This is a genomic window from Bradyrhizobium sp. BWA-3-5, from assembly GCF_032917985.1.
Lineage (GTDB): Bacteria > Pseudomonadota > Alphaproteobacteria > Rhizobiales > Xanthobacteraceae > Bradyrhizobium.
This window is the reverse complement of record NZ_CP136626.1, coordinates 4,789,027-4,904,369: the sequence shown is the minus strand read 5'-3', so window position 1 is coordinate 4,904,369 and position 115,343 is coordinate 4,789,027. Positions and strand designations below refer to the sequence as shown.

99 protein-coding genes and 10 pseudogenes (2 of these 109 only partly in view) are annotated in these 115,343 nt (G+C 58.8%); 68 read left to right on the top strand and 41 right to left on the bottom strand.

What is annotated here, in order from left to right; translation table 11 throughout:
- The 7 genes and pseudogenes from putA to RX331_RS23780 form a co-directional block, all read left to right on the top strand.
- A protein-coding gene (gene putA / locus RX331_RS23805; RefSeq protein WP_410708312.1) for a trifunctional transcriptional regulator/proline dehydrogenase/L-glutamate gamma-semialdehyde dehydrogenase crosses the window boundary here: on the top strand, positions 1–3,400 show its 3' portion. 272 nt of this gene lie to the left of the window's left edge; the window shows 3,400 of its 3,672 coding nt (coding positions 273–3,672); its start codon lies beyond the left edge, outside the window; the stop codon is at positions 3,398–3,400.
- A gap of 246 nt (positions 3,401–3,646) precedes the next feature.
- Positions 3,647–4,978, top strand: a complete 1,332-nt coding sequence (locus RX331_RS23800) for an FAD-dependent oxidoreductase (protein WP_317252319.1) — start codon at positions 3,647–3,649, stop codon at positions 4,976–4,978.
- A 511-nt stretch (positions 4,979–5,489) separates the two neighbouring features.
- Positions 5,490–5,870, top strand: coding sequence for a DUF3551 domain-containing protein (locus RX331_RS38915; protein WP_410708003.1), 381 nt, complete (start codon positions 5,490–5,492; stop codon positions 5,868–5,870).
- A gap of 267 nt (positions 5,871–6,137) precedes the next feature.
- Complete coding sequence (locus tag RX331_RS38910; RefSeq protein WP_410708002.1) at positions 6,138–6,230, top strand: hypothetical protein; 93 nt, start codon at positions 6,138–6,140, stop codon at positions 6,228–6,230.
- 342 nt (positions 6,231–6,572) lie between these two features.
- A pseudogene (locus RX331_RS23790) lies at positions 6,573–7,319 on the top strand (IS256 family transposase); the annotation flags it as partial.
- A 71-nt stretch (positions 7,320–7,390) separates the two neighbouring features.
- Positions 7,391–8,773 (top strand): IS1182 family transposase, encoded by a 1,383-nt coding sequence (locus tag RX331_RS23785; RefSeq protein ID WP_317252318.1) that lies wholly within the window; start codon positions 7,391–7,393, stop codon positions 8,771–8,773.
- 53 nt (positions 8,774–8,826) lie between these two features.
- Positions 8,827–9,084: pseudogene (locus tag RX331_RS23780) on the top strand (transposase); the annotation flags it as partial.
- Between the two features lie 317 nt (positions 9,085–9,401).
- Here the strand turns inward: RX331_RS23780 and RX331_RS23775 are convergent.
- A pseudogene (locus RX331_RS23775) lies at positions 9,402–10,620 on the bottom strand (IS110 family transposase).
- A 262-nt stretch (positions 10,621–10,882) separates the two neighbouring features.
- On the opposite strand from RX331_RS23775, the pseudogene RX331_RS23770 reads away from it, so the two are divergent.
- Positions 10,883–11,098 (top strand): annotated as a pseudogene (locus tag RX331_RS23770) (transposase); the annotation flags it as partial.
- A 320-nt stretch (positions 11,099–11,418) separates the two neighbouring features.
- Here the strand turns inward: RX331_RS23770 and argH are convergent.
- The 6 genes from argH to RX331_RS23740 form a co-directional block, all read right to left on the bottom strand.
- Positions 11,419–12,918: an argininosuccinate lyase gene (gene argH / locus RX331_RS23765; RefSeq protein WP_317252317.1), complete on the bottom strand. Its 1,500-nt coding sequence runs from the start codon at positions 12,916–12,918 to the stop codon at positions 11,419–11,421.
- Between the two features lie 55 nt (positions 12,919–12,973).
- On the bottom strand, positions 12,974–15,004 hold the full coding sequence (locus RX331_RS23760) for an FAD-dependent oxidoreductase (protein ID WP_317252316.1): 2,031 nt from the start codon (positions 15,002–15,004) through the stop codon (positions 12,974–12,976).
- A complete protein-coding gene (locus RX331_RS23755) occupies positions 14,991–15,647 on the bottom strand; it encodes a hypothetical protein (RefSeq protein ID WP_410708001.1) in 657 nt (218 codons plus the stop codon). The genes RX331_RS23760 and RX331_RS23755 overlap by 14 nt, the downstream gene beginning before the upstream one ends.
- 116 nt (positions 15,648–15,763) lie before the next feature.
- Entirely contained in the window at positions 15,764–16,810 is a 1,047-nt protein-coding gene (locus tag RX331_RS23750; protein ID WP_317252314.1) for an electron transfer flavoprotein subunit alpha/FixB family protein, read from the bottom strand.
- Positions 16,807–18,678, bottom strand: coding sequence for a DUF3483 domain-containing protein (locus RX331_RS23745; RefSeq protein ID WP_317252313.1), 1,872 nt, complete (start codon positions 18,676–18,678; stop codon positions 16,807–16,809). The genes RX331_RS23750 and RX331_RS23745 overlap by 4 nt, the downstream gene beginning before the upstream one ends.
- Before the next feature lie 46 nt (positions 18,679–18,724).
- Positions 18,725–20,371, bottom strand: a complete 1,647-nt coding sequence (locus RX331_RS23740) for a peptide ABC transporter substrate-binding protein (protein WP_317252312.1) — start codon at positions 20,369–20,371, stop codon at positions 18,725–18,727.
- 228 nt (positions 20,372–20,599) lie between these two features.
- Between RX331_RS23740 and RX331_RS23735 the strand changes: the two genes are divergently transcribed.
- Positions 20,600–22,006 (top strand): amidase, encoded by a 1,407-nt coding sequence (locus RX331_RS23735; RefSeq protein WP_317252311.1) that lies wholly within the window; start codon positions 20,600–20,602, stop codon positions 22,004–22,006.
- Positions 22,007–22,207: 201 nt separating this feature from the next.
- Positions 22,208–24,253 (top strand): FAD-dependent oxidoreductase, encoded by a 2,046-nt coding sequence (locus RX331_RS23730; protein ID WP_317252310.1) that lies wholly within the window; start codon positions 22,208–22,210, stop codon positions 24,251–24,253.
- Positions 24,254–24,358: 105 nt separating this feature from the next.
- Here the strand turns inward: RX331_RS23730 and RX331_RS23725 are convergent, their stop codons facing one another.
- The 5 genes from RX331_RS23725 to RX331_RS23705 form a co-directional block, all read right to left on the bottom strand.
- A complete protein-coding gene (locus RX331_RS23725; RefSeq protein WP_317252309.1) occupies positions 24,359–25,360 on the bottom strand; it encodes an oligopeptide/dipeptide ABC transporter ATP-binding protein in 1,002 nt (333 codons plus the stop codon).
- Complete coding sequence (locus RX331_RS23720; RefSeq protein WP_410708311.1) at positions 25,353–26,327, bottom strand: ABC transporter ATP-binding protein; 975 nt, start codon at positions 26,325–26,327, stop codon at positions 25,353–25,355. The genes RX331_RS23725 and RX331_RS23720 overlap by 8 nt, the downstream gene beginning before the upstream one ends.
- A 107-nt stretch (positions 26,328–26,434) precedes the next feature.
- Positions 26,435–27,313, bottom strand: a complete 879-nt coding sequence (locus tag RX331_RS23715; RefSeq protein ID WP_317258222.1) for an ABC transporter permease — start codon at positions 27,311–27,313, stop codon at positions 26,435–26,437.
- 14 nt (positions 27,314–27,327) lie between these two features.
- Entirely contained in the window at positions 27,328–28,278 is a 951-nt protein-coding gene (locus RX331_RS23710; RefSeq protein WP_317252307.1) for an ABC transporter permease, read from the bottom strand.
- A 494-nt stretch (positions 28,279–28,772) separates the two neighbouring features.
- Positions 28,773–29,699 carry a LysR substrate-binding domain-containing protein gene (locus RX331_RS23705; protein ID WP_317252306.1) on the bottom strand — a complete coding sequence of 309 codons (927 nt, stop codon included), beginning with the start codon at positions 29,697–29,699 and terminating at the stop codon, positions 28,773–28,775.
- Positions 29,700–30,232: 533 nt separating this feature from the next.
- Here RX331_RS23705 and RX331_RS23700 point away from each other — a divergent pair.
- Entirely contained in the window at positions 30,233–30,868 is a 636-nt protein-coding gene (locus tag RX331_RS23700; RefSeq protein ID WP_317252305.1) for an RraA family protein, read from the top strand.
- Positions 30,869–30,891: 23 nt separating this feature from the next.
- A complete protein-coding gene (locus RX331_RS23695; protein ID WP_317252304.1) occupies positions 30,892–31,263 on the top strand; it encodes a cupin domain-containing protein in 372 nt (123 codons plus the stop codon).
- A 106-nt stretch (positions 31,264–31,369) separates the two neighbouring features.
- On the opposite strand, the gene RX331_RS23690 is transcribed toward RX331_RS23695, so the two are convergent.
- On the bottom strand, positions 31,370–32,347 hold the full coding sequence (locus RX331_RS23690) for an aldo/keto reductase (protein WP_317252303.1): 978 nt from the start codon (positions 32,345–32,347) through the stop codon (positions 31,370–31,372).
- A 492-nt stretch (positions 32,348–32,839) separates the two neighbouring features.
- Between RX331_RS23690 and RX331_RS23685 the strand changes: the two genes are divergently transcribed.
- Positions 32,840–33,766: a LysR family transcriptional regulator gene (locus RX331_RS23685; protein ID WP_317252302.1), complete on the top strand. Its 927-nt coding sequence runs from the start codon at positions 32,840–32,842 to the stop codon at positions 33,764–33,766.
- A 38-nt stretch (positions 33,767–33,804) separates the two neighbouring features.
- Here the strand turns inward: RX331_RS23685 and RX331_RS23680 are convergent, their stop codons facing one another.
- Positions 33,805–34,404, bottom strand: coding sequence for a thiamine pyrophosphate-dependent enzyme (locus tag RX331_RS23680; protein WP_317252301.1), 600 nt, complete (start codon positions 34,402–34,404; stop codon positions 33,805–33,807).
- On the bottom strand, positions 34,401–34,973 hold the full coding sequence (locus RX331_RS23675) for a thiamine pyrophosphate-binding protein (protein WP_317252300.1): 573 nt from the start codon (positions 34,971–34,973) through the stop codon (positions 34,401–34,403). Before RX331_RS23675 ends, RX331_RS23680 begins: the two co-directional genes overlap by 4 nt.
- Before the next feature lie 1,020 nt (positions 34,974–35,993).
- On the opposite strand from RX331_RS23675, the gene RX331_RS23670 reads away from it, so the two are divergent.
- The 6 genes from RX331_RS23670 to RX331_RS23645 all read left to right on the top strand — a co-directional run bounded on the left by RX331_RS23670 (position 35,994) and on the right by RX331_RS23645 (position 43,806).
- Entirely contained in the window at positions 35,994–36,938 is a 945-nt protein-coding gene (locus tag RX331_RS23670) for a LysR substrate-binding domain-containing protein (protein WP_317252299.1), read from the top strand.
- 144 nt (positions 36,939–37,082) lie between these two features.
- Positions 37,083–38,084: a tripartite tricarboxylate transporter substrate binding protein gene (locus RX331_RS23665; RefSeq protein WP_317252298.1), complete on the top strand. Its 1,002-nt coding sequence runs from the start codon at positions 37,083–37,085 to the stop codon at positions 38,082–38,084.
- Between the two features lie 35 nt (positions 38,085–38,119).
- Positions 38,120–39,289, top strand: a complete 1,170-nt coding sequence (locus tag RX331_RS23660; RefSeq protein ID WP_317258221.1) for a CaiB/BaiF CoA-transferase family protein — start codon at positions 38,120–38,122, stop codon at positions 39,287–39,289.
- Positions 39,290–39,307: 18 nt separating this feature from the next.
- Entirely contained in the window at positions 39,308–40,099 is a 792-nt protein-coding gene (locus RX331_RS23655; RefSeq protein WP_317252297.1) for an enoyl-CoA hydratase-related protein, read from the top strand.
- A 48-nt stretch (positions 40,100–40,147) separates the two neighbouring features.
- On the top strand, positions 40,148–42,250 hold the full coding sequence (locus RX331_RS23650) for a hydantoinase/oxoprolinase family protein (protein WP_317252296.1): 2,103 nt from the start codon (positions 40,148–40,150) through the stop codon (positions 42,248–42,250).
- Complete coding sequence (locus RX331_RS23645; protein ID WP_317252295.1) at positions 42,247–43,806, top strand: hydantoinase B/oxoprolinase family protein; 1,560 nt, start codon at positions 42,247–42,249, stop codon at positions 43,804–43,806. Before RX331_RS23650 ends, RX331_RS23645 begins: the two co-directional genes overlap by 4 nt.
- A 456-nt stretch (positions 43,807–44,262) precedes the next feature.
- On the opposite strand, the gene RX331_RS23640 is transcribed toward RX331_RS23645, so the two are convergent.
- The gene (locus RX331_RS23640; RefSeq protein WP_317252294.1) at positions 44,263–44,697 is read right to left on the bottom strand and encodes a helix-turn-helix transcriptional regulator; all 435 of its coding nucleotides are present in this window, start codon (positions 44,695–44,697) and stop codon (positions 44,263–44,265) included.
- 198 nt (positions 44,698–44,895) lie between these two features.
- Between RX331_RS23640 and RX331_RS23635 the strand changes: the two genes are divergently transcribed.
- From RX331_RS23635 to RX331_RS23615, 5 genes are read left to right on the top strand one after another with little or no spacing between them, the layout of a single operon-like run.
- Positions 44,896–45,249: an acyl carrier protein gene (locus tag RX331_RS23635; RefSeq protein WP_317252293.1), complete on the top strand. Its 354-nt coding sequence runs from the start codon at positions 44,896–44,898 to the stop codon at positions 45,247–45,249.
- Positions 45,239–45,634: a helix-turn-helix transcriptional regulator gene (locus tag RX331_RS23630; RefSeq protein ID WP_317252292.1), complete on the top strand. Its 396-nt coding sequence runs from the start codon at positions 45,239–45,241 to the stop codon at positions 45,632–45,634. Before RX331_RS23635 ends, RX331_RS23630 begins: the two co-directional genes overlap by 11 nt.
- The gene (locus RX331_RS23625) at positions 45,624–46,634 is read left to right on the top strand and encodes an ImmA/IrrE family metallo-endopeptidase (protein ID WP_317252291.1); all 1,011 of its coding nucleotides are present in this window, start codon (positions 45,624–45,626) and stop codon (positions 46,632–46,634) included. Before RX331_RS23630 ends, RX331_RS23625 begins: the two co-directional genes overlap by 11 nt.
- Positions 46,635–46,636: 2 nt before the next feature.
- Entirely contained in the window at positions 46,637–47,281 is a 645-nt protein-coding gene (locus RX331_RS23620; protein ID WP_317252290.1) for a C1 family peptidase, read from the top strand.
- Between the two features lie 2 nt (positions 47,282–47,283).
- Entirely contained in the window at positions 47,284–48,132 is an 849-nt protein-coding gene (locus RX331_RS23615) for a hypothetical protein (RefSeq protein WP_317252289.1), read from the top strand.
- Here RX331_RS23615 and RX331_RS23610 read toward each other — a convergent pair.
- A complete protein-coding gene (locus RX331_RS23610; protein WP_317252288.1) occupies positions 48,092–49,243 on the bottom strand; it encodes a nucleoside triphosphate pyrophosphohydrolase family protein in 1,152 nt (383 codons plus the stop codon). The genes RX331_RS23615 and RX331_RS23610 overlap by 41 nt on opposite strands.
- Before the next feature lie 123 nt (positions 49,244–49,366).
- On the opposite strand from RX331_RS23610, the gene RX331_RS23605 reads away from it, so the two are divergent.
- Both RX331_RS23605 and RX331_RS23600 read left to right on the top strand, forming a co-directional pair.
- Positions 49,367–50,374, top strand: coding sequence for a nucleotide kinase domain-containing protein (locus RX331_RS23605; protein ID WP_317252287.1), 1,008 nt, complete (start codon positions 49,367–49,369; stop codon positions 50,372–50,374).
- A 90-nt stretch (positions 50,375–50,464) separates the two neighbouring features.
- Positions 50,465–52,006 carry a hypothetical protein gene (locus tag RX331_RS23600; protein WP_317252286.1) on the top strand — a complete coding sequence of 514 codons (1,542 nt, stop codon included), beginning with the start codon at positions 50,465–50,467 and terminating at the stop codon, positions 52,004–52,006.
- A 51-nt stretch (positions 52,007–52,057) separates the two neighbouring features.
- On the opposite strand, the gene RX331_RS23595 is transcribed toward RX331_RS23600, so the two are convergent.
- Complete coding sequence (locus RX331_RS23595; RefSeq protein ID WP_317252285.1) at positions 52,058–53,209, bottom strand: site-specific integrase; 1,152 nt, start codon at positions 53,207–53,209, stop codon at positions 52,058–52,060.
- A gap of 5 nt (positions 53,210–53,214) precedes the next feature.
- Between RX331_RS23595 and RX331_RS23590 the strand changes: the two are divergent.
- The 4 genes and pseudogenes from RX331_RS23590 to RX331_RS23575 form a co-directional block, all read left to right on the top strand.
- Positions 53,215–53,811: pseudogene (locus tag RX331_RS23590) on the top strand (MFS transporter); the annotation flags it as partial.
- Between the two features lie 518 nt (positions 53,812–54,329).
- Positions 54,330–55,571 (top strand): Fic family protein, encoded by a 1,242-nt coding sequence (locus tag RX331_RS23585; RefSeq protein WP_317252284.1) that lies wholly within the window; start codon positions 54,330–54,332, stop codon positions 55,569–55,571.
- Positions 55,572–56,375: 804 nt separating this feature from the next.
- On the top strand, positions 56,376–56,648 hold the full coding sequence (locus RX331_RS23580) for a hypothetical protein (protein ID WP_317252283.1): 273 nt from the start codon (positions 56,376–56,378) through the stop codon (positions 56,646–56,648).
- A 228-nt stretch (positions 56,649–56,876) separates the two neighbouring features.
- Complete coding sequence (locus RX331_RS23575) at positions 56,877–57,083, top strand: hypothetical protein (RefSeq protein WP_317252282.1); 207 nt, start codon at positions 56,877–56,879, stop codon at positions 57,081–57,083.
- 76 nt (positions 57,084–57,159) lie between these two features.
- On the opposite strand, the gene RX331_RS23570 is transcribed toward RX331_RS23575, so the two are convergent.
- The gene (locus tag RX331_RS23570; RefSeq protein WP_317252281.1) at positions 57,160–57,297 is read right to left on the bottom strand and encodes a hypothetical protein; all 138 of its coding nucleotides are present in this window, start codon (positions 57,295–57,297) and stop codon (positions 57,160–57,162) included.
- Between the two features lie 1,043 nt (positions 57,298–58,340).
- On the opposite strand from RX331_RS23570, the gene RX331_RS38905 reads away from it, so the two are divergent.
- From RX331_RS38905 to RX331_RS23560, 4 genes are all read left to right on the top strand, one after another.
- The gene (locus tag RX331_RS38905) at positions 58,341–58,673 is read left to right on the top strand and encodes a helix-turn-helix domain-containing protein (protein ID WP_410708308.1); all 333 of its coding nucleotides are present in this window, start codon (positions 58,341–58,343) and stop codon (positions 58,671–58,673) included.
- A complete protein-coding gene (locus RX331_RS38900; protein ID WP_410708000.1) occupies positions 58,616–58,885 on the top strand; it encodes a cupin domain-containing protein in 270 nt (89 codons plus the stop codon). Before RX331_RS38905 ends, RX331_RS38900 begins: the two co-directional genes overlap by 58 nt.
- 157 nt (positions 58,886–59,042) lie before the next feature.
- Entirely contained in the window at positions 59,043–60,326 is a 1,284-nt protein-coding gene (locus RX331_RS23565) for an amino acid adenylation domain-containing protein (protein ID WP_317252280.1), read from the top strand.
- Between the two features lie 1,296 nt (positions 60,327–61,622).
- The gene (locus RX331_RS23560; RefSeq protein WP_317258220.1) at positions 61,623–61,862 is read left to right on the top strand and encodes a DUF938 domain-containing protein; all 240 of its coding nucleotides are present in this window, start codon (positions 61,623–61,625) and stop codon (positions 61,860–61,862) included.
- Positions 61,863–62,392: 530 nt separating this feature from the next.
- Here the strand turns inward: RX331_RS23560 and RX331_RS23555 are convergent.
- Positions 62,393–62,800, bottom strand: a complete 408-nt coding sequence (locus RX331_RS23555; RefSeq protein ID WP_317252279.1) for a hypothetical protein — start codon at positions 62,798–62,800, stop codon at positions 62,393–62,395.
- 143 nt (positions 62,801–62,943) lie between these two features.
- The gene (locus tag RX331_RS23550; RefSeq protein ID WP_317252278.1) at positions 62,944–63,162 is read right to left on the bottom strand and encodes a hypothetical protein; all 219 of its coding nucleotides are present in this window, start codon (positions 63,160–63,162) and stop codon (positions 62,944–62,946) included.
- 906 nt (positions 63,163–64,068) lie between these two features.
- Here RX331_RS23550 and RX331_RS23545 point away from each other — a divergent pair.
- The 3 genes from RX331_RS23545 (at position 64,069) to RX331_RS23535 (ending at position 69,020) form a co-directional block, all read left to right on the top strand.
- Positions 64,069–65,787 carry an outer membrane beta-barrel protein gene (locus RX331_RS23545; protein ID WP_317252277.1) on the top strand — a complete coding sequence of 573 codons (1,719 nt, stop codon included), beginning with the start codon at positions 64,069–64,071 and terminating at the stop codon, positions 65,785–65,787.
- A 465-nt stretch (positions 65,788–66,252) separates the two neighbouring features.
- A complete protein-coding gene (locus tag RX331_RS23540) occupies positions 66,253–67,143 on the top strand; it encodes an alpha/beta hydrolase (RefSeq protein WP_317252276.1) in 891 nt (296 codons plus the stop codon).
- Positions 67,140–69,020 (top strand): MFS transporter, encoded by a 1,881-nt coding sequence (locus RX331_RS23535; RefSeq protein WP_317252275.1) that lies wholly within the window; start codon positions 67,140–67,142, stop codon positions 69,018–69,020. Before RX331_RS23540 ends, RX331_RS23535 begins: the two co-directional genes overlap by 4 nt.
- A 144-nt stretch (positions 69,021–69,164) precedes the next feature.
- Here RX331_RS23535 and RX331_RS23530 read toward each other — a convergent pair whose 3' ends face one another.
- Complete coding sequence (locus RX331_RS23530; protein ID WP_317252274.1) at positions 69,165–69,509, bottom strand: hypothetical protein; 345 nt, start codon at positions 69,507–69,509, stop codon at positions 69,165–69,167.
- A gap of 338 nt (positions 69,510–69,847) precedes the next feature.
- Here RX331_RS23530 and RX331_RS38895 point away from each other — a divergent pair, with 338 nt between their 5' ends.
- The 10 genes from RX331_RS38895 to RX331_RS23490 all read left to right on the top strand — a co-directional run bounded on the left by RX331_RS38895 (position 69,848) and on the right by RX331_RS23490 (position 80,264).
- Positions 69,848–70,015, top strand: coding sequence for a LuxR C-terminal-related transcriptional regulator (locus tag RX331_RS38895; protein ID WP_410707999.1), 168 nt, complete (start codon positions 69,848–69,850; stop codon positions 70,013–70,015).
- 193 nt (positions 70,016–70,208) lie between these two features.
- Entirely contained in the window at positions 70,209–70,847 is a 639-nt protein-coding gene (locus RX331_RS23525) for an acyl-homoserine-lactone synthase (RefSeq protein ID WP_317252273.1), read from the top strand.
- A 76-nt stretch (positions 70,848–70,923) separates the two neighbouring features.
- Entirely contained in the window at positions 70,924–71,433 is a 510-nt protein-coding gene (locus tag RX331_RS23520; RefSeq protein WP_317252272.1) for a hypothetical protein, read from the top strand.
- A 525-nt stretch (positions 71,434–71,958) separates the two neighbouring features.
- Positions 71,959–72,222, top strand: a complete 264-nt coding sequence (locus RX331_RS38890; RefSeq protein ID WP_410707998.1) for a serine hydrolase domain-containing protein — start codon at positions 71,959–71,961, stop codon at positions 72,220–72,222.
- Between the two features lie 120 nt (positions 72,223–72,342).
- On the top strand, positions 72,343–72,798 hold the full coding sequence (locus tag RX331_RS38885) for a serine hydrolase (protein WP_410707997.1): 456 nt from the start codon (positions 72,343–72,345) through the stop codon (positions 72,796–72,798).
- Positions 72,789–73,115 (top strand): hypothetical protein, encoded by a 327-nt coding sequence (locus RX331_RS23510; protein WP_317252271.1) that lies wholly within the window; start codon positions 72,789–72,791, stop codon positions 73,113–73,115. Before RX331_RS38885 ends, RX331_RS23510 begins: the two co-directional genes overlap by 10 nt.
- A gap of 3,094 nt (positions 73,116–76,209) precedes the next feature.
- Complete coding sequence (locus RX331_RS23505) at positions 76,210–76,452, top strand: hypothetical protein (RefSeq protein WP_317252270.1); 243 nt, start codon at positions 76,210–76,212, stop codon at positions 76,450–76,452.
- Positions 76,453–76,484: 32 nt separating this feature from the next.
- On the top strand, positions 76,485–77,726 hold the full coding sequence (locus tag RX331_RS23500; RefSeq protein ID WP_317252269.1) for a hypothetical protein: 1,242 nt from the start codon (positions 76,485–76,487) through the stop codon (positions 77,724–77,726).
- Positions 77,727–77,797: 71 nt separating this feature from the next.
- On the top strand, positions 77,798–79,192 hold the full coding sequence (locus RX331_RS23495) for a tyrosinase family protein (RefSeq protein WP_317252268.1): 1,395 nt from the start codon (positions 77,798–77,800) through the stop codon (positions 79,190–79,192).
- 31 nt (positions 79,193–79,223) lie between these two features.
- A complete protein-coding gene (locus RX331_RS23490) occupies positions 79,224–80,264 on the top strand; it encodes a trypsin-like serine protease (RefSeq protein ID WP_317252267.1) in 1,041 nt (346 codons plus the stop codon).
- On the opposite strand, the gene RX331_RS23485 is transcribed toward RX331_RS23490, so the two are convergent.
- Positions 80,232–80,666 (bottom strand): META domain-containing protein, encoded by a 435-nt coding sequence (locus RX331_RS23485; RefSeq protein WP_317252266.1) that lies wholly within the window; start codon positions 80,664–80,666, stop codon positions 80,232–80,234. The two genes, RX331_RS23490 and RX331_RS23485, sit on opposite strands and share 33 nt — an antisense overlap.
- A gap of 521 nt (positions 80,667–81,187) precedes the next feature.
- Here RX331_RS23485 and RX331_RS23480 point away from each other — a divergent pair.
- The gene (locus RX331_RS23480) at positions 81,188–82,039 is read left to right on the top strand and encodes a host specificity protein (RefSeq protein WP_317252265.1); all 852 of its coding nucleotides are present in this window, start codon (positions 81,188–81,190) and stop codon (positions 82,037–82,039) included.
- A gap of 798 nt (positions 82,040–82,837) precedes the next feature.
- Here RX331_RS23480 and RX331_RS23475 read toward each other — a convergent pair.
- Positions 82,838–83,425 carry a hypothetical protein gene (locus RX331_RS23475; RefSeq protein ID WP_317252264.1) on the bottom strand — a complete coding sequence of 196 codons (588 nt, stop codon included), beginning with the start codon at positions 83,423–83,425 and terminating at the stop codon, positions 82,838–82,840.
- 245 nt (positions 83,426–83,670) lie between these two features.
- Here RX331_RS23475 and RX331_RS23470 point away from each other — a divergent pair, with 245 nt between their 5' ends.
- The 4 genes and pseudogenes from RX331_RS23470 to RX331_RS23455 all read left to right on the top strand — a co-directional run bounded on the left by RX331_RS23470 (position 83,671) and on the right by RX331_RS23455 (position 87,920).
- Complete coding sequence (locus tag RX331_RS23470; RefSeq protein ID WP_317252263.1) at positions 83,671–83,808, top strand: hypothetical protein; 138 nt, start codon at positions 83,671–83,673, stop codon at positions 83,806–83,808.
- A 165-nt stretch (positions 83,809–83,973) separates the two neighbouring features.
- Positions 83,974–85,496, top strand: a pseudogene (gene istA / locus RX331_RS23465) (IS21 family transposase).
- A 9-nt stretch (positions 85,497–85,505) separates the two neighbouring features.
- Positions 85,506–86,246, top strand: a complete 741-nt coding sequence (gene istB / locus RX331_RS23460; RefSeq protein ID WP_317252262.1) for an IS21-like element helper ATPase IstB — start codon at positions 85,506–85,508, stop codon at positions 86,244–86,246.
- Between the two features lie 164 nt (positions 86,247–86,410).
- A pseudogene (locus RX331_RS23455) lies at positions 86,411–87,920 on the top strand (ISNCY family transposase).
- A 172-nt stretch (positions 87,921–88,092) separates the two neighbouring features.
- Here RX331_RS23455 and RX331_RS23450 read toward each other — a convergent pair.
- The 5 genes and pseudogenes from RX331_RS23450 to RX331_RS23430 all read right to left on the bottom strand — a co-directional run.
- Positions 88,093–88,424 (bottom strand): annotated as a pseudogene (locus tag RX331_RS23450) (transposase); the annotation flags it as partial.
- Positions 88,425–88,792: 368 nt separating this feature from the next.
- A complete protein-coding gene (locus tag RX331_RS23445; protein ID WP_317252261.1) occupies positions 88,793–88,933 on the bottom strand; it encodes a hypothetical protein in 141 nt (46 codons plus the stop codon).
- A 406-nt stretch (positions 88,934–89,339) separates the two neighbouring features.
- Positions 89,340–91,496: a peptidase domain-containing ABC transporter gene (locus tag RX331_RS23440; protein ID WP_317252260.1), complete on the bottom strand. Its 2,157-nt coding sequence runs from the start codon at positions 91,494–91,496 to the stop codon at positions 89,340–89,342.
- 15 nt (positions 91,497–91,511) lie between these two features.
- A complete protein-coding gene (locus RX331_RS23435) occupies positions 91,512–92,693 on the bottom strand; it encodes an HlyD family secretion protein (protein ID WP_317252259.1) in 1,182 nt (393 codons plus the stop codon).
- A 171-nt stretch (positions 92,694–92,864) separates the two neighbouring features.
- Positions 92,865–93,038, bottom strand: coding sequence for a hypothetical protein (locus tag RX331_RS23430; RefSeq protein WP_317252258.1), 174 nt, complete (start codon positions 93,036–93,038; stop codon positions 92,865–92,867).
- Positions 93,039–93,067: 29 nt separating this feature from the next.
- Between RX331_RS23430 and RX331_RS23425 the strand changes: the two genes are divergently transcribed.
- Positions 93,068–93,277: a hypothetical protein gene (locus RX331_RS23425; protein WP_317252257.1), complete on the top strand. Its 210-nt coding sequence runs from the start codon at positions 93,068–93,070 to the stop codon at positions 93,275–93,277.
- A gap of 771 nt (positions 93,278–94,048) precedes the next feature.
- Here RX331_RS23425 and RX331_RS23420 read toward each other — a convergent pair.
- A complete protein-coding gene (locus RX331_RS23420; protein ID WP_317258376.1) occupies positions 94,049–94,345 on the bottom strand; it encodes a hypothetical protein in 297 nt (98 codons plus the stop codon).
- Here RX331_RS23420 and RX331_RS23415 point away from each other — a divergent pair.
- Genes RX331_RS23415 through RX331_RS23405 form a run of 3 tightly spaced genes read left to right on the top strand, consistent with a single transcriptional unit; the run spans position 94,229 to position 95,053 of the window.
- Positions 94,229–94,633 (top strand): hypothetical protein, encoded by a 405-nt coding sequence (locus RX331_RS23415; protein WP_317252256.1) that lies wholly within the window; start codon positions 94,229–94,231, stop codon positions 94,631–94,633. The genes RX331_RS23420 and RX331_RS23415 overlap by 117 nt on opposite strands.
- A complete protein-coding gene (locus RX331_RS23410) occupies positions 94,527–94,871 on the top strand; it encodes a condensation domain-containing protein (protein WP_317258219.1) in 345 nt (114 codons plus the stop codon). The genes RX331_RS23415 and RX331_RS23410 overlap by 107 nt, the downstream gene beginning before the upstream one ends.
- Positions 94,859–95,053, top strand: coding sequence for a condensation domain-containing protein (locus RX331_RS23405; RefSeq protein ID WP_317252255.1), 195 nt, complete (start codon positions 94,859–94,861; stop codon positions 95,051–95,053). Before RX331_RS23410 ends, RX331_RS23405 begins: the two co-directional genes overlap by 13 nt.
- Here the strand turns inward: RX331_RS23405 and tnpC are convergent.
- The 9 genes and pseudogenes from tnpC to RX331_RS23360 all read right to left on the bottom strand — a co-directional run.
- Positions 95,019–96,202, bottom strand: a pseudogene (gene tnpC / locus RX331_RS23400) (IS66 family transposase); the annotation flags it as partial. The gene RX331_RS23405 and the pseudogene tnpC overlap by 35 nt on opposite strands.
- Positions 96,203–96,233: 31 nt before the next feature.
- A complete protein-coding gene (locus RX331_RS23395) occupies positions 96,234–96,686 on the bottom strand; it encodes a hypothetical protein (RefSeq protein WP_317252254.1) in 453 nt (150 codons plus the stop codon).
- Complete coding sequence (locus tag RX331_RS23390) at positions 96,674–97,372, bottom strand: MFS transporter (RefSeq protein ID WP_317252253.1); 699 nt, start codon at positions 97,370–97,372, stop codon at positions 96,674–96,676. Before RX331_RS23390 ends, RX331_RS23395 begins: the two co-directional genes overlap by 13 nt.
- An 80-nt stretch (positions 97,373–97,452) precedes the next feature.
- A complete protein-coding gene (locus RX331_RS23385; RefSeq protein ID WP_317252252.1) occupies positions 97,453–98,373 on the bottom strand; it encodes a sulfotransferase in 921 nt (306 codons plus the stop codon).
- Positions 98,374–98,402: 29 nt separating this feature from the next.
- Entirely contained in the window at positions 98,403–99,290 is an 888-nt protein-coding gene (locus RX331_RS23380; RefSeq protein WP_317252251.1) for an aminotransferase class III-fold pyridoxal phosphate-dependent enzyme, read from the bottom strand.
- Positions 99,287–99,583, bottom strand: a complete 297-nt coding sequence (locus tag RX331_RS23375; RefSeq protein WP_317258218.1) for an aminotransferase class III-fold pyridoxal phosphate-dependent enzyme — start codon at positions 99,581–99,583, stop codon at positions 99,287–99,289. The genes RX331_RS23380 and RX331_RS23375 overlap by 4 nt, the downstream gene beginning before the upstream one ends.
- A 143-nt stretch (positions 99,584–99,726) precedes the next feature.
- A complete protein-coding gene (locus tag RX331_RS23370) occupies positions 99,727–100,824 on the bottom strand; it encodes a GMC oxidoreductase (RefSeq protein WP_317252250.1) in 1,098 nt (365 codons plus the stop codon).
- Positions 100,743–101,189: an FAD-dependent oxidoreductase gene (locus tag RX331_RS23365; RefSeq protein ID WP_317258217.1), complete on the bottom strand. Its 447-nt coding sequence runs from the start codon at positions 101,187–101,189 to the stop codon at positions 100,743–100,745. The genes RX331_RS23370 and RX331_RS23365 overlap by 82 nt, the downstream gene beginning before the upstream one ends.
- 713 nt (positions 101,190–101,902) lie before the next feature.
- Positions 101,903–102,322, bottom strand: coding sequence for a gamma-glutamylcyclotransferase family protein (locus tag RX331_RS23360; protein ID WP_317252249.1), 420 nt, complete (start codon positions 102,320–102,322; stop codon positions 101,903–101,905).
- Positions 102,323–103,426: 1,104 nt separating this feature from the next.
- Here RX331_RS23360 and RX331_RS23355 point away from each other — a divergent pair.
- The 12 genes and pseudogenes from RX331_RS23355 to rlxS all read left to right on the top strand — a co-directional run bounded on the left by RX331_RS23355 (position 103,427) and on the right by rlxS (position 114,416).
- On the top strand, positions 103,427–103,624 hold the full coding sequence (locus tag RX331_RS23355; protein ID WP_317252248.1) for a hypothetical protein: 198 nt from the start codon (positions 103,427–103,429) through the stop codon (positions 103,622–103,624).
- Positions 103,625–104,017: 393 nt separating this feature from the next.
- A pseudogene (locus RX331_RS23350) lies at positions 104,018–105,211 on the top strand (DUF932 domain-containing protein).
- Positions 105,212–105,551: 340 nt separating this feature from the next.
- Positions 105,552–106,598, top strand: coding sequence for a toprim domain-containing protein (locus RX331_RS23345; protein ID WP_317252247.1), 1,047 nt, complete (start codon positions 105,552–105,554; stop codon positions 106,596–106,598).
- 339 nt (positions 106,599–106,937) lie between these two features.
- Positions 106,938–107,873: a DUF2493 domain-containing protein gene (locus RX331_RS23340; RefSeq protein ID WP_317252246.1), complete on the top strand. Its 936-nt coding sequence runs from the start codon at positions 106,938–106,940 to the stop codon at positions 107,871–107,873.
- Between the two features lie 186 nt (positions 107,874–108,059).
- Positions 108,060–108,539, top strand: a complete 480-nt coding sequence (locus RX331_RS23335) for a hypothetical protein (protein ID WP_317252245.1) — start codon at positions 108,060–108,062, stop codon at positions 108,537–108,539.
- A 539-nt stretch (positions 108,540–109,078) separates the two neighbouring features.
- On the top strand, positions 109,079–109,399 hold the full coding sequence (locus tag RX331_RS23330; protein ID WP_317252244.1) for a DUF736 domain-containing protein: 321 nt from the start codon (positions 109,079–109,081) through the stop codon (positions 109,397–109,399).
- A gap of 297 nt (positions 109,400–109,696) precedes the next feature.
- Positions 109,697–109,846 carry a hypothetical protein gene (locus tag RX331_RS23325; RefSeq protein ID WP_317252243.1) on the top strand — a complete coding sequence of 50 codons (150 nt, stop codon included), beginning with the start codon at positions 109,697–109,699 and terminating at the stop codon, positions 109,844–109,846.
- Between the two features lie 478 nt (positions 109,847–110,324).
- Positions 110,325–111,203, top strand: a complete 879-nt coding sequence (locus RX331_RS23320; protein WP_317252242.1) for a DNA -binding domain-containing protein — start codon at positions 110,325–110,327, stop codon at positions 111,201–111,203.
- Positions 111,204–111,359: 156 nt separating this feature from the next.
- A complete protein-coding gene (locus RX331_RS23315) occupies positions 111,360–111,578 on the top strand; it encodes a helix-turn-helix domain-containing protein (RefSeq protein WP_057836670.1) in 219 nt (72 codons plus the stop codon).
- Positions 111,568–112,107, top strand: a complete 540-nt coding sequence (locus tag RX331_RS23310) for a S26 family signal peptidase (protein WP_317252241.1) — start codon at positions 111,568–111,570, stop codon at positions 112,105–112,107. The genes RX331_RS23315 and RX331_RS23310 overlap by 11 nt, the downstream gene beginning before the upstream one ends.
- Complete coding sequence (locus RX331_RS23305; RefSeq protein WP_317252240.1) at positions 112,100–112,357, top strand: hypothetical protein; 258 nt, start codon at positions 112,100–112,102, stop codon at positions 112,355–112,357. Before RX331_RS23310 ends, RX331_RS23305 begins: the two co-directional genes overlap by 8 nt.
- A gap of 91 nt (positions 112,358–112,448) precedes the next feature.
- Positions 112,449–114,416: a relaxase/mobilization nuclease RlxS gene (rlxS, locus tag RX331_RS23300; RefSeq protein ID WP_317252239.1), complete on the top strand. Its 1,968-nt coding sequence runs from the start codon at positions 112,449–112,451 to the stop codon at positions 114,414–114,416.
- A 37-nt stretch (positions 114,417–114,453) separates the two neighbouring features.
- On the opposite strand, the gene RX331_RS23295 is transcribed toward rlxS, so the two are convergent.
- Together RX331_RS23295 and RX331_RS23290 are read right to left on the bottom strand one after the other, a co-directional pair.
- Entirely contained in the window at positions 114,454–115,197 is a 744-nt protein-coding gene (locus RX331_RS23295; RefSeq protein ID WP_317252238.1) for a hypothetical protein, read from the bottom strand.
- Positions 115,198–115,255: 58 nt separating this feature from the next.
- Positions 115,256–115,343, bottom strand: partial view of a DUF2235 domain-containing protein gene (locus RX331_RS23290; protein WP_317252237.1) — the end only. 1,484 nt of this gene lie beyond the right edge of the window; 88 of the gene's 1,572 nt are visible here — the last part of the coding sequence; the start codon falls outside the window, past its right edge — the gene reads right to left on this strand; its stop codon occupies positions 115,256–115,258.

Below are 115,343 nucleotides of genomic sequence, written 5' to 3'. Positions count from 1 at the left end.
GGGTGTCGCCCTCATGTGCCTCGCCGAGGCGCTGCTTCGTATCCCGGATGCCGCAACCCGGGATGCGCTTATCCGCGACAAGATAGCGGCTGGCGATTGGCGTGCCCACGTTGGCAATAGTCCATCGCCGTTTGTCAACGCAGCGACCTGGGGACTGTTAGTCACGAGGAACCTAACGGGACCCGCAAATGAAGGTAGTCTCTCATCAGCGCTTACGCGCCTCATTGGGCGCGGCGGTGAACCCCTTATCCGCCATGGCGTTAACCTGGCCATGCGTCTGATGGGCCAGCAGTTCGTGACTGGGCAGACGATCGAAGAGGCTCTGTCAAACAGCCGAACGATGGAAGCGCGCGGTTTCCGGTATTCGTACGACATGCTGGGAGAGGGGGCAACCAGCGCGGAGGACGCCGCGCGTTACCTTTTGCTTTACGAGATGGCTATCCATGCGATAGGGAAGAGCTCACGAGGGCGCGGCATATACGAAGGGCCAGGCATCTCAATCAAGCTGTCGGCTATTCATCCGCGCTATAGCCGAAGCAAGATAGCGCGTGTGAAGGCCGAGCTATCTCCCCGTCTAAAGCAACTGGCTTTGCTGGCAAAGCACTACCAAATTGGCTTCAATATAGACGCTGAAGAAGCGGACCGGCTCGATCTTTCGCTCGATCTCTTCGAATCACTATGCTTTGACGACGATCTATCGGGCTGGAGTGGGCTTGGTTTTGTGGTGCAAGCATACCAGAAGCGCTGCGCCTTCGTCGTAGATTGGATCGTCGATCTTGCCCGTCGTTCGGGGCGTCGACTGATGGTCCGACTAGTCAAGGGTGCCTACTGGGATAGCGAGATCAAACGTACGCAGGTTGACGGGATGAAGGATTTTCCGGTTTTTACCCGGAAGGTTCATACTGACGTTTCGTACCTTGCTTGCGCGCGCAAGCTCCTGGCAGCCCCAGACGCCGTATTCCCACAATTCGCGACCCACAATGCAAGGACACTTGCCTCGATTATCCAAATCGCGGGTCCAAGCTTTTACCGTGGCCAATACGAATTTCAGTGCCTTCATGGCATGGGAGAGCCACTCTATGAAGAGGTGGTCGGCATCAACAAACTCGACCGGCCCTGCCGCATCTATGCACCAGTTGGATCGCATGAGACCTTGCTCGCTTATCTGGTGCGTCGTCTTCTCGAGAATGGTGCGAATACCTCTTTCGTCAACCGGATTGCGGATTCGAACGTTCCTGTTGAGGATCTGATCGCAGACCCAGTTTCTGAGGCGCAGGCGATCGCTCCATTGGGCGCTTCACACAACGGAATAGCCAAGCCACGCGATCTATATGGTCGTGATCGCGCCAACTCGATGGGTATCGACATCTCAGATGAGCGCGAGTTGCTGCTGCTTGGCGAAGCGCTCGCCAAGAGCGCCAAGCTTGAATGGAAAGCGACGACGTTCGGGGCGACAGGACTCGGTGAGACTCGGCTAATTCGCAATCCAGCCGACAAGCGCGACGTCGTAGGCCATGTGCGCGATTCTGCGTCCTCCGACGTCGGCGCGTCACTGATGCGGGCAGTTGACGCAACTCGCTCCTGGTCTTCTACAAACGGAGTAGAGCGGGCTGCTCAGCTCAACGCCGCCGCGGATCAGCTGGAAGCACGGACGTCAATTCTCGTCGGACTGATTGTCCGAGAAGCAGGCAAATCCTACGCGAACGCGATAGCGGAGGTGCGCGAAGCCGTCGATTTCTTGCGATACTATGCGTCCGAAATCCGTCGCTTGGTCGCAGCCGAGAATGTGTCTGCGCTTGGACCTATCGTCTGCATTAGCCCATGGAATTTCCCGCTGGCGATTTTTGTCGGTCAAGTGGCTGCTGCACTGGCCGCAGGCAATCCCGTGCTCGCTAAACCAGCCGAAGAGACACCTCTCATTGCGGCAGAGGCGGTTCGCCTCCTTCATGAGGCTGGTATTCCCAATGACGTCTTGCAATTACTGCCGGGCGACGGTGAGGTCGGCGCGGCGTTGGTCGCTGATCCGCGCATACAGGGCGTGATGTTCACCGGCTCGACAACGGTCGCTCGCCTTATCCAAAAGCAGCTCGCCGGCCGTCTGAGCGCAGATGGTCGACGACCAATCCCGCTGATTGCGGAAACCGGTGGCCAAAATGCCTTGGTGGTCGACTCATCTGCGCTCGCAGAACAAGTTGTCGCTGACGTAGTGGCTTCCGCCTTCGACTCGGCCGGCCAGCGATGCTCCTCGCTGCGCATATTGTGTCTCCAGGAAGAGGTGGCCGATAGGGTTCTCGCAATGCTCCGCGGGGCGATGCGGGAACTTGAAATCGGCAACCCCTCCCGCCTTTCCGTCGACGTGGGGCCGGTGATCAGCGAGGAGGCGCGGGAAAATGTTCGATCGCATGTTAAGACCATGCGGCGCCGCGGCCATACCGTCGAAGAGCTGGCCCTGCCGTGTGGTACCGAGCACGGTACGTTTGTGTGTCCGACGATCATCGAAATCTCGAAAGTGTCAGAAGTTGAGCGCGAAGTCTTTGGACCTGTACTCCACGTCATGCGCTATCGGCGAGACGAGCTTGACAGTCTGATCAATCAGATCAACGCTAGTGGGTATGCATTAACGTGTGGCCTTCACTCCCGCATAGACGATACGATCGCAAAAGTCGTCAATAAAGTCGTGGCGGGGAATATTTACATCAACCGAAACATCATTGGCGCAGTAGTTGGAGTTCAACCATTTGGAGGCACTCGGCTCTCAGGTACCGGTCCAAAGGCGGGAGGCCCGCTCTATCTCGGCCGACTTATCGCCAGCCCTCGGAAGTCAAAGCCCTTAGATCACGCCAGCGTTCCGTCCAATGCAGCTCTCGCCTATCTTCATTGGTGCCGTGCTGAGAGACGTTTGGACGAGATGCGCTGTTTCGAAGCGCAACTGGCGCGCTCTTTATTCGGAGCGCAGAGCCTATTGCCGGGAGCAGTGGGTGAGAGCAATCGCTACTGTCTTGGTCATCGGGGGCCGATTGCTGCGCTTGCGCGCGATGAACGCGGCTTGTTGATTCAAATCGGGGCCATCTTTGCAACTGGCAATCTGGCAATTGTGGAGGCCGACAACCCGGTTCGTGCAGTACTTGCTACCCTGCCAGGGGAAGCCAAGAAGCATGTCTGGTTTGTCGAGCAGTGGTGGAAAGCCGACGGACTTGAAGCGGTGCTGTTCGAAGGCAAAGCGAAGGAGCTTGTCGCAGTGAATAGCAAATTAGCTCAACGCTCCGACAAAATTGTCGAGGTCATCGTGAGGACGTCGTCCGATGGTGACTACGATCTCGACAGGCTCGTCAAGGAAACAAGCATATCGACAAACACGACCGCCGCCGGCGGCAATGCAAGCCTAATGTCAATGGGGTAGGTGATCGAAAATCGAAGTCGCACATGAAGCTGGAGCGAGGCGAGCAATCATCTTAGGCAGACGCACGTCTGCGCAAGAAAGAGCAGGCGCTCAAGTCGAGTTCCAAAAAGAGGTGGAAATGCGCGGCAAGTTAGCCGTTGAAGGACGTGTTCTTCGGTCGCAATGACATAGCGACAATGGACGTTGAGGAAAAAAGAGAGAGACGAAATGAACTCTAGAGCAGATGTCGCCGTGGTTGGAGCTGGAGTGGCGGGCATTGCTTGCGCATATTATTTGGCGCGCCAGCGCCCAAATTTGCGTATCGCCATTATAGATCAACAGGCGCCGATGAGTCTGACGTCTGCCGCATCCGGCGAAAATTATCGCAATTGGTGGCCGCATGAGATCATGACCGAGTTTACGGACCACAGCATTGATCTGCTTGAAGAGATTGCTCGCCGGTATGACAATCGAATTCACATGACGCGTCGGGGATACGTACTTGCTACGCGAGAGCCGCAGCCGGATGCGCTGCTCGAGGAGCTACACAGGGGCTATGGGCCGAAAGCCAGCGAGCGGATCCGTATCCATGGCAAGAAATTCCCCTCGACATATACGCCTGCAATTTCATCGGATTGGGACAAATCCCCTGATGGGGTCGACATTATTCAGGGCTCTGAGCGGATTCGTCAGTGCTTTCCCCAGTTCGATCCTGGGATCGAGACCGTTCTTCATATTCGCAGAGCCGGCGATATTAGCGGGCAACAGCTTGGCAGCCTCATGCTCGAAAGCATCCGCGCATTGGGCGGAATCGTAATCTCGGCTCGTGTCGTCGAAATTGCCTCCAAGCAGAACGGCTTTACGCTCAAGTTGGCCGGTCGGGAAGGTGATCAGGTCCTGCAATCGGAAATTCTGGTGAACGCTGCGGGCCCCTACATCGCCGAGATTGCAGCAATGCTCGGAGAACGATTGCCGGTAGAGAACGTTTTCCAGCAGAAGATCGCGTTTGCCGATGCTCTCGGTGCTATCGATCGCCGAATGCCATTCTCGATCGACCTGGACGGCCAATCGATTGATTGGACTGATCAGGAACGCGAAATGCTCTTGGAAGATCCAAAGACCGCTTGGTTGGCTCGTCCAATGCCCGGAGGAATTCATTGTCGCCCTGAGGGGGGCGACCAGGGAAAATGGATCAAACTCGGCTGGGCCTATAATCGCGCATCTTCTCCGACGCTGGATAATCCGCCGATCGATCCCAATTTCCCCGACATTGTCCTTAGAGCAGCGAGCCGTCTCCATGGACGTTTGAAGCAGTATTATGGGCGTCTGCCGCGGCGGATCACGCATTACGGCGGATATTACACCATGACGAAGGAGAATTGGCCGCTCATCGGGCCAATGCGTACGAAAGGAGCCTTCATAGCCGGTGCCCTTTCTGGCTTCGGGACTATGGCCGCATGCGCAACCGGATCGTTGTGCGCTGGCTGGATCTCCCAAGCAGAACTTCCAAGCTTCGCTCCGAAACTAAGCTTATCGCGATATGACGACAAAATGCTGATGGGTGAACTCTTAGGCGATCCAAATACGGGTGTTCTTTGATAGATCGCTTGCAGTAATGTCGAAACGCTGCAGTGCAGTAGATGTGTTTCTTTGAGCTCATGGAAGAACGCTTCAATTTGGGCTGCGGCGTTCGTGCTACGCCTGCCTGCATCTAGGCCTGGCAGGTGAGAGCTCACTGCTGCCTCCAAGAGTCCAACTCGCAACTGCTAAACTAGCGATCGCCCTGGTCCGGGCCGGCACTACCACTCCTGCTGATGCAGATGAGACTTATCCGTCGCGTCCTCCGAGGTCGGGCGTCGACACTCATCGGATGACAGCTCTGCATGACAAGAAAGCTTGGGTCTTGACTCGGAGTGCAAGTGGATACAAACCGACAGTGATGGATAATTAGTGGGTGCTGATCCGGTTGGACTTTTGACAACGTATGACGAGGGCGCATTCGGAGGTGAGCTCCGTGCGGGGCGCGCAACTGCCACCAGCCAGCAGATACTGGATGCATGTCTAGTTTCTCCGGTTTCGACCTAGTGGAAATGCCGCTCTCGTTCTTGGAATGGAGTGCACTCTTTTCCCCGCGCTCTCCGAAGGACGCTCTGCCGAGGGCCGGATGATTCAAGACGATCGGCATAGCTGCGGGTTGCACTCGATTAGCCGGAGCAGGTCGAAGGAGATTACAATGATACGAAAAGGCATCTTTCTGGGTACCGCGCTATTCATGCTGGCTGTTGCAGCCGCCGCGCCCGCAACCGCCTACCCTTGGTGCGTCCAGGGTAGAGATATGGGTTATCCTGGCGACTGCTCTTACGAGACATACGAGCAGTGCCTCGCAAGCGCATCTGGTCGCGTTGCTTTCTGCGGCATCAATCCACGCGTTGCCTTTCGCGCCCCGCGCGCCGTCGTCCCGGCCTATGAAGGGCGTCACCGCAAACGTTAAGATCGATTCTCCGCTTGCTTGCGGCTTGCTTCGAGTGTCTCCCCCTTGAGGCTCGCGGGTCGATCCGCGCGAACAGACTCTGCAGGCAACCAAGGTCGCCCAAGGTTGGCTGGTTCATCTCGCGGGTCCGCGCAGCGCCCAATACTAAGACTAACACGTCAAGGGTCCTAATGGCTCTTACGGAAATCAAGAGATCGATTGCTTCCCTCCGATTTTGCATGAGTTTCCGCAAGAGTAGCCTCGGATCAGGGAAGATCTCGAACGGAAATGACCCGCAGGACCCTGCTGAGAATAACGGCGGCTGCGGGCGCGCTGCCGCTATTAGTGAGTAGGATAGGCTTTCACGCGGACAGATCATGAAATGTTGGGGATCGGGACATTGAATTACCCCTTGTCGTTGTCGCCTGGTCTCCAATGTGCCTACTCAGAATGTGCAGTTTTTGATGCACCGGGGGCTACTGGCCTACGCTCCAACAGAAGGCCGAGCTGGCCGATGCTAGTCCAGTGGTATTCCGCGTCCCCAGGGCGAGTCTTATTACGACCGGACGGTCGTGTCCTCAGTGATGGTGTAGCTCGGTAGAGCAAGCCGTCCCACGCGCGCCCTCAAATAGCGCCGTCGCGGGCGGACGGCTTTGCGGTGGTCACCGGCAATTCGCCGGTAGGGTCGGGTTGCTGACACCAACCTGATTCGAGGAACCACCGATGACCGACGAGATGATGAACCTTCGCGCGCTCGTGGAGAAGGCCCCAGACGCCGACCTTTTGCGCGAGATGATCGGCTTTGCCGCCCAGCGGCTGATGGAGCTGGAGGTCGCGGGGCTGACCGGCGCGGCCTACGGCGAGAAGAACGCCGAGCGGCTGGCCCAGCGCAACGGCTACCGCGACCGGACCTGGGAGACGCGGGCCGGCGCGGTCGAGCTACGCATTCCCAAGCTGCGCAAAGGAAGCTACTTCCCGGGTTTCCTGGAGCCGCGCCGGATGGCCGAGAAGGCACTGACCGCCGTAATCCAGGAAGCCTATGTGCAGGGCGTCTCGACCCGTTCGGTGGACGATCTCGTGCAGGCCATGGGCATGACCGGAATCTCCAAGAGCCAGGTGAGCCGGCTCTGCGGTGAGATCGACGAGAAGGTGAAGGCCTTCCTCGCCCGTCCGATCGAGGGCGACTGGCCGTATTTGTGGATCGATGCCACCTACGTGAAGGTGCGCCAGAATGGCCGCATCGTCTCGGTGGCGGTGATCATCGCGGTCGGCGTCAACAGTGACGGGCGGCGCGAGATTCTCGGCATGGACATCGGCCCGTCCGAGGCCGAGACGTTCTGGACCGCGTTCTTGCGCAAGCTCGCCCGCCGCGGCCTGCGTGGCGTCAAGCTGGTGATCTCGGATGCCCACGAAGGCATCAAGGCTACCGTCGCCAAGGTGCTCAATGCCACCTGGCAGCGCTGCCAGGTGGGATCGTTGAAAAAGTCCGAATCATCTGATTCCGTTTATGTCGGCGATTCGCAATCGGCGGAGCAAACGAGATGCTGGGGCGCAAGGAGCGGGATCAGCTTGAGTTGTTCATCACTGGCTCGCTCAAACAACTCGTCCCAGATGTGCATGTGCTAGCGCGGGTCGATCGTGTACTCGACCTGTCTTGGCTAAGGGAAGAGGTCACCGACTGTTACTGCGCGAATGAGGGCCGGCCCGGCATCGATCCCGAAGCGGCGGTACGGCTGATGCTCGCCGGTCTGCTCACGGGCATCGTGCACGATCGCAAGCTGATGCGTGAAGCTCAGGTCAACATCGCGATCCGCTGGTTTGCCGGCTATGGCCTGCATGAGCAACTACCGCATCATTCAAGCCTGACGCGCATTCGCCAACGCTGGGGCGAAGAGCGGTTCCGTAAAATATTCAAGCGCACGGTCGAGGCCTGCCTGAACGCCAAGATCGCCACAGCGGGGGTGGTCCACATCGATGCGTCGCTGATCCGCGCTAACGTGAGTTGGGACAGCCTCACCGAGCAACATGTGCTGGATGTACTGAGCGAAAATCAAAGCGAGGATGAAAGCGAGGTTGAGAGGACGGGCCGACAGAGCGGCAAGTACAAGAAGGTCTGCACGACCGATCCCGATGCAACGATGGCCACGAATGCCCGCAATCGGCGGCTGGAGCCCTCTTACAAGCAGCACACGGCCGTCGACGACAAGGTCGGCGTCATTTTGGACGTCGCGGTCACAACTGGACAAACGAATGAAGGCGAGATGATCGAGCCGCAAGTCGATGAGATTGAAGCGACTACAGGCATTGAAATCAAAACGGTCACCGCCGATGCCGGCTATGCCTACGCTAAGGTCTACGGCGCTCTTGAGCGGCGCGGCATCGATGCTCTGATCCCAGCTAAAGCCGATCCGATCAAGAGTCGCGTACCGCTCAGACGCTTCCGGTACGACGCTAAGCAGGACATCTTGAGGTGCCCGCGAGGACGTATCTTGCGCCCCGCGCGACCCATTAAGCATGGCCGTTTCTTTTACTCGAAGGCAAAAGATTGCTCCCGGTGTCCACTCAAGGGTGACTGCCTATCGAAGGGGCGAGTTAATAAGGCAGTTGTTGTGGGTAACGATTATCCTGCACTGCTTCGCGCCCGCCGCCGTCGCGAGCAATGGAGCTGGCAGGATCGACGGCTCTATCAGCGCCATCGCTGGCGTTCAGAGGGCTTCCATGGCGAAGCCAAGACCTGGCATGGGCTGGCGCGCGCCATACGGCGCGGTCTACCGAACATGAAGATCCAGGCCTACCTGACAGCCGCCGCCATCAACCTCAAGCGGCTGGCGGCCGCTCTTGTTGCTCTTCTTTTGTGCTTAATCGTCTCCCTCGACGCGTCGCTGTTGGCATCGCGACCGTGTAGGGTTGAGGTGAAGGCATGAATGGGCCGGTTGCCGGATCGAGTGGATCGGTGAACCACTTCTTCAACGACCCCCAGGTCCACTTCATGCGCAACGTTCTGGCGCATGCCGGCAAGAGCGGAAGGCGCGTCGTCTCGGCCTTTATCGCCACCGCCTTCGCCCAGGACGATGCCGAAGCGGCCAGGACGCAGTGGCGCAAGGTCGCCGACCAGATCCGTCCCCTGCCCAAGCTCGCCGCCTTCATGGATGAAGCCGAGCCCGACGTGCTCGCCTATATGAGCTTCCCGGCTCCGCACCGCGCCAAGCTGCACTCGACGGATGAGATGGACAAGCGATTTCTTCATGGCCGAAGCAACGAGTGCGGAGATCACGGTAAGTCCATTCTTTTGTTCGGTCGCGCTGCGGGCCATTCTTCCGTCCCGGCCACCGATCTCGCAGCCGACGCGCGCAGGGGCGGTCAAGGCTGGCCGCATTTGCGGCCACCGCAAGGCTTGGCCTTGACCGGCCCGAGCACGACGGCACGCTGGCGTGGAACGGGACTGCGTTCCTGGCGTGGCTAGACCTTGCCGTCAGCCGCGATTATGGTTGTCGGGCGGGGGCGACCTCGTGGCGAAGCGTGGCGCATCGGCTGCAAGCGCCACCAGGCTGCCTATTTTGTCCTGCCGAGCTGAGGCGCCCGCGCGCCGGTTTTTGGCCGCCGTGGTTTCCATTGCGTCACCGAGCGCTCGTAGCTTTGCTCAGCCTGGGCGGCAATCAACATCTCGCGGTCACGTAGCGCCTTGATGTTGTAGGCATAGGCTGGCCCGCGCCGGTTGCCTTTCTGTTGTGGATGTCCGGCTTGAAGCTGCATCGCGCGGGTCTTGTTGGCGACCAGCGATGGGCGCGCCCACAAGTAATCCTCGCCCTTCATCAACAAATGCCAGCAGAGCACAGTGAGCTTGCGAGCCACGGCGACAGCGGCGATCTGATGGCCGCGCCGGGGCGCGGATGCGGACGAAAAACGCATGCAGTGGACCGGGCGCCTTGGCCGCGGCCCAAGCCGCCTCAACCAGCATGGCACGCGCATGACTGCGGCCGATCTTGCTAATGCGGCCGTGGTGGGCGGCTCCCAGCCCGGACTGCCGCACCCGCGGATTCAGCCCGAAATAACTCACCAGCTTCTGCGGGCTGTTGAACCGGCTGATATCACCGATCGCCGCCACGATGCCGGCGGCGACCGCCAGATTCACGCCGGTGATCGTCATCAATCGGTTGACCGCGGAATCGTCGATGGCGTTCTGCGCGATCTCGCGGTCGAGCAGGGCCAGGTCTTCTGCCAGCCGGTCAAGCTCACGGACGTGCCGATCGATCGCCGCGCGCTCATCGTCTGGAAGCTGTTGAGCGGCCAACCACGCCCGGCCGCGAGCGTTGAACAGATCGGCGTGCGGGCACTTCGGGATCAGGTGCGCGTGCAGGATCGAATGCACCTCGTTCTTGAGCCGCGTGCAATGCCGCACGACCTGGTAGCGCCGTGCCACCAGCCGACGCTTGCGTTCGGTCGCTGCGTCAGGCGTCCAGATCTGCGGCAGATACCCAGCCGCCTGCAGACTGGCGAGCGTGCCGGCATCGATCTTGTCGGTCTTGACGTGAGCCTGGGCAATCGCCTTCACCTGCAGCGGATTGGCGATAATCACCCGTGCCACGAACGGCGCCAGAACCCGCGACACCGCCATGCTGTTGGCGGTCGCTTCGACCACCACCTCATCACTGCCCACCAGGGTCTTGCCAAATCCCTCCAACGCTGTCCGCGTCATATCAATGCGGCCCGCATGTCGGAGCCTGCCGTCCTCGCAAAACACCACCTCCCCAAAGGTTCGGTGGACATCAATGCCAATTATCCGTCGCATTCGGCACCTCCTGCCAGATACATGACGGGAGCTGCGGGCGACACGACAACTACGGATTCGCGCTCTCGGCGCAACCGGGCGAGTCGCAGAGGCGGCCAGCTACTAACTCGAGCTCTCCGCTCATCGTATGTATCGGCCTGCCCGCACATCGTGCTCCCGGCGCCTCTGTCCCGATGGTCGCACCATACGCTACGATGTAGAATACCGCAGCGGAACGTTGGCACCGAGACATCTCATACCGGTTACCAATGCGGTCGAGCGCCTCAACGGCGAGATCAAGCGGCGGACCGAAGTGGTCGGCATCTTCCCCAATGAAGACGCCATCATCCGCCTCGTCGGTGCGATCCTGCTCGAGCAAAATGACGAATGGGCCGTCCAGCGCGCCCGCTATATGACACTGGAAACCATCGCGCCCTTGAGCGATGATCCCATCGTCGGCTTGCCCGCCGTGGCAGGCTGATCCCTTTCCGACCCGCCGGAAAATCGGCGGTGACCGGCCGTCAGCTACACCACGCCGCGGGACACGATCGACCGGACTACCGCAGAGTACTTTATGATCCAAATCTAGCGCGAAGCTTGCTTGCAGAGCTCGGAACCGGAGTCAAACTGGCTATGACCGAGTATCCGACGCGATACGCAGCAGGCAGAAGGGGTGAGGGAAGATCTCGGCATCACCGGGGCGGTATGGCTAATAGTCTTGATCCGCAGGCCTTTGATCGTTGGCAGGATCCTCACTTCCGCTCGAACCAGCCCGCGGCCACAGCTTTCAGGTGCTTTTGCTCAGGGCGCAGCGAGGATAAGCGCGACGTTCTTGTGGAGCGCCATGCGAGCCTCGATGAGAGATCCCCTCCGGCTCTCCAGACGCCGAGCCGTCGCCTCGATTTCTTCTTCTACTTGCTGAATATGAGCTCGGACCGCTGACGGCGCGGGCCCGCCTACGACTCGGAGCCTCTCTACGTTGGCTCTTGGATCGAGAGCCCCGGTGATCTTCTTCTCATCGATCCGCAATTCCTCGCCCAGCAGTGCCTTCGAGACCCTGGCAATTAGTCCGGCATCTATCGCGTTCGCCGCTCTATCGGTGTCGATGCTTTCAACAACGATGTGAGCCACAATGTCATGCGCCTTTCTAAAGGAAATGCCTGTCTCTCGGACAATAGTGTCCGCCAGCTCCGTCATCATTGCAAAGCTGCCCAAGACATTTTCGAACATTCTCTGCGTGTTCGCCTTGAGCGTGGAGATTGCGCCGGCAAACGCACGGATCGTGGCGAGGATCCCATCGATTGAGTCGGCTGCGAGCCCCAAGCTGATCGAGCTGAATTGATATGGCGTAGCGTTGAGAGAAGAGATCACCCCAACCTGGGTCGCGAGAGCGGCTGCTGCCATGGTCCTTACCGCCTCCAGAACGACGGGATTTTTCTTCTGGGGCATGATACTGCTGTTGCCGGTATAGCCGCTGTCAAGGTCGATGAAGCTGAATTCATCGGTTTGCCACTCGGTCATTTCTACGGCTAAGCGCGACAACCCAGACAACAATATGGTGTTGACGGCAGCAAATTCCGCAATGTGATCTCGACCAGCAACGCCTTCAATCGTATTGACAACCACACCATCAAAGCCCAGCAACTCAGCCGCGAACTGTCTGTCAATGTTCCAGCCTGTTCCAGCAGAAGCAGCAGAGCCCAGCGGGCTCTGGTTGACACGTTTGTAAAGATCCTCATACCGCTGGACGTGTTTGCCAAGTGACTCGGTGTGGGCCATTAGATAATGAGCAAGAGTATTCGGCTGTGCCTGCCTCGAGTGGGTGTAGACCATTGTGATCGTCTCGGTGTGTTCTGCGGCGACAGCAACGAGTACCTTTCTGAAGTCGCACAGGGCGTCAATTAGCTCGTTGATCCGATCACGATAATACATTCGAATGGCCGTGCTGCCGAGATCGTTGCGGCTACGCCCGATGTGCATCTTGCCGGCGGGCTCCCCGACCTCATGTATGACTGCGTTCTCGAACACGATGTACGCTTTCAAACCTGGATCGGTCGTCGCACGCTGGTGGACGATCTCCACGCCGCTCAGAACAGCGGCTGCCTCGCTTTTTGTGATAATGCCTTGCCTTTCGAGCATGGCCGTATGAGCACGGTGAATTTGAACCTCATGCTCAAACCGCTCCTCCAGCAGCGTTGTGTTCTTTAACACATTGAGCTCTAAGAGCTCCGGCGCCAGTGGCTTGCTGGAACGCCCAAACCGCGAGCCGTCCCTGCTTCGTTGTGCCATGTCTTTGTCCATAACGCTTTCTCCGTCTGTCCCGCACGCCGGGTATCCGATGCTGGCGTTCGCAGACTCACAGTGAGTTGCACAAGCGCAGAGAGTCGTAAATCGCAGAATGGATGTCGCGCCCGCCGGTAGCGTCGCCAACCGTGAAGATGTTGTATTGTCCGTCAGGGTTGTTGACGATCTGCTGCGGCCGGCCGGCGGTGAGGGCGGCAATGTCAATTTCGCCGAGATTGCGCGACTCCGACTTTAGCTCGTGGTAAATCCCTAAATTCGGAACCACACCGCGTTCCACGACGATCTGATCGATCTGCCGCTCCTCGTCCTCTTCAGTGAAGGTATTGCGGAAGACAGCAATCAGCGAGTTACCTTCGGCGTATATTTTCTTGAGCTCAAGGTTGGGCGTAAAAATAACGCCGGCTTTGTAGGTCTCGCGTAGGAAAATTGTTTGGTTGTTGCGGTAAACCTCCTCCGCTGGCGCTCGGTCATAGGTCACCATCTCGACAACCGAACCACGCTCAGCTGCGAACTCGGCGCAGGATATCCCTGCTTCCTGGCCCATCAAGTCCCAGATCAGGACGTTCTTACCGAGCGGTACCCGTTCCCCCAGAATGTCCCAGGTAGTGTGAGCGAGTTCCAGTCCCTCTATGTCGTCCAGATTTGGCAGTCCGCCGGTGGCCATGATGACCACGTCCGGCGCAAGCGTGGCAATATCATCCGCCGTTGCAGCCTTCCCAAGCCGGATATCAACGTCAAGCCGTTTGACCTGACCCTCGAGCCATCGCGTAATGTTGCTCAAGCTTTCACGCCAGCTCACGCGAGAGGCGATATTGAGCTGCCCGCCAAGTTTGTCTTGGGCTTCAAACAAGGTTACGGCATGTCCGCGCTCGGCGCTGACGCGCGCTGCTTCAAGCCCCGCGGGCCCACCACCAACCACGACAATACGACGTCGTGTGTCAGATTTAGAAATGACGTGCGGCAGTATTGTCTCACGCCCTGCTGCGGCGTTGTGAATGCATTGCGCTCCGCGTCCAGAAAGACAATACATTGCACCCACGCAGGGCCTGATGTCGTCTGCACGATTCTCCAGGGCCTTCTTGAGAAGGTAAGGGTCGGCGATATGGGCCCGAGTCATGCCCACCATGTCAATGTGACCTTCGGCAACGGCGCGATTGGCTGTGGCTAGATCGGCAATCTTGTTGGCGTGGAAGACAGGGATGTCGAGCTCCGCTTTGATTGCGCTCGCCAGATAAAGATAGGGGGCCGAAGGAAAATACATGTTCGGCAGGTAGGTGGAATAACCAATCGCATTGACCCGATGCCCGGCCGTGACATTCATGAAGTCTAGCATGCCGGTGCCAGCATATGTTTGCGCGATCTTGATGCAATCGTCGCCGGTAAGTCCGTTCTCGATCATCTCATCGCCCGAGATGCGCATGCCAATCAGGAAATTGCTGCCGACGACCTTGCGGACATGCTCGAGTACCTGCAAACCAAATCGCATGCGGTTTTCCAGGCTTCCTCCATATCTGTCAGTTCGCTTGTTTGCTGTTGGCGACCAAAATTGGTCGATGAGATGGTTGGCGCTTGCCATCAATTCAACGCCATCCAGGTGTCCCGCCTCACATCGTTTCGCGGCCTCGCCAAAATCTGTAATAATACGCTTCATGTCGAACTCGTCGATCTCGCGCGCTACGCTGCGAACGACCGCGTCACGGATGGGGGAGGGAGCGGGGGGTACGATATAGGCGCCAGTGTCGTAGCGGTTCTTGCGCCCCATATGTGTAATCTGAATCATGATAGCCGTGCCGAGGCGATGGAGGCGATCGGAAAAGTTCTGCAATTCGGGAATAATTGAATCGCTATGCAGGGCAACCGCGTTCATCCGTTCTGCCGGAGAATCGAGCGAGACAGAGGAAGAGCCGCCGAACATCGAGAGCGCGATGCCGCCCTTGGCTTTTTCTTCGTGATAGCGCTGCTGTCGCTCCACGGGTACTCCGTCGATCGGCAGCTTATCAGCATGGCTCGTGCTGAAGATGCGGTTCCGCAAGACGAGGTTCTTGATCTTCAACGGTTTTAGAATTGCCTCATATTGAAGCATTTGTTTTCTCCTGCTTTGTCTCCAGAGCCGCTTGAGGCAACACCAAAAGCGGCTCCAAATAGTCCAGAATCATGCAAGCAGCCTCGTCAGCCGTCAGGCCGGTAAGCGCACCGCCGCTGGCTCTCGTGTGCAGATCAACAGGGCCGATACGTTTGGGACGATGACGGGCCGGGCGCTCGCTAGTGGTTTTCGGTTGAAGATCCTCGATCACCTCGACCTGCGAATTCGCGATGACGTTAAGCTGACCTCGCCGCGCGCGAGCCCAGGCGATTTGAGGTGGGGGCGGGCCACTCCTGCCCACCGTGAAAAGCGCTCGACCCTGCACAAAAAGCTCGCGCTGACGGCCGCGAGTCATGGTTTGTGTAACCCCGGTGCCGTCGCGTTGGGGCGCGATGGTTACGATGCCCGGAATGATAGTTGCGCCTATGTGGGGGGCCACTAGATAAGGCAGCAGCCCAGTATCATTGCCTGTCTCTGCATGGCTGCCGGCAAGAACAATTGGAGCCGGGTTCTTATCGAGATAGGCGCAAAGTGCTGGAACGGGATCGGCTTCAGCCTCCGTTGCTATGACGTCGAGACGAGCGAGACCCATCCCAAGATATTGCCGCAACTCGTCCCGCGGTTCACCTGCATGCACGCCCACGATTGGTCGACCGAGGCCGCGGGCCACGGCGATTGCGCGGGCGTCGCGTTCGGCGGCTCGCGGGCGGCCTGACGAGGGATGTCGTCCAATCGATAACAAGACGATTGTCACCGGTGTCATGTTCTTTGCGCCGCTCGCGCACGCAACGCCGGCATCACTTCCTGCGCGTCCGCGATTATGGCGAGGTTCGCCCGTTTGATGATTGCAGCATGAAGATCAGTGTTCACCGCAATCACGTTCGGACAGCTACTGATACCTTGCAGGTGCTGAGGCGAGCCGGAAATTCCGAAGGCGAGGTATACCCTCGGATCAACAATCGTGCCCGATGCGCCCACCTGACGGGAGCGCGGCACGAATCCCGCGTCGCAAGCCGGGCGGGTTGCGCCGATGGCAGCACCGAGCGTCTTCGCAAGGGCGTAAAAGTCCTCCCAATTGGTCACTCCGATACCGGCGCTTATGATCAAATCGGCTTCGGCCAGCGGCGTTGTCTCTGGATCGTTCGGCAAAAAGCCAAAGTCGCGTACGCGTTCCCTGGGACAATGAAAGACCGGCGAGAAGGCTCGCGGATCAGGTCCTCGGTGAGGGATCGCTTTCGCACTTTCAGGCAAGACCAGCAGGATATCAGCATCTTCAACACTCTGTTCGCGCGTTCGATTTGCTGACGATCGAATGATCTGCTGTCCCTTCACGGTCTTCACTGCCGTCGCGATTTTCGCTTTTCGCACAACCGCCAATTGGCGACCTAGATCGCCGCCGCCGTGAATGGTGTCCGGCAACACGGACCAGCGTGGCCTCAATTCGTCCATCACCTCAGTGATAAAGGCAACACGCGTGTCGTTCGCATAGGTATTTCCATGGACCGGGACTGTGGCTATGCGATCTATGCCGCGGCCGTTCAGACCTTGCACGCGAGGCGGTACGATCACAACGACGCCAGCGTCAACGGTGTCCGCCAGGATCCGAGCGCATGCCAACATATCCTCGTCGTGACTGCTAAGAGCAGCATCGAGCGCATCGGGGATTGCGAGGACCCAGGACGTCGGCTCAGTTGCCGATGTGGGCGAGGAGGGGTCTTCGGCGAGAGGCCGACGCGTTATCCGATTGCCGCTATGGCCTCGCTCCTCACGTGGATTGCGTCGCGGCAAGGCTGGCTTCATGGTCATGGGCCTTCCTGTAACGCATCAAGTAGGAGTTCCGAGATCTCGCGGACTTCGAGGCGTGGGTTCGCCGTCCCCTCGAGCATGACCGTGCAGTTCGGACAGGCGACTGCCAAGGTCGTCGCTCCGGTCTCCATTGCCTGCTCCATCCGGAGGTCGGGGATCCGCCGCTGCCCCTGAATGTCCGTTGCGGGAGCGCCACCACCGCCACCGCAACAGAAGGAGTTGCGGCCATGTCGCTTCATCTCGAAGCGAGGAATGCGGAGCCCATCGAGCAAGTCGCGAGGACTGTCGGTCTCTTCCAGGTAGCGCGACAGGTAGCAGGGGTCGTGATAGGTGACGCTTTCGAGAGCGCTCCCGACCGGTTTGAGGCGCCCGGTTTGCAGCAATTCTGCAAGAAATGTCGTGTGGTGCTCCACCTTATAGGATGCACCGAATGCGGCGTATTCCCGCCCAACACAATGAGCGATGTGCGGATCCATTGTAACGATTCGATCGAATGACAGCGGCGACAGTTCTGCAATGCAATCACATGCGAGACGTGCGAAGGTAATCTCGTCGCCCAGACGTCGGGCAACGTCGCCGCAATCGCGTTCATTGGCGCCGAGTACGGCGAAATCGACCCCGGCAACACGAAGCAATTTTACGAACGCACGCAGACTGCGTTGATTGCGTAGATCGAACCCGGCTTCGCCCACCCACAACAGAACGTCAAAGGGCTGCCCCCTTTGAGCGATCTTCAAATTAAGATCGATGCCCCAGTCGAAGCGTGAGGCGAGCTCGCGGCCGCCTTGCGAGTCAGAATCGCACAACTCCGTCAAAAGCAACGGTGCTTTTCCCGGAGTGGCGGCTAGTTCCAGGGTTTGAAACCGCCTCAGGTCTACAATCGCATCCACATGTTCGATCATCATCGGACAAGCCGAGACGCAGGCCCGACAGGTCGTGCAGGACCATAGCGTCTCGGGAGTAATGCCGCCGGCCTCGCTGATCAGAGCGCCGCTTCCCGGAGCTCTCTGACCCGAGAAGCCCGGATAGGGCGAGCCGGAATAGTTGGTGGCCAATCCAGCGTTCGCCAGGTCAAAGATTAGCTTTTTCGGATTGAGTGGCAGTCCCGCCGCAAATGCCGGACAGGCTTCCTCGCAGCGGCCACATTGGACACACGCGTCAAAGCCAACGATCTGGTTTTGTCGAAAATCCTTGAGTCTTTCGACTCCCAGCTTACTCGCATCAAAATCCATCGATTTAAGAGCGGTGTCGGTCGCGCCTCGAAAGCGCTTAGGGCGGGGGTGCCAAACCAGATGCAATGCGCCGGCGACGGCGTGGCGCATTGGTCCCCACGCCATCCAATAAGCGACAACCGTAAGCGAGACCGTCCCGAGAGCCAGCAGTAGCAACCCCTCGAAGGAAATCAGTACGTTTTTGATCGCAAGTGAAGCTTGAATGCCTACAAGCATGAAAAAGATCACGCTGCCGCCCAGCGCCACAGGGAGGTAGAAAAAGGCTCCGTCGGAAAGCCCAGCGGGTCTTGTTGGCAGTCGGCGGGCCGCCGCCAACCCCGTTCCGGTCAGCGCGGCCGTCCCAGCCAACGCAAGCAGGCCGGCTCCCAGCCTGCCATGAACCCAGCCGATCAGCGCAAGCAGGGCCAAAAGGAATGTTGCGACGAGCCCGCCAGCGAGCAAGATATGCATGCGCGCGGCAGCAGGCCGACGTTCCACAGCACGGTGAACATCGACAAAATAGCGGCGTGGGAGCATCAGAATATCTGTAAAGCTCGGCGCATCCGCTGGCGCGCCGCCGAACCACCGCCTTGCACGCAAGACCATGCACAAGACCGCAAAACCGGCGCTCCAAAGCGCGAGAATAGTCAGTCCCATATTCCAGCTGGCTCTCACGAGCCAGCTCCATAGATCGCGATAGCTGTCAGGTTGCCCAATACCAGCTACCGATGTTCCAAGTTTGCATCGTCATGTTGACGTTGACTTCATAGCCGATCAGGTTTTCCTTCGTGCCTTCGATAATCGGCGCATGGAAAAGCGGCAACATCGGCAGGTCGTTGCGCACGAGCGCTTCCGCCTTCTGGTAAATTGCGCGCCGCTCATCCTGGTTGAATGAGCGAGCCCCGTCCTCCAACAGCTTGTCCAGCTCTGCGTTCTTGTAGAACGAATAGTTCATTCCGCCGCTCGCTCGAACCTTGTCACTCTTAAGGCGTCCGCTGAAATCTGGATCGCCGTTTTGATACCAGATCGATGTAAGCAGAATCGCTTCGAATTTGGACTGGTTAAAGAAGTTGCCAAACAGCTCGGCGGCAGGCTTGTTGTCGATCTTGATGGATACACCGATCTTCTGCCAGTCCTGCATCAGATATTGCTCGATCTGTTGGCGGAGCTGATTGCCTGAGGTCGACGAAAGCGAAAATTCTAAGGGGCGGCCGTCTCTTTCGCGAATGCCGCCTTTGCCAAGCCTCCAACCCGCTGCGTCAAGCAGCGCATTTGCGTGAGCTGGGTCATACTTTTGGACCGGTAGTCCCGGATTAAACGCCCAATGGCTGGGGGGAAGGATGCTTTCTGTGGGTTTGGCCAACCCATAGTTCAGCACATCAACCATAACCTCTTTGTTTATGCCTGCGTACAAGGCCTCACGCACGGCCCTATCCTGAAAAATCGGTAGACTGAGATTGAACTGCACAATCTCAAAGCCCGGCGAGATGCTCAGCCAGATCTTGCGCTGTGGCAGTTTGACAGCGTCTTTGTAGAAGTTCGGCAGGATGCCTTGGGCACCAATGTAGTCGATCTGTCCCGTCTGGAACTGGGCGTATAGAGCATTGAGATCGGGGATGTACTTGTAGATGACGCGATCAACGTAGGGGCCATCGCCATAATATTTGGTATTCGCCTTCAGAAGGATTTGGTTGCCGGCGACCCGTTCGCTCCACCGGAAGGGGCCGGTCCCGATTGGCTCGTTGTTGAACGGCGCGGTCGTCGGGTTCTGCCCGTCGAAGGCATGCTTGGGAATGATCCAGCAGGCGGCAAGCGCTGAAATGTATGGCGAGTAGGCCTTGCTCATTTTCCAGCTGATCTCGTATGGCGAGATCACCTGGATATCCTGAACGAGCTCGTGGCCCAGCCGCGTCCTGGCCGGGAAATCCGGCGACTTTATTAGCTCGATCGTGAATTTAACATCTTCTGCGGTGAACGGTTTGCCGTCATGCCACGTGACATCATCGCGCAACTTAATTCGCCAGTTCAATCCGTCGCTTGAAATGCCGCCGTTCTCGGTGCTTGGCACTTCGCGCGCAAGTCTGGGCAAAGGTTTGCCGTTCGGATCGATCGTCCACAAGGGATCGAAAATGGCCCACCACAGGCCGTGGTCCGAGAAGGTCGCTGGCATTAGCGGGTTCAATACCCGCGCCTCCTGCGAGATTCCCACGATAATCTGGCCGGTAGGCTTAGACGGTTTTGCCGGGGCCTGTGCACGCGCACCGGTCGCCGTTGCAGCAATTAGGCCGCCACCGAGCGCAAGAAACGCGCGGCGATCCAACGAAGTGAATTGGGGAGTATAACCGCTCATGCAGGCGACCTCGGAAAAATAACCTCAAAACCTATGGTTATTGCGCCCGCGCCTGCAAATACAGATTTGTTGCACGGTATACGAAATTGCATTGGCCGGCATATAGCTGCCTCTCGCGTGTGATCGCCGCCAACTCGCTTTCCGATGCGCCGGCTCTTCTCTTTAGCCAGATCTTGTGCGACGAACGTTGTGATTGCAGGACTTGCGCGCCGTGCACTGAGAGGAAGCATGAAAACTGATCAAACGACTGACGTAGCGTTCTCTACTGCCGCTGATATTGGGCGTGCACTTGCCAGCGGTAAGCTGACCTCCGTTGAAGTCGTGGCGACGCTGATCGATCGTATCGCAAAGTACGACACGTCTCTCAATTCGTTCATCGAGGTATTTGAGAAGGAAGCCCGGTCCGCGGCCCTGGATGCCGACAAGAGGAGGGAGCAGGGCGCCTCGAAGGGGCCGCTCGACGGCGTTCCGATCGCCGTGAAGGACCTGTTCGATGTTGCAGGCTATCCAACCGGTGCAGGGTCGAGAGCTATCGCGGCGCAGCCGGCAACCACTTCGGCGTCAGCAGTCAAGCGTGTCGTCGATCAAGGCATGATCGTTCTTGGCAAGACCCACACGGTCGAGTTCGCGTTTGGCGGATGGGGGACCAATCCCGTCTGCGGGACGCCTGTAAATCCGCGGGATCGAACGACGCCGCGTGTGCCGGGCGGTTCGTCAAGCGGATCAGGTGTCGCGGTTGCAGCCGGGCTCGTCCCGGTCGCGCTCGGTACCGACACCGGTGGTTCGGTGCGCAACCCATCTGCATTGTGCGGCATAATCGGTCTTAAGACATCGCTGGGGCTGGTCGGCCGCGCCGGGGTATGGCCCCTTGCCATGTCATTCGACACGGTTGGACCAATGGCTCGGTCCGTTGAGGATGTCGCGTTGCTACACGCCGCGCTTCAGGGTTACGACCCGGATGATCCAACGACCTTCGGTCTCAAGCCCATCAATCCAATGGTCAGCCTTGAACGAGGTATCTCTGGGCTGACATTCCGTGTCCCGTCATCCAAGGATTTGGAGGACGTTGCGCCGGCAATACTTAGTGATTTTCGGGCCGTTCTTCTGGAGCTCGAAAAGCTGGGTGCAACCATCGATGAAAAGTCGATGCCGCGGCCGTTAAAGGAATATGCGGCTCTCGGCAGCAACATCATAACTACGGAGGCATGGCACCATCTGCGACGCTATGCCGAACCATCAGATAGCGTCGTCGATCCCCTGATCCGCAGCCGCCTTTCCCGTGGCCGTGAATTTGATGCCGATAAGTATCTAAATCTGATGGATCAGCGTCGCCTGGTTCAGTCGGAGTTCAACCGCTATCTCAATGGAGCCGATGCATTTCTGAATCCAACCTCTCCGATCACTGCTCCTCCCATTCAAGGGGCGCACGAGACCATCGCACCAATGGGAATCTGCACGCGTTTCGTCAGTCTCATGGATATGGCTGCACTCAGCATTCCAATAGGCCTCGTGGAGGGGTTACCGACGGCGCTGCAGATCGTGGTGCGCCGCTTCGATGACCATATGGCGCTTAGAATCGGTCGAGCTCTGGAAATTCAGCGGCAAGGGCTGTTTGTGCCACCGACGGGATATTGACCCTATACCGTGGCCCGGCCCAGTCGATTTTGAGGTGCCAGAAATTGCCACTGTAATCGCGACCAATTCATAATTGCATAGAGGGCAACAATCAAGAATTGGTTCGGCGCTGCCTTCCGGTTTAAACTCGCGATCTTGGATTCCTGGTCAACGCACCTGCCTATTGGGCTGATGAACCCGCGGCGAATACCGGATACGCTCATGAACTTGAAGTCACCAGCACGCGAGCGTGATCCGCTCCTTCGGCCCTTTCAAATAAAGGGGATGCGACTACGCAATCGTATCATAAGCACGAGTCATTCCGCGACGTTGGATGGAAAGGGACTGCCTCTCGAACGGTACCAAAGCTATCACGAAGAGAAAGCCAAGGGAGGCTTGGCGCTCACCATGATCGGCGGCTCATCTATGATCGGTCCCGATTCGAGTTGGGGAGGACACCAGCTAGACATCTCGTCGGACCTGGTCGTGCCGATGCTCCAGAGGCTCGCCGATCGAGTTCATCAGCACGGAGCTGCCGTTGGCATTCAAATTTCACACCTCGGCCGACGCGCCGAGGATGCCGTGCACAATTGGCTTCCGGCGATCGGCCCGTCCAGAATGCGAGAAATGCGTCACCGCTCAATCTCTCGAGAAATGGATCAGCACGATATCGACCGCGTGATCAGCGAATACGGACTTGCGGCACGCCGGGCTCGGGAAGGGGGAATGGATTGCCTCGAGACCCTCACGGGGGGGCACATCATTGGTCAATTTTTCTCACCACGCACGAATTTTCGCACCGATCGGTTTGGTGGCACGATCGAAAATCGAGCTCGATTCGGCCTCATGGTTCACGAGGAAATTCGTCGTCGGATAGGCGACGACTTCGTCGTCGGCATTCGTTTTGTCGTGGATGAAGAGTCTCCCGAGGGGCTGAATTTCGAGGATTGTCTGGAGATAGCCCGCATCTTTGAAAGAGAAGGTCTGGTCGATTTCTTCAACTGCAATTTTGGGCGAGTGGATAGCCCGCTCAGTCTCGCCAAGCACGCAATTCCTAACATGGCGCAGCCGCTGGCCCCGTTCTTGAAACCGGTTGCAGCATTTAAGAGAGAGACCAAGCTTCCTGTCTTTCACGCTGCAAGGATCCACGATCTTGCTACGGCTCGGTTTGCGATCGCCAATAACATGTTGGATTTGGTGGGAATGACGCGAGCTCATATCGCGGATCCTCACATCGTGAACAAGCTCCTGGAAGGCCAGGAAGACCGTATTCGCCCTTGCGTCGGTGCCTCGCACTGCACCTATCGGCTCGTAACTTGCATTCATAATGCTTCCAGCGGCCGCGAGACATTCTTGCCTCATGTTGTTCCGAGGTCGAGCGGACCGAGGCGCAAGATTGTCGTGGTCGGCGGGGGGCCGGCAGGAATGGAGGCCGCGCGGGTTTTGGGCGAGCGTGGACACCGAGTAACTCTTTTCGAAGCGGCCGGCCGGCTTGGAGGTCAGGTATTGCTCGCCACAAGGGCGTCGTGGCGTCGGGATCTCATTGCGATCGTTGATTGGCGCATATCCGAGCTCGCTCGGCTGGGAGTGGACGTGAGGACCAATAGCTACGTGAACGAGCCCGAGATTCTCGCCGAGCAGCCAGACGTGGTCATCGTGGCAACAGGTGGGGTCCCGGATATCGACGGCGTGGAAGGAGGCAACCACTGCGCTTCTACCTGGGACGTGCTTTCAGAACCCAATTCCTTAAAGGACGATATCATCGTTTTCGATGGCACCGGACGGCACGAGGCTTCCTCGACCGCGCTGCAGTTGGCAGAAACCGGGCACTTGGTACGCTTCCTGACCTTGGACAATACCGTCTCGCAGGAGATGGAATATCTCTCACAGGTCAGCTATCGCGAAAAAATGGCGAAGGCTGGCGTCAAGCTCTATACTGATTTCGAAATCCGCCGGGTTGAACGAAGGGGAAATCAGCTTGCCGCTGTCTTCAGACACGTCTTGACGGACGAGACCGTCGAATTGGTTGCTTCTCAGATCGTTATCGAGCGCGGAACGCGGCCGGTCGACGAGGTTTTCCAAGCTCTACGAGACAAGTCCACAAACGATGGGCATACGAACCTGGATGAGCTGCTAAGAACAGCTCCCCAGCCAAATATCCCCAGCGGGGACGGCAAATTCGCCTTGTTTCGGATAGGGGATGCCGTTTCCAGCCGCGGCATCCATGCCGCGATTTATGACGCGTTCCGGCTTTGCATCACAATGTGACTTGGATTGGGTTTGGTGCCTTGACGTTTGAAAAGGGGGCTGCCCTGGTCGTTGCCCGCGAGGCTTGGCGTAACGGTTTCCCTGACACTCAATCACACTCATAAATTACGCCAGTGAGCTTCCAGCTCCGAAGAGATCGTCACGAATACAAGCCTTGAAATGACGGGGCGCCATCTCCTGCAAAGTCGGCACGATCTCGGCGCATTGTCTGATCTGATAAGGGCAGCGGGTGCGGAATGCGCACCCCGATGGGGGGTGCACGACGCTTGGGCTCTCGCCTTTCAGAAGCTGGCGCTTTGGCCGCAACGTCGGATCGGCGATGGGAACCGCCGACATCAGCATTCTCGTATAGGGGTGTTGTGGATTTTCAAACAGCTTGCGAGTGGGTCCGATCTCGACCATTCGGCCCAAGTACATCACCGCCACGCGATCGGAGATATGTCCGACCACGGCCAGATCGTGAGCGATGAATAGAATTGTCAGCTTCAAGCGATCTTTTAGTTCGAGCATTAGATTGATCACCTGCGCTTGCACCGATACGTCCAGGGCAGACACCGGCTCGTCCGCAATCAGTAATTCCGGTCGGCTGATGAGTGCGCGCGCAATGCCAATCCGTTGACGCTGACCACCGGAGAATTGATGTGGATAGCGCTTGGCGAACTCCGGCTGCAAACCGACCAGCGTCAAGGCCTCATCAACCCTCGCCTGGCGATCCGGGCGAGATGCGGTAAGATGGTGGATGACTAGCGGATCAGCGACGATCTCCTCGATCGTCTTCTTTGGATTGAAAGAACCATAAGGATCCTGGAAGACCATCTGCATGCGTCGGCGGAAGGGACGCAGGTCGCGACGAGACAAATGCGTGATGTCGTGGCCGTCGAAGCGGATTGAACCAGCCGTCGGATCGACTAACCGCATTGCAAGCCGGCTCAAGGTGGTCTTGCCCGAACCGGACTCCCCAACAATGCTCAAGACTTCGCCGCGAACAACGTCAAACGAAACTGAGTCCACCGCCCTGACGTAATCACGTGCACGCATAAACAGGTTGCGGCTGATAGGGAACCACTTCTGTAATTCTCGCACTTCAAGAAGCTTACGATCACTCATCAGATCGCGCCCTCAAAAGCTGTACGTTTCGCGCCGGCGGTGCACCGACGTTGACACAACGAACGCAATGATTGGGCTCGATTTCATAGAGCGCCGGTACCTCGCGGTCGCATAGATCTGGAATGAAATGCGGGCACCGTGGCGCAAAGCCGCATCCTTTCGGCTGATCACTGATACCTGGAACCTGTCCAGGGATCGCGTGCAGCGGCCCACTGCGTCGTCCGGCAAGATCGATCCGCGGCATCGATTCCAGCAGGCCTTTCGTGTAGGGCATCGCTGGCCGCTTGAAAAGCGTAACGACATCGCCTTGTTCAACGATGCGGCCCAGATACATGACCATTACACGGTCTGCGATCTCTGCCACTAGTCCAAGATTGTGCGTGACAAACAACAGCGCCATGCCTGAGCTCTGCTGTATGTTGTACAATAATTCGGTAATTTGGGCCTGGACGGTGACATCGAGTGCCGTCGTGGGCTCATCGGCAATCATAAGATCCGGCTCACAGGCCAGTGCCATGGCGATCATTGCGCGTTGCCGCATACCGCCAGAGAGCTGGTGCGGGTAGCTCGACAGCCGTTTGTGCGCGTCGGCAATCCCGACCGAGTTGAGCAGATCAGCAGCACGCTCCGCCCGCTGTCGCTTCGATAGAGACGTATGAAACATTAGCATCTCTACGATCTGCTGTCCGATAGTCAGGACCGGGTTGAAGGCTGTCATCGGCTCCTGGAAAACCATGGAGACGACCGGTCCACGGACGCCTCGCATTTCTGCCTCACGAAGTTTTAGTAGCTCGTAGCTTTTGCCGGTGCGGCTATGTAGCCGAACGTCGCCCTCCAAGACGCAGGCCCTTGGCGCTAAGCGCATCAGTGCAAGGCTCGTGATGCTCTTGCCGGATCCGGACTCGCCAACCAGCGCCATCGTCTCGCCGCGTCGTATCTGAAACGAAACGTCGTGAACGGCGTACATTGGTCTGGTGAGATTCAGGATTACGCTCAGATTGTCGACGGAGAGGACGATGTCGTTATCTATGGCAGTTGTTCCCGCACTCTGTTGATTGCTTATGCTCTGCAGGGTCATTGGGTACCTGCTCGAGGGTCGAGTGCATCCCGGAGGCCGTCTCCGAGAAAGTTAAAGCTCACGACAGCGATGGTAATCATCATGCCTGGCAGGATTGCGAGCCAGGGAGCGCCAGCGAGATAGGACTGTGCATTGTCGAGCATGTTGCCCCAGCTTGGCGTTGGCGGTTGGATACCGAAGCCGAGAAAGCTGATATAGGACTCGGCAAGAATAGCGTGAGCGATTTGCAGTGATGCCGCCACGACAATGGGCGCGACCGAGTTCGGTAAAAGCTCTTCGAACATGATCCGTCCGTCGGACGCACCGAGCGCCTCGGCGGCGAGCGAAAAGTCACGCTCTCGAAGCGACCGAATTTGCCCGTCGACAATGCGCGCGACGTCCATCCACGATGTGCAAGCAATCAATACGATGATGCTGATCACACCCGGCTTTATAAAAGCGGATACCGCAAGCAGAAGGAGCACGTTTGGGAAACAGAGAAACGCGTCCACCAGACGCATCAGAGCGGCTCCGACAAAGCCGCGATAAAAGCCCGCAATCAGACCCACCGTGGTTCCAATCAGGATGCTCAGGGTCATGGCGAGAAAACCGACGGCAAGCGAGATGCGGCCGGCCATCAAAAGCCTCGCGAGAATGTCTCGTCCGAGTTCGTCCGTTCCAAGTAGATGAGGACCGGCAAAAGGCGGCAGTAAGCGAATCTGCACGTCAATGAAGGTGTCGTCGTATGGCCAGGAAGGTGGAACGGCAATGCAGGCCAGTACCATTGTTGCGATAGCGGCGGCGCCACCTACCGCGCGCCTGTTGTCGAGAAATCTCTTGAGGCCAGGGCGGCGGAGCCGGCGAGCAAATGCGCCCGATCGCACCGGCGATATCATGGTGCTTTGCGTCATCAGCTCAGCCTGATCCTGGGATCTACCTTGGCGTATAGAATGTCCGCAATGGCATTACCGATAACAACCGTGCCAGATGCGAACACAAGGATGCCCATAACTGTGGGATAATCCGAATAGGTGATCGATTCATAGAACAGCCGGCCGATCCCCGGCCAGGTGAAGACCGTTTCGGTGACCAAGGCGCCACTAAAGATCGTGCGCAGTTCTAGACCTGCGAGCGTGATCATCGGCAGCAATGCGTTGCGCACAATATGGCGGTAAAGAATATAGCGCTCAGAAAGACCTTTCGACCGCGCTGTGCGTACGAAGTCTTGGTTCATCACATCTATCACGGAAGATCGCATGTAGCGGCTCCAGCTCGCGGTACTTACGAGCGTCAGCACGGCGACCGGCGCGATCATGTGAATAACATAGTCGTGCAACGAGCCATCTCCGATCGTAAAACGATCGCCCGCCGGCAGCCATTCCAACTGGATGGCGAAAACATAGATCAAGATGAAGCCGAGCCAAAAGGTTGGTACCGAAATCGCGATCATCGAAAGCACAGTGAAGGTGGTGTCTATGAGGCCATATCGCCTTATGCCGGTGATGATGCCCGTCCATATGCCCAGCAGCATGGCAAGCAGCGTGGAAGCGAGCATCAATTGAACCGTAGCGCCGACATGCATGAATATGAGCTGCAGGACAGGCTGTTGGTCACGGTACGAGCGACCCCAATCGCCTGCCAGCATTCGCGTCAGCCATTCAAAGTATTGAACGGGAAGGGGCCTGTCGAACCCGAGGAGGTGCTCGACTCGAGCTGCGTCCTCCGCCGACATATCACCCGACGGCGCATACTGCGCCAACGGTCCGCCTGGTGCTAGATGGAGCAACAGAAAGGCAATGACGCTCACCAGGAGCAAGAGCAGGAGGCTTTGCAACGCACGTCGTATCAGGAAGTCTAACATTGCGTTCTCTCAAACGGAGTTCGACGCCTCAGCTCGCCCGACACCAACTGCGACATTCAAGGCCTTGCAAGTCCCTCTGCACATCAAGTTGTCGCCACGGCAGCCGCGATGAAGCCTCTGCCGAGCGAGAGAATTTCGCAACGGTCACCCAGCCAAGTGCGGCATATCCGGTTTCGGGCCACCCGCTCGTCGTGCTGCCGACCAACCCGTGCATAATACATACGTCGAGCCGAAGATGCATGCAAAAGAAAAAAACAGTATACATTTTTCTTTAGGTCCCCCATCATTGGAGGCGCATTGCGAGCAGAGGTGATTAAGCAGCTGGGCGCTTGAACGCCCGCAAGCAGAGGTGGCGAATGCGGTTCCGTCTGCCGGTCATGAGTGCTAGCGAGCGCGCTCGGGCACGACGGGATCATCGTCGTGACCTTGAAATTTAAGGGGGGATAATCCGGGTAGGCTGTCCGAGCCGGGTGCGACGCGGCAAGTTGAGTGCACTAGGCGCTGCGCTTGAGCAAGTTTCGTGGCCGCCGGCGGTCTTGTTCGGAGAACTGATCTGATAGTACTTCGACAAATGTTGTGGTGAGGCCCGACCTAGCAACATGTCGCGGATACGCTGCGAGCACTCTGACCGAAAGCGTCGGCTTCAACGCTGCAATATGAACTTGGTTGGCCATAAACCGAGCAATGAATGGATCGACAACACCTAGGCCAACCCCGGCGGCGGCAAGGGAGCAGACAGTAGCGGAGTAGGTAGTTTCAATGACGGAGGGAGGCTTGACGTTGAGTTGGCTCATTATTTCGCGCCAAGTATCGCCACCGTCAAATCCAAGGTAGGGAAACCTGGCAAAGTCTGCCGCGGAGACGTGAGACGAAGCTGCAAGTGGATGATTTAGGCTCATCACACAGACCGCCTCGGTCTCGCAGAGGACATCGACTTCGAATTCGGTGGCCGGGAAGCAAAGTGGTGCAGTCGTGATCCCGACATCGTGCATTCCATTCAATAGCCCCTCTCGAACGTGACGGGAGCCAATTGTCGCCAGGCTAACCTCTACATCCGCAAAGCGCCGATGAAACGCAGCGATTGCTCGCGGAACGACTCCCACGCCAAGTGTGGGGTTCGACGCTATGCGCAAAAGGCCTGTGCCCGATTTTCGCATTGCAGCGATGGTCTGTTCGATTTGATCAAGTCCCAAAAAGTGTCTTCGCACGGCATCGAACAGCCTAAATGCCTCGGGCGTGGGATTTAGGCGTCCTCGATTCAAGTTAAAGAGCTTAAGCCCGCTTGCAGATTGAGCTTGAGAGAGAAGGCGGCTAACAGAAGGCTGCGTCGTATTCAGCATGTCGGCTGCGGCGATAGTGCTCCCCGTCAGCATGAAGGCCCTGAATGCCTCGATCTGTCTAAAGTTAAGTGATCTCGGCACCTTACCCTGCCTTTGGCCCTTAATTCGGGGCTTTCATGCTAATCACTCCAAATCCAATGTCGCAAGCAAGCACCTGCTCCATATGTTCGGGGCTTGCATTACTGCAGTTTGATCTAGAGGAAAGTGATCAAGCTCGTTGGGGCAAAAAAAACACGCTTGCCTGGATTGGCCCTGGCCCAGGAAGGGGGCTTTAAAGGGTCGCGGTGGACATGATTTCGTTCCTCCAATCCCTCCCGTCGCACAAGAAAATTGAATGCTAAAGATAAATTTTGGATGCAATTCTATTTACACGGATGCAAACTGATAGTAAAGGACCGCTGCCATCGTTGGTGGAGGCCTTTTGGCTGGGAACTCGCGGCGGCTGCCCGTTAGGGCGTTTCCTCCCTTGACTAGGCCCGGTCCTCCTCCCTGAGGGGACCGGGCTTTTTTCGGAAGGCGCATCCTGGGTTGAGTGCCCTTGCGAAGAAAAGATGGGGCGCGATCGGGGGAGGCTTAAGTGGTGGGCAGCCCCGAAGACTGATTGGATTTGAACCATGAACATCCAGACGGTGCTCGCGAGTGTGCCTAAGCCCGCGGTAGCACTCATCGAAGCTTTCAGAGAAGCGCCGACGTCTGTGATCAGCGATAACCTTGATCGTCTCGCCGGCGCCGTGGGGTTGCGGCCGTTCCACCGCTCGGGGCGGATGGTCGGAACGGCGTTCACAGTGAAGACCCGGCCTGGAGACAATCTGGCGATCCACAAGGCCCTAGAACTTGTCGGCCCTGGAGACGTCATCGTCGTGGACGGGGGCGGGGACGAGACGCGGGCGCTGGTCGGCGAGATCATGAAGAACATCGCCGAACACAGGGGCGCCGCGGGCTACGTCATTGATGGTGCGATCCGCGACGTGGCCGCGTTTGCCGCATCGGATTTTCCCTGCTTTGCCCGCGCTGTCATTCACCGGGGCCCCTATAAGAGCGGGCCGGGCTCCATCAACGTGCCGGTGTCGGCTGGTGGCTCGGTGATTTCGCCAGGCGACATCGTGGTGGGCGATGAAGACGGCGTCGTATCGTTTCCGCCATCGATCGCAGAGACACTGATTGAAGCGGTCCGCGCCCAGATCGGGCGGGAAGAAGAAGCGCTCAAGGCGATCCGCGAAGGACGCTACGAGGGCTCTTACGGAAGATAATAAACTCGACAAGCGAGGAAGACATGACGACCCAAAAGAACGAATTTCATAATCTTGACAAGCCCGATGATGGGCTGCTCCGTGAACTCGCACCCGGTCTAACGACCCGCATTTTCACGGGCGAACACGCCATGCTTTCCGTGGTCAACTTTGCACCCCATGCCGAAGGGAAACTCCATCACCACCCTGAAGAGCAGTGGGGCGTGCTGCTCGAAGGCACGGCGGTCAGGGTTCAGGGCGGCGAAGAAATTCCCGTTCGCAAAGGCGACTTCTGGCGTACGCCGGGCAATGTCCCGCACACCATGCGTGCCGGCCCCGATGGTGCCCGTGTGCTCGACATCTTCAGCCCGCCCAGGCCGGAGTACAAGAAACCGGGATCGGGCTTCGGAAGCTAAGACCCTAGCCGTTGCGGTTGCACCAAGAATCAATTTACAGCCGCGTTCGACTCCCGGCGATCGTCTTAGCAACGAGACGCTGCGCCGCGATCTCGAACGCAAACGCTCAGAGATTGATCGCTTTCATTCCCTCGCTGCTGTATCGGGTCCCAGCAGCGCCTGGCGCGAAAGCGTCGCTCAACTGCTTCATTTCGTCCGGCGTAAGCCTAACATCGAGGGCATCGAGATTTTCCTCCAGGTATCTAGTCCGTCTCGTGCCTGGAATAGGCACGATGAAGTCGCCTTGCGCCAAAATCCACGCGATCGCGATCTGTGATGCCGTCGTACCCTTGCTGTTTGCGATCTCTTCGATCGTAGTGACTAGCAGTCGGTTCTTTTTATAATTTTCGCCGGTAAACCGGGGCATGTTGCGGCGGCTGTCACCCTCTTTCAACTCGTCCGGCTTGATGGTGCCGGTCAGAAACCCTCTTCCTAACGGAGCGTAGGATACGAGTCCGATGCCGAGCTCCTGTATCACCGGCAATATTTCAGTCTCGATATCCCGGCTCCAAAGCGAATACTCGGTCTGCAGCGCCGTGATCGGGTGAACATTATTGGCACGGCGAACTGTACTGGCTGCGGCCTCCGAGAGACCGAGAAACCGCACCTTGCCTGCCTTGACCAATTCTGCCATCGCCTCAACGGTATCTTCGATTGGGGTATTCGGGTCAACGCGATGCTGATAATAGAGGTCGATAGTATCGACGTTCAATCGCCGCAGGCTTGCTTCGCAAGCTGACCGGACGTAGTCCGGTCGCCCGCTGATGCCAATCCGTTGGCCGGAGGGCGAACGCACGATACCAAACTTGGTTGCGATGGTCACTTTCTCTCGCCGGCCCTCAATGGCACGCCCGAGAAGCACCTCGTTGGTGAATGGGCCGTATGCATCCGATGTATCGAAAAGAGTCACACCCAACTCGATTGCGCGATGAATGAGATTGATTGATTCTTTCTCGTCTGCTCCGCCGTAAAAATCAGACATGCCCATGCACCCTAGGCCTAGGGAGGAGACCAAGAGTCGTTGACCGAGCGTTCGTGATAACATCAGAGCGGATCCGTTTGACCGAGAAGCAAAAGCTACGACTTCAATGAGCCAGGCTCAAACACTCAAGGACAGCTAATGGGCTTTTTGAGAACTTGGACGACAACATCAGTGAATTACTGACAGACGCGAGCAGGGGGCCGTCCCGCTCTGTTTGATCGTGTACCCTGGACCACTCTTCGTCTGCTTGAAACGCGTACCATCCTTGCCCGCGTCGAGGTTGCTTTTACGCGACATGCCGAAGCTGGTTTCAAGCGTACCGCAAAAAGACAGACTGCAGAATTAGCGAGTTTGAAAAGCGGTTATATCAAAGTCGTATGGCCGGGCAAAGCTGCGGGCACGGCAGAAGTCTGGCCACCATCAGATTGACCTGGAGCGAGCTCTCGTGCAGTCGCCGCATTGACCGGCGGTCCAAGTTAGACCTCCTCTTGCTCGAACAAGCTCCTGGATGCATAAGCGGCTGTCATGTTGCCAGTAGTCTTGCGCCGGTGAGCCGTGGATATTAGACAGCTACGCACGTTCCGCTCAGTTGCGGAACTCGGAAGTCTCAGTAAGGCTGCGGATCGGCTCCGCATTGCTCAGCCAGGGCTCAGCCGACAGATCAAGCTACTCGAGCGGGAGCTCCGAGTGCAGCTGTTTATACGGAATGGCCGCGGAATGCTTCTGACGAGCGCAGGCCGCACACTTCTTGACCGGACCGAGGGCCTTGTTCGGCAGATAGAGCAGGTGCGCGACGATATTCAGTCGGCGGCTGGACGTCCGGCGGGGCGGGTTGCTCTTGGCCTTGTGCCAACCGTAAGCGCTGTGCTCTCAGGGAGGCTCGCGGCTCGCATCCTTGCTGAATTCCCCTACATTTCCCTACGCATCGTCGAGAGCTACGGCGGCCACCTGGTTGAATGGTTGCATCGAAGCGAACTTGATCTCGCTATCACTTATGGTCCGGCGACGGATCTGCATCTTGTGACCCAAGCCATCGGCCAGGAGGACATTGCGGTTGTCGGGCCGCCGGGCTCTGGTCTTCGATCGCGAAAGCAAGTGACTTTCGATTGGTTGTTGCAACAAAGGCTGATCGTTCCAAGCGTTGCGCATGGTTTGCGGGTGCTGTTGGAGAAATCCGTTGCGCGCAAAAGGATGGCCCTGAAAGCCTTGATTGAGGTTGATTCCTATCGAGCGCAAATAAGTCTCATGGAAGAGGGACTGAGCTACACGCTGTTGCCGGCGTCTGCGATACGCGCAGAACTGGCGGCAAAGCGACTCGAGATTGCCGCGTTGGTCAACCCCACAATAACACGCGAACTGGTTCTCGCCTCGCCAACAACCAGCCTGTCGTCGATCGCAGCAACTACCGTATCCGCGACGATCATGTCCGAAATCGAGCAGATGTCGCGGAAAGGGCATTGGAAGATTCGGTTGGCGGATTGAACCCTCTTTCCGCCGCCAGCGGCTGGCTCAATATCCTTTCAATTATAAAGAGAGTCGTTACCCAGGACGGCCTGCCTAAAACGGGTGGTGAGGATGCCGCCATCAGCGGGCGGCAACACAAAATAGAGCGATTCCGGATTGACCTTGATCTGGGAAAATGTTGGCCCATTTCCGTTGTGCGCGAGCTCACGGATTGCGCTTACTTCTTTCATGGTTCTGACAATCTGTGCCGAGCGGAAGCCTGCGGCTGCAGCCATCCCCGCAAGATCAACCCCGGCTGCCGTGTGCGTCAATTGCATCCCAGTTTCGCCGAAGCGCTCGTTATCGAGCACGGCGATAGTAAGATTTGGAGGGCTTTGGACCGCAATCGTGGCAAGCGCTCCTACACTCATCAACATCTCGCCGTCACCAGTGATGACGAGCACTCTGCGTTTCGGCTGCGCGACAGCCAGACCAAAACCTAACATCGCCGCTGCGCCCATGGCGCCCCAAAGCGGAAAGTTGTTCGGGGTGTCGCCCGCGGCCGAGACGTCCCAGTTGGAGGCTCCAAGACCCGCAATAACCAGCAGATCGCCCCGGTCTCGCAGCAATTCGCTCACGACTTCGCGGCGGTGAAGGAGAGAATTGGGATTGTTCATTTGCGGGCAAGCTCCTTGAAGTTCTTGGCGCCAAGCACCCGTTGTCCGATCAGGACGGCGACGGGTCGCCAGGTATTGAACGCGAGATCGGCTGCTCCCGAAACGGCGGAAGCAACCAAATGTGGCTCGTCCGCACGCGTGACAACGACACCCATGGCTTCGAGTGACGGCTTTGTTCCTTGGCCCATGGGTAACTGCCAGGGGTTGAACTCACCCCAGTCGCCGCGCATCGTTACCAGCATCAGCAAGGGCATGCGACAAATGACCGGAAGAGACAGCATATTGATGCAGTTGCCTACGCCGCTCGACTGCAGCAGTAAGACGCCGCGTTCGCCGCCCAGCCATGCGCCTGCGAGCATGGCAATTCCTTCCTCTTCGGTCGTCAGGGTGACCAAACGAGTCTCTGAGTCCGCCTCGAACGCACGAATGAGGCGGCTATGACCTGCGTCCGGCACCATGCCAACTTGGCGTATGCCAGCCTTCTTCAGGATAAGGTACACTTCGTCGGGCCACGTCGGTGCCTGAGCTGGTCCGGCTTCGGTTAGTGCATCTGCCCGCCCACCATTCATAGAACCGCTCTCCTCTAGAAGCCCTCAATGAGTACAACTGCTGCATAGAACGACCCCGATTCAATAAGAAGTACAAAAACGACAAGGCTTCTATAGCAATAGTGAAAAGCGGCACTCGCAATCTGAAACTGCACTGCGTTCTATGGCCGGCGGGTCATGACGCACGCAGCGCCTTGGGGGCATCCGCGGTTAAGATTGTGGTCGCGTATGGCTCTCATGCGCCAATGTCGATTCTATCTGCAGCAGACTACCTTGGACCGATCGTACGGGCACCGATAGGAAATCGAAGTCTCCAAGACATCTTGTGTTCACAGCCCAGCCTTCGAACGTATTGGCCCCTGCCGCTCGTTCTGCCGAAGTTGGTGCGCTGGGCTTTCTAAAAGGCAAAATGCCGCAAATTGGACAGAAATAGTCAGATGCCGTGCGCGAACCCAGCGATAGACCGACATTTCCGCGAGAGGGGTCAGGAGCCGGAATGCCTCGCTGGAACCTCTAAAAAGAAGGGCGCCGCGTCGCGAGCAAATGGAGCAATCACAGACTCGTGCGTGATCGATATCGGCGTCGACCTCAAATCGCGCCGCTCCGCAATGGCAAGAGCCTTGGTAGCTCTTCATCATTGATCCTCCCTCCGAACCGACAAAAATATTGGCGGGCATTCGGTCGGCGATCCGCGATCGCTTATGCGATTGCGAATGGCACGGGCCCATAGAGTGCCCCGCGCTAGAGCCGGAGCCGCCCTGGATCTACTTAAGTCTTGTGACTAGCGCTTAGAGCCTGGAATCTCTCTGCTTCTCGTGGAGGCGAACGGGTAGATTTCACGGGAGGCCGAGATCTGCTCCTGGTCCGACATAGACCTGAGCAGTCATCATCACGCCTTTGGCTTCCGGTGGCGGAGCGGCACACAGCTTGGGCCACGAGCCATTCCTGCTATGACCCGAAGCGAGGCATGCACGTCCCGCTTGACCAAGAAGCTCAAAGTGGAGTTTCGTGCCTCGATACGAATATGTTGGCGTTGTTGCAATGGTCGGAGCTGAAAATGTGTCGGTTCGCTTGAATTTTCGCCAGATCGAGGCTTTTCGAGCGGTCATGCTCACCGGCACAACAATTGCCGCCGCTAACATGCTCAACACAACGCAACCCTCGATCAGCCGGGCGCTTGGGCAGATCCAGGCGGCCGCTAAACTCAAATTATTCGAGCTTGATCGCGGCCGATTACGCCCGACCCCCGAAGCCGTCATGCTATTTGAGGCCGTACAACGTAACTTCCTGGGGTTGGAGGCCATCGAAGAGACGGTCGCACTGCTACGGCGCTCTGGCATCGGGCGGCTGCGTGTGGCTTGCACTCCGGCGTTGGGCATGAGCGTCATGCCCGCCGTCATGGCGAAATTCAAGACGCACCAGCCTGACGTTCACATTACTTTGCGGACCATCAGCTCCTACGATGTCCGCGAGGGATTGCTGAACGGGTTGTATGATCTCGGTGTTACGACCAACTGCCTCGATCTCGAAGGAGCGCAACTCCAGACCAAAGTTGTCGATCAGGTCGGGGCGGTGTGCGTGATGAGCCGGTCGCACCATCTGGCGACGAACGTCCATGTTGCGCCGCGCCATTTCCAATCCGAGACCCTGCTGACCCTGGATCGCGAGGACGAGTTGAGCGACGAGTGGCGACGGGCACTCAGGCAAGCCAAGGTAAGGCCGAGCTCGGTGATTGAAACGACTTATTCGGCAACGATCTGCCGCCTTGCGGAAGCTGGGGCGGGGATCGGGGTAGTGAATCCGTACATCGCGTCGGTGTTCTCAGAAGTGCTGCGGGTCGTCCCCCTAAAGCCATCGATCGACGTCAAGGTTTTTGTGGCTTATCCGCGCCACGTTTCCATGTCGGCGCTCGCTTCCGCGCTCATTTCGCAAATCAGCGATCACTTTAAGGTCGTTACGCGCGCCCCCCGAACCACGAAACGCTGATTGCTTGATAGCGCCAAAGGCAGCAGGCTCTTCGCGGGCGGAACCCTCGCAAAGGTCATGTATATCATTTACGCATAGCGAAGGCGCAAAAATCTATTGGCCGTCATAGCGGTCTTCTGCCTAGCATGGAGAACAGGCCGCAATATGCGCGGCTTGAGCCGGGATAGATGTCACTCGTTTAAGAGGAGCCTCAGCGTGAGGTTGATCGCACTTATTCTATCCTTCTTCTGCATTCTCTTTGCTCTTTCATCGACTCAAGCTGCTCCGATGCGAATTGTTGTCCCGTTCGCGGCGGGTGGGACAGCCGACGTTCTCGGGCGCATCGTCGCGCAGCAACTTGGTGCACTCATCGGTGATGCGGTCGTCGTCGAAAACCGCCCAGGCAGCGGCGGTAATATCGGCGCGGATGTGGTGGCCCATGGGCCCAGCGACGGCTCGGTGCTGCTGCTCGGCACCATCGGCATTCACGCCGCCAGCAAGATCTACCGGAGCCTGCCCTATGATCCTGACAAGGATCTTCAGCCGGTCACCATCCTCGCGGAGGTGCCGAACGTGCTGATCATCAATCCTTCTGTCCCGGCAAACGACGTCAAGGAGTTCATCGCGCTCGCGAAGGAAAAACCCGGATCACTCAATTTCGGCTCGGCCGGCAACGGCTCGTCGACCCACATGATCGCAGAGCTGTTCAAGCTGAAAGCCGGCGTGAACCTGACGCATGTTCCCTATCGGGGCAGCGCGCCGGCGCTCAACGACCTCTTGGCGGGTCAGATCCAACTCATGCTCGAGAACCTACCTACCGCATTGCCGTTCATCCAGGCCGGCAACGTCCGCGCACTCGGCGTCACCAGCGCGGCTCGCTCCCCCAGCGTGCCCAACCTGCCGACGATCGCGGAAGCCGGCGTGCCCGGCTATGAGGTGACGGCATGGTTCACCATCGCGGTGGCTGGCAGCGTTCCATCAGCGACTGTCGAGAAACTCAACGCCGATATCCGCAAGGTGCTTGCCGAAGCAGACGTGATCGAGCGCTTCAAGACGCTTGGCGCGGTCATCGTCGGCAACAGCGCGGCTCAGGCCAAGGCTTACTGCGCCAGCGAGACCGCCAAGTGGAACCACGTCATCGAAACCGCGCATATCCGGATCGATTGATCGCGCAAAATTGCCTTTAGGACCGCATCGTGCCCATGCCCTTATCGCGCTTCACCGTCCTCGACCTCACCCGCGTTCGCTCCGGCCCCCTCGCGGTGCGTCAGCTCGCTGACTGGGGCGCCAACGTCATCAAGATCGAGGCGCCCGAGGCGGTCGATGGTTCGAAGGGCATGGGCGGCGAGCGTGACGGCTCCGACTTCCAGAATACGCACCGGAACAAGCGCGGCATCACACTCAATCTCAAGGAGCCGGAAGGCCGTAAGCTTTTCTACGCGCTCGTCGCCAAAGCGGATGTGGTCGTCGAGAATTACCGGCCGGATGTGAAGGCACGTCTCGGCATCGACTATGAAAGCCTCAAGGCCATCAACAAGGGCATCGTCCTCGCCAGCATATCGGGGTTCGGACAATCCGGTCCCTACGCGCGCCGTCCCGGTTTCGATCAGATCGCGCAGGGGATGGGCGGGCTTATGTCCGTGACGGGTTTACCGGGGCAGGGGCCGGTGCGGGCTGGCATTCCGCTTGCAGACCTGTCGACGGGCCTCTACGCCGCCATCGGTATCTTGATCGCGCTATTGGAGCGCGACGTGTCCGGCGAAGGCCAGTGGGTGCACACCTCGCTACTCGAAACGCAGATTGCCATGCTGGATTTCCAAGCGACGCGCTGGCTGATCGACAAGGAACGTCCGGGCCAGGCCGGCAACAATCACCCGACCAGCATTCCGACCGGCCTGTTTCGCGCGCGCGACGGGCTGCTCAACCTCGCCGGTGGCGGCGAATCCATGTGGCGGCGGATTTGCGCCGCATTGGAGCTTGACGATGTCGTGGATCGGGCCGAATTTTCGTCGGAGGGACTGCGCTCGAAGAACCGCGATGCGTTGAACGCGGTCCTCCAGGAGCGCTTCATCCAGAATACCGTCAGCCACTGGGTGACCCTGCTCAACGAAGCCGGGGTACCTTGCGGTCCGGTTTATCGCGTCGATGAGATGTTTGCCGATCCGCATGTCGCAGCGCTCGATATGCGCCTGCCGGTGCATCACAGCCGGCTTGGCCCACTTGATCTGCTTCGCAGCCCGGTCTCCCTCAGTCGCGGTGAGCGGCGGGCCGAGCCGACGCCGGAGCGAGGAGAGCATACGGACGCCGTGTTGAAGGAATTCGGCGTGACGGCGGAACACATCGCCTCCTTGCGCGCTCAGAACGTCATCTAGGCCTGCCGGATCGAACCCATGGCCTCGCAGTCTTTGCAGCTCAGTACCAGCGACGGCGTCTCGACGCTGACCCTGAACAATTCGGCGAAGCACAACGCGATGAACTTCGCGATGTGGCAGGCTTTGCCGGACTTGCTGCAGCGGGTTGCGGCGGATCACGCCTCGCGCGTCCTGGTTCTCACGGGCGCAGGCGAGCGAGCCTTTTGTTCCGGCAATGACGTCTCCGAGTTCGACAAGGTCCGCTCCACGCCCGCGCAGATCGAGCACTACAACGGGCTGCAACGCACTGTCTGCGAGCGTCTGAGCAAGCTTTCGAAGCCGACCATCGCCATGGTCGACGGCTATTGCCTCGGCGCCGGTCTCGAATTCGCATTGCTGTGCGACTTCCGCTATTGCACGCCCGCTTCGCGCTTCGCAGTGCCGGCCGTCAAGCTGGGACTGCCATACCGCTATGAGGATATCGTCAAGCTTCTCGATGTGATCGGACCGGCGCCGACCCGTGAGATGGTCCTCCGCGGACGTCAGGTCGCCGGCGAAAGAGCTGCGGAAATCGGCCTCGTGCATCATCTCGCGCCTTCGCGCGAGGCGCTTATTCGCGAGGTCGGCGAGCTGGCCGCCGAGCTTGCAGCGGCCGCGCCGCTTAGCCTCGCCGCAGCCAAGATCACCATCAATGAAGCGCTGCGACGCGACGCGGAGCCTGATCTCGCGCTTTGTCAGAAGCTCGCCGACGAAGTCTATGCGAGCCACGATTTCATCGAAGGCCGGGCTGCTTTTACGGCCAAACGCAAGCCAAGGTTCGAGGGGCGTTGATGAGCCTCGGACCAGCTTGAAGAACTCAGGGAATAGCGGGCGATAGTCATGAGCTACCGGATTGCGATCGATATTGGCGGCACGTTCACGGACGGCGTCATCGAAAATGCTGCCACCGGCGAGGTGCGGCTGGCAAAGCGTTTGACGACGCAAACCGATCCCGGCGAGGCGCTGGCCGATGTCGTCGACGATCTGCTCGCGGCCATTGCTCAGGTGAATGGAAGCGCCGGTCCGGCAGGCGCGGTGTCCGAGGTCGTTCACGGCAGCACGCTCGTGACCAATGCGCTCATCGAACGCAAAGGCGCCAGGACCGCGCTGATCGCCACCGCGGGCACTGCTGACGTCATCGATATCGGCCGCGAGGTGCGCTATGACCTCTACGATCTCGACATCCAGATGCCGAAGCCGCTGGTCGCGCGCGAGCATCGGTTTGAGCTGCCCGAGCGGGTTGCGGCTGACGGCGTCATCCTTGCCGCGCCGGATCAGGCCGGCATCAAGGCCGTCATCGAGAAGTTGAGGCAGTCCGGCGCGCAATCCGTTGCGGTGTCGTTCCTGCATTCCTGCGTCAACCCGGAAAACGAGATCCGCGTCGGCGATGCGGTACGAGCGGTTCTCCCCGATATCGCGATCTCGCTTTCCTCCCGGGTGGCCCGCGAAATCCGCGAGTATGAGCGGACCACGACGGCCACCGCGAATGCGTTCGTTCAGCCGATCGTTGCGAAATATCTCAATGAGTTGTCGGCACGCCTGCGCCAGGCCGGTATCGATGCGCCGCTGCGCATTATGGTATCGAGCGGCGGTTCGACATCGGCCGAGATTGCGGCCGAGGTGCCGATCACGGCGCTGGAGTCGGGGCCGGCCGGGGGCGTGTTGAGCGCGGCCAATGCCGGCCGCGCGGCGGGCTTCGATGATGTTCTCGCCTTCGATATGGGCGGCACCACCGCCAAGATCTGCACAGTGCTGGCGGGCGTGCCGTCAGTCGTGCACAGCTTTGAGGCGGCGCGGGTTCGACGCTTCAAGAAAGGCAGCGGCCTGCCGCTACTGATCACCAGCATCGACCTCATCGAGATCGGCGCCGGCGGCGGTAGCATCGCACGCATCAGCGATCTCGGCCTGTTGACGGTGGGGCCTGACAGTGCCGCGGCCGATCCCGGCCCCGCCTGCTATGGCAGGGGCGGTGAGAGCGCGACGGTCACCGACGCGGATCTGACGCTCGGTTACCTCAACGCCGGCTTCTTCCTCGGGGGCCGCATGGCACTTGACGTGCCCGCTGCCGACCGCGCGCTGCAACGGCTCGGCGATCGCCTGTCGCTCATGTCGCTGGACGTCGCCAAGGGCATCTTCAAGGTCGTCAATGAAGCGATGGCGGCCGCGGCGCGCGTGCACATCGCCGAGAAGGCCCAGGACCCGCGGCGCTTCACAATGGTCGCCACCGGCGGCGCCGGCCCTGTCCACGCCGTCGAGATCGCGCGCAAGCTGCGCGTGCCTCGTGTGCTGTTCCCAATTGCGGCCGGAACCGGCTCCTGCCTCGGATTCCTCGCGGCGCCGCTTCGCGTCGATCGCTCCTGGTCCAAGCCGCAAGGTCTGGAAACGGTTGATTGGCAGGAGATCGAGGCAACGCTTGCGGAGCTCAAGCGTGAAGCCGAACTGGAGCTCAGCTCTGCGCTGACGAGTCCGGCTGAGGTTGCGTGGCAAATCCTGGTCGAGATGCGCTATGTCGGGCAGGGCGCTAATCTCTCGATCTCCTTTCCCTGGCGAAGCGTTAGCCCGGCCTTTGCGACCGAGCTCGATGCCGCGTTTCGCAAGGCCTATGAAACCAACTATGGCGGCGTGCTGCCAGCAGGATCGCTGGAAGTCGTGACTTGGCGTATTGTCGGCGCGACGCGTCAGGATATTAAGCGTTTCGTCTGGCCCGACTCCGCCAAGTCGTCCGAGGCTAGTCCCAAGGCACGCCGTGCGATCTTCTGCACCCAGGCCGACAAGATGGCTGATGTGCCGGTATACGACCGCTATGCGCTGGGCGGCGGGACTCGCTTGCGCGGGCCGCTGATCCTCGAAGAATCGGAATCGACCATCGTGGTGCCGATCGAGGCCGATGTCGAAGTGCTCAATGATCTCAGCGTGCTGATCCATCTGAAAGCCGAATCATGATTGATCCCATCTCATTGGAAATCCTCTGGACCCGCCTGGTCAGTCTGGTCGAAGAGGCCGCGGCCACCTTGGTGCGCACCTCGTTCTCGACGATTGTGCGCGAATCGAACGACTACGCAGTCGTGCTTCTCGATCGCGACGCGCAATTGCTCGCGCAATCCAGCCAGAGCATTCCCTCCTTCATCTGCACGCTGCCCGAAACAGTGCGGCACTTTCTCAAGGTGTTTCCGCGCGAGACGTTGAAGCCCGACGACATCATGATCACCAACGATCCGTGGCTGGGCACGGGTCATCTTCCCGATATCAGCATCGCGATGCCGGTGTTTCGGGAAGGAGTCCTGGTCGGATTCGCCGGCAGCGTCGCGCATTCGCCTGATATCGGCGGTCGCTTGCGGTCGCCCGGCAATCGCGATCTTTATGAGGAGGGATTGCGCATCCCACCGATGAAACTGATCGCGGCCGGCGCCATCAACGAGACGCTGATCGACATCATCCAGAACAATGTGCGCATTCCCGAGCAGGTCATGGGCGATCTGTGGGCGCAGGTTTCGGCCAATCGTATGCTCTCGCAACGCCTGCTCGAGATGCTCAATGAGACCGAATGCGATCTGGTCGAGGTTGGCAAGGAAATGCATGCGCGATCGGAAGCCGCGATGCGGAATGCCATCCGCGCGCTGCCTGACGGCGAGTATGAATACGAGGCCCGCACGGACGGCTTCATCGAGCCCGTGACGATCCGCTGCCGGATCATCGTCAAGGGCGATGCGCTGACCGTCGATTACACTGGCTCGTCGCCGCAATTGCCTCGCGCCATCAACGTGGTGCCGATCTACACCTTTGCCTATACGGCTTACGCGCTCAAATGTGTGCTGGCGCCGACCGTACCGAACAATGACGGCTCGTTCCGGCCGATCACCACGACCGCACCGCCGGGATCGATCCTCAATCCGAAATTCCCCGCGGCGGTGAGCGCGCGCGCCATGACCGGGCATCTGCTGCCGACCGCGGTCATGGGCGCGCTCGCCAATGTGGTTCCGGATCGTGTTCGCGCCGCGGCCGGATCGCCCTTATGGTGCGTGCAGATCGCCGGCGCGCACGAGGGGCGGCGCTTTGCCTCGACGCTATTCCTCAATGGTGGTCAAGGCGCCGGCGCGAAGGGCGACGGGCTGCCTTCGCTCAGCTTCCCGAGCAATCTCGCCAACACACCGATCGAGGTGATCGAGTCCCAGGCCCCTGTCCGGATCACGCGACGTGCCCTGCGGCACGGTACGGGCGGCGCCGGCAAAACACGCGGCGGCGACGGGCAAGTGTTCGAGCTTGAATTGCTCGCCGATGAGCCGGTGACGATGACCTTCATGGCCGATCGCCTGCGGACCGCGGCGCCGGGCATGCGCGGCGGGGAATCGGGCGCCACCGGCCGTGTGTTGCTCAACGGCGAACCGATCGATCCGCGGGAAACCATTGTGGTCCCGCCGGGATCCTGCCTCACTTTGGAAACGCCAGGCGGCGGTGGGTTCGGCTCCGTGGTCGAGCGCGCGAAGGAGTTAAACGGGTAATATTCTCATCGGCTAAGTGGTCAAGTGCTTTGGTCCTGAAGATCAGGCAATGGCAAGGACGATTCCTTGTTCGGTGGAGAACGCTCGGTGGTTGCTGCAAAGAGCGTCCAATAAAACGTCCAACACAACTTGGTCTATGTCATTGTGCTACAAAAAGTCGGTCAAGAATTTTGAAGTAGAGCGCTTCACCTGTTTCATTTGCGTTTTGATCGGTTACTGCAGGATCGCAGATTCTCTGGCCCAACGGCATTTTGACAGGCTTCCGAGTCGCAGCGGTAATCTTGGACCTCTCCCGTGTGAAACGGGCGGCGGACGCTAGGCAGCGCTTCGTTGCCGTATGATGGTGTAAACAAGCGCCACGGGGGAGGGGGGAATCGGATGAAGCGCCGACTTCCGTCGGTAAAATCAGCCGCGGTTCGTCAATTCGCGCATTTTGGTGTCAACGCCACGCGGGCACTATTCCGCGCGATTCAATGTATCCTTCACGCTCTTGCGAACGCCTTCACGCACCTCTTCCACGATTGCGTTCACAACGTCGTCCGTAGAGCGCTCAAAGAAGTCCGCGTCCTTGTCGGTCTTCATCTTGAGGGTGACGTCAAGCCATCGAGCTGTCTCCTCGACAATGCCCCGCCTAAGCTTGCCTGTCCTGTCCTTCGCGAACCTGACGCCGTCGTTGCGGTCGCGCCAATCGTGATCGCCGACAAACTCAATGCCGCCGAGCTCCAGCGCATTTTTGACCGTCCACTCCGAGTGGGCTTCAACGCGACCGTTTGTTGCTTCAAGGCGCTTTATCGTTTTGACCGACACATTGGCTCGCTCGGCGAGTTCGCCCTGTTCCCATCCCAGCATTGCTCGCGCAGCCCGAAATTGCTCACCGGTTACGTAGCCCATAAGGCTCCTCCTGGATTGTCCCCTCAAGTGACATTTATAGGAAGATTTGTCAAGAATTAGGCATTTTGTCCGCTAATGGCCCTGGATCGCCCAAACCTTTTCGATGAGGCGCTTTCCTGGTCATGCCCCTTGTCTGAAAATCGGACATGCAATATATTGGCGTCTGATATTCGGACTCGCTAGCCGGCGGAGGTTGTGATGGTCACGACGGTTTCGAGCGCTCAGGTCGCAGCATTTCCAGCGGCGCAAGTCGAGGCCTGCATCAGAAATGTGCTCGCAGATCAGGCCGCTGATCAAGCCATCCTGAGACCACATCCTCCGACGACTACCCCCGGTATCGTTCCGGGCGCGTCGTGGGAGCCAGAAGTCGATTCGCTGGTCGCGGTCGAAATCATCTGCGTGGTTGAGGAAATCCTGGGTCTTAAGCTGCCGGCAACGTTCTCCCCGCGGGGTGGCTATGACACCGCCGAAGCTTGCGTCAACGACCTTATGTCCCAGGCACAGGTGGCCTGGGAGCAGTCGACAACGGAGACTCAAAATCATGTCCAATGATCGCGTGGGCTTTTCGCAGCCGCAGCCAGAGCCAGATCGGCAAGCCCTTGGAGAGCGCCTCAAGGAAGCTCGTGAGTATATGGGGCTCAAGCAGGAAGACGTTGCGAAGGTACTCGGCATTCCACGTAGCGCGTTGTCCAACATCGAAGCCGGCGTGCGCAAAGTCGATGCCATCGAGCTTGCTCGATTGGCAAAGCTGTATCAGCGGCCCGTAGCGTGGTTTACCGGGGAAGATCCCGAGGCGACTTCTGAGGTCGCCAAGGAGGTTGCTCATGTCGCGCGCGCAGCGGCGACTCTTTCCCAGCAAGATCGCCAGGAGCTCGCCCGTTTCGCCAATTTCCTGAAATCTCGCGCGAAGGCCAAGGCTACCCCCGATGGTCGATAACCGTGCCGCAATTCTGACAGGTGCGAAGGCGGCTCACACCCTCCATCGTGACCTTGGCATTCGCGAACAGATCGAGCGGGGGACTACGAGCCGCATCGATGTCTTTTCCACCATCGCAAAGCTTGGAGCGACGCTGATGTTTCAACCGCTCGACAAGCTTCTCGGGGCATATCTGCCCGCCGAAGAGCTCGGCGTGCTGATTACGACCAAGCGGCCACTGCCAGTCCAGAGATTCACCGGTGCCCACGAACTTGGCCATCTCTACATGCGTCACGAGCCCAGTCTCGATGACGACAGCATCCTCAGGCGCTCGCCTTTCGCAACCACCGGGACCGCCAACCGCCAGGAGCGGGAAGCTGATGCTTTCGCCTCGATGTTTCTGACTCCGGCCTGGCTTGTCGCACTTGTTCTGCAGCGACAACGGTGGTCAGCCCGCCAACTTGCTGACCCCGCCTTCCTGTATCAGGCTTCGCTTCGCCTTGGCACCAGCTACCGAGCGACCTGCTTTGCGATCGAGCGACACAAGGTTATTACTCGCGGGCAGCGCGAGCAATTGATTGATATCGAGCCGAAATCGATTAAACAACAACTGCTCGGCAGTTATGAGCCCCCGGATTGGCGCGCTGATGTTTGGCTTCTCACTGAGCACGATGAAGGCTCCTTCATCGAGGGGGGCCGCAATGATCTCTTCGTCGTCAAGCTGCGGGAGAACAGTGGCGCCGGCTACCTCTGGAATTTCGATCAGTTGCGTGACGCAGGATTCGCGCTGGTCGATGACGATCGCGAGGATACCTCGCCAAACGCGATAGGAGGCGCTCTGACGCGCAAAGTCACGGCGCGGTCGAAGGATCGCGTGCAAGGCGAAGTCACTCTTCGCGAGTCTCGGCCCTGGGCAACTGATGTCGCTCTCCACCAGCTCCGTCTTCGTTATGATCTCCGCGGTCCAGAGAGCCCCGGGATGTGGGAGCCAGAACTCAGGCGGGTGCTGCAGGCTGCATAAACATGATCAAGACCATCGTCGACCTGCGCGGCAGCTTTGGTGCGGCGCGGGACCAGAATCCTCGTCCCACATGTCTGGCCTTCGCAGCGAGCGATACACACGCGGCGCTGCGACCGGGGTGGAATCCCCTGTCAGCAGAATGGGCCTACTACCACGCTGTGAAACGTGATGGCGGTCTCCCGCAGGATGGTTCGACACTGGTATCAATGCTCGCAACGATTAAGTGCGACGGCCAGCCGGCGGAATCGGAGTGGCCCTACATTCAAAGTGCAACCATCGACATCTCGTCTTGGCTTCCGCCAGCTAGCCCATCGGAGCTTTTCTTCCGAGATCATGCCGCATGTGGAGCGGCGCTTCAGGATGTTGTCGATCAGCTTGATTCCAGCGTGCCGGTCCTCATTACGATGACCCTGTCGGACGCCTTTTATATACCTGAAGCAGGTGTCGTTGATCGCGTCGAGGCAATTGACCCTAAGCGACGCCACGCTGTCGTTGCCGTGGGATATGGCGAGCGCGCCGGCAAAAGGGCCATCTTGATCCGCAACTCCTGGGGCGAGGGCTGGGGACTCGAAGGCTATGCCTGGCTCGCGGAGCATTATTTGGCGCCCCGCTTGACTGAAGTGGTTATTCTGACGAAGGAGCTTTGACCATGTATACGCCCATTTCCCCGCAACCGACCAATGCCCAAGCCTGGCTCGCTGCCGTTGCTGCGGTTCAAGATGCGGGGGGAGAGGCATACAATGTCGTTATCGACATTGAGAATCCAGTCGCTGTGTCTTCTACCGACCACGCCATCCTGACCACGGTCGATCGTTTTCTGCGTGATCACCACGCAAATACCATCTCGGGGGTGGCCAACACAATTTTTCCTCAAGGACTGCTCGAACGCCACGGGGCGGGGGACCTTTATGCTGCCTATGACAAAGTCCTGCCACGCATGAAGCAGATGACGCGGGATTGGGGCCGCTATTTCGAGCGTATGACTTCGTGGAAAAAGGTCAAAGGACAGAACATCAGTGTCATTAATCCGCTGGACGATCTGATCCAATTCATGAAAGCCCAGATCGAATCGGAGCGTACCTACCGTAACACCTACGAAATGACCATTTATGACCCGACGCGAGACGCCGGCAAGGTCTCCAACCGGCAGTGCCTTAGCTTCTTGAGCTTCAAGCTTACCGATGACAAGACGTTGATGCTCACGGTGATGTATCGCAACCACGCCTACATCGCGCGAGGCCTTGGCAATTTCGTCGGCCTCGGGCGGCTGCAGGCCTTCGTCGCAGCGCAGGCGGGAGCAAGTCTTGGCTCGTTAACCTGTATTTCGACCCATGCCGAGATCGACGCCGGCAAGAAGACCCAGAATTGCGTCGTACACGGCTGGAGCATTGGTGAGGCGAACGATCTCATTCGGCAGTGTCGAGCCTTGCCCGTTGCGGCGTCATCGCCTGCGCCCTCTAGCCTTCCGGCCAACGCTCAAACCGAACTTCCCGCTTGATGAGGTCTGCCGTGACAATTCCGCGTCGGTGGACCTGCAGCTCGCGAAAGACGGCATATCCCTGCAAAATAGCACGATCCCACATCCATAGTGGCAGATGGTGTGCTTCGTAGCCCTGAACAAAATTCTTGACCGCCTTCAACAGGTCAAGGCCAAGACGTGGCGTGTGGGCGAAGAACTGGTGTCGCTTCGCGGTCTCAAAAATCCAAGTCGACAGACCTTCCTCGATCAGGTTTGCGCGAGCCCCGTCCTCGTTTTCGTCGATCGCCGGCAGGCTCTTTCGTTTGATCTTCAGCAAGGCCCGCGTCGTGGGGGACCAGCCAAGGACAGCAGCAAAGGCCAGGTGAAAGACGTCATGAAAGCGATAGTCGTCTTCCGGAAGATGGTTGTCGGTCAGGCGATCTCCCAGCAAGAGCCCACCTGATTTCTGAAAGACGAATTTCTTGCCGTTGACCTCCCGCTCGTAAACCTCAACACGCAGGAGACGAGGGAGCTGTTCGTCGACGTGTAGTCCTTCATCGAACAGCGGGGGAAATATCGCTCGTGTAGGCCAGCTCTCTTGCGTTTTGGCGATATTCCTGGATCCTGCCTCGTCAAGCGATACCTCAGCTGCCGACGCCGCGTGACCCAGCGGACGGACAAACTTGATCAGATCGCCGCGAAGGGCATCAACATTGTCGGTGTAGGCGCCTCCTACATACCGCTTGGCGAGATCACCGCTCTCACCCGCAAGCTCGAGCAATGACTTTTCGAACGCACCCTCGTCAATGCCGCGTGAGCCGCGGGGTGCTAGTGCACCCAATGTCAACATGCCTTGGCCGGCCGCATCGCTGATCGCGCGCGACAAAACATCTTCAAGTCCCGTTCCTCCACGGCGCGCGACAGCGGAGACATACCACAGGACATCTCCCAGCTCCTCGACGACGGCGTCGTGATAGCCAAGAAACCCGTCCGTGTCGCGACGCTTCTTCTTCAGTGCGCTGACGAGACTGCCGACCTCACCGACAAGGCCGAGCAGGGCAGTCTCCAACCTGGGCTCAAGCTGGTCAGTGGCAATCGCATTTCGCTCGAACTCGGACACCGAAATCTGCCGATCCATGCCTTTTGTCATCGATTCTCCTCTTCGCTGTCCAACCATCGTGACTGCCCATTCCCGACAGTATATCGTTTCGACGATTCTCTACCCGGTCGGGCACGGACATCGTGGCCGAAAAACTCAGTGACAGGGCGTCGGATGACTCCAACCATTGTCTTCGATACCTATTGGCGCTTTGCCGCCGAGCGGCTTGCGATGTATTACCGTCGCCTCGCTGACCCTATTGGCCTCTGTACCGCTGATCCGATTCTGTCCGGCTTTCGGTTCACCAACACCTATCGGGCATCCGATCGGGTCAGCCAGTATTTGATATCAGAAGTCCAGGCTGGGACTGACCGTTCCCAAGAGCCGCGCGAAGTCTTCTTTCGAACCATTTTGTTCAAGATATTCAACCGAATCGAAACATGGGAAGCATTGGAACAGCGTCTCGGCCCGATCACGTGGGCAAATTTAGATGCGGCTGCGCTCGATCGCGCGCTTGAGAACCTGCGCAGGCGAGGGAACAGCATCTATTCGGCGGCCTACATCATGCCATCGCCGTCGTTCGGTCGCGAGCGCAAGCACAGCAACCACATCGCACTTCTGCTGCAGATGATGAAGGATCGGCTTCCAGACCGAATCAGGCATGCCCGCTCGTTGCGGACGGTCTACGAGCTTGTTTTGAATTATCCGGGAATCGGTCCTTTCCTCGCGTTCCAATATACGATCGACCTGAACTATTCTTCGCTTCTCGATTTCGACGAAGCTGACATGGTCGTCGCCGGGCCAGGGGCGCTCGACGGCATTTCAAAATGCTTCTCGAATACCGGCCGGGCAACGCCAGAAGAGGTTATCCATTGGATGACCGATCGCCAGGAAAGCGAATTCGCCCGACTCGGACTGCGTTTTGATGGTCTCTATGGCCGCCCACTGCAACCGATCGACTGTCAGAATGTGTTTTGCGAAATTTCGAAATATGCCCGGGTAGCACATCCCGATATCACCGGCATAGCCAACCGAACACGCATCAAACAAATCTACCGTCCCAATCACCGACCATTGCCGGCTCCCCAATTTCCATCGCGCTGGGGATTGCACGTTCCGTCCGAGCACGCTGGACCGCGAAAGATCTCACATCACGAGCCTGTACAACCGTCGTTTATCTAGTGGCAACGATGGGAAATCGACAGTTCCCGCGCTATATTGTAGTCGCGCGGCGGACGACCGCTGTTTTGACTGGCAAATGGCGAGTCGACAATGTCAGATCCTGCCGACCCTCCCGAAGATCCCGCAGCGGCTCTGCTCCGCGAGTTCCAGAATTCTCCCTCGCAGAAATTGATGAGCGAGCTGGCTAACTCGCCAAGCGTACAGTTAGCTCGCGAAATCGCGACCTCACCGGCCGCCAAGCTGCTGGAGGAATATGCTGCGTCCCCTGCAGCCAAGCTTGCGCGCGACCTGGCTGGGTCTCCGGGTGCGGCAATCCTCCGAGACGTGGAATCGACCGCTAAGTTAGCTCGCGGGATCGGGTTGCCTTCGAGCGCGGAGCTGACCACGATGGCGTCTACAGCAAAGACACTCGCCGGGATCACAATAGATCCAGGTGTTGCCGACATGCTTGCCGGGGTTAAGCAGCTTCATGTCGAATCGCCATTCGCAGACGCGATCGCGAAGATCAAGCCGATCGCAATTCCGCCGGAGTTTGCTGTCGCCATCAATGAAGCGCGAAGGGTATTTGCCGATTTTGGGAATGCCCACGGAGGGTTCGCGAACGCGATGAATGCGATCGAGCAGCAAAAATCGCTCGTAGCATCGCTCGCCGGGACCGCTGGCGACATCGCCCGTATGAGCCAGTGGGCGAGCACTCTCGGCAGAATCGAAGTCGCTGATATCAGCAAGCTCTATCCCGCACTTCCAAACCTTACGGCCGAAGTCACGCGTCTGCACGATTCGATCGGATCCGTCGGCCTGGACCAACAGAGCTTGAGCGCCGTGCTCGGACTTGATCAGAGCCTGAGCGCCAGCCTTGAATCGACCAGGTTCAAGATGTCTGCGTTCGCGGGCGTCACAGATATGATCGGTCCGCAAACATCTGCCTGGCGCGAGGCATATCAGTCCCTGTTCGGCGAATGGCGCACGCGCCCCGATCTACCCGAAAATTTCTGGCGGGACGCTCGGGTCCGTCGGCGCATGTACGATGCCGCTAGCGTTGATCCGGGTCTGGCTCGAGCGGATCTCGCGGTCGCGGTCGAGGTCGTAGTCGATAGCGGTCTTACCAGCGGCGTCCGCTCTGACACGGATACGGTCGCCGTCATTGGCTTCGGTGATGTCTCAATGACAATCCGCTCGCGCGGTACGCGACACGACGCGTACAGGGTGCTCGAACGCTTCGAGGTAGAGCTAAGAGCCTATATTACACGCAAACTATCAGAGAAGTTCGGTCCTGACTGGTTCAAATTGCGCGTCGACGGCAACGTCGCCGGCGATGCCAAGCGCATTCGCAGACAGGCTCTCGAGCGCGGAGAGGCCTCGATGCCACTGATCAATTATACAGAACTCGGTCATCTGTCATCTATCGTCCAGGGCCGCAGAAATTGGGATGAGGTTTTCGGCGACACCTTCATAAACTTGAAAGAGTTTGATCACGACATGCAGAAGCTCGTCGCCGCCCGGCGACCGACCATGCACATCCGCCCGATTGACGGTCTTCGACTCGTTGAATTGATTTGTGTGGTCCAGCGTCTTTCCCGTCAGATGGAAGATGATGGTGCCTGGAAGGCCGCCGCCGAAGCAGAAGACTAGTGCTGGGTAACTGTTTCGAATTGCATACCGCGGGTTCAGCGTTGGCGATACTCATTCGCCAACGCTGGCCGAAACCGGCGCTGACGCTTCGGCTCTTGCACACGCCACGACTGGAAGCCATTTCCAATTGGCGAATTTATCGCCAGTCTGGCGCAGGTGACTATATCGCTTCAAGCTGCTCCAGCTCCGGTGACCCGAAACGCTTGCGGCTTGAGGTATTGTTTTGCCCATTTCAAACAGGCGCGAAATCCCGTCGTGCCTCAAATCGTGGAAGTGCAAATCATCAATGCCCAGGAATCTGCAAGCACGCGTGAACGCAGCACCAATTGCGTCTACGGAGTAGGGGAATATTTGCTTCGCGACGCGTGGCATGCTTTCGATAACTGCAGTCGCTTCAGGCGGCAGATCGCAGAATACGTCATTCCCCTGCTTGTCGCCTGGATGCTTCATGTCGCGAATGAGAACACGAGCATCTGGATGTATGGGTGGCGCTGCGGCTTCAAAATCCGTCCATTCGATCCGCGTGATCTCTTCCTGCCGCCGGGTGCTATAGATAGCGAACACGATAATCTGCTGCATCGGCGCGGACCGAGGCCGATGAATTTTGACCTTGCCGAAATGATGCATGAGGAGGTCCAATTCGGCCAAAGTTGGTCGACGATCGCGCTCCTTGCTTTTCGAAGTAAGGCCGAGGTTTCTCGTCACCACCAGTGCATCGTCCATCGCTTGTGAGTCTAACGGATAGCCCCAGGCCGGCCGTGCAATGGTGAAGATTGAGCCGAGGTGGCTGAAGTAGTTTCCCACCGTTTGGGGCTGAACCGGCAATTTTTTGGCGAAGGAGACTAGCTGCTCACTCGTGACCTCGCTGCACTTGAGATCCGCTATGTCATAGTCCTTGATGGTCGCGAGTACCTGAGCTTTGGTTCGGCCGATTTCCTTGATCGATTCCTCAATGTAGCGATCGATCACTGCGGACAGCTTCGGGTCCGGCATGTTCTGCCGCTCGAGTGCGCCTGGCTTCGCAAGTTCTGTCTCTCGCTTCTCCATCCACGCGGAAGCAGCTTGCCTGCGATCGAAGGTCCTCGTCTCGCGGTGGACGATCTCCCCGCCGCGCTTAATGGTGACCTGCGCGTGATAGCCGGTGGAACCGTCTTTGCGCTTGCGAGCAATGGTGCTGCCCCGGGGCGCAGCAACCAGCGACAACGGCCGGACCCACCGTCGAGCCGCACATCCCGATGGACCGCACCATGGTGCTTCAGTCGTTCGCGTTCGCAGCCGCCTGGACCGTGACCTCGGCGATGTCTGCACACCTGCCGCGCATCGTGGAAGCCTTCGGCGCGACACCGGCGCAGGCCGTTTTCGCGGGGATGATGATCGGTCCCGCCCAGGTCGCCGCCCGCGTCATGGAGGCCAGCGTGCTGGGGCGCTTCCACCCGCTGGTCTCGACCCGGCTGGCCTGCATCACCCATCCGATCGGCGCCTGCGTCATCGGGGTGTTCGGCGGCGGCGCCGCAGCGGCCTTCGCCCTGCTGCACGGCGCCGGCAACGGCATTCTCACAATCGCGCGCGGAACGCTGCCGCTGGCCATCTTCGGGCCGGAGAACTATGCCTATCGGCTTGGGCTCATCGGAGCGCCTTCGCGCATCGCTCAGGCGCTGGCCCCGCTGGGGTTCGGGCTGTTGATCGAGCCGCTCGGCCGAGGCGTCGTCATGGTATCGGCCGGTCTCAGTCTTTCCGCCCTGGCCGCGTTAATGCTACTTGGCGGTCGACGTAAAGCGGAGGACGTGGTCGCTGCGGAAGAGTAAAATCTGCAGTGCCGCTGGCGTCGCCAGAAGTATTCTCAAAGCTCGAAGAACGGGTGCCGCACCTTTCCCGCGACCGACTTGGCTCTCATCACCCGGACCCGCTGCTGCTCGACGCCGAGACCGGATGGTCATCAACGTGACCACCTGGAGCGCTCGGCGACCGTTGCCGGTGAGCGCTTTGTTCTGGAAGGCGTCCGGCGGGCCGTTTTTGCCGACGAGAGCGGCCGGTCATGGCGGTCCCGGTCAACATGGCCAACGAAACAAGCGGTCCGCGGAGTCCCCGCGGAGGATGGGCTTGGTGCTGCATCCCCCGGCCGAGGAACAGGCGGGGCGGATCGCCCGGCTTTGAAGGGACGCCGATCCCCGTCTCCCGGGCGCATGGTTAACGGAACCTAACGCTGGACCGCAAGTCTCGCCCCTGAAAGCCAAAATAAGCCGCCCCGAGATCGCTCTCTGCTATGGCTTTTCGCAGGAACCAAAAATATACTGCACCAAATGGCCTCTTATTTTGGGTTCCCATGAAGCGCAGCGATCTCAGCCATACGATCCGCCAGACCCTGAAGCGGCTTCCGCCGCCCTACGATTCTCACTACGGGATCGTCCCGCCGGCACCCCCGGAGGACGGCGTGTTCGTCGGCGGGGCGATGAAAGCCTTGGAAGCCGCTCAAGCAGCCTTCGGCAAGGTCAACGCTATTGGCGCCGAGATGAAGGACCCCTACATCGTCAGCCGTGTCCTTACCAGACGGGAGGCAGTCAGTTCCTCGTCGATCGAAGGTACCCAGAGCACTCTCGACGAACTGCTTTCCGTCGAAGAGACGGGCGACGACGGAGCACGGGACGAAGCGCGCCAAGTCCGCAACTACGCCGTTGCCCTGGACGGATTCATCCCGAGAGCCGCCAAGGACGGCTACAGCGTCTTCACCATGGACCTGATCAAGGATCTCCATCGCGCCGTGATGAAAGACGATCCCGACTATCAGGACGTGCCCGGCGACCTCCGTACGCGCGTCGTATGGATCGGCGGAAACAAAGACATCGCATATTCCAGCCTGAATCCTCCACCCCCTGATGCCGTCCCCGACTGCCTCGCCCAAACGGTGGACTACCTGCGGAACGAGGGCATGCAGCAGATGACGCAAGGGTTCATCACGCGCATGGCGATCGCGCACACCCATTTCGAGGCGGTACACCCGTTCCGCGATGGCAACGGACGCGTCGGCCGCCTTCTGCTTCCGCTCATGATGGCGGCGGAGAAGCACGTGCCTCTGTACCTTTCGCCTTACATCGAAAGCAAAAAGGGCACGTACTACGCCTTGCTCAAGGACGCTCAACAGCGGCTCGACTGGGAGCCGATCATCACCTTCATGGCCGACGCCGTCACCGGTACTGTCGAAGAACTCATCCGCACTCGGACGGCACTGTCGGAATTGTCAGAGCGCTGGAGGGCGCGCCGAAAATTCCGCAAGGGATCCGCGGCCATCCGCGCCCTGGATGAACTTCACAACTATCCGGTCGTGACGGCGAAGCGGCTCGGCCAACTGCTCGATGTGTCGCCTGCGCAAGTAAATCAGGCCATCGCGCAATTGCAGGAAGTCGGCATTCTGCAGGAGAGGACCGGCTATGCGCGAAACCGGATCTACGCCGCTCCCGAAGCTCTCGCCATCATCAACCGTCCGTTCGGCGAAGAGCCTATCTTTGCCGAGATCGATGCGGACGACGACGATCTCGACGAGGTCTCGTTTGGCCCGAAGGGCCCGTGATCTCGTTAGCCGCCGGCACGGTACTGAGGCGACTGCAAGCGAGCGTCCCCTGGGTTCTTATCCCTCCAGGTCCGGGGGCGGTACCGCTGACGACATAGCCGACGGCGAAGTCTCAGCTTGTCTGACACGCGCCACGTCCGCCGGATGAGCAGGTCCATTTCCAGGCCCACAGCGATCGACGCCAACCGGTACGTTCCGCCGATCATGCGCGCCACTTCCTCGTCCATGATCGAACGATCGTCTCGATGATCCGCTATCCGTGCGGTGCCGACGAACGTGCCGGTATCGCCGTCGATGCAACTGAGAGTGGCTGGGGTGGACGGATCTTCGCTCCCGGAGACGACTACATCGCAGTCCCGATAAGGCAGTTTCTGCCTGCAAGCGCCCGATCGTGCCGAGGACACGGCGCACTTCCTTTCTCGACGAGCCCAACAGGCTCATCGCCGTCGCTGAGTTTCTTCGTGCGCGGGAGAAGATCCGCGTGTGCTTCGATGATCGGTCAGCGCAGGTGAACGAGAGCCGCCGCTGATCGTTACGATTTGAAAGGCCGCGATGCTAGGCGACGACGGCTTCGCTTCATCGGAAAGAATGGGTTGCCTTCCAAACGGCGGCTTCGTCGAAATTCCAAGGATTCGTTGAGGAAGAACCGAGGAGTCGGTATCGCCGGCGGCGTCTCGCCTTAAAATTTTAGTAGGCAAGCCGGGAGCAGAACCGGCATTGACGAGGGGAAACTGCGATGCCGGTACTGGCGGATGAAGGGCTTGCGGCGCTGGTGAGGCAGGTGATGCCGCCCAGAGCCCAGGAATGGGTGGTGTGCAGGTCGTCGACGAGCATCAAGACGCTTGCGTGATGTTCAACCGAAACGTCATACGGGTTCATCGAAACTGGTCGACCGCCATCCACGACGCCGGGCTGCATTCCGTTCTGGCTTACCATCCGCTGAGCGTGAAGAATGTGTCCTCGCAGGTTCTCCGCGGTTTGTCATCGCGTACCGCCGTCGATGTCCGGCAGGCGTGCGCGATCGAGAAAGGCTACAAGGGACGTCTTTCCGAGAAGCGCGGTTTCCTGGACCGCTAATGGAGAGTTCGCCTTCGCCAGCAACGCGTCGGCGGCCGAACTCGATGCGCTTCGCGAAGCCAGGCGTGCCATTTATGAACAAGCTCGTCAGGCCCGATCTCGAGCTCAGTGGGACGAAGATTACCAAAGCTTGTTGAGCAGACGTTTGACCTCCGGAAATATGATGGCTCGTTCCGTGTCCCGCTCTCGGACTACCAACGCTGGCTCCCGAAGCAGACCGCAGAAGCCTTGAAGCTGTACGGCGAGGAAGGCGTCCCGCTGCTGGTAATCGAAGGCGAGGCGTTCGATTTGGTCCCCTCGCTGAATGACGGCGATCTGGCCGACCTGGTCTACCAGTTGGACCGCGACGTCCAACGCGCGGAGGGCGAGACGGACGACCGGGCACTACACCAGTTGTTGGGAAGCTTGGACGACGGCTGGGCCAACGGCCGGTAAACGATGGCGGCCGCGCGGGTCATCGTCACCGGCATGATCCACATGGTGGCGACCTCCGAGATCATCGCCGACGTCATCAGCCGGCGCCGATCATCGGCGCGATCATGATCAGCATGATGCCGCTGCTGCTCATCGACATGTCGACGATCATCGGCGCCGGCACGATCACCGGCAGCATCAACGGCAGCGCCAGCACCAGCAGCACCAGCGCCACTTCAGCACGATAGCGCTGGCGTTTCTCAACAGGCAGGGCTGCTGCCTGTCACGGATCGCTTGCGATACGCGAAGTACCTATTATCCTACTCACGGCGAAATCTTCGCGGCGTTAATGTTCGGCTTCCAGTCCTGCCGCCGATTTGCCCTGATCGGGCATCGATTTACGAGATCGAGTCGTTCTTAAAGCCCGGATTCGAGTCGCTCTTATAGCCCGAACGAGTCGTTCTTAAAGTGGACCAACACCGGGGGCCGGGCGCCTTGCACAGAGTCGTCCTTGCTTTGGTCTGCGCGCGCTCATTCGTCCGAAAGCAAACGCACCTCGATCTAGAACTCGCCAACTGTAGCGAATGCGACATTGCGCTTGAAAAACTGCCGGATGTTACTCAGCACCGCAGTGGCCCAAATCCTGCACGGCGCTCTGGCAGTACGGCAAGGCCGGCCCCAGTCCGGAGTTGTAGATGATGGAATCGCGAGGCTGCGTAGCACTGAGATTTTTGGGTTCTAAGCTTCTCCACGCACACCGGCAATTTGTTGCGGTCGCGACCGATTCTGTTTGGAGAGAGGGATAATCATGCAATCCGACGTCTAGAGAGAACGATTCTATCTTTGTAGGTGACCGCGCGGGAATAGCAGCGATTCGTGCTGTTTGCGCGTAGCGCATTGACCTAAGGAAGTGGGCGAGGTGATATCGAACCTGACAACGCAGGCCAGACAAGCCTCTTCCAGGCCTTTGCGCGAGCACTGCTGATTATGAAAGTTCGATGGGCGCATCTTGGCTTCCCGTCAAGTTGGCGCGACGCGTTCATCAGGCTGAGAGCACTGGCCCGGTGGCGGTGAAGACCCGCGAGGAGACAATGCCGATAAACTACCGTTGCTAAGCGCAAGGACGCTCTAGAACGTCATCTTGTAAAGCGAGACGCCGAATTGGGTAAGGTCAAGCACGCCAATCAGTGGCGCCAAAGTAAGCTAAAAAAAGGACGCGCGCCGGAGAGGTTTCTCACTGCTGCTGCGGCGACTGAGAAACCGTCGATCGAAAAGAGAATGGGCGCTGCTATTCGTCGCGCCCGGCTCGAGCGAGGGCTTGCGCTTGGCGATGTTGCATCGGCAGCATGTATCTCAGTCCCGATGCTCAGTCGCTTTGAGACGGGCCGATCTACCGCAAGCTTCGCGCTGCTTGAACGAATTTGCGCTCGGTTAGGTACTGATCTTTCGACCTTATTCAGTGAGGTCGAGCAAACGAGGGGCGAGGCACGACTCATCAAGGCCTCTGATCAATTGGAGGTTGTGCTCAGGTACCAGACAGGGGCACACCTTGTTTGCTCTCCTATCACAAGGGACCGCGCAGGGTTTTCGAATCCTTCCTCGTTAACATAGACAAGAAGAGAAAGAGCTATCCGCGCTTTCAGCATCCCGGGATAGAGTTTATTTATATGCTGAGCGGTAGGATGCAGTATCGTTTTGGTGACAAAACATTTCTGGTCGAGCCAGGTGATGCATTCACATTCTCTGGCAATATTCTTCATGCCCCGGAACAGCTGTTAGACGATCACATCCAGTTCATCACGATGATCGTATACGCAGAATGATTGTAGGACGGCCGAGAACCTGCGGTGAATACACGTGTACAAAAGCACAGTATTTGCAAACGCTGTTGTGTGCTGGTCGCTAATGCGCAGCATCCGCTGAACGAATTGGGCTGCTGTCGTCCAATGAGCGCGCGTATCTGCTGAGGAGCTGAACCCGATGGCAGCGCCCTATCTTTCGGAACGGTGCATCCATGAGCTATTTGAGGCCCAGGTGCGCAAGGCGCCGGACGCGGTGGCGGTGGCCTACGAGCACGCGTGCCTGAGCTATGGCGAGCTCAATGCAAGGGCGAACCGGCTGGCGCATCATCTGATCGCGCTGGGGGCGAGGCCGGATCGGCCTGTCGCGATCTGCTTGGAGCGCAGCCCCGCGATGGTGGTCGGGCTGCTGGCGATCCTGAAGGCGGGTGGCGCGTATCTGCCGCTGGATCCGGCCTATCCGTCCGGGCGGCTGCGGCAGGTTCTTGCGGATGCGGCCCCGCGGCTGTTGCTGGCAGATGCTGCGGGAAGATCCACGCTTGGCTCCGATGCGCTGGTCGATGTGACGGTAGTCGATCTCGATACGACGAGGCCGAGTTGGGCAAATCTACCGGCGTCTGATCCGGATCCGCGCACCCTCGGCTTGACCTCGAGCCATCTCGCTTATGTGATCTACACCTCGGGATCTACCGGCACGCCAAAGGGCGTCGAAATGCCTCACAGCACGCTTTTGAATTTGATCAGGTCCTCGCCAGTGTTAGGAGCGCCAAAGCGACGCACACTTCAATTCACGACCCTGAACATCAACGTCTCGTTCCAGGAACTGTTCAGTTGTTGGAGGGACGGTGGCGTGCTCGTGCTCGCGCGGGAAACGACCATTGCAGATTTCACCGGACTGCTAGAATTTGCGTGGACTGAAGCGATAGAACGACTTTTCCTCCCATTCGGAGCGCTGAACCATTTTGCGGAAGTCTGGGGCGCCCAAGGAGTGCTGCTGCCTTCTTTGAGAGAGATCTATGCAGCGCGTGCGCAATTGCTGACCACCCGAATGCTTAGATCGTTCTTCGAAGTGCACCCCAGGGTGAGGTTAATAAATCAGTATGGCCCCGCAGAAACCCACGTAGTCACGGAGCACAGTCTCGCGGCCGACCCATCACGCTGGCCCCAGTTGCCTCCCATTGGCCGGCCAATCTCGAACACACGGATTTACCTGCTTGACGGTCATGGTGAGCCCGTTCCGTTTGGGGCGGTTGGGGAACTTCACATTGGGGGCGCGGGAATCGCGCGTGGCTATCTGAACCGACCCGAGCTGACGGCGGAGCGGTTTGTGGCCGATCCGTTCAGCGGCGATCCCGGCGCGCGGATGTTCCGGACCGATGATCTTGCGCGCTATTTACCGGACGGCAATCTGGAGTTTTTGGGCCGCAACGACAACCAGGTGAAGATCCGCGACTTCCGGACCTAGCCTGGCGAGATTGCGACGCAGCTCGTTGGCATGCGTCGTGTGCGACACGATCTGGTGGCGCGTTAGGATCGCACCGACGAGAAGCATCTTACCACGTGAGGTCGGTATATGCCGCCATATCGATGCCGCGACAAATCAGGCACTCGTTTCGCGTTCGAGGCAAAAAGTAGTTCAATCGCATAAGAATGTTAGCGCTGACGTAATCGGCGGGCGTAGGCTGTTTGTCCTTCGTTGGTGTTTTGGAAGACGCTGCTACTTTCAACTAAACTTGAAACACAGAGAAGGCGGCGCGCGAATGCGTTGCCGAACAGCAAAATCCAAACGACTGCCTTTCGCGATGCCGTATTCGCCAGTGTTCCTGCTTATGTTGCCGTATAACGGCGAAATTCATCAAATATTTGCGTTCGCTTGGCCGTCTTGACTGCCAGCCGGGCTTTCGCGCACATCATCCGGCGACATGTTTCTCTGCGCTCGTCATCGAAAGAGTCTTTCTCCTGATCGAGGTCGGTTATCATTGAACATGCAGCTCAAGCGCTGCGCGTGCTTAATGAAAAGCGTCAGTTCCACAGCCGCGCAGTAAATTGAGCGCTAGCGCATTCTGTATCCATCCGAGCTGAACGGCGGACTCGTTCGTCGGCTCGTCGTCTGAAGAGTTACGGGAATCGCCATGGCAGCGCTTGCAGCAAGAGCCTGGCCAATGCGCATCGTGAGGCGTACCGGGCGGCTTTTTGGAAACGTGCGGATCCTTTTTGCCCGCCTCGCGCGCGCTCTTTCTGAGGACATACATTCCTGATGACTGCAGCCTGCCAAGTTGCTGGCAAAGTGACATTTGGGCTCGAGAGGCCAGGGAGCGCTCCTCTGGATCGCGATGGCCCAAATCCTGCACCGCTCTCCTACGCGAGGGAAGATGGCCGAAAGACTATGAAACAAATTCAGGTTTGAGGGCCGATTTGCCAAGCGAAATCCGGGGCGATGGTCCTCCGTCGGCGATGGAGGTCAGCTGTCCGTTTACTCTGACCCTGCCGCATTTTGAATGGGCATCGGAACATCCTGGCTATTCGGGACGTCGCGCCGCAGCGCTCACGCCGCCGAGAAGCTATGGCTGGCACATCATGCCTTGCGCGCACCAGCTGCCGCTGAGGCATTTGCCGATAATGGATGCCGATCCGCAACGCATGCGCCTGCTGACTCAGAATTGAGGACTCGTAGCGGCTACCCAATGGCTTCACCGCGGAAGAAGGATTATCCGAATGTCCGGCGCCAGACCCAATATTGACCCGCATCCGCTTAGCCCTTATGTCGCCTGGGCGGGGAAACCGCAATAGGGACGCGATCCTAAAAACGTTCGAGGAGATCTTTCCTGAGGAGGGTAACGCGCTTGAGGCGGCGACTGGTTCCGGATTGCGTGTCAATTACTTCGCGCCGCATGTTCCCGGCGTTCGTTTCAGCACTCCGGCTACAACCAAGATGTCTTCGAGATCATCGAAAACAACCGTGCCGAAGGTGGTAACAACAACGTTTGTGATCCCGTTCTAATCGATCTCACCGCCCCCGCCAGCTGGCCGGATACCGATGACCGGCTCTACGACGTCATCTTCGTCATCAAACCTCTTCCAAGTTGCCCCTATCTCATCGCCGATGGCATTGCGGCGCTTGGTGCAAAGCTCTCAAAACCATCTGGCTTCATTGCAATCTATGGTCTCTTTGGAAAAACACCACGCCATCGAACGAAGCGTTTGACAGGGAGATCCGGGTGGCCGGCGTGGCCGAATGAGGCCGCAAGGAGGTGCGGGACCTTGAAAAGGGAGCTGGCAAGCATGGGCTGGCGCCCAAACGGCAATTAGATTTGCCGGCCCATAATTTCATTCTGCTCTTTAGATGCCAAACGGCAACGGAGCCGCTTCAAGTGTATGGCTCGGCCGGCGGAGTGCACTCGTAGCTCAGCTGGATGGCGTGTCCCCGAAGGTGGAGGCGACGCATTGACGAAGGCCTTCAATGAACCGACGGGTCAATCCATCGTACGGTGCGGACGATAGTGACGCCCGCTCGCGGTACAAACTAATTAATCAGCGGGAGAGCTTCGCCAATTTCGAGAGTTTATCAGGATCGAACTTTGGCATCGGCCCGCTCGGCTCCGGCGCGGACGGCTGTTGTTCGCTGAAAATAAGCGTTCCCTCAAGGGGCACTCCTGGAAACTGCTCCGCCTTGCCAACGTAAGTGGCAAACTTTCCGGAGCATGTTCCCACGAGATTTAGCTCTGGTTCTTGATCGTCGCCGAAGACCGTTGGCTGCCCTTCGGTATGCCGGTTTGTCGTGACAGTCGCGGTAAATCGATCTCCATCGACTTCGCAAGAGCCGCTGTAAGTCATCACGCTATCATGACCCCAGATCTTGCCGTCTTCCACATGGAGGATGCCGGTGTCTTGGCCGAGTGGCGTCTTGAACCACGCCGCATAGATGCCGTTTTTAAGCAATGGGGAACCCTCTCCCTCGGTGTTCACAAAAGCAGATGATCAGCTCGGTTGGCACTAAGACTTGTGCGATTGCGCGTGAAAAGCAGTCTGTTGTTCGAACCACGGGAAGTCGCGCCACCTTGGAGATATGATAGAACCTTTGCTCAGGCTGCAACGGGAGGGTTTCGGGCAGGCGGGTCTGAGATTGTGAAAACTAGCGGAAAGATAGCGGCCTTTAGATCCTCGAAAGCACAAAGCTCTTCAGAAAGGCGTGTCTCGAGATATTGGCGCTCAGGCTTAGTCAGCTGGGCTTCAAGCAAACGGCGATAGCAGTGGATGCGGTTGCGATGGGTGCGCATGGCTGCCAAATTCTCGCTGATCATCGGCGGACTCGCATTCGGAACAGGTTCAAGGCTCGCCTGCATTACGGTTCTTTAGAGAATAGGTAATCCGGAGATCGATTTAAGAGTATGTGTCTGCGCGACACATCACATGTGTCCTTGCTGCACCACTTTCGTACGTAACGTACCAACAATAGGATTTCCGCGGATGAGCGATGTAGCGGCCATAAAATGCGCGGGCGATCTTGACGGCATCGGCCAAGGCATCCGAAGGAGCGACGTACCTGAAGCGTTTCGCGCAGCGCAGTGCGAGGCGTTTAGCGCGGCTAAAAATCCGGCGCGCGAGAGCGGCGCAGATGGGCTGTAGGTTCGCGTGAGCGATGCGAAGCTCGTGCGTGCCCTCCGGCAGGTTCGGTAAGTCGCTGACATTCTGTGCAAATGGGGTGAGTGGATTGCCGTGCTATACCCGCTCATCGATGAGACCGATTTCATGATCTGCCGCCGTGCAGCAGCTCCGCCGCGCCCACTGGCACAGCCTAACCGCTGGCAGGATCTTCACGGAAAGTCTTTTCCAGAAATCATTCGTACATTGACCTACTCTCCGAAGGGCGCGTGGTTCACAACTATCTCAGCGCACTTAGTTTCATTACATGATTGTGCGGGACCGGAGCAAGAGACGAACCTCTTCACAAGAATTCACCTGTTCGATCCGCTGGAAACGCCGGCGTATAGCCATGCGTTTTGTGTTCGACATCAGACGCGCGGCTTGTTCCAAAAACAACCGGTCTTGTTGCAAAGACGACACCGCCCGCGAAAAGCCGCAGGCAATGCGCGTCGCATCCGCTGGCCCAGCTCCTGCACACCACAAGCGGCAATGAAGCGGCGCCAACAACGCCGGCCATTCGGCCCGTTGCAAGATGGCGCGCGTTTGCGTGGTTGTGAGGTGATATGCGATCTGAACGTCTCTTTTGGGGAGCCGCAACAGCTGCGGTCGTTGTAAGCGGTGCTGTCCATTCGGCGGATCTCGGGCCGGCAGTAAAAGCCCCACCGGTACTGTGGCGCTGGACCGGAGGATATATCGGCGGCCAAGTCGGCGGGGGCTCCGGCCTGACTTCGTTCAGTGATCCTTACGGTCCGTCAATTTACGGCGACGTCGTCGAAACCCCTGTGTTCCTCGCGGGAGGTCAGGTCGGCTACAATTGGCAGAAGGACCGCTGGGTTTTTGGCCTCGAGCTGGATGCCAGTGGCGCCGTCTCGGACGGTACAAACACCTGTCTTGCCTTCTCCGGCAATGTCGTGATCGCGACCTGCACGGCAAGTCCAAACGTCTTTGTCACAGGGACCGCCCGTATTGGTTACGCGGTTGGCCCGCAGAGCCACACGCTGGTCTACGTCAAAGGAGGCGTTGCCTGGCAAAACAATCGCGGCGAAATCGCCAATAACAACGAATTTCGGGAAGATGACTTTCCCGGCTTTCCACGCGAGGTAAGGCACTTCGATTACAGTCGTTTCGGTGGGACCGTTGGCCTCGGCATCGAGCAAGCGCTCACGCCCGCTTGGTCCGTCAAATTCGAGTACGACTATATGCGGTTTGCCGGGCCGGGTGTGGCGACCCCTCCGACCGTGCAGTTTCCGCCTTACGCAATCGTCCCAGCCAACACAAGCAGCTTATCCAGCAATTATCACGTCGGAAAGGTCGGGCTGAACTACCATTTTGGCGCCGATCCTACGGCGCCGGAACGGTCCGATCCGCCGCTGTACCCGACAGGTGCGACCGCCAAAGCGGCGCCTTTTGCATATCCACGCGATTGGTCGCTCGAAGGCGGCTCACGGCTCTGGCTCAGTCGGGGAAAATTCCAATGGGACTACATCATTGCGCCTGTGATGCCTGGAGACACCGGGATTCCTAATTCTAGGCTCACGTATCACGGGCTGGACGGCATTTCCGGCGAATTGTTCGGACGTCTTGACAGTCCCTGGGGAATATTCCTGAAGAGCAATATTGGAATCGGGCGCTTCGACAAAGGAAAGATGAACGACGAAGATTCGAGCAACGGCGGCGAGGCCTATAGCAACACAATATCAGGCCAGGCGAACGGAAAATTCATGTACTACACGGCCGATGCCGGTTACGATTTCCTGCGCAGCAGCACCTACAAGGTGGGCGCATTTGTAGGATGGACCTATTACGGCCAGAAGTCCGACTCGGTAGGATGCGTGCAGACCGTCTCGCCGTATCCATGCTTGACGCCGAATGACAGAAGGCTCATTGGCAGCCAAGACACCGATTGGAACGCGCCGCGCATCGGCCTTAGCGCCGAGACCGCATTGCTCGAGCGCTGGCGTGTGAGCGCCGACGTTGCTTACTTGCCCTGGACCGAATTCAGTGGTCGTGACCACCACCTCCTTCGCGAGGAAACAACTTTCTACGATCATCGCGGGGACGGCGGCGGGGGCGTCCAGGTGGAAGGAATTTTATCCTACTTCCTCACTGAGAATCTCAGCGTTGGCATCGGTGCCCGGTATTGGGCAGTGTGGACCAAAAAGGACAGCGGTGCCACTTACAACTGCTGCGGCGGCACGGGTACCCAAATTCAGGACCGATCTCTTGCGAAGTACAGCATGGAGCGATGGGGCACGTTCTTCCAGGCTTCCTACAAGTTTTGACTAAACCTGCTGGCTTGTCGATTTAAGCTGGGGAAAGCTGCGACTGTACAAGGGCGAAAGCTCGGCCCTGTGGCTACGTCGGATGTATGCCAGGAAAAAGCTGCAAGCTTTTGGCCTATTCAAGCCGAAAGCTTGCATCGGTTTGCCGAAGGTGAGGGCCAGGCGCCGCGCCACTGGTGCAACGTCATTCCAAGGCGATCTTTGATGTCAGAGCACCGCCAGGCCTTGACATGTCACTATCTCGCCATTCGGAGGTCGATTTCTCCACCGGAGCCAGCCAACTCCTGATCATTGCAAAGCTTCATCTCGCGGCGATACGAAAAGTGGGGGTGTCGAAACCGGATCATTGATAATCGACACCTCCGTTTTTGTAGCTGCTCGGCCATAACGCTGCCCGATGCGCGGCGCGCCTGCCGACGCTCCAAAAGATCGGCGGTGGTGATGCCTTTTATCGCGTCTGGTGGAATGAAGCTCTACTTCGAGGAGTACGGTAGGGGCTATCCAATCATTTTCGTTCATGAATTTGAATCGGACCTGCACAGCTGGGAAGCACAAATCCGTTATTTTTCCCGTAGCTATAGATGCATCGCCTACAATGCACGGGGATATCCCCCGAGCGACGCTCCTGATGCTCAAGCAGCATACGGTTGGGAATCCGCCGTCCACGACATTGACGCCGTTATGCGCGGTCTGTCGATCGCTCGAGCCCACGTGGTTGGATCGAGCATGGGTGCATATGCAGCCCTGCTATTTGGTTTGTGGCACCGCGAAGGGGTCAGTGCGATCGTTGCAGCCGGAGCAGGGTTAGGATCTCCAGCGTCGGACCGTGAAAGTTGGTCGAGAAACGCGAGGGCTCTGGCGCGCACATTGGCGGCAAGAGGTATCGATGCCATGGCCGAGAAAATGGCGGGCCACTCCACGCGCATTCGACTGAAGCACAAGGATCCGAAGGGCTGGCAGGAGTTCGTAGAGCGGCTCAAGCAGCATTCTGCACGCGGGATGTCCAATACTCTGCTCCAGTGCCAAGCCGTGCGGCCGTCCTTGTACGACTTCCAGGATCAATTTTCACAGATGCCGGTACCGGTTCTGCTCGCAGTCGGCGACGAAGACAAGCCATGTCTTGAAACCAGCTTGATGCTCAAATCCACGATTCCCGGCGCCGGCATTTGGGTGTGCCCCAATACCGGCCACGCCGTCAATCTCGAAGAACCTGCGGCGTTCAACGCGCAGGTTGAGGGTTTCTTCAGTGCCGTCGAGGGAGGAAGCTGGGGTCATTTCGATCCGTGGAAACAGTCCGCCTCGAGCTACGAGAAGTCAACAGCCGCGCCACTGACTTTCGACGAGGCGCTTCCATGAAGCCCCGCATCAATGTCTATCTTTCCGAGCCCGTCGCCGCGCAGCTCGCAGTCGCAGCGCAACGCCCGGGAGCGACCAAAGCGGCGATCATTGAGGCTGCACTCGCTCATTTCCTCAACGCCGATCGCGATATCGAGGAGCCCTCAGTTGATCGCCGGCTGAACGCCATACACCAAAACCTCGAGCAGCTACATCAAGATGTGCGAATTGTAAGCGAGACTGTTGCGCTGCAGGCTCGATTTCTTCTCGCCGTAACGCCGCCGCTTGCAGCTGCCGACCAACCTAACGCCTGCGCCCTCGGACTCGCCCGTTTCGACGAATTTGCTGCCCAGGTGGCAAGGCGAGTCCATCGGGGAACATCCCTGATCAAGGAAACAATCGAGCAGGTGAATTCGACTGATCCGGAGCATGTTGCAGCAGAATCGGTGAAGCAAAAAGCGCTGACGCGCTCAACATGCCCGGGACTGAAGTACAGTGCGACGACTGCCGCAGGCAACAAGCGACAGACGCCGCGTTCTGCCGGAGAGCCACAGTGCAAGCGCGAGCCCGATTTAAGGGCCGAACAAACAAGCCTTGGCATATCGGGGTTCTTTTTGCGGCCCTGCCGTGCGACGGCGGGACAGGGAGGGCGAGGCTTCCGCCAAAATTGGCTTCTAATTTTGCGCGCGTTCTTGCCTTTCGTCGCTGCTTACTACCTTTCTTTTCTCTTTCGCAACATCAATGCGACGATAGCTGGACCGCTGAGTTACGAGTTTGGTCTGGGTGCCGATGACCTCGGTCTTCTGACGTCCATATACTTCCTGACCTTCGCAGCGGCTCAGATTCCTGTCGGAATATTGTTGGACCGATACGGTCCACGGCAAATCCAGAGTGTCATGCTTTTGGCACTAGCCGCCGGCGCAGCGCTATTTGCCGTCTCTGACAACTTCTTGCTGCTTCTTCTCGGTAGGGCGTTAATCGGTCTTGGCGCTTCCGCAGCATTGATGGCCGGATTGAAAGCTGTCGTTCTCTGGTTTCCCACCAAGCAGGCCCCACTGCTCAATGGCCTGATGGTCATGCTGGCTGCCCTTGGCGGCGCGACTGCAACTTTGCCGGCTGAATACCTGCTCGTTTCGGTCGGCTGGCGGGGATTGTTTGAACTCCTGGCCATCGCATCACTTGGATGCGCGCTTGCAATTTTCATTGTCGTGCCAAAGGCCACGTGCTCATTGGCGGCAGCGAAGGAGACCAACATTGGAGTGGGAATGATTTATACGGACCCTCGCTTCTGGCGTTTGGCGCCGCTGTCCGCGACCTGCATTGGTACGGCCTGGGCGCTGCAGGGATTGTGGGCTGCCCAGTGGTTCTCGGATGTGGAGGGCTTAGACCGGTCGGGATTGCTTCGCAATCTCTTTACCATGGCACTCGCAGCGAGTGCGGGCGCACTGGTTCTAGGGGTTGCGGCTCAAAAACTCCGGCGATACGGGATAGGTCCACGGGCGCTCTTGGGTCTTGTCGCAATTGTGTTTTTCGTCGCCCAACTGGCAGTAATCCTGCGAGTCCCTCTGCCATCATCCGCTCCGTGGATGATCATCGCTGCCGTGGGAGCGGCAACCGTCCTTAGTTGTGCGATTTTGGCCGAGTTTTTCCCCAAAGAGCTTTCTGGACGTGCGAATGCGGCGCTCAACGTCTTACACATTGGTTGCGCGTTTGTGGTCCAGTTTCTAATCGGCTTCGTGGTCCAGCACTGGACGCCTCAGGATGGCCACTACCCGGAAATTGCATACCAAACCGCCTTTGCAGCGAACCTTTCAGTTCAGCTCGTAGCATGGTTCTGGTTTATTGCCAGTGTGCCTCTAGCACACCAAAGTGGCGCTGATAGAAAAGGCGGACCCTAGCAGCTCTGCAAGATCGGACTGAGGCGGTACTACCAAGACCCGCGTACTGCTCTGGCCAATATAGGTGTTTTTCAACCTGACGTCCCGGCTTAACCGCGAAGTTGCCAATGCGGTCAGCTATTTGAGCCGGACGGGAAAAGGCCATCAACTCCAGTCAATATCTTCGCGTGGAGTCAGTCGACTTCCTTGTTGTGTCAGCCATGCGATAAACTGCTCCACGCTTCTTGCTTCGTGCGCTGAGGGGTTGAACAGGCCATAGAACCCCGAGCCAATAATGCGTGATTGAGGAAATAGAATTTCAAGACGCCGTTCTGCAATGTCCAACGAAACGAGCGCCTCTGGCACAAGAACAAAGCCATAGCCGTTGATTGCTGCCTCTATGAAGGAAGAAGTGGTCAAAGACTTGGCCTCGTGGGTCTGACCGATATCCCAGTCCGGCCAAGCCGATAAATGCGGCTTTTCATGTGCAGCAGCGGACAGTCCCTTCATGGCGTATCTTCAATTCCGACAGCAGCACTGGAGAGCCGATCGCTACAGCTTCATCGTCGACGGCAAGCGAGTCCGGCCTTCTTCATAGGATAGCGCCGAATGACAAGGTCACTTTGGTCGACGCTCGATTCGAATTCATCAGTGGGCGGATTTGGACGGATGGCCGCGTCTACGCTGGCGACGGGCGACCGCGACGTTGACCCGGAGCGGCGCGTGGCCGACTGGAAGGATCTCGTACATCTCGTCGGGTTATACTTTCATAGTTATGCCGCCGCCAGACTTGACGTACCCGCCACCAGTAAACTTGCCGGAAGCGAACTCACTCAGCGCGAGCGCCAATGCCTTGTATGGACCGAACAGGGAAAACTCTCGCGGATATCGCGGCTCTGATCCAGATTGCGCCGCGCACTGTAGTCTTTCATCTTGAGAACGCTCGCCGCAAGCTTGGTGCAGCATCTATTGCCCAGTGCGTCGCAGAGGCCTTGCGACGCGGTTTGTTGTCCTAGTCACATTTCACATCCTGCCAATTCGCCAGACGCAGAACAGACCTGGCGCTCGTCAGGCGGTCATTATTTATTGTACTCTGTCCAGAAAGGTCTAGCGTAATCAAGCTGAACCAGACCCACCTGTAAAATCTAACAGGCGATTAGAAAGGTCCTTTCTGGTCTTGAGGCCTCCTGATAATTTCAGGAGGTTGTCATGCATGCCGTCGGACTTCACGCCCCTCAATTTGGTCGTAATCTGGAGTTGCTCGCGTCGATGTATCGGCTGCGACGCCGTGTCTTCAAGGACAGGCTCGACTGGTCCGTGTCCGTCTCTGGTGAATTCGAGCTCGATGTGTATGACACGCTCGGGCCGACTTATCTCATTCTGTTATCAGACGGCGGAGAGCCGGTTGGTTCGGTTCGTCTGCTTCCAACGACCGGTCCAACCATGTTGGCCGACGCCTTTCCCGTTCTGCTTGGCGGCACCCCCGCGCCGCAGGACAAAAGCATTCTCGAAAGCTCGCGCTTTTGCGTCGACACCAGGCTTATCACCGAGCAGGTCGCCAATAGTCTTAACCGCGCGACGCTTATCCTCTTCGCCGCGATGATCGAGGCGGCACGCGGCTCGAGTGCAGACAGCATCGTGACGGTCACCGATACGCGTATGGAACGTATTCTCCGGCGAGCGGGCTGGCCATTGAGACGGATCGCTGCTCCTCAGCAGGTCGGATCGACCACGGCTGTCGCAGGCTTTCTCGACACGTCCGAGCAAGCGCTTCACAGGATGTACGAACGAGCCGACGTCAGCGGCCCTGTGCTTCTCTCCCTCGATCTTGTCAACGCGGCCGCCTAACCAGGCGCGCCTCGTGGGCAAGGGCCAGTAAAAGTCATTTGGGGCGCAAATGTTCGCAGACCCACGACATAGTCGGGTGGTGTTGATCAATCCGTCGCGCGGCGAGAAGCCCACTTCGGCCGGTCTTGCCGCGCGTCACAGCAGCTTCTCATTACTGCAGGCAGGCTTAGAAATGTTCGCCGTCGCCTCGACAGTCATCGGCGAATGCCAACCGATCGGGATTGATATTCGCCAGCAGCTCGTCCACTCGATGACGCAGCTGGACATCGACGCGCTTTCCATTTGGCGGGATAGCCGGTTCACAGACAATCTGGCTTCAGCCCAAACTGGTATCATTTTCTACGGAGGAGGTTGGCTGGAAGAGGAGATTTTTATCGCCGCCCTGCAGGCGGCCCAGCGGGGATATGACGTGCGCTTGCTATCGGACCTCATCGCGGCGCGTGTTGACGCGGACCGATCACTCGTTTTGGATCGACTTGCGCTTCACGGCATCTTGCCGACTACGGTGCGACAGACGCTGCTGGAATGGGCGGTGTGTATGGACGACGCGCTCTTGAAGCAAAAGGTTCAGCAGCTCTTGTCGTGAGGCCCTCAACCTGGGGCAAAGACGTACCCCATGATAAGCATCTGGATCATCAGTCCCGGATCAATCGATGGGCGGCCTATGGACGAATAACCAGGTGCAAAGTCACTGCTAAGCCAGGATAGATCCAGAGCAGTGTCGATCGTCCGCATCAGATGATCTTCGGGTCCGCATCGCAAAGAGAAATTCTACAACAGTTGAACTCGGTCGCTCTTCAGAAGGCCACCATCGATCGATCAAGCCGAGATTAGCGTCAGAACAACAGCATCATGCTTCAAGGTCGGTCTCAACCGACATTCGCAACAGAATCGGTCAATAGGCGATGTCCGAGAGTTGCGACCCATCACAAGTAGTTGCAAAATGGCGCGTTAGAACAGGCCCACGGGAGCGACACCATGATCTCACGTCGTCTTGTGATCGGCCTGCTTTGCGGCAGGAGCGACAGCGTTTGCGCTCTATGCCACCCCAGTTGCACGGGCTTTTTCGCCCGAGGCGCGCAACGCCAAGCTCGATGAGACCGTCCGGGGATTGGTCGAAGGTCGCAGCACTCCGGGTATTGTGGTGCTGATCCTCCAAAACGAAGACCCGGTCTACAGCCGCCGCGTCGGCGTTCGAGAGGTCGGGAGCGCCGCGCCGATCGGCGAGAACGACATGTTCCGCCTCGCCTCAATGACGAAGGCCGTCACCTCAGTGGCAGCGATGATCCTGATCGAGCAAGGCAAGATCGGCCTCGATGATCCGGTCAGCCGTTTCCTTCCCGAGTTCGCTAGCCCCACGGGTGCGTGGACCTGATGGCGCCGAGGTTCCTGCGAGCAGGCCTCCGACGATCCGCAAACTGCTGACCCACACCGCCGGGTTCTCCTACAACTTCATCAACAATCCCCGGCTCGTCGATGCGTACGCGAAGCGCGCGTGACCGATGGGCTAGACCAGCCCGAGCTAACCACGGCCGAAGCGATGCGGCGCGTTGCTTCCGTTTCGCTTGGCTATCAGCCTGGTACGAGCTGGGAATACTCGCTCGCCACTGACGTGCTCGGGGCCGTCATCGAAAAGGTGACAGGCTCCAGTCTGCAAGCTTTTGTAACCGAACGCATTGCAAAGCCCCCGCAAATCAAGAGCTTTATGTTCAATGTACCTGAAGCCATCCGCTCAAGCCTCGTGCAGGTCACCCGGCCCGCACAGGTCACGGGCGCACTCGGCAGGGGCTATGTTCCTGTCGTGGGACTCGAGGCTGTGCCATTCTCGCCCACCAAGGGCACCGCCAATCTCGACCCGAACCGCGCCTTCGCTCCGACCGCTTATAACTCGGGGGCGCCGGAATGTGCGGCACCATCGGGGATTACGCGCGATCCCTGCAGATGCTGCTGAACGAAGGCGAACTCGACTGGGTACGGATGCTCCGCGCGGAGACAGTCCGTCCTATGACGCAGAACGCGACCGGCGATATTGCGGACCATTCGCGGGCCAGGCTGGGGCTTCACCCTGGGCTTTGGGATAGTGACCGATCCGGCTTCGGCCAAGAGCCGTCTTCCGGTCGGCATTCAGGGGTGGGGCGGCATCATGGCACGCAGTTTTGGATCGATCCGGCAAATCGTGTCGTCGGCTTGGTCCTGACCCAGACGGCGATCATCGGCTCCGGCCCGATCTCGAACCCAATACGGGAGGTGTTCTATTCGGCCGACTGAAGGTTCTATACCCAGCCTAGGATCGATCTGCTCCCGGCGGGCTAATAACCTCGATTTTGGTCAAACGCTGAACTATCTCGCAAGACGGCCAAGAACGGACCGGCCGCTACGATTGCTTGGCTCGATCAATCGCACGCCGCAGTCGCTCTACATCTCAGGGCCGCGTTCTTTTGGGACTGGCGCTGCTTAGCCGCCGACGCAGTTTCTCTTCGCTATTCGCAAATGCACGCATCGTTTACGCGAGATCCTGCCTTCAACCATGGTTCTGTCACACGCGGAAGCGCGTTAGAGCAGGACCACTGAGCTTCTGATAGGCAGTCCGGTCCGCCAAGCGTCTTTCAATTCGACGAAATTCGCGCGGTGCTCACAGGCGGTAGCGCCGACAACCGCTGTTATCTCGCAATTGCAATGCGTGAGGGGTATGGCTTTGCCTTACGCGTAGGGGCAGCGGTTCGCTTTCGCCTTGACAGAACAGGCGCGTATTGAGCTTCATGAGCAGGGACAGGCGAAAAGCAAAACGCGTTCAGTTCGGGCATAACTATCGGGCGATGCTGGCGGCCGCCGATGGGACATGGCGGCGCGATTGCGTTCTCATTGATATTTCAGTGACAGGAGAGCCCGCCTTCGGATTGACGAACCGCCCGACGGCCTCAAGGCACGTCAATTTTCCTACTGCTTTCGGCTAGGGGCCTAGTATTCCGCCGGTGCGAATTGGTCTGGTTGGAGGGCTTGGAAGTCGGCTCGAGTTCATAACGAGCCGTACTCTTCGCGCCCGCGCGGCGCCGCGACAAACCGCCTAGCGCTGGCTCGGATTGATCCGATGGAGTTGATCTACGTCCATAACATACCCGCCTTCGGAGTTGCTGCTGGCGTCAAAGCCACGGAGTCGCTGTTTCGCGAGCCTTATGCTTACTGCTGTCTCACCAAACAGGAGCAGATCTCAGGAGGAGAGGGTTTTTCCCCTGGAAGCGCGAGAGCGCTCATCGGGATGAATGCGACGCCGCATGCATAAGGCATCATTCTGGTGCTAGGTCAGCTTCTTGGCTTTGGATCTCGCAGTCATCGTAGGAGGGACTATGATGTCGCAACCTGGCCGCCATTGGCGCGCTGGGTCTCATTCACAGCCATGCTGGGGGTCATGCCAGGTGGCGCCCACCATTGGCTTATCGGCCCCGGGGCGGGTCCTGGTGTTCGGATTGCTGTGCTCCATCGTCGCGGCAGAGCACATTACCAACCACTGCGGCTTGCCCTGACATCGTTTGTCGGAGGAAAGTCGCGGCCGGGGGCAAAGCCTCCGGACCAGCAGGAGGCGAAATGGGTGCACTTGATGGTCGTTTTTTGGAGTCATTGACGTGGCGCCAACGTAACGGGCGACTTCCGCTGTAGCATCATTTGGAGTTCAGGATCGTTCAGAGCACGCTCGCGAGCACTAGGTTGCGCTTGCGGTTGGCGCGCAGGACGTCCAGCGCGTACGGGAGGCGGACCGGGGGGGCGAGTTTCTTTTGCAGTGTTATCGGCAACGGGTGGTACTCCACTAGGCTGGAACCGATCATTCTCGCCTTCCTTATCGGATCGTGGGGGTGACGGCGGAGCAGGTGCGGGCGCGACGAGCTGGCGAGGCATATTGACTACAAACACACGCTGTGGCGGTTGCGGAATTGGTTTGGGAGGGGGCGGCGTGAGAGCGATAGTGAAGCGGTTCGTATAGTCTATGCTCGTGCCTCCTCCAGCGTCAGCGGACACAGTGTTCGTGACAGGCGTTAAGGTGTAACCGAAGCGCGCTCCGGCGCTCGCTACAATCTGGAACTGCTTGGTGAAGCTGATGCCGACAAGGCTGTCCTTGTCGACCGCCTTCACGGTGCCCTCGAACCAATAGGCCAGCCCCATATTCGTTTCGGAAGGATTGGGGCCGGAGCAGGAATTCTTGAATCTGGCCACGGCTTTCGGAATTGAAGTAGCAAATTTGATGGAATTACCGCGAGTGTCCGTGTCAGAGACCCCGAACTTCGGGCTGGCGGACACTACGCCTAGGCCAGCTGGGCCCGTGACCGTCGCCGTACCATCAATCCCGATGGACCTCACAAGGGTGAGGTCAACATCAGTCATCGCATTCCAGTTCATGATATCGCGGCTTCGAACGTCCGCGTCGTCGTTCGTAGCAACCGCCGCTAGTTCGCACTCGATGGAATCGACAATCGCCCGGATATCAACCCTGGCCTGGTCTGGCGAACGTGGGAACGCTGTACAACCCGCCATCCCAATCGCACAAATGCACGCGGCGTAAAAACGCATGATCAGCCCCCTTGCTTCGGCGTTCTGCCGAAGTCCCCAAAGGCGAAACTATTGCCCTGCTAAAACACCGTCAACAAGTTACATTTGGAAGTTGCTGGCTAAAGGCACGCCCAGCGAGGACCATCTCTTTTGGCGCTAAGGCGGAGCCGTGCCGCGGGCCAGAACCGAAGCTGTGTGATGACTTCGATCGCGTTGCGGTACTCGTCTCGGCTCTTCACGTTGTGTGTGTCGCTCCCAACCCCTCTTCAGGTGCGCTGTCCACCAACTCGGCGTAAGAGCCATGCTAGCTCTAGGAAGGTAGGGCTTGTTCGATCCTGTGCGGGTGGACAATGCTGTCTCACATTGTACGGATCGGACGGTTGCTGATCAATATCTCGGCTATGGCCCCGGCGCTGTTGCACCGGCCACCCCTTTTTGGGCCGCGATCCATATGGAATGTTGGAGCGCCGTCAACGGCGCAAATCGCACAAGGCCAAGAGAATACAATAGTTTCCGCACACGGTTTGGACAGCTTAGTTCAGCGTCGCAAGCTCGCCTCGGCAGATTTTTTCACTGGCGCTGACGTGTCGTGTGGCACTCCGCAAAAATCACATCAGCGCTGATCGAGCGTTCCTGGAAAAGTGTTTGATGCGACAATTGGGGATCAATTTTTAGTTGCAATCCGTCTTGACTTGCGCGAACCTAAACGAATGAAGTGCGGGCAACCAGTCAGTGCGACCGTGTGAACTTATTTCTATCCGAGCTTTGTGAAATTCTGTTCTAGATATTCGCTTTCACCCTCTTTCGCGTGGGGAGACATTTCATGAATGTTACCGAAGGTAATTTAAGTTTCGAAGCTGACATCAAGGATCTTTTCCGAGCGCGAGATGTGGCCGCAATGAAGAATGTGGCTGACCTCGATCTGCACGACTACGAAGACGTGAAGGAAAACGCGCAAAAGATACTTGATCGGCTGCAGGCGGGAACAATGCCGTGTGACGGTGCTTGGCCCAATTCCAAGGTCGATAAGTTCGCTATGTGGAAAGAACAGGGGATGAATCCATAAAGTCCAAGAGGTTATGTTTATCGAGGGATACGATGAAATTTATTGTAGCGTTTCTTTTTTTGACAATGACCTTCAGTCAGACCGTGTTTGCAGGAGATCTTTGCAAGAAATGGTTATCATCTTCACCGCTGCTGTCTGAAGAACCCCAAGACACGGCCATGGCTGCAAATGATCCCGATTGTTATGCTTGGAGATTATTTGTTGCACTCAACTGGCCAGCGGCAACATCGCAATGCATTGCGGATACAACACGTCGATTGGGTGACAGTGGCCCAACAGTCTGGGAGTCGTGGCGTTCTAAATTCGAGACTTACCTCGATAAGGCCGAGCCGCCAAAGCCATGGAATGAGGCGTGCACCTCGGCAATAGCTAAGGTGCTTGCACCATCCAGCCAAACGCTCGCATCGCTGGATCAAAAATCTCAACCAAGAGTCATCGGCGGATCAGGTCTGCCCAGATTTCTTCCGCCCGCAAGAGAAGTTTCAACTGCGAGAGATGAGGAAGTCCGTCTAAACAAGGACACTTACGAATTCATACGCAGTAACAAATTGTATGACTTGGGTGAACAAGAGAAACTAGCACAACAGGGTGTAAAAACCCTCGTTTTCCCTCTCAATGCTAAAGAGGTGAAATCACATTGGGCAGAAATCGAAGAGAGTGATAAGCCTCGATATCACTGGGCGACTGCAAACGGGAAGCTTTTCGGCCTGGTCGCAATTTCTATAATTACAAGAGATTTGCCTCGGTGGTTCTGGGCGACGTGGGAGCATGCAGACAACGAGAAGCGTTGGCCGGACAAATATTTTAAGAGTCGCAAGGACCCCGGTGCCTTTCGAGGATGGGTAGTCAGCTCAATAGATAGCATATCTTGCCCCAGTGACGAGCTGGATTGCGGAAAGATCCCAGCAGGTTTCGGCTTACAGGGCACCAAGTGGGAGAACTATCGTTTGCGCGGAACACAAACCGATTGGGTGGATCATCGGGGAGCGCCGACTATCCTAGTAAATTCAAAAATCGAGGGTGCATTTGACCAGCGCTCATCTTGTATTTCCTGCCACGCCCTAGCTGTCAAAGGCGCGAGTGGAGGGCCCATGCCTCTTGATATCGCGCCGTTGGGTGTTGATGAGCTTGGGTTGTTGAAAGGGTATGTCGGTCCAGTGCCGGCCCAACTGTTCGAAGGTGATAGGTACCTTGGTTTGGATTTTGTTTGGTCCCTGCGTTGTGCGCGACGGAAAGGGGAATCTGGCACCATGGGAGGGTGCAAGCAGCCCTGATGGTTGGTCGGCAACCATTTGTTGCCCGGGCAGCTGGGATCGATGGATTGCATGTTTTCGGAGGGGATAGCATGGCACCAAAATCGTCATCGATAGATCGCCGCACTTTTTTGATCAGCGCGCTGGCCGCTGGAAGCAGTGGTGTGATTTTTCCTGCGCTTGGACAATCTGTCCAGGTCGAGCCGAGGAAGTCGATCGGCTTGGTAGAATCAAATCCAGCGGAACTTCAATTGTTGCGAGACGCGGTTCAAATTCTTCAATCGAAGGATGGAGCCACACCAGCGGCAGATGGGTGGGAAGCAATTGCCAATCCGCATGTCAACAATTGCTTTACCGGAGATTCTCGTGAAATCCACTTTAGCTGGTGGTTCTGGCCTTGGCATCGCGCCTATTTGGTCGCGATGGAGCGTAGACTGCAGTTCGTCGTGAACGAACCGAAATTGCGCTTGCCCTATTGGGATTGGTTTTCAACCAGAGACATTCCCGCCGCAATCAAGAGTGCCACTTATCAAACATCCGCAGGCCTGACGAAGCCTAATCCGCTGTTCGATGCGACGCGTGCTATGTCTGCGGCGCAGCGGCCACCGCCACTTAATACGGAAACGATTACTGATGCGGTTTTGGCTGGCTACGCGAACGAAGAAGAGTTGTTGCGATCCGCCAATTTTTCAACAGTCGGCGGCAGAACTAGCGGTTCAGCCGGATCAACAGGAATAGTCGAGCTGGGACCCCATAACAATCTCCATGTATGGATTGGAGGTAGAGCGGGGAACATGGCCCAGGCTTGGTCTCCGCGCGATCCAGCCTTTATTTTTCATCATTGCAACATCGATCGTTTGTGGCAAGCTTGGACTGAACTCAATACTGGTGGTGCTCACACGAATCCCACTGATCTGGCTTGGCTCGATAAGACGTTCCCAATGCCTCATCCGTCTGGCGTCGGCGTTGAGATTTACAAGATAGGTGATCTGCTGAACACCAATGCTCTTGGCTACAAATACGAGCAAGGCAGAATGCAGATAGCACAGCAGGGTGTTCCGGACGGACCAGGGGCTGGAATAAAGCTGAACGAGCAGCCGTTAGATTTGAGTAGCGGCCGAGCTAGGACCTCGCTGCGGCAACTATCTGACCAGGACGGGGCAAGGATCCGGTCGTTGGCGCCTACGCGGCCAGGTTCACTTCAGCTTAATGGCGTATCGCTACCGTCATCAACTTCATCTTTTTCGGTTCATTTGCTTTCCGAAAGCGATAGAAACAACTCGGATAGCAATAGAATAGGCATATATACGCTCCTCAATCCGAGCGGAAAGCCAATGAACACCAACTTATCGATTCCTCTCCCGACACGCATAGCTGAGCGCGTCGCGAGCCAGCAAAATGTTGAAATATCAGTCGTAGTCGACTCTCCGGAACGGGAGCGGCTCGCTGGGTTTACGATCAACGAAATAAAGCTGGTGTTCGAATAAACACTGACCTTGTTGGCTGTTGGAGGTTTCCATGAGGCTCTGGTTGATACTAGCGTTCTTTGTCTTGTCCTTGCCGTCGTTAGCGTGTGCATTTGACATCCAAAAGCAAATGAAGACGCTCGATTTTGCGAAATCGTTGGACCCGGGCAATGAAGCTCGACTGCTTCCTACTTACCGTAATCTGTTAGAGACATTGGGTGCGACGAGCGCTTCAACGAACAGCACGCTACCCGGAGAACGACGGCCTGCTGCCGCTATTGTAAATGGAGCCTCGACTATTGTTGAGCGAGATAGTCGCACGTTAACAAACTTCGCTGCGGTTTCTTCCGATCGCGAACGAGTGTGGCTCGGGGTGACCACCAAACTTGGCGCCGCGGATTTGTTTCCGGACTCGGTGGCGATCAAATCCGATCAAGGCGCTCTCTGCAGCGGTGTCCTAGTTGCTCCTGATGCGGTCGTGACGGCCGGTCACTGCTTCTGTCGAGGCAACACGCCTAAATGGGTCATTTTCGGAACAACAACTGATATTGGCGGCCAGAATGCAAGGGTCGTGGCAGTAAAAGCCGACAAGTCTCAGGCAAAGATGCAGTGCGGGGCTTACGCTGATGGAGATGTAGGGGTGGTTGCGCTGGCAGAAGCCGTCGATATCCCGTTCAGAAAAGTTGCGCCTGCGACAGCAATTTCGAATGCGAAATTTATCAGGGTTGTAGGATTCGGGCAGACCGAAACTGGGACATCAGGTTCGAAGCTTATGGTAGACGTGCCGGTAACGTCCGCTGACTGCAAAGGCAGCTCAGATGCCGGGCCGGACGCATCGGTATATGGCTGTTATCCTGAGATTGAATTGGTCGCTAGCTCGCCGCTAACTAATGCCGACTCTTGCAAGGGCGACAGCGGCGGGGGCGCTTACGTGCTACTTTCAGACGGATCGTATGCTTTGGCGGCTGTTGTGTCGCGAGGGATCAAGACTCCAAGCATCCGGCCTTGCGGCGATGGCGGGATTTACCCGCGGCTTGATGTTGCCAGCATTAAGCAGTGGCTAGCGGCCAGTGGAGTCACAACGAACCCGTGAGGTCGTTTGGGCATCCGAAGTCGGAGCTCTTGACCAAGCTAGTAAGACGTTGCGCGTGCCAGAAAGGAAGCATAGCAATGTATCCTTTTTCTCGATCAGTTGCGTTTTCTGGAACTGAGTAACAAGGTATAGTTCAAGCCCTTCTGCTTCTGCACAGAGAATCCGGGTCATTGAGAAGTTCGCTATTTCTACAGTGGAGCCTTGGTGCCGTTTGATATCGAAAGAAAAGTTGTTGCACCCCGTCGACCCAGTTACTCGTGAGTCTTCAACTGCAATAGTTGGTTTGACGGTGGTCTTCGACAGCTGAGTTGCATCGACGAGTTCCCAATTGCCGTCGAATGTTTCGACATTGGCGGTTCTGGCCTGCCAAGCAAAAATGATAACGACCGCAATTACCGACATGACAATACTCGCGACGGTCCGAAATTGTCCGCTTGCGAGGTGCATTGTTTGTCTCGAACAGGTCTCGGCCTGCGCCTGGTGCCGTTGTTTGGAGGTTTCTCTTCAGCCCTTGTACTATAGCGGTCCAAGTGCGCTACCAAAAGTGAAATCTCTAGCCACACTTCCTCTACAGAGTTGTACCATTTCTTCTATGAACTCGGTCGTATCCTGCAGGATCAGGAGAGGCCCTTCGCTGGCTGTGAAACGCGCTGCAGTCGCAGCGAAATGTCCCGCCATCACGCCGTGTTCGGTGACGCGCGGATCTAAAATCTCTAGGCCGCCTTCGTCGCAGCCCAATCGCCGCACGCCGCCGGAAGCGGCTTAACCGGGGCGGCGGAGATGAGTTGGCGCACCTCCTCGAACCATTGTGTCTGCAGGCAGCGGCCCTTCTGCGCGTCAGCTTATTGTCAGCTTGCCCATTTATCCTTATCCGCAGGCCTTGATTAGGCCCAACCTAGTACGGTTCAAAACGGAGAAATCGCATGTATAGCAGGATCACTGGTTCATCCAGCCAATATACGGCGGGCCAGGCTGATGAAGCGGGGCAGGCAACAGATAGTCAGAGGTTTGCTGAATCGCTTGCAGACGCGGAGGCTAGTTCGTCGTCGGCGGCTCCGAGACCGTACTCCCTCGTTTCCGAGCCCCCCATCGAGGAGATCAACAGGTCTCAATTCAGTAAACATCTGCGGAGCTTTTATGGCGACGACATCAAGCATATAGCGGATAATCCTCAAGAGTACTCGGATTTCGTGTCCGATAGAGCTCGACGCACGGTGTATGTTGCTAGACTCGGTGCGACCGTGGATCATAAGGACAACACCCGATATTTCAGCTATAACTTGGGAGACAAAAGCGTCGGGCTTCTAAGATCACAAGGTGGGCTTCGTATCAAAGACGAACTGGTAGACTGGCGCGAACACTTTCCCGGGCGAAAGCACTTCACGTCTATTGATCTCCGGGTTGCTCATCCTCTTGTTGAGAACGCAGGCGACATTCTGCTCGAACATCAACTTCGGCTTGACGGCCAACGACCGTTGGTCAGGTCGAGACCTGCCACAGAAGAGGCGGAGCCCCGGCTAGAACAGATGGGCTTCGTTGACGTTGGGGGCAATCACTTTGTGCTTGACCCTCGACAGCATCCGGACAGATGGACGAAAAACGAGAACGAAGCATGGCAGCGAGCAGATAAACCTGCGCGATATCTCTCCAAGACGGAGACCAATGATTCCGATAACGAAGCTAGTACGGAGGAGTATTCGAGCGAATATTCGTCTGGCGAAGATCCTTCCTGGTACTTCGACCAGCTCAATATGGGCCCAGGATCGACCGGGTGAAGGCTCTCAATAGACGAGATCGGATGAGGCTCGTGCTGTCTTGGTGTCGCGCCCGCGGAGCGTGAAGGGCCTAGCCCCGAACGGGAGCGCATGCCACGAGCGGGTGCGCTCCCAGTGCGACGCGACAACGTTATACAAAATTCGGAGCTGCACGGGAGAGGCGGCCCCACAAAACTCTCGGCAGAGCAGCTTCTTAGGCACGAGTAAACGTAGCTGAGCTGTTTGTCTGGTCCCGACTCTTTAGTCCAAAGGCTTTCACGGTCGTCGCGCCAAGTGGATGCTATTCCGAGGCGAATAGCGGTCCAATTCGGTAACCCTCTGGTAAGGCTTTCAAGTACTCACATCTTGGGACTGACCCGATAGCGATGCCGAAGGCGACATCTTGCAACTTGGTCACACCTCGCCAAACGACGATGTTTCCTGGAGGATGATCACGTGTGCGAGCGAGATAGCCGCCCAGATGGCGATCTGCAAAAGGTAAGTTGGGGGCGTTCGGCGAATGATGCGCGGGTTGGAACGCGCATCGATGCGGTCGAGTTTCAATCTCCGCGGGGGGCAAAGACAGTCTCGAGTCTCGCATCCGATTGAGCGCGCGCGGACAAGTGATCCAAAAAAATGCGCCAGCTCACGACCGTAATGAGAACGAGAAGCTTTGCCAGCCGCTCGGCGATCTGCAATCTCGCGTCCTCTGCGGGGCAGCCAGATTTCATGATCTGTGGACCACCTCGACCTTCCAGCGCCCGGCGTACTAATCGAGCTTTTCGGCGGCGGCTGCTAGGTCGTCGACAGGCAAACTGGTCACGAGCTTCCAGTCGATCGGGTCGCGAAGAAGGTGGGGCAACCTCCAAGGCATGAATATAGACGAGCAATGAATATAGACGAGCATTTGCGGCGCGTGGCGCTTTGCTGGCCGATAGGCGGCAATATTTTCACCGAGACGAACTTGATCTGCAGGAAAGCAGTTTCGCCATCTTCAGCGCCAATCGCGAGCCGATGGCGGCCGGACCAAGAGACCGCGGCAAGTTGAGCCAAGACGCGATAGCCGCAATCGGCGGCGAGGCCTTTCAACGGTGGCTCGGCCAGCCGATCGGTCTGAATGCGCACGAGAAACCGCGTCCCGAGATCCTGCGCCGGGCAAAAGATTTCGTAGATATCGCTTTCGCGATCGCCGCTGTGCACACAGCGCTCGGGCGAGCCCAGAAGCGCGGTGGACTGATGCAAATTCTCGAGCCAGCGATAACTTTCTTTGGTCTCGATCGGCACGCCCGGTTGGTTCACGAGCCGCCTGAGCGCAGCCGTTCCTTTGAACTTGCTGCGGGTCCAGAACTTCACCCCCAACAGGCCGAGTGGAGTTCCGCTGGTGGTGGCGGCCAGACTCGAATGCATCAACACGACGCACACGGTGCGGGTGGTGGGTTGTCCGGCTTTATAGCGCCAGCATTGATGTTTTGTGTAGCCGATCTTGCCGGTCGACTCGCGACTTTAGATGAACTCGGTCGTATATAGCGCGACAATCTGGGTGGGAAGCCGCATTGCGTCGCCTGAAATGTTCCTGAATGCTGGGCCGTTGCCTCGCGTAATTTGCTCCCCAGTAGGATGGGACTGCGGGGGCGATAATGAGGCAACTGAGCATGGCGACTCGAAGAGAGCTGACGGCCGCTGTGGGGCAGCGCTACAGAGAGGCGAGCCGGGCGGAGAAAGCGCGAATTCTCGACGAGTTTGTGGTTGTTGCGGATTCCGAGATGATGGTGCGCACCGTACCGATTTGATGGCGCGCGGGGTTCCGAAATGATCGCGCGCAGCGTTCCGAGCATTCTCCGCGCAGCATTCCGATTTGATCGCGCGCAGTTTCGGATGATGTGAGGCCCGATCGTTGGGCCATTTCTTCGGCTGGAACCAACTGGGAGAATTGGATGCCGACGAGGAGGGTTATCATGCGCCAGGTGCGCGAGATTGTGAGGTTGAGCCTTGAGACTGGGCTCTCGACGCGCGTGGTTGGCGAGCGTCTCGGCGTCGGGCCGACGACGGTCCGTGACACGCTGAAGCGGTTTGCGCGCGCGGGTCTGGCATGGCCAGTCCCGGAAGCGATAAGCGACGCCGAGCTGGAGCAACTGCTGTACGGGGTGCCTGGCGTGAAGCCGGGTCGCCACGAGGTGGCCGAGCCTGACTGGTCCGTTATTGCCCGCGAACTCAAGCGCAAGCACGTGACCTTGCAGGTGCTGTGGGACGAGTACATTGCGGAGCATCCGGACGGGTACCATATAGCCGTTTCTGTGACTTGTTCCGCAACTGGGAGGGCCGGCTGCCGCTGGTGATGCGTCAGCACCACGGCGGGGGCGAGAAATTGTTTGTCGACTATGCCGGCGACACGGTGCCGGTGGTTGACCGTAAGACTGGCGAGGTGCGTGACGCGCACATCTTCGTCGCGGTCATGGGCGCATCCAGCTTATCGTTCGCGCTGGCGACGTGGACCGAGCAGCTCGGCGACTGGATCGCGGGACACAACGCGGCCTACGGCTTTTTTGGCGGCGCGACGCAACTGCTGGTGCCCGACAACGCCAAGGTCGCGGTGATCAAGGCCTGCCTCTATGACCCTATGGTCAACCGCAGCTATAGCGATATGGCGCAGCACTACGGCACGGCGATTTTGCCGGCACGTCCGCGTCGCCCGAGAGATAAGGCGAAGGTCGAGGCCTGCGTCGGAATTGTCGAGCGCTGGCTGCTGGGGCGGCTGCGCAACCGCACTTTTTACGGCCTGGCCGAACTCAACGGTGCGATCGCCGAGTGGCTGGCCAAGCTCAATGACGGACGGGTGCTGCGCCAGTATGGCCGGACACGGCGCCAGCTGTTCGAGGAAATTGATGCGCCGAATCTTAAACCGCTTCCCGGCGAGCCGTGGGTCCATGCCGAATGGCGCCGATGCCGGGTCGGGCTCGACTATCATGTCGAGATCGAACGACACTACTACTCGGTGCCCTATCGCTTTGCCCGTCGGGAGGTAGACGCGCGGATCTGTGCGCGAACGGTTGAAATCTTCCTCGGGGGCGAGCGTATCGCCGCGCACATGCGCGGCAGTGGCAACGGGCGGCACACGACGATCAGCGCCCACATGCCTTCCAGCCACCGGCGCTATGGCGAGTGGACGCCGGCGAAGATCCGCAGCGAGGCGACCCGGATCGGCCCGATGCTGCGTCTGCTGGTCGATCGGATCATCGAGGATCGGCCGCATCCCGAACAGGGCTATCGTTCGTGCCTGGGTATTCTCCGGCTTGAGAAGCGCTTTGGCGCCGAGCGCCTCGAGGCGGCCGCGCAGCGCGCGCTTGAGATCCAGGCTCGCAACTATCCAAGTGTCAAATCGATCCTCGAGAAGGGTCTCGATCGCGTTCCAACGGCTGCGTCCTCCGAGCGCGAGCCGATCCTCCACACCAACATCAGAGGCTCGGACTATTACCACTAAGGAGAGAAAATGCTGACACACCCCACACTCCACTTGCTTACCCGGCTCGGCCTTACCGGCATGGCCGAGGCCTTCGCCAGCCTGACCGACAACGAGGAGGTCCAGGGTCTCGCTCACGCCGAATGGCTGGCGTTGCTGCTGGACCATGAAGCGACTTGGCGTAACAACCGGCGCCTGGCGCTTCGTCTTCGCAAGGCAAAGCTGCGTCATCATGCCGTGCCCGAGGATATCGACTACCGCGCTCCGCGTGGGCTCGACCGCCGCGTGTTCGACATGCTGCTCAAGGGAGACTGGATCAGGAACCACGAGAATTGCGCCATTGTCGGGCCAACAGGCGTCGGGAAAAGCTGGCTAGGCTGTGCGCTCGGCCACAAGGCCTGCCAGGACAACCACTCTGTACTTTACACCCGGCTGCCGCGGTTGATCGAAGAACTGGACCTTGCCCGGGGCGATGGCCGACTCGCCTCGCGGATGAAGAGCATCGCCGCCGTCGAGCTCCTCATTTTGGACGATTGGGGCCTCCAAGCCATCGACGCCAATGCCCGTCACTATCTGCTCGAAATCCTCGAAGACCGCTACAGCCGTCGGTCAACACTCGTCACCAGCCAGCTTCCAATTGCCAAATGGCATGAGCTCATAAATGACCCGACTTACGCTGATGCCATACTTGATCGCCTGCTTCACAACGCTCACAGGCTCGAACTGAACGGTGACTCCATGCGTCGCCCGCCCGTTCTTCCTCGGCCTTGATTACGCTGGCGGCCGATGAAGACCGAGACTGCAGCCCGCGAAGCTGACCGGCCGCTACGGCACTGTTGGGGGTGCGCGTCCGGTCAGCTTCGCTCCGTCGAGCGACACCATCAAGCATCAGACGTGATCTCTGCGGACTGCCGCTTGACCACGGGCTCGCGAAAGTGCCAGTTACCTTTGACGATCGGGTACTTCACCTGCGCGCGATCAGATCGGAACGCTGCGCGGCATCAGATTGGAATACCTGCGCGCGATCATTGGAATCCGCAGTTGTGACGGGCTTCCATCGAAAGCATGCGATGCGCCTGCTCCGAGGCGATATCGGCCAATCCTCGGTTCGGCGCAGCCGTCGCCGGATTTACGAGGAAGCTGAACGAAATGCGCTGGTTGTTCTTTGGGAGGCATCGGACCGGATTTGCGGCAAGAGACTGAAAGCGCTGCTGCCGCTCCTGATCGAGTGGATGGAACGGAACGGCCACATGGGCCTGGCGCCCGAAATCCGCGCGAAGCTGCTGGCGGTGAGCGCGTCGACGATCGATCGGGCGCTGGGCAAGATCCGACAGGAGGGTGGACGCCAGCGGCGCCGTCCGGTGGCGAGCGCCTTGCGACGGAGCATCCCGGTACGGACGTCCGCCGACAAGGATCCGGCGCCGGGCTATGTCGAAGCCGATCTGGTCGCCCACAGCGGGCCCTCGGCCCGCGGCAGTTTTATCCAGACGCTGGTGCTCACGGATATTGCGACCGGTGGGACGGAGTGTGCGCCGTTGCTGGTGCGCGAGCAAACGCTCCTGAGCACCGTGTTGACAGAACTTCGCCGACAGCTGCCGTTCTCGCTGCAGGGCATCGATACCGGCAATGATACTGTGTTCATAAACGAAACGCTGAAAGCGTATTGTGAGCAGGCGAACATTGTGTTCACGCGTTGCCGACCCTACCGCAAGAACGACCAGGCGTTTGTCGAACAGAAGAACGGAGCCGTGGTCCGACGGATGACTGGTTATCGGCGGTTTGAAGGGCTCGAGGCGGCTGCGTTGCTCGCAGAACTCTATCGCTCAGTGCGCCTGTTCGTGAACTTCTTCCAGCCCTCGTTTAAGCTGATCGCAAAACAGCGCGATGGCGCACGCGTCCGTAAATCTTATAGTGCGCCGACGACGCCGCATCAGCGGCTGGCAGCCGACCCACATACCTCCGATACGGTTCGGGCCCAACTGCAGGAAATCTGCGTCAGCTTGGACCCGATCGCGTTGCTGCGTGACATTCGGTCTACGCAGCAACGTCTGGCCGACCTTACCGACGTGAGGTCGGCGGGCGATTCGACTACTGCGGCCCCGGCCAATCGACTTCTTCCTCGCCAGCTTGCGAACGGCTTGGAAAGAGGGCGCATCTCGACCGACGGACCGGCCGATCCTCAAAGCGAAGCGAGGTCGTCGTCGCCCTGATCCGCTCGTTCAGGCGACCCCACAGCTGCAGGAGTGGTTCAAGGCCGAGCCGTGGCGAACCGGCGCAGAGCTCCTGACAAGGCTACAAGCGGAATATCCGGGCGCGTACCCGGATAAGCTGCTGCGAACGCTTCAGCGCCGCCTCAAATCCTGCCGCAGCGAGCAGGCAAGCGCGCTGCTGTTTCGATCGGCAGATCATGCGGAGCGGTTCGACGAGACACCGGTTGCGCGGTAACAGCGCCCGCTTCCGGTACGGGGGAGGCCGGTCGTTGCGCAACCCCGGCCAGCTCCACGACCGGCCTCCCCCGTACCGACCGTCCATCTTCTTGGGAGCAAAATAAATGAGGCAACGATCGCGTCTTCGGGAACATTCCTCCATGAGGCAATACGCACTGTCATCCTGATTGCCGCGCGGCAGACAGGCCCATCTTGGCCTCCAGATGCGCCACTGCAGCGCGTTTGGCGGCGGGCCCTACCATTTTTTTGAAAGAAGCTCGCGTAGCGCAGCCGCATCGAGCATCTGCTCGGCCAACAGCTTCTTCAGCTTCGCGTTCTCATCTTCCAGCGCTTTCAGCCGTCTGGCCTCGGAGACATCCATGCCGCCAAACTTGGCCTTCCAGTGGTAGATCGTCGCTTCCGATATCCCGTGCTTGCGAGCCAGGTCGGCGGTCTTCGCCCCGGCCTCATGCTCCTTCAACACAGCAATAATCTGCTCTTCCGTGAACCTTGCTCGCTTCATCCGTCCGTCCTTCTTCGGGGCGGACTCTAACTCCTTCTGGAGGAAATACTCAGTGGCAGGTCAACCCCGACAATGGAGGGGCAACACAAGGTGCGTCAGGAGAGCGGCATCGAGTAGATCATGCAAGTCCGGTCCCATGAAAAAGTAGCGATCCTGATATCAGCGGCTGAATGTACTTGGCGCCCGCGCGCACGATCTGTATGCGAGTGCGGGACGCTGGCAGTCGGACGGTCTTTTCCTGAAAGCGGTCGCGAATCGTCGGTCTGATCACCTCATCCTCAATCGCACTGCCGAGGTTCGTAATGGCAGTATAGCTTGTGTCCCGCGCGCAGGCTGCCAGAAGCTGGAGGGCGTGCAACTTGATGGGGTCAAGGGAAGCCTATAGCTGCAATGTATGCTGCTAGCCCCGCGATAACTCCGACAATTGCCCAAAACACCCCTCCCGAAGTCGCAGATGCTTCTTCAGGAGTTAATTCGGTTACACCATAGTCTGACATATCGGTCTTCATTCTCGTCTCCTTTTGAACTGAGATGATCAGTCAGTGATGCCGGTCGGCAGCCCCTGCCGCGGCGAAAAAACAAACTGGTTGCGAACGGGCGGAGCGTACATTCAGCCACATTAACGCGACATCAGCGGATCGCTACTTCCTCATGGGACCGCCTCATCCGCAATCGCATTGCCGACGTTCGTAATGGTGGTAGTGCTCGTTCGATTGTCGTCGCCCCGCACACAACATCTGCAAATCTTATCTGAACCAATGAGTCATGGTTCAGCGGTGAGTTGCTTGTTTCAAAAGCCTGCTCTCATGTTTGCCGTCGAAAGCGACCGCTTCCGTAACAGCGCTCGACAGGCCCTCCTCGAATCGGCTTAGCGTAGCATCCCGGGAAAATTCTGCGATGCCCCACCTTGAACTGTTAGCTGGATCCGGTTTGCGCCCGCCACAAGCGAGCGTAAGCGCCTTCAGCTGTCAGCAGATCAGGATGCCTTCCCTCCGCAACAACCCGTCCCTTATCTAAGACTACGATCTTGTCGGCTCCGCAAATCGTGTTGAGACGATGAGAGATGACGACAATGATCTTGCCTGCCCGACGCAGATTCTCAACCACCCCTAGGACAAACGTCTCGGCGACGGAGTCGAGAGCGGCGGTCGCCTCGTCCAGGATCAGGATTTCCGGATCCCGGTACAAAGCCCGCGCCAACGCAAGGCGCTGCTTCTCGCCGCCGGAGACGCGTACGCCGTTCTCGCCCAGATAGGCCTGGAAGCCACCGGGCCAGCGCTCGATCGCCTCACGTAGCCCTATTTGGTCGCAGATTTGCACGATCTTCTCAATGTCCGGCTCGAACTCGCCAAGGGCAATGTTCTCGATCACCGAGCCCGAGAACACGTCCATCGATTGCGGTACCGCGGCAACGACCTTTCGCAGGGATGCGGTCGAGATGTCCTGGAGGTCATAGGGGCCGATCCGGATGCGTCCGCCCGCAAGCGGGTAGACATTTTGCAGCAGCGCGGCAAGCGAGCTCTTGCCCGAGCCGCTTTCCCCCACCACGGCCGTCATCTCGCCTCGACGGAAGGTGACACTGAGATCCTGGAACAGCTCCGGCTGCGCACCATGACGGAACGTGACGTTCTCCAGGCGGATATCGCCAAGGTCGGACTTGGTGGCATCAATGCCGCCGCCGCTTGCCGGCTCCAGGTCGAAGACCTCGAACAGGCGATCCGCCGCGATAAAGGCATCCTGCACGATCCGATTGGTTTGGATCAGGCTCGCTACTGGTCCGGTGATATGGCCCAGCAACGTATAGCAGGACAGCAATTCGCCGGGCGTAATGGTCTGATCGAGGACAAGCGTCGTACCGAACCACATCAGCACAATGGTGAATAGGGTCGAGATGAAAGTCGAGGCATTGTCTCCGACGATCGAGATGAGGTCGGAGCTGTAGAATGAGTGCAGCGTCTTGATGAAGCGGGTCTCCATCTTAAGGCTGGCAAAACTTTCTATACCGAAAGTCTTGATCGTGGAGACGGCTCCGAGTGATTCAACCAGCTGCGCCTCCAGATCGGCAGTGTTCTCCATAATGGCGCGCTCGCGCTTACTGTTCAGCCGGTTGATGGTCCAATAAAGCAAGAGGTAAAATGGAATTGAGACCGCGACGACCAAGCCGATCTTCCACGAGTAGACGAACATCAGCCCGAACGAGAACAGTGTCACTATCACGTTCACGAACATGGTGATCGAGACGTCATTCAGGAAACTCCTGATCTTCACCGCGTCGTTCATGCGGGAGACGATTTCGCCCATGCGCATGCTATCGAAGAACTTCTGGGGCAAGCTTAGGATGTGATTGTAGTAGCCGAGGATCAAGCAGATATCGATCTTCTGCCCCGTTTGCAGAACGAGCCGGCTTCTGAGGAAATTGACCAGGATCTCTGGCACCAGGATCAGCAGCATGGCGACGCTCATCAAGTTGAGCAGGTTGCGGTTGCCCGCTGTGATCACATGATCGACAATCTTCTGGACGTAGATGGCCGTCGAGAGGCCAAGTATTGTCGTCACCAGGGCTCCGACGAGAGCCTGCGCCATCACACCCTTGTGTGGCACAAGCAGACGGGCGAAGCGGGCGAGGGGTGACGTAGTCTCGTCGCGGCGCTGGAAGGCATCTGCCGGAACCAGGAGCACCAGGACACCAGTCCATTGCGCCTTGAATTCCTCGTGCGATAGCTTGCGGATTTCGCCATAGGCTGGGTCCATGACGGTGACCCATCTAGCGTCGATGGCCTGGATTACGATGAAGTGGTGCAGGACCTCCTTGACGATTACGTGGGCGATCGCGGGCTTTGGGATCTTATACAGGCTGTCGAAGCCACCCTTCACCCCCTTGGCGATGAAGCCCAGCTTTTGAGCTGCTTGCGTGAGGCCTGACACCGTGGTGCCGGAGCGGTCGGTCGAGGCATACTGGCGGATGCGCGACAGTGGCAACTTGTAGCCATAGAAGGCTCCGACAGACGCAAGGCTGGCGGCCCCGCAATCAGTTATGTCGCGCTGCTTGAACTTGATGACCTTGCTCGACATGGCGGCTCGCCGCGGCTATTTGGAAGAATTAGCGGGCCGGGCCATCAGGAGCGGATTGAGCCAAGCGTCGACGTCATTGTAGAGGAGTTGCAGGAGAGTGCGATCCGCTACGAGGAAGCGGGCCCGCACGGTCATGCCTTTCTTCAGGTGACCGATGACCCCGTTTTTCAGCGCGAGATGGCTGCGAGAGAGCGCGCAGCGGACCTTGAAGACCGGATTCCTGTCGTGGAAGGTGAAGTCCTGCGCCACGTCGAGCACTGTCGCCTCGATGACACCCCATTGATTGTAGTTGAAGGCATCCACTTGGAGCCGTACCGACTGGCCCGGCCGCACGAAGCCGATGTCGTTGGGAGAGACGTAGATTTCCGCCACCAGTTCGCGGTCCGGAGAGACCCGAGCGACGGTTTGCCCCGCTTGGACGTAAGTTCCCGGGGAGAGGCCGGAGAATTGCTCTAGCGCACCCGACACGGGGGCTCGAATGTGGGTCAGATCTCGCTCGTTCTCGAGCTGATGCAAATTGGCCGCGAGCTCCTTAAGACGTAGGTTAGTGTCGAAGAGCCGCTGGTTCCACTCGGCGGACTTGCGCCGGGCGAGGATCTCGCCTTTGACCTCAATGCTCTGGAGGGCGAAAGCCTTTTCGTCGACGACCTTTGTGGGGGCTGCAGCAACGGAAACCAGTCGCTTAGCGCGGTCAAGGTCTGCCGCGGCGTTACTGCGGGCATAGTCGTTCTCCCGCAGCAGGCTGAGAAAATGCAACCGCTCGGCCGCGGCCGACTCGGTCAGGAGGTGGATGGGGTCCTTGGCCTGTGTGCCGGAGGAGATCAGGGTTTCGAGATCGCGGGCAAGATCGCTCTTAGCGCGAATTTCGCCTGTAAGCGCCCTCAGCTTTTCCTCAACTACCTCATCGTCGAGAGCGAGTATCTCTTGGCCCTGGGTGACCACATCGTTCTCGACGGCAAGGATGCGCGAGATGCGTCCGGAGACGGGTGCGATCAGGGGCGTTTTCTCGATGGTGGGGCGAATGGCGCCGGCACTTTGAACAGAGACCGTTATATTGATGAGTGGCAGCGCGAACAATGCCGCGACCACAGAGAGCACTACGATCTTATAGATGACTAAAGATCCTCCTGATCCTCGGGATAGGATGCTCTCCGCAGTATAGCCGATAAGCTCTGGAGGAAGTACGATATCGGTCATGTCAGAAGTTCATTGCTCATGACGAATAGCCATTTCGATGGAACTGCGAATCTGTCTTCACCGCGACGCCGGTGGTGCTCCAAATATGAGGCATGCACCCGACCAGCGCCGCGCTCTCAGTATGGCGTATAGAGGACTTGCTCCACTTATCGGTGACCGTTCTTGATGGTGTCATAAAGATATGCTCCTAAATGCTGCAACCATTAACATCCCCGCACCAACGAAAAATTTTCCTAGTCCGCGAAAAACTCCTTTCATAGCCCCCCAAAAACTGCCTCCCGAAGTTGCAGATGCTTCTTCAGGAGTTAGTTCGACTAAACCGTAGACTGACATATCGGTTTCCATGATTGTCTCCTTTTCAAGGTCGATCAGCGATGCGGGTTCGGCAGCTGCTGCCGCCGCGCAACGAAAGGAACTCAAGAATCGTGCCAACTGCGCTGGAGGAACCGCAGGAAAACCGTTCTGCATTTTTGCAGCAGCCGCCGGCCGAACATGACTGGATCTGGGACGTGCAGACACGGCAACGGCGCCAACGCGAGGCGCGTCGGGAGAGCGGCGACGAGCGGATCGTGCAAGTCCAGTGACGTGAAAATAGTAGCGATCCAGTGATGGCACGTTGATGCGATCGAATCTAAACGGCGCCGGCACGCCGCGGGTGATGTCCAGCTGGCGAATCGGGGCTTAACTTGACGCCGCTTAACGGCGCCTTCCGTGAAGAGACCCTTGAAGATGCCGGAGCTATGTCCGGTCCGAGACGTCGATGTCTCAAGCCCGACAATAAGACGGGAGTATTCCGTCAACGTAGCGAGAGGCGCGTTGTGTCTCTAGGAAGAGCTCGCCGAACCCCTTTGGCACATCCGTTGCTTGAGATGCGGAAGAATCCGACACGACCATCGCGGCCGATGTCTAAGAGTTCAGATGGAGTTTGCTCGATTGATCCAAATCAATTTCGTGCTGACGCTGCCGCTCATGTCACCTGCGCGGCCGTCGCGAGGCCTCTCATGCCGGCACTCCGAACTGGATGGAATGGTCCCTGTCAGGAGGTGCCGCGCGCCATGTTCGAGGTGATGTGCCGCGATCTGTTCCGGCGGCTCGGTTTAGCGGGACGTCAGCTTGCAGCTGCAGCGCAGCGATTTAACAGGGGAGCAGCGGATGTGCGGCCAGCGTTCTCGAAGCTGCTGGGCGGATTGGGCTGCTGTCGAGTGCTGAGCGCACGTACTCTTTGGAGGGATTGAACCGAACGGCAGCGCCTTGTTTCTTGGTCGAGGTGAGGAAAGCGCCCGACGAAACGTCTATTGCTTTGCTCGAACGAGAATTTGATCTCGACGAGCTTCAGAGGCTGCTCTCTCTGGGGGCTAGAAATGACAAATATCGTTAGGTCTAGCTTGGAAGAGCTGGATGTAGAAGGCTTGAGCAAGCTTGTTGTCTTCGCCAAGGAGATAAACCGGAGTAGCAGCCAAGAAACTACGTTGATACGAAAGGTTGGACGCGAAAGCCCTCTGGCACTGTCGTTTGCGCAGCAGCGGCTGTGGTTTTTGGCGCAGCTGGATCGGACCAGCACGACCTACCACTTTGCGCAGGCGTGGCGGCTGCGCGGCGTGCTCAATCGCACCGCCTGGCAGCGCAGTCTTGACCGCGTGTGGGCGCGTCATGAGGCGCTTCGCAGTGTCTTTGTCGCCTCAGAGGGTGAGCCCCGGGTTGAGGTTCTGCCGCCGGATGCGGGGCCGCCGGTCGTGGAGCACGATCTGCGGGACAGGGTAGATGCGGACGCCGCGCTTGCGGATCTGTGCCAGGAGGAAGTGCGCACCACCGTTCGATCTGGCACGCGGTCCGCTGATCCGGGGGCGGCTGATCCGGATGTCGGAGCAAGAGCACGTGTTCCTGCTGATGCAGCATCATATCGTCTCGGACGGCTGGTCGCTGGGCGTGTTGGTGCGTGAGCTGAGCAGCCTGTACCGGGCGTTTGTGGCCGGAGAAGACGATCCCCTGCCGCCGCTTGCGATCCAGTATCCGGACTATGCGGCCTGGCAACGGCAGTGGCTGTCGGGCGAGCGGCTCTCGAACCAGGCGCAGTATTGGCGCAGCAATCTATCTGATGCGCCGGCGCGTCTGGCGCTGCGACGGACCGGCCGCGGCCGGCGCAACAGTCGTTTAGTAGGGCCAGTGTGCCTGTCGTGATCGATGCGGATCTGACGCGAGGCTTGAGGCGGCTGAGCCGGGAGCATGGCACGACGTTGTTCATGACGGTGCTGGCGGCGTGGGCTGCGGTGCTGTCGCGTCTGTCGGGGCAGGACGACCTTGTGATCGGGGTGCCGAGCGCCAATCGCGGCCGGCGCGAGATCGAAGAGTTGATGCATTGATGGAGCGCTCGATCTCGAACAGCGCATCGATCCGCCGCACGACCTCGATCGCAATCGGCGAGAGCGGGATTTCCTTCTTTCCGGCACCCTTGCGCCGCGCATTCTCTTCGATATCGGCCATGGCAAAGAACGGGCGCCTTCCATGCGACCAGCAGGCAGCTTCCCGGATCGGTCCGGGCTGCCGCCCGGCCAGATAGAGCTGGTTGTACCCGTCATAGGCGTCGGCCTGCAGGATGCCGGCATACCGGGCCAAATGCCCCTGAGGATGCTCGCCCTTGCGGTCGCGGGAGTAGTAGAACATCGCTGCTGGAGGGCCCGCGCCCCCGAACGGCCGGTCGTCCCGAACGTAGATCCAGCACCGTCCTGTGTCGGTCTTGCCCTTGGCCAGCACCGGCACCGTCGTATCATCGGCATGAAGCCGCTCGGCCGCCATGACATGGGCTTCCACCAGGCGCAGCAGGGGATCCAGCGCCGTACAGACCGAGCCCACGGCGTCCGCCATGGTCGACAGCGCGATCGGCACCCCTTCCAGGGCATAGCGCTCGGCCTGGCGGTTCAAGGGATGATGCTGGCCGAACTTCTCGAACATGATCATGGCCAGGAGGCTCGGGCCGGCCCATCCCCGGGCGATGGCATGGAACGGAGCCGGCGGCTGGCTGATCTTCTCGCAATCGCGGCAGGAGAACTTCTCCCGGACCGTCTCGATCACCTTCCACTGGCGCGGCACTACTTCCAGCGTGCGCGTCACGTCCTCGCCGAGCTTGCGAAGGCGATTGCTGCCGCAGCATTCACAAGCCGTAGGTCCTTCGATCACCACCCGATCCGGGGGAAGGTGCTCAGGGAAGGTCTGGCGCTCAGCGCGCTTGCGCGTAAATCCGCGCACCGTCGTCGTCTTCGCCACGCTCGTTCTGCCGCAAGCTCGTCCTCGGTGGCGTCGGCTTCCAGCTCTTCGAACGTCAGCGCCAACTGCTCGATCAGCCGCGCCGAACGTTCCGACCGCTGCCCATAGATCTGATGCTTCAGCTTGGCAATCTGCAACTGCTGCTGGGCGATCAGCGCTTCGTCTTCCGACGCTTTCGCGCGAGCGACCGCGAGCTCGGCGGCGATCTCCAACCCCTTCGCGCGCTCGGCTGCCAGCGCCTCCTTCAGGGCGGCAACGTCATGCGGATCAGAGGCGCGATCAGCTCCCCGCGCCTAGCACGCTGCTGGCCACCATCGTGGCGCGCAGGCCAGCTCCGGCGCCGACCGCGCCACCGAGCAGCGCACCCAGTGGCGCTAGACCCCAAACTACGCTCCGGATACTCGCGCTGACGCGGCCCTGCACCCGGTTCGGGACAGGCGCGTATCGAATCGGGACCTGGTGCACGTTGTAGATTTCCTGGCCAACCCACAACACGAACTGGGACAGCGCCACGCACGCCAATGCAGCCCACCGCGGCTCGGTAAGCAGCGCCGCCAGAGCCATGCCTGCGGCGCTGAGCGCCAGGGCGACCATCAACACCGGCCCGAGGCCGATCACGAGGCCGGCCCACGGTGCAGTGATCGCGCCGACAACGCCACCGAGTGCGCCGATGCCGACTACCACGCCCGTGGTCCAACCATCGAAACCTAACTCCTTGGTTAGATACAGCAAAAGACCGCGGAGTAAGCGTTGTAGCAGAAGACAAAGATGGCGGTAGCCAACGTGACCGCTCGCAGAATCGGATGCCAAATACCGCTGTCAGCCCTTCTCAATCTGGCCGAGTACGAGGTCGACCCAACCACCGGGTGCTCGGCCGCGCGCATCGGCACCAGTGGCAACAACATGGTAGCGAGCAAGAAGGAGGCCGAGTTGGTAGGATCGCTATCGGCGCGGAGAACGCGCTGAGCAGCCAGCCGGCCCAAGAACGGACCGGCCGCCAACACGCTCGCTTTGCTGAGTTGCCAAAAACTCTGCGCCCTGATCAGTCGAGCCCGGTCCACCACCGTCGGCACACACGCCAGATAGGTCAAGTCGGCGATCACCGCGGCCGCTCCGAAAAGCGTGTTCGCGATGTACAGCTGGATCATTCCGAGGTGCCCAAGGCCGGCTAATAGTAGCGGAATCGTGGCCAGCGTCGCCGCCATCACCAAGTTGGCCGTCAACAGGATCGGCCGGTGCGGCAGGCGGTCCACAATCACCCCTGCGAACAGGCCGATCACCAGGTAAGGTGCGCGGCCGCAGGCCAGCAGCAGCCCGGTCTCCGCTGGCCCCGCACTTAGCAGGGTAATAGCGTTTAGCGGTAGCACCAGCACCGTCACCTCGGATCCGAGCTGCGACACGGTGTGCCCGATGAGCATGGCTAACTAGTCGCGCGGCAAACCGCGAGGCGGGCCGGAAAAGGCGGGGCGTCTCACGCCTCGACGGTCGGGGCCGGCGTCTAAAGATATCCCAGCCGGGCCAGTTCACCACCGGCGATCCGCTCGAACTCCGCGATCTGCGCCCGCGTCAGATCCTGGTTGTAGCGACCGAGCCGGCCGGGATGCAGCGGTTTGCCGGCGGACTCGGCCGCTGGGTGGCCGTACGGGCGCTCGAACAGCGCGTGCTCGTGTTCGGCGTGGCGCAGCACGGCCTCGTCCCAGGGCAGGCCCAGGTGGTCCAGTATTTGGGTCAGGGTGGAGCGGGGGCTACTCACCAGATCCTCATACCGCACCTCGAGATAGCGGTCTGGCGGCGCGACCCGATGCGGCCGGCACACCACTTCAAGCCACCCCCGCGCAGCTTCAGCTACGGTCCGGTATCCCCAGTCAGGCACGGTTTTCAGGTGCGAAGCGGCCAAGTCCCGACCATCCCGCACAATGTGCACGAAATGAGCGCGCGGCCATAGCCGGGCATAGTCGTCGACCTCGGTTATCTTACGTTGCAGCTTCAGTCCCCACGGCCGGGCTCCAGTGCACGCCCTGCGGAATTCACCGATCTCATTGATCAGCTTACATCGCTCGGCGAACGAGACGACGTCGCTGGATAACTCAGCCATCACCTTGGCGACCAGCGTGCGCATGGCGTCGAAGTCCAGGCCGGATCTCCGGCACTGCACCACGAAGTGTACGCCGTCATACCAGAACGGGTCGACGTCGAACCAGAAGGAGTCGATTCCGCTTTTAGCCGTAGGGCGAGCGGCGAGCATGTCGACCGAGCGCAGGATGTGCGGGCCGAGGTCCGGCGGTTCGAGGAAATCGATTTCCGGCCCCACCACCAGATCGGGATGCGAATCTAGCACCACGCTGAGCAAGGTGGTACCGGATCGATTTTCGCCGCCGAGCAGCACCGGCGAGGTGGAAAACGGGTCGAACTCGGGCATGCCAATGTCCTCCTGTTGAGAGCTTGTACTCATGGATAGCTGGGCGCCGTGAACCAGCGCCGGACCGAAGCAGGGGTGGCCACGAAGTGATCGCCGGCGAACCGCATGGCGGCGGCAATCGGGTCCGGGTCGCCACCTGTGCTTTCCACTCGGGCCAGTACCGCCGGCAGGGCCTGTCCGGCGCCTTCGATCGCAGCCCGCACATCGGTGTCGGACAATGCCGCGGATGGCATGAACCGGCCGCCGTACTGCATGAGGAAGCCACGTGACCACATCTCCTGGAAGAACGCGTGGCCCAGTTCGGCGTCGGCGAACACGACGTCAAACATGGTGGGCCAGGCGAAGGCCCACGCCTCGAGCTTCTCGTCGGCGAAGACATCGTTGGGCCCGTTGATGAGTTGCTCTCCGAGCTGTCGCATTTGGGCAAGCGCTGCGACGCCGCGCAGCGCGTCCAGGGTGCTGGGCGCAGCTGCAAATAGGGTGACCTCGCGCTGATAGGTGTTGCCAAAGTAAGTCTTTTCGGCGGCGTTAAGCACGTCCGCCCGGCCGATCACCGCGGACAGCGCCATGCCATTCGCCAGTCCTTTGCTCAGTGTGATCAGGTCGGGTGTGAGTCCGACTGCGGTGTGGTAGCGGCCGAGGGCGTAGCGGAATCCGGTCATTTCCAGGATCAGCAGGGCGCCGTGCTGACGCACCAAGTTCTGCAGCTCACGGTGGTATTCGGGCGGGAAGACGTTGACCTCCGGGGGGATGATCACCGCAGCGACGCGCTTCAGCTTGGCCAATTGATCGAGCAGGTCCAGGTCGTAGTGAAAATCCACACTGTCCCAGTCCCGGTTGGCAAGCCCCATCCCTGGCCGGTCCTGCAAGTGCCAGTCGTGCCAGCCGTGATATCCGCTGGTCAGCACCAGATTCACGCCCGGTGTGCGCGGGCGAGGCGGACCACGGCAATGGTGGCGCAGGAGCCAGTGCGGAAGAACACCGAGCGTTGCGCGACCGGAAAGATCTCCGCCAGCCGTTCGGCTAACTCGACCCGATGCACGGACAACGGCCCCAGCAGGATGCCGCCGGTGCGGCGCATTTCCGCGGCGACGTGATCGACTACTGGTTCGTATCCGGCTCCCAGCGGCGCGGCCCCGGTACACGAGGTAAGATCCACGTATTGTTTTCCGTCAACATCCCACACATGCGCGCCGGATGCGCGGGTCATCACCACCGGAAAACGCCGGTTGAGATCCCATTTCTCCGACGCGGTAACGCGGAGCCCGCAACCAATGGCGGTGCGTCTCGGTCGCGGCTGCGGTGGTGCTGAGAGTGCTGATGGACATGGGGTCCGTTAGGCCAGCTGCGTGATTATCCTCCGAGCGATCCGCAGCGCGTTCGCCTGAATGGTGAAGGTCGGGTTGACGCCGCCGGAATAAGGGAAGAAGCCGCCGCCGCGACATAGAGATTGTCGATGTCGTGCACCCGGCCCCAACGGTCGGTCACGGATTCCTTCGGATCGATCCCGGATCGGCAGCCGCCATGCAGATGCCCACTACCAAACTGGTAGTTGGAATCCTGGTAATCGAACTTCTTCACGCCGGCCTCAACCAGCAAGTCCGACGCGAGCCGAGACAAATAGCCTAATCGGCGTTTGTCTAGCGGATGGGTCCAATATTCAAGAATGATTTTCGGCAGACCTAGCCGATCCCGACTGTTCGCCAGTCGGACCGCGTTGCTGCGCATGGGCTGGTCGGCCGCCAGGAAATGCAGTCGTAGCGCTATCTTTCCGTCGCGTACCGCCCGCTCGGTCGGACTGGCTTCGTAGATAAGTCCGCCCAGCCCGGAAGGCGCCTCGTCGTCGAGATAGTGATCGGAGATCGCGACGGTGGAGAAGGGACCGCCCACCGACTGCGTGGGCACCCGGTCCAGCGTGGTGCTGCCGGACACGTAGCCGCTGATCTTGAACGAGATGCCGCTGCCAACCATGTCAGTGCCGTTCCCTATGCCGTTCGGCGCGGCGTGCTGCGCAGATCGTAGCAGCAGGGCGGCAGACTGAATCGCGTTGCCGGCGATCACCACGCAGCGGGCGCGGACCCGAGAGCGTTGCCGGGTAACGGTGTTCAGCCATTCCACCGAGTCCGCGCGGCTGACGTTGCCCAGGTCGATGCGCACAGCCTTGCTACCCAAGGCCACCGTCAACGCGCCAGGCGGCAAGGGAGCGTGAATGAACGGGGACCGCGCGTCCGCCCTTGCGCCGGTCGGACACAGGTGTTCGTTGCACGGGCCGCAGGAGTGACAGGCCGGGCGGCCGCCGTACGGCACCGAGTCGGTCGCCAGCGGGGTGGGGAATGATAGCCGGCCTAGGCGTCCGCCGGCGTCGGCGATCAATCGCCCCTCCAGGCTGTACTCGTGCGGCGGCAGCACGGCAGGATCGCTTGGCGGTTCGTGCGGGTCCGCGCCGGCCATCCGGGCCACGCCCATCGGGGGTAGTCGATGGGCCAAACCGGGTCGAGCGCGTCCGCGGCCACATGCGCTCGCGCATCAAAATCGACGGTGCGATAACGGAAAGCTATCCCGGCGTAGAGGGTCATTCCACCACCGAGCGCCGACACGGTCCACGGGCGTCCGAACGGCGTCAAGGCACCGGGTGGAGAGCGAACCAACGCGTCATTCATACCACGTCGGACAGACGCCAGTGAGGCGCCGGGGGGTAGCTTGCGGCCTTCTTCCAAGACGAGCACCCGAAAACCGTTTCGGGCGATCTCATGGGCGACTATTGAACCACTGGCACCACTGCCGATTACACATACATCAAAGGCATCGGCCGTCATTGTCTCACCTCTGACAACAAACATCGGCCATGCGTAATGGCGACTGTCCATCAATGGGCAGGTCGATCCGGCGATGAGAATTGTCACAGCCGGCGTTGAACGTACGGCAAATCTATGCCACGCCCAGCTCTGCCAGAAACCGTCGTGACCTATGAGAGTCGTACAATATGACGCGACGTGCGATTCAAGCCCTTTCAGCGGCGTCGCATGAATATTAATCCCGCCTCCCAGAAGGAGCGAAGTTAAGAAACTGAATATAGAGAGTACCGTCATCAAAGCACCTGACGCGAACAGGACCGCGGCGTCCACTGGTGCTCAAACTCTCAATTCATTCTCATCTAAAAATGCAAGTTCACAGCAGTTGTCCATGCATTAGCACGACGGCTTCGGCACGGTTGATCATTGCAAGGGGACAAGTGGGAGGCGAGCCGATCGAACTCCCCAGAGGCAAACGCCTGCACGCTGCGCACCCCGCAACTGCGTTATGGCGTTTCCCGAAGCAGGCAGAGCTTTCTTACTGGCAGCTCGCCTGCAGTGTCTTCACTCGCCGAAAGCTCGCAAAGCGCTGCAAGATCGTAGCTGAGACTGCTACTCCGGCGCGGTGGCGATTGCCGTTCATGCGACAGCGCGGTTTGTGCCTCCGGCGATGCGTCCAGCTCCGCGATGGCCGTTTGCAAACTGGCACTGCCCGCATCGAGATGCGGATTTAGCCCTCACTCCTTATTTCCGATGCTGGCCACGTATGATTCCGGCAAGCCCAGCTTTCGGGCGACCGCTCGCAGGTCAGATGCGTAGCTTTGATTGGTGGTCTTTTCCTGCGGGATGGTTGGAAGATTGAAGCAAAGCGCAAGCTCGGCCGTTCCGTTGCTAAATTGGGCGAGAACTGGTTCAGGTCGATAGGCTGCGACGCTCGGCCCTGAATAGAGCCGATCTATCTCGGCATGGGTGAGAGTCGCGGTTGTGCCGTAGACCCGCCCGTCCGGATCGGCCAGCAACGTCGCCCGATCTCCGATCCTCAGTGCAAACCGCTCGATATAGGCCTGCCTGACATTGGCTGGCCGAAGACCTTTCGCCTCGAGGCGTTCCGGATCCATGAACAGACCATAGAAGAAAACCGTTACTCGATCCGCCATGGAAAAACCGTAGCCGTTCCCGTTCTCAAAGAAAAACCGATCGACGCCCCTAGGTCGCCTTAGATCACAACCGCGTCCATCGCATGCGCCACTAGAATGTCTATGCTCGCAGTGATGACAGTCCGTGAAGTGCCGAATGCATACACGTTTCTCTTAGCTTCGTTGAAGGCGAAAGCGCTTGAACAATCAAAATGATTCACAACCACGAACGTTTGCCAACTTCCTGATGAGTTTGAGTCCCTGTGGCGCAAGATGCGCCAGCAGGGACGATCATGCGGATCAGCTCGGAGAAGGGGGCTTTACGCGCTATTCTCGGCGGCCATCTTGAGGAGCAGCCGGACGCGGTTCTCGAGGCGATCGCCGCTTCTCGCGCGCAGCCAAAGCGATCAGCGTGCCGACGCTCTTGGTTCGGCAGCTTCAAACATCCTGCAAAGCAGAAAACCATCTAATCCGTTCATGCGATCGACGATTTCGCAAAAAATTGGGCTTTGAAGAGATCTTCGTATTCGTCGCGCAGAAGATTGCCTAAGACGTGGCGCCGCTCAAAATCCATGCAGTAGGGAGTAACGTCGCCGTTTGGGAGAGGGACATTTCGATACTGTCGTTCGTCAGCACATGTCAATGGTCCGACGACTGGCTCGCGTGATTCAACCATCTTAGGATCGACACTTCCGCCCCTGCTACTCAGCGGCGGCCCGTTCGGGTCGCAAGGGACTGTCGCGACCTACTTGGAGATCCTACAATATGACGCCACGTACGATTCAAGCCCTTTGAAAAAGAGCAGAATGGAAGGGCGCTTGCATTCGTACGAAACCAGACCGTTTCATCGCGCCGCCTTCGAGCGCTTTTCCTGTAGAGGGCGGCCTGGGCCGGCACCCCCGGGTGCAGTTCCGATTGGAAGTGCCCACCACGACGCTGGCAGGGCTGGCATCCGTCCGCTCGTGGCTGCGAAGAAATCAAGGAATTCCCGAAGGCCCGAAAGGCCAATGCTCGTAGCTACCGCCTCGCGACAATTCACAGAAACTCATTCGCCGCTGGCGTGATTTGAGCGACTCACGCTATGCCATTACCATCCAACAGCCCAAATGCGAGAAGAGAATCAAGATGAATGCTGCCGCCCGCAAACTGCCCACGTCAGGTTACGCGCTCGAAGTGGATGGTCGATTGAAAGCCGAATTTACGACCAGAGATGGAGCAAAGGCTGGGGCAGAAGAGTTGAAGATGCGCTTTCCAATGCTTCGGGTCAAAATCTACGATGCGCAGACGATGACCCGAGAAGAGATATCGCTTCCACGGGTCTAGCTGCCCATGGAACGGGTTTGATCCGTGCGGCAGGCGCCGCACTGTTCTCGACCCCAGTGGCCTGGTGCGTCGCCCTGTGTCTGAGCCGCTCACGGATCCTACCGCGTTTCGCGCCGGCGCTGCGCTGATTCTCCCGCGAGTGCCTTACAGATCTCGGGATGGCTGTCGGCCCCGAGTCCCGCCGGTGCGGCGCTCTGCTGACCTCTCCAGGCTCACGCCCACGAGTCGCTCCGCTTTGCCTCGCTACGGGAGCATTCAGATCGGATATTGGCGAAGTTCCTAGCAACGTCCGAGCCGATCAGCCGGCCACCCCAGAGTAAGAGGTCGGTCGGGATTTCCATGACGGGTTAGAAGTCGCGAGAGAGCTCGCGGCGCCCGTCATGGAGATAAGCCATGACCCAGCTGAATGTATTGGACGCCACTCGCGGTGAAGATGGTGGCTACAAGGTAGATGTGAGACGAGGGGAGCGGATTGGCCGCGTGTCCTCCGAATGGTTCTCCCGGCCGGCAGACGAGCGGTACCTGTCGCTGTCAGAGCTATATGCCGCCGTGCGCGGCCGCGCCGAGCGAAGCCGCACCCGGACGGCCGAGAGCTCCGCGATCAGGGTGGAAGCGGATCGCGACGAGCGGAGCGGCTGACGCTGTTCCTACCAGGGGAGGATTACCCCTTGCGCCGACCTACTGGAGCTTCGGTCAGCTTACGACCATGGCTGGTGCGCCGTCCACCTATTTGCGCCAGCTCCCAGCACCTCTCGCCGCCATTAATCTCCAGTATGCGCTAACATCGCATCGCGCCGAATTGATCAAGACCGTCGCGGTCGAGGACGCACGCGTCGAATTGCGCGCGGTCACGGGCCCCGAGTACGGTCGCATCTACGACCATGAATTGGTCGCCGCGGTCCAGCGGATAGCTGGCAACGGCGCCGGCGATACACGCTGGAAGATCCCTGGTGTGCTCGACTGGTCGACGGGCATCTATAACCCGCGGGTCGATATCACGAAAAACACCACCACGCTCTATGCCTCGGATCGTGACGTTTTCCTGTTCCTGGTGGACGACCTCAACCCGATCGAGGCGGGCAGGTTGCCGGACGGTTCGCCCGACTTCTACTTCCGCGGCTTCTATTGCTGGAATTCCGAGGTGGGCGCGAAGACGCTTGGCATCGCGAGCTTTTATCTCCGGGCCGTCTGTCAGAATCGCAATCTCTGGGGCGTGGAAGATTTTGAGGAAATCACCATCCGCCACTCGAATACGCCGCCTCACGCTTCGCCTACGAAGTAGCACCTGCGCTCACCCGCTTCGCCAATTCCTCGCCTATGCCTTTTGTTAACGGCATCAAGGCTGCGCGAGAACGCATCGTTACGCGCACGGACGATGATCGAACCGAATTCCTGCGCAAACGTTGGTTTGGTAAATCAGAGACCGCAAAGATCATTGAGACGGTGCTCGCTGCGGAAGGCCGCAAGCCTGAGAGTGTGTTCGACTTCGTGCAGGGCATCACGGCTGTTGCACGCGACAAGCCGCACCAGGATGTCCGGCTCTATCTCGAATGGCAGGCGAAGAAGCTGCTCGACGGGGTCGCCTGACGCCGGTTGGGGCGCGCCGCGCGGCCACCTACAACGTTTGTGTTTGGGTTTTGGCGTCGCCCTCGAGAGGAAGAGGGCGGCGCTCAGCTCCATGACGGACAGGGAGATCCAGAGAAAGGCTCTGGATCGTCCGTCGCGGAGCAGCCTCAATGGCAATATCTGTTCAGAAAATCACGCTGAGTCAGCCTAGTGATGTTCCCTTCGACAGGCGGCGGTCAGCCAATCCAATGTCCGCCGCATCAAGGCAGGCCTCTCGATCGAGGAGCTTGCGCAAGGCACTGCGCGCCGCGCGCTCCTCCAGGACCAATCACCGTGCGGCCGGTTTTATCGGAGCCTAACCATGTCAATCCGGGCTTCCGATCTCGCGCGCCGACTTGCCGAGCAGGCCGAACTTGTCTGTAGCCATTACCTTTCCAACGGCCGCCGCATTGGCCGGTATTGGATCGTAGGAGACGCACGCAACACACCCGGCCGGTCCATGTTTGTTCGGCTGCGCGGACCTAATGCGGGGAAGGGATCCGCCGGTAAATGGACCGATGCGGCTACCGGCGAGCACGGGGATCTGCTCGACGTCATCAGGGAAAGCTGTGGGCTCCTTGAATTTGGCGATGTCCTAGCCGAGGCTCGTCGGTTTCTCAACCTGCCGCGGCCTGAGCGTGAGCCGGAATCGAAATCCTCGATTGCGCCCGCTCCAGTCGGCTCACCGGAAACGGTGCGGCGCCTTATAGCGATGTCAAAGCCCATTCATGGCACGATCGCCGAAAGGTATCTTCGGACGCGCGGCATTTTGGTCTCGCACGGTACCGAGAGCCTTCGCTTCCATCCGCGCTGCTACTATAAGCCGGATGACGTCTTGCCGACAGAGACCTGGCCCGCGCTGATCGCCGCCGTCACCACTCTCAATGGCATCATCACCGGCATCCATCGCACCTGGCTCGATCCTTCAGGTCGCGGAAAAGCGCCAATCGATACCCCGCGTCGCGCGGTGGGTTTTCTGCTCGGAAACGCAGTCCGGTTCGGTGTGGCGAATGACGTACTCGCTGCGGGTGAAGGCATAGAGACCATGCTGTCCTTGCGCTGCGCTCTGCCGACATTGCCCATGGTATCAGCACTTTCGGCTCACCATCTCGCTGCCATGTTGCTCCCTCCGGATCTGCGCAGGCTCTATATCGCACGTGACGCCGATGCGGCCGGCGACGTAGCGGCGACGGTTCTGACGCAACTTGCCGAAACAGCAGGCATCGAGGCGATCGGATTGTCGCCTCGGCTCGGCGACTTCAACGAAGATCTGCGCACCTTCGGCATCGACGACCTTCGGGCAACCCTGCGCATTCAGCTCCTGCCGGAGGACGTCGTCCGCTTCTTGCCTTCGGCGACCGTAGTGTAAGCTACGACGGTCGAAAGCGAAGTCTGAAGATCGGTCAACCGGAGGTCTTTTGCCGGACAGTGCCGCGCCCCGGCCTTCCAGAGGGCGATCGGACGGCGAGCGGGGCGGACCGGCAATGGCCGCGATGCGGCTATTTTCCGCCGGCGGTGCTCGACATCAAAAACAAAGCCTTGGCAATGCCGCCTTTGCATCGCGAAGCAAAATAGCCGCACCTCTGCCATCCTCCGCTTCGCTTCGGCCCTCCACTTCGTTTTGGGTTCTGGTCCGACCCGTCCGCCGTCAGGTGATCGCCACGAAGGCCGCGATGAGCGCGGCCAATGCAGCAAAGGACCTCTTCCCATGACCGATCATGACGACTCCGAATTCGAATCGCCCCACGGCTCATCCCCAATCGACCACGTTCTGACCGAATTGCAGCTCTACGGTTATCGTCCATACAGCAACGAGCCAGATCCGAGGCCACTGCCCGAGGGCAAGACGATCACAGCCGCGGTAGCTGATATTTTCGACGCTCTGGTCGTCTCGCTAAACGACACCCGCATGGAGCCGGATCTGGAAGGCCTGCTATGGTCGGCCGCCAATCTGTTCCATCGCGCGACCCACCGGGTCCAGCGCGAGCTCGATGACAACGAGCAGGCGCAGCGGAAGAGCCAATGTGAGCAGGATGGCTCGGAGGTGCGATCGGTCGAACTCGAGCGGCTTACCGCAGAAGGAATTTCGTTGATCGAGCGCCGAAACTGCATTGAGCTCTTTCGAGACCTGGCCATCGAGCAGTTCGAAATCCATACGCGCTCGCCCTGGCGGCCCCGATCCGGATCACTGGTCAACCATCATTCACTCACCGCAGCGGTGATCGATTCCAGAGACTTCCTCGCTGCAAAACGCCGCGCCGAGACAGAGTCGCTGTTGCCAGCTGGACCTAAGATTGCATTGACCGGTGGCCTTGATTTCAACGACCACCGCCTCATCTGGGACCGTCTTGACAAGGTTCACGCCAAGCACCCCGACATGGTCCTGTTCCATGGCGGCTCACCGAAGGGCGCCGAACTGATCGCCGCCAAATGGGCGACGAACCGCAAAGTGCCGCAAATCGCCTTCAAGCCGGACTGGACCAAGCACGCCAAGGCCGCACCGTTCAAGCGCAACGATGCGATGCTGGCGCTAATGCCGATCGGGGTCATGGTTTTCCCCGGCACTGGCATCCAGGACAATCTCGCCGACAAAGCGAGGCGGTTCGGAATTCCGGTTTGGAAATTCGGCGACGGCGACGCGTAAAGCGCCGCCTGCCCGTTTGATACAACAGAACTGGGCCGTTCGTGTTGCTCGCTCCATTTGTCTTTCGGTGACGACACAAGCGAGGAATTTGCCTCGCTTCTTTATCTCGTTTCGGTTAACTTTCGCCGGCGCCGTGGTGGTGGTGGAAGGCGCGACCCGTCACATCTTTGAACGGAGCTCGCCACCATGCTTGCCATTGGACTCATTCTCAACATTCTCGGAATCGGTGTCGTCTGTTGGCTCGTCTTTGAGCTCACGGTGTACGCTCTTCCATTTTTGATCGCTTTTTACATCGCTACGGTGGCGCTTCACAGCGGCGCCGGATTGTTTGGCACGCTCTTCACCGGCATCGCCGCTGGAGCCGTGGCGATTACGATTGGTCAACTCGCATTTGCCGCCCGGCCGCTGATCGTCCGCACTCTAATTGGCGCGGCATTCGTCGGTCCGGCGGCACTGGCGAGCTACGATCTAATTTTTGCGGCCTCTCAGATCGGCGTTCCATCGCTGCTCTGGCGTGAGGTCTTCGCCTGGACCGGGGCGATTTGTGCCGGCGCGACGGCCTGGAGCCGCCTGGCCATTTACGCCGGGTCACGTTCGTTTGGCCGGGGCGGTGAGGTCCGGAGCGAGCCTCAACCGCTACTGGCGGCTGAAATGCGCGAGGAGTGATTTTTACCACCAGGTTCTCGAACACCCGCGCATTGATGTACGCGCGGCGGAGCTCTCGAGCCTCGCTCATTGGAGAACGCGGCATCTTTCGGAACGCCACAGGACCAGGATGCCGATCATTCGACACCGAGTGTAGTGGACGGGGGCTCGGTTGCGATAGGGGCATCTCGGCAATCGATCGCGTGTTTCCCGCACGCTGTTTGTTTATTGCGCTGGAACGAGCCGCCCTTTTACATGCTGAAGCCCGATAATTGCTCACGTCTTCTCCTGGGCTGTCTAGCCCGCCGACGCACCTGGCCTCTTGATGGCTTGATCTGGCCGAAGACCGGCTGCGCCTCGATCGTCTGAGCCGCAACGACGTCGTCAAGACTTTCTTCCCCTGGGCAAAGCCCATTCCTCGCGAGGCAAGAAAGTCTTTCCGCCGGCGTCCTCCGCTGCACTCCGGCCCCCAAGCGGGTGCGTCGCCGATCGCCTTCGGCCTGTTCTTCGCCATCGAGGCCGCGGTGGTCGCGGGCTCGAAACAACCAAGGAGAAGTGACATGGCTACCATCGGTTCTTTCAAGAAGGTCGGCAACGATTTCCAGGGCGAGATCATCACCCTGAGCCTGCAGGCCAGAGGCGTCCGCATCATCGCCGAGCCCAACCGCGCAAGCGAAAACGCCCCCAGCCACCGCGTCTACGTCGGCCGGGCGGAGATCGGAGCGGCCTGGTCAAAGCGCTCCGAGGAGGGCCGCGACTATCTCTCGCTCAAGCTCGACGACCCCTCGTTCAACGCGCCGATCTACGCGAACCTGTTCGACGAGGAAAGCGGCGAAGGCTACACGCTCCTTTGGTCGCGGCCGCGGAAGAGCGGAGATTGAGAGCAGCTGCCAAGCCCCGCCCGGTATTCTCCGGGCGGGGCCTTCCCTGGATCCGTCAGCCCGATAGGCTTTGCCTTCGTCGCATTTGCGCCGTTGCCGATCTCGGCCTCCTTTTTTTATTTACTCAGATTTCGCGCAACGATTCGACGCGAAACCTCCACTCCGCCTCGCGGAGGCGCTCGTGTGAGTCGCCGAAGAGTCAAGCGCGCAAGCGCAAATTAGGCCAACAACGATCGACGCGACTCGCTCTATAACTCTGCCCAGAGGAAGCTATGGATCGTATCATGGAGCCGAATGATGGCGCATTCGTTTAGGGCGTTTCACGAGCAAGGGGCAACGCTCAAGCGCATCTGCGTCGCGCAAGCGATCGTCAGCCTTTCGGCGCTGACATCGACCGCTCTGCTGCTATCGAAACTTGTGTCGACGATGATGAATGGCTTCCACTAAGTGCTCATGGCGTCTTTGCGTTGGAGGCCGCCATCGTCGGGACAATCAGTACCACTAAACCAAAAGCCGGTCCGCATAGCGCAAAGCACGTGCGATCCGGCTTAGGTGTTCTGCGCTATCAATCTAATCAAGGCGGTTAAATCAACTACACTGGCGAGTTACCCAGCGCGCGACGCCCTGATAGATGAGAGCACGTCGTCACGGAAAGAAGCTACTTTTTCTTCTTTTTGGCTTTTTTCGCTGTCGTCTTTTTTGCCTTCTTTGCTTTCTTGGCCATGTGTCCTCCATCATTCCTCAGCTGAAATAGTGCAGGCCAGGAATGGGCATGCACCACTGAAATATAACATCAAATTGGCAACATTGACATTGAGACAGCTCAGTTACCCACTTAGACCTTTCGAGTCGCTTGTCTCTCCCAAAACCCAAATGCACGACGCAAAAGAACGGAACCGCAACCCAATTCCTGAGGGCCGTTCTCTTGCCCCATTTGGCCCAAACGATCCGCGCTGAAAAAGCTATCTACAGGGGGCGGCTATTGAATCATTGCGTTGGTTCTTCGCGTGGTCGCACCGATGACGACGCGTTTTCCTGGACGGCCGCCGATTACGATGGGGCCGACTGGGCGTGGGAGTTCTTACGCCGAAATGAGGACTATATTGCCGACTGGCGAACCTCCGTTCCGCGGCACCTGCCATGCATTACATTGAAGGACGGCACGCGCCTGCTGCGCCTCAGGCAGCGATTTCCGCGCGCGGAGAAGTGGGGGCTTTACGCCTTCGCCGATCCGAGACTCTGCGCCCACGACGCAACCGTAATCTGGCATGCCAATGCCTTGAAACGCGTGGTCCGGCTGAGTGCTAGGATGCCGAATGAGCACAGCGGTGCCATCACGCGCGCACTCGCTGACTTCAATGGCGATCGACTAGCGGTAATTGATACCGAAGGCGTTCAGTACGTTTCGATCAAAGGCATCGGCGGCGTTCGCGTCAATGTCGAAATCAAAGACCTGTCCGTCCTGACCGCGCCATTTGCTGCGGTCTTTGAACTCCACGACCTCGACGATCTCTCAGGGCAGACCGAGGTCCTGAAGGGGCTTCACCGCTTAACTGACAGCGATGTTAGCAATCTTCAGAGACCAACGCTTTCAGGCGACGAACGCCTCCGCCAGGCCCTCATCGCGCTCGATGAAAGCCTGAACGGCAAGACGTATCGGCAGATCGCGATTACTCTATTTGGAGAGAAGAAAGTTGCTGAGGAATGGCTGGGGCCTAGTCAATATTTGAAGGACCGCACGCGTCGCCTCGTCGCCAAAGGCACCGAGTTGATGAAGGGCGGTTATCGCGATCTCCTGAGTTAGAGGACTCGGCCATGTTGTGGCTTTGACGAGTTTTGCTCGCGTGGGATGGCGAAACAACGCCCGCCATCTTCGACACTGCCAAAAACGGTCCGGATCTGACGACGCTTCTCCTTGCATCTCTTAGTTGTGCGAGATTCGAGAAGGGGACCTTCGACGATGACAAAGAGCGACGACATGGAGCCGGAAAAGCGGTTCCTCAACACGGTGGAAGCCGCCGCCTGGCTCCGGCTTACCAAGAACACCCTAGAGAAGATGCGGGTGAACGGCAGAGGGCCCGCTTACCGCAAGCACGGACGGTATGTCCGCTACCACATCGAAGATCTCGTCGAATGGTCGCAGGCAAGCAAGCGGAGGTCGACCTCCGATGCAGATTGATCGCACAAGACTGTGGCGCCAGGCCAGCATTCTCTCGGCCATGTGCGCTGGGATCATCACTCTTGTGGTGTCCTCTGCGCCCTCTGTGCCGCTCTTGATTTACAATGCGTCGGGCAGCGCTCCGACGGGCTTCTACTATCTGGAGCAACGTTTACCAGTGCCCGGCGAACTCGCCGTCTACAAGCCGCCTCCCGCGATCGAACTCTTGCTCATCGCCCACAAGATTTTGCCTCTGCCGGTACCGCTTCTGAAGCGGGTCGAAGCGAGCGGTGGAGACGAAGTCTGCCGCGCCAAAGAGCCGATCGGCACCATATCCATCAACGGCAAGGTCGTCGCTGACTTACTGGAGAAGGACCGCGAGGGGTTTCCGCTTCCGTCCTGGGAAGGCTGCATGAAACTCGTCGAGGGGGAATTTTTCCTGCTGCAGCCACACCCTCATTCGTTCGATTCGCGATACTTCGGACCAGTTCTGCGTTGCGATGTCTTGGGCGTGGCGCACCCGCTCTGGACTTGGAAGTCGGATGTTTGAAGTGGCGCATGGCGGCGATCTGCGCGTCGTAAAACCGACGCGTACCTCTTCACCCGAGCGGCCGGGCGCCATCCGCAGCGAGATCGCGAGCTTGGCGGTCAAGCAAGCTCTTCCATTTAGATCAACGGCTGAAACGAGCGAAGCGGGAGAGCAAGATAAAAGTACTGGCGCTTCACCCCGCTTAGGTCCTTGTCTGCACATCCAAGAATTGGCGACATCGTTGGGCGCGATGTCGCCAATTGTGGCTTAAAGCAATGCTGTCGTTCGTTGATTGCGTCTGCGTCTTGGCAGTCGCACGCCGGCTTCACATATCTCCGGCCTTCCTGAAGGGTCCTCACGTCATGCATGGCGTCGACGACGACGAATTCGAAGTGAAGCTCGGTCGGATCGGCAACCGCAAAGCCAGGAGGGCGACCAGCTATCTCCGGCGTGTCCGCCAAGCAGCCGAGAAGGCCGGCCCCAGTTTGCGTCGCGCGTCGGACTTCTCAGGTGGACGGATCGGCCGCGGATACGCGCAAGGCGCGGTGCTGGCCGGGCGTGCGAAAGCTAAGGGCCTGCGTCGGGTCGTGATCAAGGCGCGCATCGTGCGCATCAAGGCCGGTGATAGTGCTGCCATCCGGGCCCATCTGCGCTACGTGCAACGCGACGGTGTCACGCGGGACTTTGAGCCAGGGGAGCTCTACGACGCAACCAATGACCGGGCAGACGGCAAGGCCTTCACAGAACGATGTGCCGGGGATCGTCACCAGTTCCGGCTCATCGTGGCACCGGAAGACAGCGCGGAGCTCTCCGACCTGAAGCCCTTCATTCGCGATCTGATGCATCAGATGGGGCAGGATCTCGGCACCAGGCTCGACTGGGTGGCTGCGGACCACTTCAACACGGGCCATCCGCACAGCCATATCATCTTGCGCGGCAAGGATGGCCAAGGACATGATCTCGTAATCGCGCGCGACTACATCGCCCATGGCTTTCGCGCGCGGGCTGCGGACCTCATCACCCGGGAGCTTGGTCCAGAGACTGAGATCGAGGCCGCGCGGAAGCTCCAGTATGAGGTCACGGCCGAGCGTTTGACGCGCCTTGATAGGGCAATCCTTCGTGACACTCGGGAGGCGATTTTTCAGCTCAGCGTGCGGCCCAAGGATCCGGTCTGGCGTTCCGCGCGGATGGGGCGGCTTCGAACGCTCGAACGGATGGGACTGGCTGAGGAGGAGAGCCCTGGCCGTTGGCGGATCGATTCCGAACTGGAAACGAAGCTCCGGCGGATGGGTGAGCGTGGCGACATCATCAAGACGATGCATCGTGAGCTTGCAGCGGCAGGAGTTGCACGAGCCGCCGGCAGCTATGCGATCTTCGATCCCGAACGGAGTAACCAACGTCTGATCGGACGGGTCGTGGGGGAAGGGTTTACGGACGAACTGACGGAGCGCCGGTATGTGGTGATTGATGGACTCGATGGACGGACGCACTATGCCGAGATCGGCGCCATCGGTACGAACGATGAGCCACTGGTCCGGAACACTATCGTCGAACTCAAATCGCGAACTGCCGAGCTAGGCGAGATTGACCGAACCATCGCAAAGATCGCTGCCGCCCAGGACGGTGTCTATAGCGCCTCCCTTCACCGTGAGTTCGACCCGCGAGCGTCAACCGAATTTGTTGGATCCCACGTTCGACGTCTTGAGGCGATCCGGCGGCAAGGGATGGTGACCAGTCGTGCCGATGGTAGCTGGCGTGTCGGCAAGGACTATCTTGATCAGGCGCTCAGATACGAGCAGCTACAGCGGTCGCGCAGTCCGGTGCAGGTCGCGGTGCTGTCATGGCAAAGGCTCGAAGACCTGCCGCAGGCTCTGGGGGCGACCTGGCTCGACCGCCAGCTCCTTGTCAAAACGCCAGAGACCCTCGGGCCAAGCGGAATGGGTGCAGAGGTCGAGAGGGCTCTGCGGGCGAGGCGGCAATGGCTGATCGAGCAGGGCCTTGCGCGCGAGGAGAGGGGCCAACTGCGGTATGCCAGAGATCTGGTGCGGACACTTGAAGCCCGCGAACTTGCCAGGACCGCTTCGGACATTGCAGCGCGAAACGGCCTCGAGCATGTCGAGGTCCAAGCAGGAGACCGCCTCACCGGCGTCTACCGGCGCATGCTGACGCTCAACAGTGGACGCTATGCCCTTATCGAGCGGTCTCGAGACTTTGCGCTAGTGCCATGGCGCCCGGTTCTCGAACGGGCGAGGGGACAAATGGTGACAGGCAACGTTGGTAGAGAGGGGATATCCTGGTCAATTGGCCTGAAGCGCGGCCTCGGACGCTGACGCTGCCTCTCGTGGTACCAGTTTGGAATCTCCCCTGTTACCGTTCGATCAGTATCTTGGCGGGACGAGTCGTCCTAATCCAGTCGCCGAGTGAGATCTCGTAACCCCACAACCCGACCACGGGCTTGTTCAGGTAAACGAACAATTCGCCATCGCGTTTGGGCGTCAGCCCTTCAGCGAGGGTTTCGGACTTGTCGGAGACGGCAAAATCCTTTTTGTCCGGGAGCAGGCTGTCGCTCTGCCTTGGCGGGGCCCAGTCGAGAAAATCCTCCTCATTGCCTCTCGAGCCGATCCGAAGAACGATGTTGCCCCACGGACGGTCAAAGCTCCTGCGAAATGGGAACAAGACAGTCATGACCACGGACTTCCATCCGGACAGGTGGGACACCGGCTGACCGCCCATGTAGGACTCTTCGTCAAAGAACGTCCACTTGCCCGAAGGCGGATTGGTCTCAGGGTCGGGGAGCCGCTTGAAGACGACGCGATACCGAACGCCGGTTTCCAGAAAGACGCCGGTGGATATACAAAGATTGTTCGGTTTGTTAACGGCGCCATCAGAGGTATCGAAGATGAATTCGGCCTGCTGCTTGCCGCCGACATGCATTAACCCGTTACGGCTGGCATCCAGCCCTGCAGTCTCCGTGCAGAAAGTCCCAAATGAATCTCGGATAGAGAACAGATAGTGGCTTCCGAACGCGAGCGCCAAATACAGCATGCCAAGTGCTGAAACCGCCGGCGCGAAGTAAAATTTGAAGCCTTGCAGGATGATTGATAGATCCAAAATTGTCTGAGCTTCCTGATCGCAAACTCTGGCAGGAAGTACAAAACGAGAAACGCAATCAGAACACTGCGGACGGGCTCCGCCGTATAGGCAAGCAGAATTTCATCCCATGTAGGGGGCAGCACCAACCAGCCAAGTCCAGGTAC

Coding starts and splice junctions, on each gene's coding strand:
- RX331_RS38915 (WP_410708003.1), top strand. CDS start 5,490: ATGGAGTGCACTCTTTTCCCCGCGCTCTCCGAAGGACGCTCTGCCGAG.
- RX331_RS38910 (WP_410708002.1), top strand. CDS start 6,138: ATGACCCGCAGGACCCTGCTGAGAATAACGGCGGCTGCGGGCGCGCTG.
- RX331_RS23785 (WP_317252318.1), top strand. CDS start 7,391: ATGCTGGGGCGCAAGGAGCGGGATCAGCTTGAGTTGTTCATCACTGGC.
- argH (WP_317252317.1), bottom strand. CDS start 12,918: ATGGACAAAGACATGGCACAACGAAGCAGGGACGGCTCGCGGTTTGGG.
- RX331_RS23760 (WP_317252316.1), bottom strand. CDS start 15,004: ATGCTTCAATATGAGGCAATTCTAAAACCGTTGAAGATCAAGAACCTC.
- RX331_RS23750 (WP_317252314.1), bottom strand. CDS start 16,810: ATGACCATGAAGCCAGCCTTGCCGCGACGCAATCCACGTGAGGAGCGA.
- RX331_RS23745 (WP_317252313.1), bottom strand. CDS start 18,678: ATGGGACTGACTATTCTCGCGCTTTGGAGCGCCGGTTTTGCGGTCTTG.
- RX331_RS23740 (WP_317252312.1), bottom strand. CDS start 20,371: ATGAGCGGTTATACTCCCCAATTCACTTCGTTGGATCGCCGCGCGTTT.
- RX331_RS23735 (WP_317252311.1), top strand. CDS start 20,600: ATGAAAACTGATCAAACGACTGACGTAGCGTTCTCTACTGCCGCTGAT.
- RX331_RS23730 (WP_317252310.1), top strand. CDS start 22,208: ATGAACTTGAAGTCACCAGCACGCGAGCGTGATCCGCTCCTTCGGCCC.
- RX331_RS23725 (WP_317252309.1), bottom strand. CDS start 25,360: ATGAGTGATCGTAAGCTTCTTGAAGTGCGAGAATTACAGAAGTGGTTC.
- RX331_RS23720 (WP_410708311.1), bottom strand. CDS start 26,327: ATGTACGCCGTTCACGACGTTTCGTTTCAGATACGACGCGGCGAGACG.
- RX331_RS23715 (WP_317258222.1), bottom strand. CDS start 27,313: ATGATATCGCCGGTGCGATCGGGCGCATTTGCTCGCCGGCTCCGCCGC.
- RX331_RS23710 (WP_317252307.1), bottom strand. CDS start 28,278: ATGTTAGACTTCCTGATACGACGTGCGTTGCAAAGCCTCCTGCTCTTG.
- RX331_RS23700 (WP_317252305.1), top strand. CDS start 30,233: ATGAACATCCAGACGGTGCTCGCGAGTGTGCCTAAGCCCGCGGTAGCA.
- RX331_RS23695 (WP_317252304.1), top strand. CDS start 30,892: ATGACGACCCAAAAGAACGAATTTCATAATCTTGACAAGCCCGATGAT.
- RX331_RS23690 (WP_317252303.1), bottom strand. CDS start 32,347: ATGTTATCACGAACGCTCGGTCAACGACTCTTGGTCTCCTCCCTAGGC.
- RX331_RS23680 (WP_317252301.1), bottom strand. CDS start 34,404: ATGAACAATCCCAATTCTCTCCTTCACCGCCGCGAAGTCGTGAGCGAA.
- RX331_RS23675 (WP_317252300.1), bottom strand. CDS start 34,973: ATGAATGGTGGGCGGGCAGATGCACTAACCGAAGCCGGACCAGCTCAG.
- RX331_RS23670 (WP_317252299.1), top strand. CDS start 35,994: ATGGTCGGAGCTGAAAATGTGTCGGTTCGCTTGAATTTTCGCCAGATC.
- RX331_RS23665 (WP_317252298.1), top strand. CDS start 37,083: ATGCGCGGCTTGAGCCGGGATAGATGTCACTCGTTTAAGAGGAGCCTC.
- RX331_RS23660 (WP_317258221.1), top strand. CDS start 38,120: ATGCCCTTATCGCGCTTCACCGTCCTCGACCTCACCCGCGTTCGCTCC.
- RX331_RS23655 (WP_317252297.1), top strand. CDS start 39,308: ATGGCCTCGCAGTCTTTGCAGCTCAGTACCAGCGACGGCGTCTCGACG.
- RX331_RS23650 (WP_317252296.1), top strand. CDS start 40,148: ATGAGCTACCGGATTGCGATCGATATTGGCGGCACGTTCACGGACGGC.
- RX331_RS23645 (WP_317252295.1), top strand. CDS start 42,247: ATGATTGATCCCATCTCATTGGAAATCCTCTGGACCCGCCTGGTCAGT.
- RX331_RS23640 (WP_317252294.1), bottom strand. CDS start 44,697: ATGGGCTACGTAACCGGTGAGCAATTTCGGGCTGCGCGAGCAATGCTG.
- RX331_RS23635 (WP_317252293.1), top strand. CDS start 44,896: ATGGTCACGACGGTTTCGAGCGCTCAGGTCGCAGCATTTCCAGCGGCG.
- RX331_RS23630 (WP_317252292.1), top strand. CDS start 45,239: ATGTCCAATGATCGCGTGGGCTTTTCGCAGCCGCAGCCAGAGCCAGAT.
- RX331_RS23625 (WP_317252291.1), top strand. CDS start 45,624: ATGGTCGATAACCGTGCCGCAATTCTGACAGGTGCGAAGGCGGCTCAC.
- RX331_RS23620 (WP_317252290.1), top strand. CDS start 46,637: ATGATCAAGACCATCGTCGACCTGCGCGGCAGCTTTGGTGCGGCGCGG.
- RX331_RS23615 (WP_317252289.1), top strand. CDS start 47,284: ATGTATACGCCCATTTCCCCGCAACCGACCAATGCCCAAGCCTGGCTC.
- RX331_RS23610 (WP_317252288.1), bottom strand. CDS start 49,243: ATGACAAAAGGCATGGATCGGCAGATTTCGGTGTCCGAGTTCGAGCGA.
- RX331_RS23605 (WP_317252287.1), top strand. CDS start 49,367: ATGACTCCAACCATTGTCTTCGATACCTATTGGCGCTTTGCCGCCGAG.
- RX331_RS23600 (WP_317252286.1), top strand. CDS start 50,465: ATGTCAGATCCTGCCGACCCTCCCGAAGATCCCGCAGCGGCTCTGCTC.
- RX331_RS23585 (WP_317252284.1), top strand. CDS start 54,330: ATGAAGCGCAGCGATCTCAGCCATACGATCCGCCAGACCCTGAAGCGG.
- RX331_RS23580 (WP_317252283.1), top strand. CDS start 56,376: ATGGGTGGTGTGCAGGTCGTCGACGAGCATCAAGACGCTTGCGTGATG.
- RX331_RS38905 (WP_410708308.1), top strand. CDS start 58,341: ATGGGCGCTGCTATTCGTCGCGCCCGGCTCGAGCGAGGGCTTGCGCTT.
- RX331_RS23565 (WP_317252280.1), top strand. CDS start 59,043: ATGGCAGCGCCCTATCTTTCGGAACGGTGCATCCATGAGCTATTTGAG.
- RX331_RS23560 (WP_317258220.1), top strand. CDS start 61,623: ATGTCGCCTGGGCGGGGAAACCGCAATAGGGACGCGATCCTAAAAACG.
- RX331_RS23550 (WP_317252278.1), bottom strand. CDS start 63,162: ATGATCAGCGAGAATTTGGCAGCCATGCGCACCCATCGCAACCGCATC.
- RX331_RS23545 (WP_317252277.1), top strand. CDS start 64,069: ATGCGATCTGAACGTCTCTTTTGGGGAGCCGCAACAGCTGCGGTCGTT.
- RX331_RS23540 (WP_317252276.1), top strand. CDS start 66,253: ATGAAGCTCTACTTCGAGGAGTACGGTAGGGGCTATCCAATCATTTTC.
- RX331_RS23535 (WP_317252275.1), top strand. CDS start 67,140: ATGAAGCCCCGCATCAATGTCTATCTTTCCGAGCCCGTCGCCGCGCAG.
- RX331_RS23530 (WP_317252274.1), bottom strand. CDS start 69,509: ATGAAGGGACTGTCCGCTGCTGCACATGAAAAGCCGCATTTATCGGCT.
- RX331_RS38895 (WP_410707999.1), top strand. CDS start 69,848: ATGCCTTGTATGGACCGAACAGGGAAAACTCTCGCGGATATCGCGGCT.
- RX331_RS23525 (WP_317252273.1), top strand. CDS start 70,209: ATGCATGCCGTCGGACTTCACGCCCCTCAATTTGGTCGTAATCTGGAG.
- RX331_RS23510 (WP_317252271.1), top strand. CDS start 72,789: ATGCTGCTGAACGAAGGCGAACTCGACTGGGTACGGATGCTCCGCGCG.
- RX331_RS23505 (WP_317252270.1), top strand. CDS start 76,210: ATGAATGTTACCGAAGGTAATTTAAGTTTCGAAGCTGACATCAAGGAT.
- RX331_RS23500 (WP_317252269.1), top strand. CDS start 76,485: ATGAAATTTATTGTAGCGTTTCTTTTTTTGACAATGACCTTCAGTCAG.
- RX331_RS23495 (WP_317252268.1), top strand. CDS start 77,798: ATGGCACCAAAATCGTCATCGATAGATCGCCGCACTTTTTTGATCAGC.
- RX331_RS23490 (WP_317252267.1), top strand. CDS start 79,224: ATGAGGCTCTGGTTGATACTAGCGTTCTTTGTCTTGTCCTTGCCGTCG.
- RX331_RS23485 (WP_317252266.1), bottom strand. CDS start 80,666: ATGTCGGTAATTGCGGTCGTTATCATTTTTGCTTGGCAGGCCAGAACC.
- RX331_RS23480 (WP_317252265.1), top strand. CDS start 81,188: ATGTATAGCAGGATCACTGGTTCATCCAGCCAATATACGGCGGGCCAG.
- RX331_RS23475 (WP_317252264.1), bottom strand. CDS start 83,425: ATGCATTCGAGTCTGGCCGCCACCACCAGCGGAACTCCACTCGGCCTG.
- RX331_RS23470 (WP_317252263.1), top strand. CDS start 83,671: ATGGCGACTCGAAGAGAGCTGACGGCCGCTGTGGGGCAGCGCTACAGA.
- istB (WP_317252262.1), top strand. CDS start 85,506: ATGCTGACACACCCCACACTCCACTTGCTTACCCGGCTCGGCCTTACC.
- RX331_RS23445 (WP_317252261.1), bottom strand. CDS start 88,933: ATGAAGACCGATATGTCAGACTATGGTGTAACCGAATTAACTCCTGAA.
- RX331_RS23440 (WP_317252260.1), bottom strand. CDS start 91,496: ATGTCGAGCAAGGTCATCAAGTTCAAGCAGCGCGACATAACTGATTGC.
- RX331_RS23435 (WP_317252259.1), bottom strand. CDS start 92,693: ATGACCGATATCGTACTTCCTCCAGAGCTTATCGGCTATACTGCGGAG.
- RX331_RS23430 (WP_317252258.1), bottom strand. CDS start 93,038: ATGGAAACCGATATGTCAGTCTACGGTTTAGTCGAACTAACTCCTGAA.
- RX331_RS23425 (WP_317252257.1), top strand. CDS start 93,068: ATGCGGGTTCGGCAGCTGCTGCCGCCGCGCAACGAAAGGAACTCAAGA.
- RX331_RS23420 (WP_317258376.1), bottom strand. CDS start 94,345: ATGACGCGCCCACACGCGGTCAAGACTGCGCTGCCAGGCGGTGCGATT.
- RX331_RS23390 (WP_317252253.1), bottom strand. CDS start 97,372: ATGCTCATCGGGCACACCGTGTCGCAGCTCGGATCCGAGGTGACGGTG.
- RX331_RS23385 (WP_317252252.1), bottom strand. CDS start 98,373: ATGCCCGAGTTCGACCCGTTTTCCACCTCGCCGGTGCTGCTCGGCGGC.
- RX331_RS23375 (WP_317258218.1), bottom strand. CDS start 99,583: ATGACCCGCGCATCCGGCGCGCATGTGTGGGATGTTGACGGAAAACAA.
- RX331_RS23370 (WP_317252250.1), bottom strand. CDS start 100,824: ATGGCCGGCGCGGACCCGCACGAACCGCCAAGCGATCCTGCCGTGCTG.
- RX331_RS23365 (WP_317258217.1), bottom strand. CDS start 101,189: ATGACGGCCGATGCCTTTGATGTATGTGTAATCGGCAGTGGTGCCAGT.
- RX331_RS23360 (WP_317252249.1), bottom strand. CDS start 102,322: ATGGCGGATCGAGTAACGGTTTTCTTCTATGGTCTGTTCATGGATCCG.
- RX331_RS23355 (WP_317252248.1), top strand. CDS start 103,427: ATGAATGCTGCCGCCCGCAAACTGCCCACGTCAGGTTACGCGCTCGAA.
- RX331_RS23345 (WP_317252247.1), top strand. CDS start 105,552: ATGTCAATCCGGGCTTCCGATCTCGCGCGCCGACTTGCCGAGCAGGCC.
- RX331_RS23340 (WP_317252246.1), top strand. CDS start 106,938: ATGACCGATCATGACGACTCCGAATTCGAATCGCCCCACGGCTCATCC.
- RX331_RS23335 (WP_317252245.1), top strand. CDS start 108,060: ATGCTTGCCATTGGACTCATTCTCAACATTCTCGGAATCGGTGTCGTC.
- RX331_RS23330 (WP_317252244.1), top strand. CDS start 109,079: ATGGCTACCATCGGTTCTTTCAAGAAGGTCGGCAACGATTTCCAGGGC.
- RX331_RS23325 (WP_317252243.1), top strand. CDS start 109,697: ATGGCGCATTCGTTTAGGGCGTTTCACGAGCAAGGGGCAACGCTCAAG.
- RX331_RS23315 (WP_057836670.1), top strand. CDS start 111,360: ATGACAAAGAGCGACGACATGGAGCCGGAAAAGCGGTTCCTCAACACG.
- RX331_RS23310 (WP_317252241.1), top strand. CDS start 111,568: ATGCAGATTGATCGCACAAGACTGTGGCGCCAGGCCAGCATTCTCTCG.
- RX331_RS23305 (WP_317252240.1), top strand. CDS start 112,100: ATGTTTGAAGTGGCGCATGGCGGCGATCTGCGCGTCGTAAAACCGACG.
- rlxS (WP_317252239.1), top strand. CDS start 112,449: ATGCATGGCGTCGACGACGACGAATTCGAAGTGAAGCTCGGTCGGATC.